Consider the following 100,159-nt stretch of genomic DNA (forward strand, 5'->3'; position numbering starts at 1 on the left):
TTGTGTAAACATCTCTGTTGGGTTTATTGTAGCACTTATATTCCGTAAGCGATAGGCGTCTATTTTTTTACGCTTACATTTAATCTTATCTAATACGGTAATTCAAAAGTTTCTATTACAGAAATTCTAAGTTTCAAAATCTTAATAGAATTAACCATTATTTTTATCATATTGAACAAACCATATTTAATTAAATATTGATTTATAAATCTATCAACCCACGCAAATATAATAAAATAACTATTTTTTCTTATATATTCATATTTATTAGGATATTTCATAAGTAAATATTCACCCTTAGGACAAATAAATAAAATTATTCTTTTAAGTATTGCTCTTTCTTCTTTGTGATGATTTCTGCTTTTAAATAATATATCATAATCAGGGTTTAGCTGTTTTTTTCCATGAACGCCTACATTCATTATATTGTCAATAAAAATATCTATATCCTTTTTAGTAATATTATTATTTAAAAAAATTTCAGGTATTTCAATATCAAGTAATTTATTTGTTACCATCATTATACCTTCAGTATATTTAAGAAGTTCATATCTACATAATTCATTTTTTAATTCAGCCCAATTAATATCATCATAATTTTCTTTAATAAATAATGCAAAATCATATATTAACCTAATACCAAACCCATAATATTTAGTATGAGTTGCCATATGTAATATCTGATGTATTATAAAATCTTTATTACTTAATGTCTTTGTTATTACTCCTTCTATTTCAGTTTCAATTGAATTATTCCATAAATTTTCTTCAAATTGAGAAAAATCAACACCAATAAAACCACTATTTCCAAGTTTATGATGAAGTTCTATTTCTAAAGTGTTTGGTTTAACAAATGCTTCATGAATATCGTTACTATGTCCATTAAATGTATAACCACATTCATTTAAACATTCTACTGCTTTGCTGTATTGCTCTTTTTTCACTAAAATATCAGCATCACTCATACTTCTTAATTCTGGTTTATGATACAACTTTCTCAAAACTAAGCCTTTTAATACAATTGCTTCAACACCTTCTTCATTAAATCGAGATAAAACTTGTTTAATTTCGCGTGTATGTTTAATCTGAATCATATTCGAAGTAAATACTTTCCTTTTCCACTCTTCTCGAAGATCACTATTTATAGTTCGAATTATATTTTTATCTAATGTATAATAAGCTAATGAATCAATATTTTGTTCATGAATCTCTTTAATTATATTTTCCCACGCATCACTATTAATTCTTAAATCTGTTATTTTTTCATTATTAATGGACTTTTTTAATATATCAATAAGAACTGTTTGTTCATAATTCATAATTAATCTCCTATCAATAAAATATTGTAATATACGACTAATAACATATTCTTAATTATCATTTACTAATTTTTTATACTAATTAGGGTTCAATTGATATTATTTAGTAATAAATATGATTTCCAACATAAATCATTGTTTATAAAAGGATATTGAAATCCTTCCTCATCCATCTTCATTGTGATGCATTCCTTAGCATAAACTTGTGCACATGAGCTACATCCACAACATTTATTTTTATCTAAAACATTAATCAACTTGATATCCATTCTAATTACCATTAATATTTAATAACCTACTTTTTAAAGATAACTTTCCTCTTGTTATCTTATCAGCCAGTTCGATACTTTGCATAAATTCAGAAGTTTTCCTATATGCTCCATAAAATATAATATTAGGAACAACGCAACATATCAATCCTTTCACAATTATCTCTATCCAATCAGATAAATTTACTAAATCACAAATTAAGTATGTTATTAAGCATCCAATAAAACAAACTATTGTATATAAACAAATATTCTTTAGATATCCCCTTAAATAACTTTTTTCAAATAAAATCGTAAATAAATTGTATAAAAGCCAAGGAATTTCTACTAAAATCGTTGCTAATACTGTAGAAATCATTACTCCATAGATTCCTATAATATTGACCAAAATTAAATTAAGTCCCAAATTTACTAATGCAGCAATTAATGGGCGAAAGCGATCTTCATGCCATATTCCAGCTGCATCCTTATACATATTTAATAATTTATTAATTTCATATACAAAATAATAAATACATAAACAAATTACTGCAGTAAAATCTAATTCATATTGTTCACCAACCCATATTTTAATGAATGGTTGATAAAGACACAAGAGGCAACATGTACAGAAGCCTGCTATCCATGCAATAATGAACGTAAATTTTTTTAAGTCATTGAAATTTTTTTCTTTTGTTTCAACTATAATACTGTTTCCAATCCCCGCCACACATGAATTGAATATAATTGACACAAACATTATTATTGAGTTTAGAATATAAAAATAATTTTGATATACTGCCAACATAGTCAATCCTAAAAATGCAGAAATAACAATTGTATCTGAAGAATTTAAAATTACTCCTCCTATTTTTGATGTAAAAAGATCTCTAACTCTTCTATTTATTTTTTTAATTTCATTCTTTTCAAGTTCTCCAGTTGGATTATAATTGGGATACATTTTGCTTACTATTATCGCAGTTACAATATTAGTTAAAGCTTGTATAAATAAAGAAACTATCAAATACAAATAATAATTTCTTAACACTAATGTTAATATCTGAAACAAATATTGTATACTTGCCATGATTAAAGTAATTTTACTAGTTATATCATCTCTCTGATAAGCATTTAATAAACAATTTTTATATGCAAATAGCCAATATGTTAGAACTGTTGCACCTAAATTTAATAAATATAAAACATATACATTAATATCAGATGGAACTCCTCCTGATATTAATCGAGGGATGAATGGAAGTAATATCACTCCAAAAATTGCTATAACTAATCCTATAATTCTATAATATAGTTTATATAATTTCATTAATGCACATATTTGTTTAGTATCATCGTCAACTATAGGCTTGTATATACTATAAACCATAGCACTCCCCACACCGAGTTCAGCAAGATTCAAAACTTGAAGAATTGAAACAAACAAACTATTTAGCCCAAGATACTGAACCCCTAATAAATATAGCATTGCTGTTCTCATTATAAATGGCATTATTATTTGATATATTTTTAAAATGCCTCCAAACATAATATTCCTAGTTGCATTTTTTGTACGTTCTATTTTCCCCATAATCTTCTCATCTTTCTTATTAATATTAATCACTATATCTTTCTATATTTTCAACTAACTTAACTATTATACTAATACTATTTAATACATTTGGTTCTATTAATATTAGATGAATTATTTTCTTACTAACTAAATCTCCTCTTTAATAATCTCCATATATCACAATCGATGGTCTGTATGATAATATTTTAGCTGGACTTCCCGCAACAGTCATATTGCTAGGAATACTTTTAGTAACAACTGAATTTGCACCTATTGTTACATCTCCAATTATTTTAGCACCTGCTCCAATAAATACATTGTTACCAATCTTTGCAACTTCATATCTTCCTTGATATATATTATTACCTATAGTAACTCCCTGTAGTATTTCACAATTTTCACCAATACGTACATGACTGTTAATAACAATTCCACCACAATGGGGTATTATTAGGCCTTTTCCAATCATACAAGATGATTCAATTTCAATACCATACTTCACTTGTTTATTTACTAATTTAATATGCGCAAGTTTATACATTATCTTATTAATGAATACATCTTTATTCTTCTTTTTCAAATAAAGATATTGGCATAATCTATAATATAATATAAATTTAAGTGTAGGCTTACAAATAAAATTAAAATATTCTTTAAATATCTGTTTTCTAGTATATTTAGTTCCAATATTTCTATATATATCTGCATACAATATGTTAAATAAATTATCTAAATTTAAAATCATTAATTTTCTCCTTGATATTATACTTATTAGTTAACATTCTAATTAGATTTAACCAATCTAAATTGCATCAACCCAGTTTTAATCAAATGCTTTAGTATATAGTAATTTATTTTAAATGATAACTTATTAAGTTTACTTTTAACATAGCTAACGTCATTATTTTTAACAAAATATTTCAACCCGCGCTTATAATATGTCTTATTAACTTTATTTTCTATAGTATTCATCATATTTACATACTCTCTATTTGTTAAAGATAATCCATTTGAATATAACATATCAATTACAGTATTTACTGATAAATAATAAAACCCTTCAGCCGCTTGTACAACATCATTTGAATATTTTCCACAAAAAAAATGTAACATATCTTCAACATTGTCAATTAGATCCAAATTCTTTAGATTAAATTTCTTTTTAGTAATACTATTACCATTTCCTTGATTATAATAATATAATTTTTCATTAACAAATGAAATTCTATTCGAATTACCTATTACTTTATAAAAAGTAGCAACATCTTCAAATAGCTTTCCTTCTGGAAACCTTAGATTATTAAATAAATACTTTTTATATAATTTATTCTGAGCATGCGATTTAAAATAAGAATGATTTAAATACTTTAATAAAGTATCTTCTCTATTTAACACTCCAAAATCTCTAAATTTATTATTACTAATATCTGTTCCATTAAGGTAATAATTCATATCACAAATAACAATATCCGAATTGTTTTCCTTCAAATTATTAATCATTTTCTCATACATATATTTATCAATATAATCATCACTATCTACAAACCCTATATATTCACCTTTAGCAATATCTAATCCACAATTTCTTGCTGAACTTAAACCTCCATTTATTTTATGAATAACTTTTATTCTATTATCTTTAAGTTTATACTGATCACATATTTTCCCACTATTATCTGTAGAACCGTCATCAATTAAAATAATCTCTATATCATAAAAACTTTGATTTATTATGGAGTCTATACATTTGCCTAAATAGTTTTCCACATTATATACTGGAACAATTATACTTATCAAAACTGTTCATTCCTTTCTTTCACCAAAACATTAGTACTTTTATTTAACCTTTACCAGTATGCTATCAGTCATATAAAATCTCATTCCATTGTTTCAAAATTTTTTCTCGAGAAAAATCTTCAGCTCTTCTGGTGGATTTATTAGCTAATTTTAATCTTTCATTAGAATTATTAATCAAATTCTTCATATTCATACTTAGAGAATCAATGTCTCCATTCTTAATTAATATTCCATTTGTTCCATCAATTATTTCCTTTGGTCCTGAATTATTAAAAGCTATTACCGGTAAACCACATTCCATCGCTTCAATTATAACCAACCCAAATCCTTCCCATCTCGAACTTGATACAAATATAGATGAATTTACATAGTACTGTTCTATATTATTTGAAAATGGTTCTACAAAAATCCTGCTTTCCAAATTTTTATTGTTTATCATCTTTAAAATTTCTTCTTTATCAGGGCCATCACCCACTAGCTTAAGTATCCATTCCTCGCATCCTTCACAATTACATATTCTTTTAAATGCTTCAATTAATAAATCTATACCTTTCTGATAAATAACTAATCTACCAACAAATAGAATAATTTTTTTATCACCTTGAGATTTCAATCTAGATTTAAAGCTAAGTGGATTATAAATTCTACAGCTGTCAATATTGAAATTATAGTCCACAAGTCTCTTATCATAATTAGTTAAAACAATATATTTATTCAATTTTGGCAAAGAATTCTTAAATAATATATCTTGATTCCAACAATATTTAAACTTATTTTTAAAATAAGCATCATACGAATTATGCTGCCATCCTATCAGTTTAGAATTCACTTTATCAGATATTATTCCAATTAAAATGCTGTAAAACCCCTCAACTCCGATTATGACATCAAAATCATTTTCATTAAAATATTTTATAAATTTATATCTAATATCAGCTGGTATATAAGCTTTTGATAAAAATTCTTTAAAAAATTCATTATTAAATATACCGCTATATTTATTTATGCCTTTAAACAACTTTCCAAATAAATTTCTAATCTTATTTGTCCGCCTAAGTTTAGAATTCATATCTATAGATACTTTTTTATCTAAATTATATAAGCTTCTGTCCAACTTATAGCTATCATCAGTACATAATATTGTTACTTCATGTTGTTTACTTAGTTCGCTAGCAATAACAGATACAACCCTTTGAACTCCTCCAGCATTAAAAATTGTATTTGTAACAAAACATAACTTCATTTTTTATTCCTTTCATTCTATATACTGCTAATATACTTAAACATACCGTTATAATTAATTTTATAGTATTCATACTTTATTCTTCTAAAAACATTATTATTACTTTAAGACACCTCTTTTTAGATAAAACTTATAGTGAAAACTTCTCAATTGAAAAATACTAATAATATAATCAAAAATATTTTTCACATTAGATTTATCCTTAAAAAATGCCTTTCTAAAGTCTTCTACAGAATATTCTCCATTTTGCATTTTATATATTCCTCTAAGCCTTAGCATAGTAGCTTGTAACTTTCTAATATCCTTATACTTCTCCAATAAAATATTAGTAGCTCTTATAGCTTTAGTGCAGTCCTTACTTATACTATTGCTCTGGATATAAACATCCACCAATACTTTCTCTATAATTCCAATCTTATATCTATTAACAAGCCTTATGGCTAAATCCCAATCTTGAAATCGCGGTAATCTATCATCAAATTTTTCTTTATAAAAACATTCTTTTTTTCCAAAAATAGTTTGAGTGCTTATAAAATTTTCTCTAAGAATCATATTCTTATAATTATTATTTTTTATCTTCTTAGGAAATATCGCTTCCTGTTCTCCATTTTTAACCAATATAAAACATGATACTACATCTAAATTCTTTTCAATTAAATATTTATATTGTTCTGCCAATTTATTACTTCTCCATTCATCATCACTATCCTGAAAAGCAATATATTCTCCTTTAGCTAGTTGAATACCATAATTTCTAGCATAGCAAGCTCCTTTATTTTCACTAAGTTTATAGTATCTAATCCTTTTATCATTGAATTTTTCAACTATATCTTCAGTATTATCAATTGAATTATCATCTATGATAAGAAGTTCAATATCTTCATAAGTTTGATTCAATATACTATTTATAGCTTTTTCTATACTATTGGCTCTATTGTATGTTGGAATTATTACTGAAATCATAATTATATCTCTCCCTATACTATAATATCTAGAATCGATCTATATGGACAAACCTGATCTATCCCTACAATCATAAAATTATATAAAAAATAAGCAAAACTATATGCTACAATATATAATCCTAAGAATGGTTTTTGTTTTTTTATTGAAATTGAATATACTTGTGGTAATAACAGAATATATGAGAAAATAAAATAATAACTTAATCTATATAACCATACATTTTTATTAGAAAATAATGATAATAAAACTTCAAAAATTGCTAGCGTAATTAACTTGTTGTTAATTTTGTTTGACTTACACAACTCATACTTTTTCCTATAAATGATTATTAGCATGGGTAATCTCATAGCTATTATTTTCCACATACTTTTGCTATTTAAGGGATTACTAGCATAAATATTATATCTAGCAAAATTATCTATCTTAATAATTAATCCAAGTATAAAGTCATATCCTATAAATAAAGAAAGTAAAAAAACACATATTATTATCTTATTCTTTTTACTAGAAATTTTATTAACTATAAAATATACTGGTATCATTATTACTGCAGTAATATGAAATAAACATGCTAATCCAATACACAATATATACTTTTTCATATTCTCTTTAACTAACATATAATAATAACCTATAAACACAAAAGACATAGCCATATATTGACGCATAATATTATAGGAACTCAAATAATACATAGTTAAAAACATAAACAAAGCTAGTGATTTGTTTATTTCTACTATCTTAATCTTTAATATTACATAATATATTATTGATAATGTTATGAATGATGTAATTGCAAATATCCACTGTGAATCTCCGCCCAACAAATTGTAAACAATTTCCAAAATTAATCTATATCCCAATTCACTAGGCATGAGCACATAATGACTCTTATTAATATTATATAAATACTCGTATCCATATTTATACATGTTATAGTCTGTTCCAATCCCATACCTCAAAGCTGATGGAAGCCATGCAATAATAAAGGATAAAATATAAAAAAAATATATACACATATTATTTTTTTTATAACTACTATTCCTATACTTTTTACCTAACTGACTCATAAGTGAAGGTATCATCACCATTAATGTTGATAAAGTTATAATAGCCAAATAAATTATAGTACTGTTACAATCTATTAGATTCATACTTTTGTTCTCCTGAATTGATAATTTCTTCATAAACTTTCTCTAGTAAATCGATATGTCTTTTCAAACTATATGGCTTTTTCCAATACATTGCATAACTATTTTCACTTAGTGTCCTTATTTTATTATCATCATACGTTTTGGTGATCATGGCACATAATTGGTCAGTATTATTGGAATCATAAATAAAGCCATTAATATCATCACATACTAATTCACGCCCATTACACTGCTTAGATACTATAACAGGTATACCTTTAGATTGAACTTCTAATATTGTCAATGGTAATCCTTCATACCACAAAGAGGGAAATACTAAAACTCTAGCCTTATTAATATATTCTTGAATTTCTGATTTACTTAACCATCCTGTTACTTTAATATTATGACTTTGTTCAATATCTTTTCGTAAATATCCATCCCCTATTATTACTGAGTTTAGATTTAATTTTTCAGTAGCTCTTATAAAATTATAAATACCTTTTTCTGCACTTAATCTACCTATGTATAGATATAAGTTATTCTCTTCTGCTAAGACCCTTTTTTCCTTATCTACATCAACAGGATTTGGTACATAGAATATTTTCTTATTAACAACGTTATCTGACATTATTTTAGAATTTGTTTTTCCTATCGTAATATAATTCGTATTTTTATTAGGCAATCCACATATATCTTTTTGTACTATACCTCTTACGTATCTCCAAATTTTATAGGCATAACACCTGCTATCACAATTAGTTATTAAACACTTTAAACTCATAGGATGCACATCACAAATTTTATTTTTTTTATAATTATATACACCTCCATTTGGACAAAAAGAGAAATAATCATGAGCTGTAATTACAGTGTTAATATCACACTTCATACATGCTTTAAATACACTAGCACTTAATGCTTTACTCAAGCCATGAATATGTACTATTGTTTTATTTTTATCCAACTTCTGTAATACTTTTAGTAACGTACGGTATGCTTTATTATTCCAAATACCATTAACTATTGCTTCTATCCTATTAGGATTATTTAAAATATCTTCCTGATTAATTTTAATTACATCAATATTTGAATCCTTTAATTCTTTGCATACTTCCCCTACAGAAGTAAAATAAATAACATTATGTCCCCTTTTTGATAGTTCTACTGCACTTGTTATCGCTACAGATGCATTACCACCATTTATATAGGCAAAATCATTTATAATAATAATGTTATATTTATCCATATCAATTCCTTTTAACTATATATTTTTCTTAAATAATAAGTACTTTTCTTCAATAAATTTTTTAATTTTTTCTTTAAAAACAGATTCATCAAATTTTTCTGCATGAGTTCTTATTACTTTCTTATCAAATTCCATTTTATAAAACCTGTTAACTGCATCAATTAAATCATCTGATGATTGCTTTTCAAAAAACACCCCAGTCATATTTTCAACAACAGTTTCTAAAGCTCCACCTTTTTTATATGCTATAACTGGTCTTCCACTAGCCATTGCTTCTAATGGAGTTATCCCAAAATCTTCTTCTCCAGGAAATATAAATGCCTTGCACTTTGAATAATAGTCTTTAATTTCCTGATCTGATTTTCTCCCTAAAAATTTAACATTACTCTTAGCCATAGATTCTAACCTTACTCTATCAGGTCCATCCCCAATAATAATTAATGGCAATCCTAATTTATTAAATGCTTGAACCGCTATATCAACTCTTTTATATTCTTGTAATCTACCTACCATCAAATAATAATCTTCATCAATATCTGAAAGTTCAAATAAGTTACATCTTACTGCTGGATGAATTACTATTGCTTCTCTTTTATAATGTTTCCTTATTCTCTTAGCAACATTTTCAGAATTTGCTATAAAGTAATCAACTCTATCAGCTGAAACATTATCCCATAGTCTCACAAAAGATAAAAAATGTCTCAATAACTTAGCTTTTATTCCTCCCTTTCCTGCCATTTTTTCTGCATATTCATGCGAAAATTCCCATGCGTATCTCATTGGTGAATGACAGTAACAAATATGTAACGTACTTGGAGGTGTAATTACTCCTTTAGCTATACATGAGCTATCACTTAAAACAACATCATATTCATTTAAATTAAAAGATTCAATTGCTGTCATCATAAACGGAAATAATCTTCTATGATTTTTTATTTCTTTTTTATTTTTTTGTAAATGAGATGTTATAATTTTAGCTTCTTTTATTGGAGAATCAATTTTTTCTCTATTACATATTGTTGTATATACAGGCGCTCCTGGAAATAACTCAATAAAATTAGACAATACTCTTTCCGCACCTCCCATAAATGGTAACCAATCATGTACTAATGCAATTTTCATATTTACCCCTTTCTGCATTTAAACTATATATCTATAATCTCTTAAATTTTCCATCTTTTCTTTGCTAACTATATAAATACTATCCTCTGTTTCCAATGCCATTACATCATCAATGCCAATCATTATAATTTTTTTACCAATATTTAAGGCTATATTTGATGTTGATTCAATTACTTTGGCATTTCCTTCAATTATATTGTTGAAATCATCTTTCTTTTTATATCTTTCAACAGACTTCCAAGTTCCAATATCATCCCATCCAATATCAGCAGGGAGAACATATATTTCATTTGATTTTTCTAATACAGCATAATCTATTGATATTGCTTTAGTGTCACTATATCTTTCTTTTACTAAATCACTTAAACTTGCTTCCTCTGCTGTTTGAATATCCTTTAATGGTTCATATATGTCTGGACAATACTCCCTAATTTGATTAATTATATTAGATGCTTTCCATATGAACATTCCACCATTCCAAAGATAATTTCCTTCATTTAAATAAAGTTCTGCCTTTTCTAAATTTGGTTTTTCTACAAATTTATCAACTTTTATAAAGCTATCTTCTTTTAATTTAAATGATTCCTGATTATATCTTATGTACCCATAACCAGTTTCAGGTCTATCTGGCTTCATTCCTATAGTGATTAATGCAGTTTCATTATTATCTAAAAATTTATCACAATCTAAAATAATATTTCTGAATTTCTCTTCATCCTTAATTAAATGATCAGATGGAAAAACAACTATAGATGCATCCTCGAATCTTCTATTTATTATCATAGAAGATAAAGCAATACATGGTGCTGTATTTCTTCCTTCTGGTTCAATTATTATATTTTCTTCAGGAAGTTCTGGTAACTGCTCTTTAACTAGCTCTACATAAGATGAAACTGTACATACAAATACTCTTTCAATAGGTATAATAGGCCTTACTCTATCAACAGTCATTTGTATCATTGTTTTCTTTCCTAAAAGATTTAAAAACTGCTTAGGCCTTTCTTCTGTAGATAAAGGCCAAAATCTTGTACCTTTACCTCCAGCCATTATTAATGCACATAACATACCTTCACCTTCTTTTTCTTTATTTAACTGTTGCTGCTATTTCTGCTTTCACACTTTCTTTATAATTTAACACTGCTTTTCTTCCAACTGAGTAATAATCAATATTTCTTTCTTCTACTTCTTTTAATGAATAACAATTTCTACCATCAAATACTATAGGAGTATTCATTAATTCTTCGAAAGAACTTAATTTAACATTCTTTATTTCATCCCATTCAGTAAATATAAATGCAACATCAGCATCTTTTAAAGTTTCTTCAGGAGTATTTACATATTCTATTTCTGTAGGGAATATTCTCTTAAAGTTTTCTTCTCCTACTGGATCATAAGCTACAATTTGTGCCCCTTCATCTAATAATCTTCTTACATTAGGTATTGATGGAGCTGCTCTTAAATCATCTGTTCCTGGTTTAAATGTAAGTCCTAATACAGCTACTTTTAGCCCCTTTAAGCTTCCAAATATCTTCTTAGCTTCTCTGAATAATTTATATTTTTGATTTTCATTAACTTCAATAGTTGCTTTTATTGTTTTAAGTTCATATCCATTATCATTTGCAAGCCAGTGAAGAGCTTTTGTATCTTTAGGGAAGCATGAACCTCCGTATCCTAAACCTGCATTTAAGAATTTATCTCCTATTCTTGGATCATAGCTCATTCCTTTTGCTACATCTTGAATATCTGCTCCAACTATTTCACAGAAATTAGCTATTTCATTTATGAATGAAATCTTAAGTGCTAAGAAATCATTAGATGCATACTTTATCATTTCTGCACTTCTTCTATTTGTAACAACTATTGGCTGATTGTATCTTTCATATACTTCTTTTAATATTTCTTCAGCATATTTAGATTCAACTCCAATAACGATTCTTCTTGCTTCAAGAGTATCTTTTACTGCTGTTCCTTGTGATAAGAATTCTGGGTTTGAAGCCACTTCAATATGAATTCCTTCTCTTACATTTTCCTTTAAGAATTCTTCTACTCTATCGTTTGTACCTATTGGCACTGTAGATTTAACTACTACTAAACAATCATGTTCTACATTTTCAGCAATCTGCTTACATACATTAAATACATAATCAAGATTAGCAGAACCATCTTCTCTTTCCGGAGTACCGACTCCTATGAATACTAAGTCAGCATCCTTATATGCATTTTTATAATCTAATGTAAAATCTAATCTTCCTTCATCATGGTTTCTCTTTAATAATTCATCTAATCCTGGTTCATATATAGGAGATATTCCCTTTTTCATCATATCCACTTTATTTTGGTCTATATCTACACAAGTTACATTATGCCCCTTCTCAGCAAGACATGCTCCTGTAACTAATCCTACATATCCTGTTCCTGCAACAACTATTTTCATTTCTTTTCCCCTTTTCTATCTTGCATGCTCGTCCCCAAATAGCACAAAAAATGTTTTAAATATAAGTTTAAAATCTAATAAAGTATTTCTTTCTTTTACATACTTAATATCAAGCTTCATCCAGTTTTCAAAATCAATATCGTTTCTTCCACTTACCTGCCAATAGCATGTAAGTCCTGGCTTTACTTTAAGCCTTTCAAGCATCCATTCTTCAAATTCCTTTACTTCATTTGGAAGTGAAGGTCTTGGCCCTACTAAACTCATTTCTCCCTTAAGGATATTAATAATCTGTGGAAGTTCATCAATACTTGTCTTTCTTATAAACTTTCCTACCTTTGTAACTCTAGGATCTTCCTTCATCTTAAACATAGGTCCATCCATTTCATTTTCCGCTGCCAGCTTTCTCTTTAGTTCTTCCGCATTTGCAACCATAGATCTAAATTTGTACATCTTAAATGGTTTTCCATAGTATCCTATTCTCTCTTGAGAAAATAATACTGGTCCTTTGGATTCTAATTTTATTGCTATAGCAACAATTAAGAAAATAGGACTTAATAGTATTAATGCTCCTAGTGAACACACTACATCTACAGTTCTTTTGATAAATTTATATCCTTTTCCTACATTTGCACCTTTTTCATCAATTTCTTTCCTTTCTTTAACAAATGCCTCAGTCATTTTTCCCCCTAATATATATTTATTTTTTGCAAATTAATTTGCAGAAACTTCTTCATTTACATAATATTCTTTATTCTTTCTTCCAGGTTTATCATTGTAGTTTAATACACAACCAATAATATTAGCTCCAACATTTTTAAGAAGATTTTTTGATTCTTTTATATAATTTATTTTAGTTTTATCCTTTTTAACTACTAATATAGTTCCATCAGCTTTAGCTGCTAAAAGCTGAGAATCAGAAACAACTCTTACTGGTGCACTATCTAAAATTATCAAATCATAACTTTCCTTAAGTTGTTCTATAAGATTTTCAAAAGCTTCTGAACCCAATAATTCTGATGGGTTTGGAGGAAGATTACCTGATGGAAGTATATCAATCTTGTTGTTATAACTTTTAATCATTTCCCCTATTCTTTTAGTCCCTAATAATACTTCAGAAAGACCATAAATATTTGATATTTTAAACATCTTATGAATTGAAGGTGATCTTAAATCGCAGTCAATTAAAAGCACTCTTTTATCACTTTGTGCAAATGCTAATGCAAGATTTCCACTTATTGTTGATTTTCCTTCATTACTATCAGAGCTTGTTACTAAAATAGTCTTAAGTTTTTTATCAAAAGATGAATACTGTATATTAGTTCTTAATGTTCTATATGCTTCTGATACAAATGATTTTGGTTTTTTCTCAATAACAAACATTACTATGTCCTCCTATGATTCAACTGGTATCTTCCCAATTACAGGAACATCCAATATTTCTTCTAATTCTTCAGCACTTAAGACTGTATTGTTCATATACTCAATAAAAAATGCTACAAGTATTCCTAGCATTAACCCTGCTAAAAATCCAATTGCTATATTCTTTACTTTATTAGGACTAACAGGATTTTTCGGTAAATTAGCTTTTTGTATAATTTGTACATTTCCATCTGGAATAAGTTTTCCTGATTCTTCAATAAATTCAGCAGTTACTGCATCTAACACATCTCTGCATAGCTCTGGATCAGTACATTTAAAGCTGACACCAATTATTTGAGTATCTGCTTTTGGACTTACAGTAAGTCCAGAACTTACTGCTCCTGGAGATAATTCAATGTCATTATTTTTCATTGCTTTTTCAATAAGATCACTTGTTTGCAATATTTCTGAGTACGTATTAAGAAACTTTTGATATACTTGAACATCATTCACACTATATTTTTGATTTTCAGCTGCTTCTTTACCTATAAATAATTTTGTACTTGAGACATACTGCGGTGTTATTACATAAAAACTTAAAAATGATGCTAATGCAGTAGCTATTACTGTAAAGCTAATTATCAGCACAAATCTTTTCTTCAAAATTTTAAATACATCACCAATTTCTATTACTCTTTCTTCCAATGTTTTTCCCCCACTTCTTTAATACATAAATTTGTAATTTTATATTTCACAATTGAAATATTTTCAAAAAATCAACATAAAAATATTCCAACTAAATTAAACTTAACCTATTTTATTGAATAAATTCTATTACATCACTTATTTTACTTTTTATGGATTATACATATAGATATTACCATTACGTTTTTCCTTTGTAAATACTATTTTTTTACTCTTTATGATTTTAAAACCTATATTTCAATAATAAAATCATAATAATATAGCCAAAGAATACGTTTTCTAAGCATTTATAAAAAATCTATTTAATTTTTTGTATGGCAGTCTTTCAAAGAACACCTGATAAAAGCACTTACAAAGGAGTAAAAATCTCAAAAAATTAATTTATTTCATTACTTTTATATCCTTACTAATAATCAAAAGATATTTTTCTAATTGAAAAGATAATAAGTAATATGTATACTTAAACTTGATTATATTTACATTAATTTTAATAATAATTTATTAGGAGGATTTATTTATGGAAAGTAGAATTGATATTGTTGCTGAAAAACATAGCAAAGGCTATAACTGTGCACAAGCTGTTCTTTGTACTTATTGTGACTTATTTGGAATGGATGAAGAAACTGCATTTAGAATTTCAGAAGGCTTTGGCCTTGGTATGGGTGCTATGCAAAGTACATGTGGTGCTCTTAGTGGTGCTATAATGTTAGCTGGCTTAAAAAATAGTAATGGTCTTGTAATGCCTGGAAGTACTAAAGCTTCTACTTATAAGTTAGTTAAAGAAATGGCTGAAGAATTTAAATAAATGAATACAACTACTGTATGTAAAGAACTTAAAGGAATTGATGATGGTGTTGTAAAAAGACATTGTCCTGGTTGTATTGAAGATGCTAGTAAATTAGTTGAAAAATACTTAATTGATGAAAAATAATATATAACATATTTTTTGTTTAATATGAAAAGAAACTGCTGTAATCTATCATAATTTAAATAGACTACAGCAGTTTCTTTTCTATGCCTTACTAATACAATTATACAAAATATCTTTCCACTTATTAATTAAATCTTTTGATGCAATATTTCTTATTTTATTCATATTCAATTTTGTTTTACAGCCTAAAAAGTATTTTGAAAAAGGTAAATAGCTTAATGCCCAGCATATCACTATGCTCTTTACTACTCCAATATACCAAAATTTAACGCTACATGACAACTGATTTGTTATAGCCATCTTAAAAGTTAAATCATTCAAAATAGATACATGTATTAAATAAGCTGGAAATGAGTATCTGCTTATAAATTTTAATATTGTTGAAAGATAAACAAATGATGTTTCAACGTAACTACATCCTATAATAAGAAGTAAAATTAATATACTCATGCAAACTGCATGTACAGGTAAGTAGTTATTAATAGTTTTAAATGTATCTGTAATACTTCCACCTAACTCTATATAATACTCATATCCTTGAAGTATTATATATGCAAGTAATAACTTGTACTTATTGTTTATGATTGCTTGTTTGATTTTTTCATAATCATTTACTACAAATGCACCTAATATAAAGTAATATGCATAATTTAATGGTGTATTATTCATAAAACGTACTTGTTGCTCACTTGGATTAGTAAAAAAGAAATTAGTCATAATTCCAGATATATTTATATCATTAATTATTATGTAGCATACTGTTAGAACTAAAAATATTCCTATCTTAGTATTTCTACTCTGTTTCTTAAGATGCTTATTTAAAAGATATATCAATGGGAAATATAAATAAATTCTTATTATCATAGACATATACCATAAATGATATTGTGAATCACCACTGAGTACACGCCATATTACAGTACCATCTATTTCTGTCCCTGTACATTTTAATCTATATATTGACCATATTGCAAAAGGCAGGAATAAATACTTTATCTTTTTAATATAGAAATCTTTTATATCAAGCTTATCATCATATCTATATAAAAGTGCTACTGCACTTAAGAATACAAATATAGGTACACCTGATCGTGCTACTACATATAAAAGCTTCGATATGTAAAAATCATTTATACTTATATCATCCCTATATGAAAAGCCTCCTATAGTATGCTGAATAACTACAAATAAAAATGCAATTCCCCTCATAATATCCAGTTCTAATAATCTCTTTTTTGACATTTTAAATTTTCGCCTCTTTTAATCTAATATTACATACTTGGTATTAGTACAAATATAAGAAATAGAATGAAGCTTACTATAACTATAAGTAATATAGCTGACACCATTAAAAGCAGCTTATTCTTCCTTATAATTCCTACTACTATACCAATTGCTAAAATAATTATCAATAGTAAAAGTAAAATTGTCAAACTCATCTTTTTTCTCCTTAAAAGAATTTCATAAGTATATCAATAATAATAGGAAGAAATATTGCTGGTAATAAATTTGCTACTTTAATCTCTGCTGCACCTATAATATTAAATCCAAGGCCTAATATTAATAAGCTTCCTATTGCCGACATACTTGTAATAACTGTATCTGTAAGAATAGTTGCTAAACATCCTGCTAATAAAGTTATAGTACCTTGATAAACTAATATAGTTAATGATGAAAGTATAACTCCTATACCTAGTGTTGATGTAAAAATAATTGAAGATACTCCATCAAGGACTGATTTTGCAAAAAGTGTTGTATGATTGCCTTGTAATCCACTTTCAAGAGAACCAACTACAGCCATTGCCCCTACACAAAATAAAAGACTTGATGTAACAAACCCTTCTGCAATTGATACTTTTTCTTTTAGTTAATTTAATAATTTAATCCTATATTTATTATTAATTTTTTAATGTCTAGTGTTTCACTCTGAAATAAATATAAATTTTAATAAATGATACTCATTTTCATTTACTTTATGAAAAAATTATGTTATATTATCTATGGGCTTAATTTTATCGCGGCAAATCTATAAGATATATGGAGATGATAAATTATGGCAAAAATGATGGGACCAAGATTTAAGAGATGTAGAAGATTAGGACTTAATGTTATTGGTCACCCAAAAGCAATGAACAGAGCTGATAGGGGTACTGCAAGAGATTCCAAGAAATTATCACCTTACGGTACTCAATTATTAGAAAAACAAAGACTTAGAGCTTATTACGGTGTAATGGAAAAACAATTTGTAAATTATGCAAGAAAAGCATTCAAGTCACCTGAACAAACAGGTTACGCATTAATTAAATTATTAGAATGCAGACTAGATAATATAGTTTACAGATTAGGCTTCGCAAATTCACTTGCTCAAGCTCGTCAAATGGTTGTTCACGGACATATTTTAGTTAATGGAGAAAAAGTAAATATCCCTTCATTCAATGTAAACATAGGCGATACTATTTCTCTTAGAGAGAAATCTCAAAAAAATCAAATGTTCGTAGACAACTTTACAGTAAATATGCTTAACGTATATCCTTACTTAAGCAAAAATGAATCAGAATTTTCTGGTGTATTAACTAGATTCCCAGAAAGACACGAAGTGCCAATTGAAATTAATGATTCATTAGTAGTAGAATACTACTCTAAATTATTCTAATAAATTTTTAGGTATTAACCAACCATAGAATTTACACAACAAACAAAAGTCAAATGGAGGCCTTCTCTCCTCCATATGATAAAACACATGCATATAAAAAAATCTATACTATTTATATAAGTATCAGCCAGTAAATTATATAAATAGAAATTACACAAAACTCCTAAGAAACCCAATATTCTTTCTATAGCACAGTAGAAAGAATATTGGGTTCTTTGTATTTTATCACTAATCTTTAATATAAATATAGAGCTAATCATTTTATCTTAGCTCTACATTTAGATATTTTATTATTTTCTAGCACAGTTTGATGCTGTACCCTTTAAAATTTCTAATCCATGGTTTAATTCTGAAACTATATACTCTAAACATTCATCAACTGCCTTTGGACTTCCAGGCATATTTATTATTAAAGCTTGCTTTCTTATTGCAGCAGTAGCACGACTTAGCATTGCTCTTTTTGTTATCTGCATGCTGAATGCTCTCATAGCTTCTGGTATTCCTGGCACCATTCTTTCAGCTATATCCATAGTTGCTTCTGGAGTCCAGTCTCTTGGAGAAAATCCTGTTCCACCAGTTGTTAAAATAAGATCTGCTATATCTTCATCAGCAATTCTCTTCATTTCTGCACTAAGCATTTCTCTTTCATCTGGAAGTATTACTTTATGTACAACTTCAAATCCATGACTTTCAACTATTCTTTTTATTTCTGGACCGCTTTTATCTTCTCTTTGTCCTGCATATCCGCTGTCACTTGATGTTATTATTGCTACTCTGTACATACTATGAATTCATCTCCCACTTTAACTTTTCCACCGTGTATAACTTTTGTAAATACACCTTCTCTAGGCATAATACAGTCTCCTACTCTATGGAATATTTCACATTCTGAATGGCACTTCTTCCCTACTTGAGTAAGTTCTAATACTACATCATTGCATTTAAATTTTGTTCCTACTGGGAATGTCTTAAAATCTAATCCTTCTACTAAAATATTTTCACCGAAATCTCCGTCTATAACATTTCCGCCTCTTTCATTAAATTCCTTTACTCTATCGTATGATAAAAGGCTTACTTGTCTATGCCAGTTTCCACCATGAGCATCATTTTCTAATCCATAGCCTTCTACTACATTACATTCCTTTATATTCTTTTTAACTGTTCCTCTTTTTTCACTTATACAAACTGCTATTACTTTTCCCATCATAGCCGTACCTCTTCTTTCAATTTTCTAAATATGTTTTTTAAATATTTATCGCATTCTTAGTCTATATTTATATCTATACAATTAAAATAATCTTTAATTTAAAAATTATTCTTCTATATACTAAATTATCTTTTGCTCAAAGCCTCATTCTCCAAGCAAATATATATATTCTTATATATACATATTCATATATTTCTATATTTTTATATTCTTCAAAATATATATTTTTATATTTATCAATATATTTCTTTCGCAGATAGTTGCGAATTTATACTAGCCTCCTATTTGAGACATACCCTTCTTTTCTTTTTCTTCTTCCTTATCAATAATCAAATTGAAGCTATGTTCTTCTGGCTTATTATAAATTGTATTCTTTATAGCTTCTAATATTTCTTCATCACTTTTTCCACTTCTAAGAAGTGTTTTAATATCAGTTCCTATATTATATTGAAGACATGCTTTTAGGAAGCCTTCACATGTAAGTCTTACTCTGTTACAGTTTTCACAGAACTTATGATTAACTGCACTTATAAAACCTATCTTTCCTTTATATCCTTCAAGACTATAATAATTACTTGGTCCATTGCCTAATTTTCCATGGTAAGGTGTTAGTTTTCCTATATTTCTTTCTACTATTTCTATAATTTCTTCATCAGTAAAGCCATCCATGTTTCTTCCAAGACCTATTGGCATTACTTCTATAAATCTTATACTTATATCGTTATCCTTACAGATATTGATTAAATCTAAAAGTTCCTCTTCATTTTCACCTTTAATTGGCACACAGTTTATCTTCACTTTTAAATTCTCGTATGTAAGGCACTTCTTTATGCCATTCATTACTTTATTAATATCACCTAGTCTAGTTATTTCTCTATATTTATCTTCTTTTAATGTATCTATACTTATATTAACTGCATCTAATCCTGCATTTACTAAATCATCAATTTGATCTTCAAGGAGTATACCATTTGTAGTCAATGTAACATTATCTATACCATCAATTTCTTTAATAGTCTTTATAAGCTTATGTGCATCTTTTCTTACTAAAGGCTCTCCCCCTGTTATTTTAACTTTGCTTATTCCTATTTTAGCAAACAGCCTACATAATCTTACTATTTCTTCATAAGATAAGATATCATCATGTTCCACAAGTTGTATACCTTGTTCTGGCATGCAGTATACGCATCTTAAATTACATCTATCTGTAATTGAAATTCTTATGTAATCTATTTTTCTATTATAAATATCTAACATATCCTGCACCTCCCTATATAATCAATTAATAATTCTACTATTGAATCTATATCATTAATATCTATAACTCTTAAGTCACCATTATTACTTTTTAATTCTTCAATATCACTTACAACAGCTAAAAGAGTTTCCTTTTTACATACGCTCTCAGAAGAATTTCCTTTTCGTATTATTTCTATCTTTGGATAATCTGAAAATTTAAATCCTTCTAAAAGTATTACATCACAATCATCAAAATATGAAATAAGTTCATTCTCATAAGTATTCTTTTGTTCTTTTATTATCATAAACTTATTTTTTGAAAAGATTGCTGTTCCATATGCTCCTGCTTTTCTATGCTTAAAAGTATCTGTTCCTTCAATATCTGCATCAAAGTCATGACCATCATGCTTTACTGTAGCAACCTTAAGTCCTTCACTATTAAGCTTTGGAATTAGCTTTTCAATTAATGTTGTTTTTCCTGAATTTTTAACACCACTGACTGCTATTAATACAGGCTTATTTTTCTCTTTCATTAATGAATTCTCCACTTTTTCCACCTGTCTTTTTAGCTAGGTGAACTTCTGTAATTTCCATGGTCTTATCTATTGCCTTACACATATCATAAATAGTTAAAAGTGTTACATTTACTCCTGTAAGTGCTTCCATCTCAACTCCAGTTTTTCCGTTAACTTTAACAGTACATATTGCTTCAATATATTTTTCATCTTCATTTACATTAAAATCAATACTACATTTTGTTATCATAAGTGGATGACACATAGGTATAAATTCTGATGTTCTCTTTACACCCATTATTCCAGCAACTCTTGCTACTCCAAGTACATCGCCTTTTTCTACTGCATCATTTAAAATAGCATCCATAACAGCTTTATTTACAAGTATTTTTCCTTTTGCTATAGCAACTCTTTGAGTAATATCTTTTTCTGATACATCTACCATTATTGCATTACCTTTACTATCAAAATGAGTTAATTTATTTTCCATGTCTACCTTCCCCTTACATATTAAATTAATATTATATCTACAGTATCTCCAATTTCTAATTTTTCCGTACCAGGCTTTATATCTATTAGGGCATTACAGCCAATCATTGATGAAAGTACTCCTGATGAATGCTTTTTATCTAATAATTTTACTTTTCCTTCATTGTAATACGCTCTTACAAATCTTCTTATCCTGCTCTTCTTATTAAATTCACTTTCCATTACTCCAGTAGTTCTTCTTATATTTATTTGTGAGTTTCCGCTCATTTTTGACAATACTGGTATTCCTAAAATCTCAAAAGTTGCAAGTGTAGCAAATGGATTTCCTGAAAGACTTAATATTGGCTTATTATCATACATTGAAAATATAGCTGGAGTTCCTGGCTGTAAATTCACTTTCCAATAAAGCATTTCTGCTCCTATGTAAGGAAGTGCCTCATGTAAAATATCCTTCTTACCTACTGACACTCCTCCAGTAGTCATTACAATATCAGATACCTTCATAGCTTCTTTTATTTTATCTCCAACAACTTTATAGTCATCGCCTATTATTTCACATTTAGTAAGCTCCATTCCTAATTCTCTTAGTCTTGCTCCAAATAAATGCATATTGCTATCATATATCTTTCCTTCTAAAAGTGGCTTTCCTGGTTCACTTACTTCATCACCTGTTACAAAAAGAGCTATTTTTAACTTTTTCTTTACCTTTACTTTGGAATATCCCATACTTGCTAATATTCCTATATGTACATAAGTTAATACTTCACCTTTTTTCATAATAAGTGAATTTTTCTTTATATCTTCACCTTCAAATATGTAGTTAGCATGAACCTTAAGTTCTTCATATATTTCAACCTTCTCCATACCTTCATCAGTATTTTCTTGTCTTATTACACAATCAGAACCTTCTGGCATTTTTGCACCTGTCATTATTCTAATAGCTTCACCTTTTTCAAGTGTCTTTTCACTATAACTTCCTGCAAATACTTCATCTACTACTTTTAAAATAACTGGATTTTCTCTTGATGCTCCTATAGTATCTTCTGCTCTTAACGCATAACCATCTAGTGGTGATCTGTCAAAAGGAGGATTGTTTATCATTGAATAAACATCTTCACCTAGAACTCTACCATTAGCATCTTCAATATTTAATTCTTCATATTCATTTATTTCATGTACATGAGCTTCCATAATAGAAACTGCTTCTTCAAGTTCTATTCTTAATTTCATATCTTATACTCCTTTACCAAATTCACATCTTGGATAAGTACATACTTTACATGAGAAACATAATCCTCCATGTCCCATTCTGTTAATATCCTTTTTAGTTACTGTTACTCCTGCTGCAACTCTTGGAAGTACTAAATCTAATGCAGTAGCTCTTGAGAACATAACACAACCTGGAAGTCCCATAATTGGTGTACCATCTTCAAAATATCCTAGAAGGAACATTGCTCCTGGTAAAACTGGTGCTCCATATTGAACAATATTTGCTCCACTCTTTTTAATAGCTCCTGGAGTAAGATCATCTGGGTCTACGCTCATTCCACCTGTACAAAGAATTAAGTCTGCTCCACTTTCCTTTATTTCCTTTATAGCATCTACTATCATTTCATTTTTATCATCTACGATTTTATGCCAGCCTACTTCTATTCCATATTCTTTTAATTTATTTACAACTACTGGAGTAAATGTATCTTTAATTCTTCCATGATATACTTCACTACCTGTAGTAACTATACCAGCTTTCATCTTCTTATATGGAAGAAGTTCTAGAAGAGGTTTATCTCCTGCTACTTTTTGAGCTTCTTTTAATTTCTCTTCTTCTATTATTAAAGGTATAACTCTTGCACCTGCAAGTTTATCTCCTTTTTTAACAGCATAGTTTGTATGTCTTGTAGCTATCATAATATCATCTAAATCATTTATTGCATTAAGTCTATCTACATCAACTCTAAAAAGACCATCAATATCTGCTTTAAGTTCGATTTTACCTTCTTTTATTTCTGTTCCAGACATATTATCATTTTTGCATATATCATAAAGAATTTCTGCAGCCTCATCTTCATGAAGCATTCCTTCTTTCTTTTCCCATACATATAAATGCTCTTTCCCTATTGAAAGAAGTACTGGAATATCTTCTTCTGTTACTACATGCCCCTTTCTAAAAGGAGTATCCTTCACTACATCCTTTACTATTCTAGTTATATCATGGCAAAGTACATGCCCAACTGCATTTACTGTTTCTATTTGTTTCATCTTTTATCACCCTTCACTAAAAATGCTGACTTTTCATTTCCTCATTAGTACCAGGAGATGAAAAGTCAGCATTCTTTTTTACTAACATTATCATTAATTATTCAAATTAAAGCCTCTAAATTTAAGCATTAAATATATCTAATTATTTTTTCATCTATTACAAAATATATATTTTTTATCTTTGGTGAATTGACTATATAACAAATATTCTTTCATAACTTATATTTAGTAAGACTTTAATTTAAATAATACTCCTTTTCAAAGACGGAAGGCTGCATGGTTTCCCATAGAACCCTGAAGCAATATTTATCTCATGTTACGCAAACTTAATACAAAATATTGCTTGACAAAAGCATCATAGACATTTCATTAATCCTTAGACACAGTTGTTCGGAGATTATTTAATTTTTAAATTGAATTATTTTTATTTATTTAAATTCTCATATTCTTCTGGATTGTTTACATTAATAAACAGATCATTATCTAAATTGCATTCTGAAATAGATAATACTTTTCCATCAAGTTTTTTAACAAGGTTTTGAAGTTTATAATTCTTATTATCTATCATTTCTTTAATAATCGGAAGAGACTTTTTGGAATAAATACCTCCTAGTGGATAAACTCTTCCTTCATCATCTTTAAAAACTACGCATTTGTCTTCTGGTTCTATGCTATTTATAAGAACTTCTATAAGGTTTCTTTTTATTTTAGGCATATCACATGCAATTACAAAAACATAATCTTGCTTTATAGTCTTTAAGGCAGAATATATTCCCCCTATAGGACCAATTTCCTTAAATTCATCTTCTACTAATTCATAATTTAAATCTCTATACTTTTCCTTGCTATCTACAGAAATATATATTTTATCAAAAATATCTAATTCCGATATTATATTTTCAATAAAAGTTTTATCTTTGTATTTCAGAAAAGCTTTATTATTTCCGTTCATTCTGCTGCTTTTTCCACCAGCTAATATTAATGCACATATTTCCATAAGAAAATCATCCTTTAAATAATATTATTAGTTGTCTATGCTGTCTTTTTAAACGGCATTCTTAAGAAATTATATAAAACATAACTTATCATAGCTGTTGTCATATATATCTGTATTCCACTTAACTGCTTAATCATATATCCTAATGTTTCATATCCTAAAGAAGTCATAAGGCCGCTCATCTTTAATGAAGCAAAAATTCCTATAGCCATAGGGAATGTAATCCCCGCAAATCCTGGATAAAAAGCAAAGGAAAAGAACTTTGGTAACTTATATATTATAAATGCTAATGCACATAATACAGCAATATATAATGCTGATATTAAAATCAAGTTTGGTTCTTTAATGAAATTTATGTAACCTACAACACAAAGACTTGATGGTGCAAGCACTACAGCTTGAGTATGATAAAATCCATCCTTTATAGGATATTTAGCTAATCTGTATATCATAAATGGTATTATTAATACAAATACAGCTATTCCATAATAAACTATTATTTTGCATAATAACGGTTCATTCATAACTCCTCCTAGAACTGTAGAAACCATTATACCGTTATATGTAACAAACCAGCTTGGAACAAAAGTGTCCCTATCTACACCTTTTAATACATTTCTGTATGTAAATACTAATATATGTATTGCATGAAGTGCTATTGCTATAAGCCATAAAGCTTTACCAAATCTAGGAGCAAAATCAAATATAATAGCTCCAAGTATCATCATTATCATTGTATATCCAGCATAAAGACTTGATAATACAGTATTATTATACTCTTTTATTACTGTTTTAGTATGAAATATTATCTTTATTAAGAAAGCAATCAACACTGCTGCAGCTGCAATCATAGTAATATCTCTTACCCATGTATAACCAAAGCTAGCATAAACATTTGAAAGAGTGCAAGCTCCTACCATTGTTGGAAGAAGTGGCACTGGTATATTCTCTAATTTCTGAAAAAATGTCTTACTCATCAATATAAATTCCCCTTTTACCTGTAATTATCTATCATAATATAGAGTAATTAATTTCTAAAATTTTATACACCATTTATTAGAATACTCTATTATTTATAATCAAATTGAAGATCATCTTTTTCATAGAAGAAATCTGAGTAATCTAATTTAAATAATGATTTACTGAATTTAGATATATCTAAACCTCTTCTTATAATTTGTAGTAATACTCCGCCATATGCTATATCACCTTGAAGTATAGCTCCATATATCTTTCCATCTTTGTGGATTATCTTCTTATAGTTTCCTTTATCATCACTTTTAGTTTCAACTTCATAAGTATCATCTGGTGGTGTATTTATTCCTATTGACATTGTTGGAATACCAAAGAAATTCATAGTAGTTTTAGCTCCAAAGAAATCTGTCATTTCTTCTTCTACTCCACACATATTACTTGCTGCTACTAATGCTTCTTTTGTAGCTACAGGCCATATTGAATTTCTTCCAGTTACATCTCCTGCACCATATACATCTTCAACATTAGTTCTACCAGATGGATCTATTATTAATCCGAACTTATCGCATTCTATTCCACTGCCTTGTAAGAATTCCATATTAGATCTTACCCCTGCACAGCATATTAATAAATCACAAGGTATTCTTTCACCAGTAGTTAATTCTATTTCAGTTATATTTTCGTCTTCATCAACTATTAATTCTTTTACACCTTTTTCATAATGTTGAATTACACCTTTAGCTGCAAAAGCTTTTTCATAAGTAGATGCTGCTTTTTTATCTAATTGAAGTGAAAGCATTCTGTTTTGGAATTCAACTAATGTTATAGTACAATCAGTATCTAAAAGACCTTAAATAACATCTATTCCAACAAGACCTGCCCCCATAACTACAATGTTCTTGCAAGTTTTAGACATTTCCATTATTGTTTCACAGTCATCTAAATTACGGAATCCAATTGCATTCTTTGCAGTTTGTAAATGTGGTACTGGTGGGAAGAATGTATGTGCACCAGTAGCTATAAGAAGCTTATCATATGCAACGCTTTCTCCATTGTCCAATTTTACGCATTTTTCATTTATATCAACTCCAGTAACAGTTACACCTTTAATCCAGTTGATGTTGTTGTTTTCTATGAAGTTATCTTCAACGAATTCAAGTGTCTTAAGAGTTCTGTGACCTTCCATATATTGATGCATAATACATCTTGAATAAATTTTATCATCCTTAGATATCATTATTATTTCTGCATCTTTATCTAATTTTCTTATTTGTTTAGCTCCTTTTGTTCCAGCAGCTGATGCTCCTATTACAACATATCTCATAAATTAAACCTCCTGTAATGTGATAGCACCCATTGGACATTTTTCAACGCACTGTGGTCTGCTTCCATCTTTTGCACTACAGCTAACACACATATCACATTTCATGATTTCTTTGTATTTTAATCTGTCAGCCTTAAGAACTCCGTAAGGACATGCCATTACACACATATAACAGCTTGCACATCTATCTTTATCATATAAAACAAATCCTGTTTCATCATCTTTTGTCATAGCACCTGTCATACATGTATAAACACATTCTGGCCTATCACAATGACGGCAGAATACAGGTGTTTCTTTACCGTTACTATCTTGTGTTACTCTATTTCTTGAATCACAACTATCATGACTTACAGTACATGCTGCGACACAAGTAAGACAGCCGATACACTTACTTCTATCTATTTTAATTCTCTTCATAAAAGTCCCTCCTAAAGTTTTTCTATATTAATTGGTGTAGTTTTATATGATGGTTCTTTTGAATATGAATCATATACTGATGGAGTTAATCTGTTACATTCTATATAATGCATTGGAGCATATAATTCTTCATATCTTTGATTATCTGTAACTCTTACTACGAATTCTGAGGCTTGACCATTTATAGAATTAACTTTTATTACATCGCCTTCTTTAATTCCATTGTCTTCAGCTAACTTAGTATTCATGAATAAATAAGCTTTTTCACGAGCCAAATCTGCAACTGCTCTTATTTCTCTTGTTCTAGTTTGAGTATGCCATTGACCTACTGTTCCTCTTCCTGTATTTAATACTAGTGGGTACTCTTCAGTTGTAGGTATTGGATTTTCCCTTACAGTTTCAAATACGAATTTAGCTTTTTTGCTTGGTGTATAATAAACTCCATCTTCAAATAAACGTCTTTCATCTTCTTTTAATTCATCGCCTTCTCTAAATGGCCATTGAATTCCCTTTGAATCAACTAAATTATCATAATCAACACCTGTTATATCACATGGCATGTTTCTTGAACATTCCTTCATAAGGTTAAATACATCTCTTGGAGTTTGCCACTTATCTAGTAAGCTTCCCATTCCTAATGCTTTACCAATTCCAAGCATTACTTCAAAGTCAGTCTTTTCATTTTCTTCTCTATCTAAAGCAGGTCTCATTGCTGATAAACGTCTTTCAGTATTGATATATGTACCTTCTTTTTTAATTCCTGAAACTACTGGTAAATAAACATCACAGATTTGTGCTGTATCTGTATCTGCATAAATATCTTGAACAACAAGTAATTCTAAGTTATCTACAGCTTTCTTGAATGTTTCATTGTTAGTCCATGAATGTCTTGGATTTGTACATACAACCCAAAGAGCTTTTATTTCACCTGAATTTATTCTTTCAATTATTTCGTTATAAGTAGCAGTTGGTTTTTCTGCAAGTACGCTTTCATCTACGTTTAATACTTCAGCAACTCTCTTTCTTCTTGCTTCATTATTAAAGTCTCCACCACCATAAAGTCCTGATGTATTACTAAATAATCTTGAACCCATAGCATCACTTTGACCTGTAAGTGAATTTGCACCAGTTCCTGGTCTTCCAATGTTTCCTGTCATAAGAGCTAAATTGATTATAGCTTGGGCTACTCTAACAGCTTCATAGCTTTGGTTAACTCCCATTGTCCACCAAAATGAAACTCTTTCTCCAGCATGAATTAATTCTACAAATTCAAGGATTTGTTCCTCAGTTAAACCTGTAACTTCAGCACCTTTTGCTAATGTATAATCTTTAGCAAACTCTTTGAATTCTTCATATCCTTCAGTATATTTTTCTATATATTCTTTGTTTACATAATCTTTTTCAATTATAAGATTTGCAACTGTATAGAATAAAGCTAAATCGCTCTTTCCTTTTATTCCATACCAGTGATCAGCATGTATTGCTGTTTCTGATTTTCTTGGGTCAATAACAATAAGCTTTTTATTTGTATTTTTTCTTATTCTTCCCCAGAATATTGGATGAGCTACTACTGGATTAGCTCCAATTAAAACTATAGTATCTGAAAGTTCTGCATCCTTTAATGTATATGGAGGTGCATCAAATCCAAAACTTTGTTTATGTGCTACAACAGCAGTTGCCATACATAATCTTGTATTACCATCTAAATTAGTCTTTAAATGATTTCTCATTATATGACCAAGTAAAGCAAATTCTTCAAATGGAAGCTGTCCTGTGCTTATACCAGCAACGCTTTCTTTTCCGTACTTTTCTTGGATTTCAAGGAATTTATCAGCTACATATTTATATGTATCATCCCATTCCATACTTTTAAATGAACCATCTTCTTGTCTTATCTTTGGAAGCTTAGTTTCAGGTATAACAGTATTTTGTCTGTCTAATGAAAGCCCCTTAATACAAGAAAACCCATCATTTACTGGATAATTTTTAGTTGGTACAACTTTTATTATTTTATTGTCTTCAACATGAAAATCTATATTACACGCTAACGCACAATAATTACAAGTTGATTGAACCTTTTTCATTTATTTTCCTCTTTTCTTTTTTAGTCGTATATATAAATCTATTTAATGTATTAAAAAACATTAAATAAGCTTTATATCAAATTATTAAAACAATCCATAAGTGATTTAAGAGCAAAGCTAGATATAATAGCTTTTAAAGCTATTATATCCAGCTTTTATCTATCATCATAACAGTTAAATTCCAAATTAAAAATCTAAGCTGCTACTCTTTGTAAAAACATTAACTATTAATTATCTATTGAATTGAAATTAATTCCGCTCCAATGTAAACAATGCTTCATAATAGTCTTAGGTCCTAGTTCTACACCATCAAGAGCCCATTTTTTATATTCTTCGAAACCAACTCTATCAATTATATAACCAATATGTTCTTTTCTAGCTGGTGCATTTGGATCTATATATTTATCTACAAATTTATAAGTATTTAATATTATCTTCTTAATACTTTCTTCATCAGCCCATATTAAGAAGTCTTCACCTAGTCTTGGATTTTTCTTACCTGTTCTACCCATAAGAGTAAGCTTGTAATACTTTTCCTTACTTCTTGTGAAAGCTCTAGTTGGACATTTAGTCACACAAACTCCACATCCAATGCACTTTTCTTTATTTCTAACTACTCTGTAGTTTTCTACTGATAAAGCTCCAACTGATAACTGCTTACATGCTTTAACACAAGCTCCACAGCTTACACATCTATCCATATCATATTGTGGTTCAGTCATACCTATTATTCCAAAGTCATGCATTCTAGCTTTACCACAGTCATTTGAGCATCCTGTAAGTCCTATCTTGAAATGTAGATCATTTGGGAATACTGCTCTTTCTATTCTTTTTGCAAATTCTGCTGTGTTATAGTTAGCAAATGGGCATACATTATTACCAATACATGCTGTTATATTTCTAGTACCAGATGCAGTGTATCCTTTATCAGTTTCTTCTAAATTGATTTCAAGGCTTTCTATTATTGGTTGAAGCATTTTAGTGACTTTATCCATATCTTCATATCTGATACCTTCTATTTCAAAACCTTGTCTTGTAGTTAAATGTACTAATCCGTTACCATACTTATCTGCTATTTCTTGAACCATTCCAAGAACTTCAGATTTTAAAAGTCCTCCTGGCACCCTTATTCTTGAAGCACCAATACCTCTTACTTTAGAAACTCTGAAAGCATTTTTCTTAAGTTTTTTTGTATTAATATCCATAATTCAAACCTCCTATTAATCTACTAAATTCTTACCCTTAGTGTAATTAAATACTGGTCCATCTAAGCAGATGTAGGTATCATCCATCTTACAATGTCCACACTTTCCTAATCCACAGCACATTTTTCTTTCTTGAGAAATCCAAATATTTTCTTCTGGAACTCCTCTTTTTAATATTTCAAGAACTGTAAACTTCATCATCATTGGAGGTCCTACTACTATAAATGCGGTATTATTTACATCTTTTATTTCTAAATCTGGTATAAAAGCAGTTACAAGACCTGTGTGTCCAGTGTATCCCTCTTCTGCTTTATCAACTGTTACAGTTAAGTTGATTTTATCTTTCCATGCTTCTAAGTCTTTTTTGAATAATATATCTTCTGGAGATTTAAATCCACAGATTAAATTAAAGCTTTGTGCTTCATCCATATGTTTAGTGAAGTATTCTACAACACCTCTTACTGGAGAAAGACCTGTTCCCCCTGCTACAACTGTAATTTCTTTACCTTTGTAGTCATTAACATCAAATCCATTTCCATAAGGTCCTCTTAAAAATAATTTGTCTCCAACATAATTTGTGAATATTTCATTTGTAACTTTACCAACTCTTCTTATTGTTAAATCTACAGTTCCATCACCTATACCGCTTACAGATATTGGTGCTTCTCCAAACTTTGGTATAGATACTTCAAAGAATTGTCCTGGCTTTACATCGCCTTCATAAGTCATTCTGAATGTATACTCAATATCTGTATGCTTAATTACTTCTTTAATTTCCGATATAAATGGGATATATTCGTTTTTCATTTATTCCACCTCTTTAATAGCATCTTCAAGTTTGTTTACACAGTTTGAGAAAGATATATATTCTGGACATACATCATCACAACGTCCACATCCTACGCACATATGATATCCAAAACGCTTTTTATAGTCATAAACCTTATGCATTACCTTAAATCTCATTCTGTCACCTTGTGGTTTTCTAAATGATATACCACCTGCCATATCTGTATATCCATTGATTTGGCATGAAGCCCATATTCTTCTACGTTCTCCAACTTTTCCGTTATCTCTGTAGAATATATCTTGCATTGTGAAACAAGTACATGTTGGGCATACAAAGTTACATCTTCCACAACCTATACATCTTTCAGTATATTCATCCCACATCTTAGAATTAAATACTTTAGTAGAAATATTATCTGGGATATTTACTTTGACAGTATTTTCACTAACAAAGTCAGGTGTAACCTCTTCTTCTTTATATTGCTCTGCTTTTATTAAATCTTCTAATTGACTCCACTTACAGTCAATAGTAGCAAAATCACCATCTACTTTGATATATGCATCATATTCATCTGTCTTGTTGCTTCCCATATTTACACAGAAGCAGTTTTCAAATGTTTCTGTACATCCCATAAGAATAAACTTAGTATTTTCTCTAAGTCTCTTATAATAGAAATCTTCTGGGCCATTATTTAAATAAATTTGATCCATTCTCTTTAACGCATGTAAATCACAGCTTCTTAAGAAAACTATTGCTCCTTTTTTAGGTGCACTTGGCACTGTCACTTCATCTTCTGTAAAATAAAATAAAGTTTGAGTTATAGGTGTTAAAACTTCTTTAAATGAATAGTCTGACTTTTTATCAAAAACTATTTCTTCTAATTTTGAAATTTCACCATACCTTATAACATCAACATCAGAAAAAGTTCCATCTCCTTCAAATACTTTTGGCGCATAAATATTATAATCTTTAGATAGATTATCAAATATTAAGTTTAAGCTTTCATTTACTATTTTGTAGCCCATCACAATACTCCTTTTTTCATTTTGTTCTAAAAATTTTATTTGTTATTTTTTTCACTTACACAAACGCAATTTAAAATCTATTCAAATGTAAATTCCTATAAGAATTTCTCACATACTCTTATTATATTAGAAACAAAATATAAGCACCGTGATTTAAATCACAGTACTTTAAAGTAATCCGACAATTTTTGCAAATCAAATATATATATTTTTTTATTTTTATATTCTATTAAATTTTTCTCTTGAAGATTTTTTATTGTTCTAGATACTGTCTCTCTTTGACTTCCTATTAAATCCGCCAAATATGTTATAGATATATCAATATTAACAAGTATCCCTTCTTCACACTTTACTCCATAATCCTTTCCAAGCTTATATATTTTTGCCGCAAGTCTTTTTTCAATCTTTACAGATGATGGTGTATTCTTAAGCTGTCTATACAACCTTCTAGTCTTACTTGATAATGATATTATTATACTTGTGCACAAATCAAAATCTTCTTTCATCAATTCAATTAATTTATCTTTATTTATTCCAAGTATACATGCTTTTTCAAATACTTCGCAGTTTATGGAAGCAGGAAGTCTCTGCAATATTACTTCATTAATAATTTTTCCCTGCCCTAGCATAAATATGACTTTTTTCTGGCCACACTCATTTATTTTATATAATGATACTATTCCCTTTATTACAAAATAAATAGTAGATACTTCTTCTTTATCTTGAAATAATATTTCTCCTGCCTTATAATTTTTTACGTCACTTTTATTCAATATTTTTTCTATTGTTTCTGATGAAATGTTGCTAAATGCCTCTAATTTTTTTAGTTCATTAACTTGAACTTTCATAATAAACACCCACTTTCACAGATATAAATTATTTATTTCAACAAAAACATTAAACAATTTATATTTATATAATATCTTATTACACAACTCTTTTATTCTATATCTACTATTATACATTATCTATTATTATACATTTTTTAAATAATATTTAAGATTATTGAATAAAATATTTATGAGATATTTATTTGACATAATTATCAAATTAACAATTAGCACTCTTATTTAACGTAAAATTCATACTAAGGAGGATTTATAGTGAATAAATCAAAAAAACTCACCTTATTAATTTTAGCATGCACTTTCTGCTTATCATTAATAGGTTGTAACTCAACAAACACTAAAAATACACAAGAAAAAAGCGAATTAACCATTTCTGCAGCTGCAAGCTTAAAAGAAGCTATGGCTGATATAGAAAATGAATTCAACTCAGAAAATCCTAATATAAAACTTACATTTAATTTTGGTTCTTCTGGCTCATTACAAAAACAAATAGAACAAGGTGCACCTTGTGATTTATTTATATCTGCTGGCGAAAGTCAAATGGACTCATTAGAAAATGCAGGTCTTCTTTTAGATGATACTAAAAAAGATTTAGTAAAAAATGCTTTAGTTTTAATCATTAATGAAAATACTACTGTAAATTCAATTGAAGATTTAACATCTGACAAAATAAATCATATTGCAATGGGTGAACCAGCAAGTGTTCCTGCTGGAAAATATGCAAAAGAAGTATTAACTAACTTGAATTTATTTGATGTCTTACAACCAAAACTAGTATATGCTAAAGATGTAAAAGAAGTTTTATCTTGGGTAGCATCAAATAATGCAGATGCAGGATTTGTATACAAGAGTGACACTTATGGAGTTGACTCAATTAAAATAGTTGAAACTATTCCTGAAGAATATCATTCTCCAATAAATTATCCAGTTGCAATTGTTAAAGATAGTAAAAATCAAGATACTGCAAAACTTTTTGAAGATTTCTTATTCAGTGATAAAGCAAAACAAATCTTCGAAAAATATGGATATATTGCTTTATAATAATTATGTACTTAAATTAAGGAGATTTTCATGGCTAATAATATTTCACCTTTAATAATTTCTATAAAGACAGCCTTTCTTTCAACGTTTATAACTTTCTTTATAGGAATATTTATCTCTTATAAGATGGCCAACTATAATGGAAAATTCAAGGGACTTATTGATGGTATACTCACACTTCCCTTGATACTTCCTCCAACAGTAGTGGGATTTTTCCTTCTACTTTTAATTGGTAAAAATGGTCCCATAGGAAAACTATTTATGTTAATGAATAAATCTATCATCTTTACATGGAGTGCAACTGTCATAGCTGCTACAGTAGTATCATTTCCAATGATGTATAGAACAAGTCGGTCAGCTTTTGAACAGATAGATACAAATATAATATATGCAGCTCGTACACTTGGTCTCAGTGAGTTCAAAATTTTTTATAAAATTGCTATCCCTCTTGCATTCCCTGGAATAATAGGCGGAATTGTACTTGCCTTTGCACGTGCTATAGGTGAATTTGGTGCTACACTTATGATTGCTGGGAATATTCCTGGAAAAACTCAAACTATGCCCCTTGCCATATTCTTTGCAGTTGAAGGTGGAGATATAAAAACAGCATTTATATGGGTTATTACAATTGTAGCAATTTCACTTTCATCTATTTTAATCTTAAATTTCTGGGCTGATTATCAAAGTAAACTAATGAGGAGTAAATAATTATGGGATTGGATATAAATATAGAAAATAATCTTTCCTCTTTTATATTAAGAGCAAACTTCAAACAAGAACACGGTATATTAGGACTTCTAGGAGCCTCTGGTTCAGGAAAAAGTATGACTTTAAAAGCCATAGCAGGATTAATTAAACCAACTAAGGGATACATAAAAATAAATAACAAAGTTCTCTTTGATTCTGAGAAGAAGATAAACCTTCGTCCTCAAGAAAGAAATGTTGGATTACTATTTCAAAACTATGCACTTTTTCCTCATATGACTGTTGCTCAAAATATAGAATGTGGAATAATGAAAATGGATGAAAGTAAAAGAAAAGCTTTAGTTGAAGATTACATAGAACGATTTAAACTAAGTGGACTTGAAAAACGTTATCCAAAAGAACTTAGTGGTGGTCAGATGCAGAGAGTCGCACTAGCAAGAACACTAATAACAAATCCAGATATACTGCTTTTAGATGAGCCATTTTCAGCTCTTGATATTAATTTAAAAAGCACTATAGAACGTGATTTAATATCTATTTTAAAAGAATACAATGGAATTGTTCTTTATGTAACACATGATATTTCTGAAGCATATAGAATATGTGATGAAATTATAGTTTATGATAATGGAACTGCCTTGAATAAAAACGATAAAGACTATTTATTTAATCATCCTGAAAGCATAACTGAAGCTAAAATAACTGGATGTACAAATATATTTAAAGCCTATAAAAATACCTCTTCATCAATATATGCTGAAGATATAGGTTATTCCTTTTACGTAGGTGATAATATTACAAAAAATATAAATTATATTGGAATACGAGACCATAATATAATAATTTCATCTAACCTAAATAATCTAACAGATATAGATAATAATATATTTAAATTTAAAATAGTTGATATAATTGAAAACCCCTTTACTTATACACTTATATTAAAAAATCCACTTAATACTTTTAATGAAACAATAGAAGCTGAAGTATCAAAAGACAGTTTTTCAAATAAAATTAATGATATAATATATGCTCAATTTAAAAGCGAATATTTATTTTATTTTTAATAGATTATTTATACTATGCATAGGCTATTTTAACAGCATACCTAATAGCCTATACATAGTATTTTAATTAATGCAAGAACTATGGTTGTCCTAATAAATATAAATAGAATATAAATCTTTTATTTTATTCTCTCACAAATCTTGTCTATTCCACTTATAACATCTTTCAAAGAAGAAATCTTATCATTTATTTTTGTACTATAATCTGAATCAATACTATAAACTTTTTCAAATATATCTTTTATTTTTTCTTCACTCTCACCATTTTTGTCTATTAATTTTTTATAGTACTTGTCTATATTGCCACAATAATCATCTTTATTTATACCACCAGCAAAGTCTTCGATTCTATACCATATATCCCACTTTGTAAAGTTAATAGGATTCTCTCCTTCAACTTCTTTTACTAAACCTAAAAATTTTTCTCCATTCATCAGCAGTCAAGTCATGAGAATCGTTGGGGGTCATCAAGCTTTTCTACACCTTTATTCTCTAACTTTTTAATAACACTTTCCAATGTCTGTCCGGTATTTCCTTCGTCAGTAATTGATTTTATATATAACATATTATTTACAAGAGCAAGCTCCGTATCAGTTAATCTTTTATTTCTGTGAGTTATATTATAATCCAAATCACTTTTAGCACTTATATATTTTCTTCTAAATACATTTAATAGCTCGAGTTCTTCTTCTAACTTTTTTAATTCTTTTTCTGCATTGGATTTTAACTTTCCATAATGCTCTATCTGTCTTCTAATTGATTGCCTGCTCATCCTCTCACACGACTTCTCCTTAAATTTATTATCCTCTATATTTTACTATCTATTGAATTTAATTACAATTTAATGCAATTAACATTCAAATATAAAACTTGTTACCATATCTTCTTTGAAAAAATATTTTTTGATAAAAAAATAGCACTGCTGATTAGCAGTGCCATTTTTATAATTATTCTTCAGTTTTTTCTTCTACTACTGGAGCTATAGAAATTCCAAGGTCAGTTAATTGTTTTTCTTCAACTACGTTTGGAGCTTCACTTAAATAACAGAATGCATTTTGATTTTTAGGGAATGCTATAACATCTTTGATGTTTTCAGTTCCAGCTAGGAACATAACCATTCTATCTAATCCAAATGCTAATCCACCGTGTGGTGGTGCTCCGAATTTTAATGCTTGTAATAAGAATCCAAATGAATCCCAAGCTCTTTCTTCAGTAAATCCTAAAGCTTTAAGCATTCTTTCTTGGATAGCCATGTCGTGGATTCTGATTGATCCTCCACCTAATTCTTCACCGTTTAATACTAAGTCATAAGCTTTAGCTCTAACTCTTGCTGGATCAGATTCAACAAATTCTAAATCTTCATCCATTGGTGCTGTGAATGGGTGGTGACAAGCCTTGAATCTTTCTTCTTCTTCGCTGTATTCAAAGAATGGGAATTCAGTAACCCAAGTAAAGTTAAATTCATTCTTATCTTTTATTAAGTCAAATTCTTTAGCTAAGTGAAGTCTTAATGCACCTAAGCTTTGTAATACTACAGAATCCTTATCTGCTACTATTAAAATAGCATCTCCTTCTTCTGCATTCATAGTCTTAACTATTGCATTAGTAACGTCATCAGTTAAGAATTTAGCTATTGAAGATTTAACTCCATCTTCTTTTAATTGAATCCATGCAAGACCTTTAGCTTTGTAAGTCTTAACGAATTCTCCTAATTTATCAAGAGGTTTTCTTCCTAAAGAAGCTCCACCCTTTAAGCATAATGCTCTAACTGATCCACCAGCTTCAATTGCTGATTTGAATACTACGAAATCCATATCTTTAACATCTTCAGTAATGTTTGTGATTTCCATTCCAAATCTTAAATCTGGTTTATCTGAACCGTATTTTTCCATAGCATCATTAAATGTCATTCTCTTTATTGGAAGCTTAACATCTACTCCTGCTACTTTCTTAAATACATATGCAATTAATCCTTCGTTTAATGCCATGATATCATCTTGTTCAACGAAGCTTAATTCCATATCTACTTGAGTAAATTCTGGTTGTCTGTTTGCTCTTAAATCTTCATCTCTGAAACATTTAGCTATTTGATAATATCTATCAAATCCAGACATCATTAATAATTGCTTATATAATTGTGGAGATTGTGGAAGAGCATAGAATTTACCAGGATAATTTCTTGATGGTACTAAATAATCTCTTGCACCTTCTGGAGTAGATTTTCCTAATACTGGAGTTTCTACATCTAGGAAATTATGTTTTTCTAAGTAATCTCTGATAGCTTTAGTTGTCTTACTTCTAATATCGAAGATTCTGTACATATCAGGTCTTCTTAAATCTAAGTATCTATATTTTAATCTGATATCTTCTGCAGTATCAAGATCTTCTTTTATTATTATTGGTGGTGTATCTGATTCTGAAAGAATCTTTATAGATTCACATTTTAATTCAACATAACCTGTTGGCATGTTTTCATTAATGCTTTCTCTTTTTACTACTTCACCAGTTACTGCTATACAGTATTCTGGTCTAACACCTTTAGCTTTTTCAAAAGCTTCAGCATTTATTTCTTCACCAAAAACAACTTGCATGATACCTGTTTTATCTCTTAAATCGATAAATTCAAGTCCACCAAGTTTTCTGTTTCTTTGAACCCAACCCATTAAGGTAATCTTTTGACCTACATGGCTTTCTCTAGGTTCTCCGCACATCATTGTACGCTTTAAGCCATTTAAAGCTTCACCCATTGTTACTTCCTCCTTTATTCAGTTAACAGTTAACAGTTAACAGTTAACAATTACGTAAAATATTCATTAGAATATTCTTTAATTTGTTTTAAGATATACCTAATCCATTCTAAAAAATAGCCTTGAATTAATTTCTTAACAAAAACAAATAAATTTCTCATAATATATAACCATTATTTTAAACTGAAACCGGCAAAACTACTTCACAGATAATTATTTTGTAGTTTTGAAAAACATCTTCTCTTTATTGTATAATAGAAATCAAAAATTTACAATTAGCAATACTATTTTATCTTTAAAACTATGATTTTACAATTATAATTTAAGGAAAATCCCTTATAAACTGAATATTTTTATCCGTTATAAGAAATTTTCCTTAACATGATTATAAATATTTAATTATACTATTTTTCAATTACAATATCAGCTATTTCTTGTAGGTTATCTAACGATACTTCAAATACTTCACCGTCACTCATTCTCTTTAAGCTTACCTTTTTATTAGCTAATTCATCTTCACCTAAAATAGTAGTAAATGCTGCACCTAATTTATTAGCAAACTTCATTTCAGCTTTTACGCTTCTTCCCATATGATTTATTTCACATTTAACACCTAATACTCTAAGTTCACTAGCAAGTTTGAATGCATATTTCTTTTCTTCTTCTCCTCTTGCTCCTATATAAAGATCAATAAAGCTTTCCTTTGGAATTTCTACACCCATTTTTTCAAGAGTCATTATTAATCTTTCAACACCCATTCCAAATCCTACAGCAGGCATTTCAGGACCACCAAGTTCACCTATAAGTTTATCGTATCTTCCACCACCACATACTGTAAAGTCTGAGCTAATTATTTCAAATATAGTCTTAGTATAGTAATCAAGACCTCTTACGATACCTGGATCTACTACGTATGGTATACCTAATACATCTAGATATTCCTTTACTGTATTAAAGTGATTTTCACAATCTTCACATACATAATCTAAAATTTGTGGTGCATCCTTTGTGATTTCATTACACTTTCTTTCTTTACAATCTAAGATTCTCATTGGATTTTTTTCAAATCTTGACTTACAAGTATCACAAAGACCTTCATAATTTTCTTGCAAGAATTTCTTTAATGCTTCATTATATTTAGCTCTACATGTTGGACATCCTAAGTTATTAATATGTAGGCTTAAGCTTTCTAAACCTAACTTTTTTAAAGTATCCATAGCTACTTTAATTGCTTCAACATCCATTGTTGGTTCTTTAGATCCAAACATTTCAACTCCACATTGATGGAATTGTCTAAGTCTTCCCTTTTGAACATTCTCATATCTAAATGCTGGTGTTATATAATAAAGCTTTGTAGGTTGTGCTTCATTAAATAATCTATTTTCAATAAAAGCTCTAACTGCTGGCGCAGTTCCTTCTGGTTTTAAAGTAATGCTTCTATTACCTTTGTCGTTAAAAGTATACATTTCCTTTTGAACTATATCAGTAGTATCACCAACACCTCTTAAGAATAATTCTGTATGTTCAAAAATAGGTGTTCTTATTTCTCTTATTCCATATGTTTTAGCTACATTTCTAAATACGTTCTCAATATAATGCCATTTGTAAGCATCTTGAGGAAGCATATCCTTCGTACCCTTTGGTGCTTGAATTTCATTTGCCATTTATCTATCCCTCCAAACTTCAGTTAATAGTTAACAGGTTACAGTTAACAGTTAAAGCTGAAAGCTTTTTTTCCTTAACTGCTAACTGATAATTGTTAACTGTCATATAGTGTGTTTAACAATTCTTTCTTTCCTTCAATCATTTCATCTATTCTTGTAACATATTCATGAAGATCCTTAAGGTTAGGAAATCTTTCTAGTCTATCTTCATCCAAGAATACAACTTTACTTACGGCAGCTGCTCCAAGTGCTATGATTGTTTGCCTTTCTTCTATCATCTGAATGTTATATATACATTCCTTATCCTCTTTAGCATACCCCAAATTCTCCATATTTCCAACCATATTTTTTTGCCTGTACATATAATATGGTGAAATATCTAAGTCTTTTGCCAATTTTCTGCTTTACTCGTACATTTTGACTATTTCTTCATGAGGAGTTACTTCTATTCCTTTTTCAAGAATAAATTTTTCGTACATTCTTGAGCCTCTTTTTAGTGCTAACCCATGTACTGTTATACTATCTGGCTTAAGTTTTTTTAGTTCTTCGCATGTATGAATCATTTCTTTATGACCTTCTCCAGGAAGTCCTATGATTATATCCATGTTTATATCTTCAAAACCAAGTTCTCTTGCCATTTTAAATTTTTCTTTTATATCTTCACTTGTATGAGTTCTACCAATAAGCTTTAATGTTTCATCATTCATAGTTTGAGGATTAATACTTATTCTAGTTACATTACAATCCTTCATAGTCTGAAGCTTATTTCTATTTAAAGTATCAGGTCTTCCACATTCAACTGTAAATTCACGAACATTTCCGTCTTTAATGAAATCATTGTAGATTTCATCCATTACCATCATGAACTCACCATCACTTACAGATGTAGGAGTACCCCCACCAAAATATATAGTTTCAACATTAAGACCTTTTTCTTTAACATACTCACTTATGCCCTTAATTTCCTTCATAAGGCTTTCTACATATGGCATTACCATTTTCTTATGTGTACCTATTGGATTTGCTGTAAAGGAACAATAAAGACATCTCGTAGGACAGAAAGCCATTCCTATATATATAGAAATAGTCTTACTATCTTTATTTACTATTCTTTCTTCAGCTTTTGCAACATCTATACATAATCTTGCCTTATCTTCATGTGCATAATACTTATTTTTAAATATTTCAATTACTTCTTCTTCAGTATTTCCTTCATTTAAAAGCTTTAATGCTATTTTTGAAGGTCTTATCCCTATTAATGTTCCCCATGGATGAATATCACCAGTAATATCCCTAAGACATACAAAAAGGAATCTTCTAAGGGACTGCTTAAGTTCTTCCCCTAAAGTTCCTTCTTTAAAATAATCCTTATGAGTAAAGCTTAACTTACCAGTGTTTTCATCAATACAAAATTTATAATCAGCTTCATTTTCATCTAAAAACTGAATATCATGCATTGGGAAATACACATTAAATAACTGATACACTTCATATCTAAATTTCATGTCACTTAAATATACTTTAATTTCCATAACATAATCCTTTCCTCAATCAATAGTTAACAAAACAGTTAACAATAAAATCACTGCTAACTGTTACTTGTTAACTGCTAACTGCTATAAGTATGGATTTCTAACTTTTTCAAATCCTATTGTAGATGATGGTCCGTGTCCTGGGAACACTTTTATATTATCACCTAATGGAAGAAGTTTAGTCTTGATACTACTTATTAATTCATGCATATCTCCACCAATAAAATCAGTTCTTCCAACTGCCCCTTGGAATAAAGTATCACCTGTAAATAATAAATCATCTACTAAGAAGCATAATCCACCTTTTGTATGCCCTGGTGTTTCTATAACTTTAATTGTATGATTTCCAAGAGTTAATGTGTCGCCTTCTTTTAAATATCCAGAAGCTTTAGGAATACTTCCATAAACAAAATTATCTTGTGACATATATTCTTCGTCTACTTTGCTTATATAAAAAGGTATATTTAAAGCTTTTGAAAGTTCTTCTACTCCATCAACATGGTCAGCATGCCCATGAGTTATTAATATAAACTTAGCTTTTAAGCCTTTTGATATAATTTCATTTTCAATCTTCTTAGCATTTCCGCCTGGATCTATAATTCCACACTCTTTTGTCTTATCATCTATTAATAAATAACAATTTTCTTCATACATTCCTGCTATAATTGATTCAACTACCATGATGCCTTCTCCTTCCACATATATAAAAATAGGCAACAAATAAATTATTATTACCTACATTAAAAATTTCTTTTACTATCTAATAATATAGTTACTGGTCCATCATTGTGAATTTCAACCTTCATGTCTGCTCCAAATTCACCTGTTTCAACCTTTAATCCAGTAGATTTAAGCATTTCTACAAACTCATCATAAAGTTTAACTGCTTCTTCTCCACCTAAAGCTTCCATAAAATTAGGTCTTCTACCTTTTCTACAATCCCCATATAAAGTAAATTGAGAAATTGCTAATATTTCTCCTTGTACATCTAAAAGTGATAAATTCATCTTATCATTTTTATCCTGAAACACTCTTAAATTTACAATTTTATCTTTTATGTACTTTAAATCATCAATAGTATCATCTTTGGCAATTCCTATAAGCACATTAAAACCTTTGCCTATTGAGCCTATAATATTACCATCAACACTTACACTTGATGATGTTACTCTTTGTACCACAGCCCTCATTGCTTACACCCCCGACTTTTACAGTTAGTAGTTAACAATTAACAGTTAGCAGTTGTGGATGATTTTACTTGCGTAAAATCTAAAATAATATAGAGCGATAGATTTTGTATAACAAAATCAATGCAATAATATAATCAAAAAGCCGGAAGCTTTTTCTCCTTAAACTGTTAACTGTCAACTGTTACTTGTTAACTGAATTAATTATTTACTCTATAAACATCAACTACGCCTCTAAGATTTTTTATTCTCTTCATAAGGTTTTGTAAACTATCTATACATTGAATTTTAATTTTTATATTTATGTACGCATAATTATCCTTAGATAAATTTGCGTTTACAGCACTTAATTGAAGTTTTAAGTCTGTAATGATGCTCATTATATCAGCAAGAAGTCCTTCTCTATCATCAGCCATAACCTGAATTTCAGCAGAATATGAATTACCTTTAGCTGTTCCCCAACTAACTTCTACAACTCTTTCGCCATCTGTTTCTATTAGATTTTTTAAGTTCTGACAGTCTTTCCTATGAACGGATACTCCTCTTCCCTTAGTTATATAACCTAATATTTCATCACCAGGAACAGGATTGCAACATTTTGCAAATCTAACCATTAAGTTGCTTTCACCTTTTACAGTTATTTCATAGCTGTTTTGCTGACTGTCTTGTTTTGCTGTCTTAGCTATCTGTTCTTCTATTGCCTTATTTAAAATTTCTTTATTTTCTTTTTCTTTATTAACTTTATCAAATCCATTGTTTTCTTTTAATCTTGCAACAAGATTAGATGCTGAAACTCCATTCACACCAAGAAGTGCATATACATCATCCATATTATGAATATTATATCTCTTTACAAGTCTTTCGTAAAAATCTCCCTTAGCAATTTCAGCATAAGTTACACCTTGCTTCTTAAGCTCTTTATCTAGAAGTTCTTTACCTCTAAGTATATTTTCTTCTTTTTTGGCTTTTTTAAACCATTGCTTAATCTTACTCTTCGCTTGGTTACTCTTTGCGATATTAAGCCAATCCATATTAGGGCCTTTAGCATTTGCAGAAGTTAATATTTCAACAATTTCCCCAGTCTTTAACTTATAGTCAAGAGGAACTATTTTCCCATTAACCTTAGCTCCAACACATTTATTACCTATATCAGTATGAATTCTATACGCAAAATCTATTGGTGTTGCTCCACTGCATAAATTTATTACAACTCCTTTTGGAGTAAATACAAATACTTCATCTGAGAATAAATCTATCTTAAATCCTTCGATAAACTCTTCTGCATCTGAAGTTTCTTTTTGCCATTCAAGCATATCTCTAAGCCATGCAAGCTTTTTCTCAAATACTTTCTGCTTATCTTGTTCAGTACCGCTTGTGTCTCCCTCTTTATACTTCCAGTGAGCAGCAATACCATATTCAGCAGTTCTATGCATTTCAAATGTTCTAATTTGAATTTCAAATGTTTTCCCCTGAGGCCCTATAACAGTTGTATGAAGTGATTGATACATATTAGGCTTAGGCATTGCTATATAATCTTTAAATCTACCTGGAATAGGAGTGTAAATTGTATGCACTATCCCAAGAACACCATAACAATCCTTAACTGAATTAACAAGAATTCTTATTGCAGTCAAATCAAATATTTCGTCAATAGTTTTATGTTTATTGACCATCTTCTTATATATACTATAAAAATGCTTTGGTCGCCCTTCAATTTCCGAGTCAATTCCTGCTGCTTCTAACTTAGTATATAAGTCAGCTACTATCTTTTTTATGTAATCTTCTCTTTCAACTCTTTTTTCAGCAATATCTCTTACAAGTTCATAATATTCCTTTTCATGAAGATATCTAAAACATAAATCTTCAAGCTCCCATTTAATCTTAGACATACCAAGTCTATGCGCTAAAGGTGCATAAATATCAAGAGTTTCTTTTGCTTTCCTTTTCTGCTTATTTGCTGGCACATACTTAAGTGTTCTCATATTATGTAGTCTATCAGCTAATTTAATTATGATTACTCTTATGTCTTTAGCCATAGCAAGGAGCATTTTTCTAACATTATCAGCCTGTTGTTCTTCCTTGCTCTTATATTCCATTTCCCCAAGTTTAGTCAATTTTGTTACTCCATCAATAAGGTTAGCTATTTCTGCATTAAACTCACGCGCTACATCATCATAAGTATATTTTGTATCTTCTATAACATCATGAAGTAATCCAGCCACAATAGTATCTGTATCCATACCAAGCTCTGCTAAATTCTCAGCTACAGCTATTGGATGAATTATATATGGCTCTCCAGACTCCCTTTTCTGTTCCTTATGAGCTTCTTTTGCAAAATTATATGCTTTTCTCACCATATCCTCGTCGACGTTGTGACAATTCTTGTGAATTTTTTCCATTAATTCATCAATCATGAGGACTGCTCTCCTTCTATCTAAACTAAATTTATTTTAAATTCAAAGGCTGGTTTTCAAACCAGCCCGACTTTTAAATAATTATATATTATTTTATTATTATTTTCAAGCTAGATAAACTAGTAACAAGTTATTGGTATTCTTCATCTTTTACAGTAATTAATAATACTTTAAACAATATGATATTATTTGATATATTTATACTTTTTATAATATATTTCCTTAATTTAAACTAAAAATGCACTTTTTAATCATAAAAAAATAACAGAACATCAATAGTGTTCTGTTATTTTTTATAATTAAACATCATATTGAACTAATGACATTACATCATAGCCTTTTAATTTATCTCTTCCTTTAAGTTCAGTTAATTCAGTTACGAAATCTAATGAAGCAACTACTCCTCCTGCTTGTTCTATTAACTTAGCTACAGCTTCAACAGTTCCTCCAGTTGCTAATAAATCATCAACTACAGCAACTCTTTGACCTGGTTTTATTGCATCTTTATGCATTTCAATTGTATCAGTACCATATTCTAAATCATAAGTTACAGAAATAGTTTCTGCAGGTAATTTACCTGGCTTTCTTACTGGGATAAATCCTACTCCTAAAGCATAAGCTACAGGAACACCAAATATAAATCCTCTTGCTTCTGGACCAACTATAGCATCTATATTTTTATCCTTTAAGTAATTAACTATTGCGTCTATAGATTCTTTTAATCCTTCCGCATCTCCAATTAATGTAGTGATATCCTTGAAACTGATACCTTCTTTTGGAAAATCTTCAATTACTCTTATTTTTTCTTTAAAATCCATTATTAATTCCTCCACAGTACTTATTTTAATATAAAATACAAATTTATTATTAAATAGCACATATTATTATACATGTTTAACTTGTTTTAAAAGGTTATTTCTCTTTAAGCTATATAAATACTTCACAATTTGATCAGCTCTATCTTTATCATTAGTCGTTAAGAGTTCTAACACTATTCTAGCATTATCCATAACACCAACTGCACCTATAGGCGGTATTATTAATTCAATTATTCTACTTATGCCATAATCATCAAATTCTTCAATATTATAAAATTCTATTATCGATCTTAACCCATTATTATTAGTATTCATCAAAATTCTGTTACCTTCTTTGATAAATACTGCATTTTCACCCTTAACTGAAACATTTGACCATTGCACTCCTATAAGAATCAAGTCTAAGTATTTATTTATACTTTTCATATTATAATAAATTGCAATAGCCTGCATTAGCTTAAAAGTCAATCCACTTGTAGATAAATTTTTATACCTATACTGACAACCCTTTTGATTTGGATTAATGTAAATATAATCATTTACTGTATCACTTTCTTGATTTTCAAGAACTATAAGATCTATTCCAAGCTCTTTACATAAATCAACTTCTTTTTGTGATTTTAATCCAACACCTAAAGTTATTAACAGTTCAGCACCTAAAAAATCTACATTATTTTTAATATCTTGTGAATTTATTCTCGCATCCTTTTCCTGTCTGTCATATATCAAATATTCAACATCAGCATTTAAATATTTTAAAACAAGTATAAGGGATGACACAGCACAAATTCCATCAACATTATATGTACCATAGACAACAATTTTCTGTCTATTATTAATAGCTAATACTAATCTCTCTATTGCTTTGTTCATACCTTTAAGTATAAATGGGTTATATCCAGTAATATAATTTGGACAATATATACTCTCCCAGAATTTACGCATGGCCTTTCTTCCTCCATAAAATTAGAAAACACATAATATTATAAATGATAAAATGGGATTTTACAATTATTTTGTTAACAAAATAGAAAACCTTCGTACATAATGCCGAAGGTTTTCTTTATTTTATTCAAATATTTAATTTTTTTTACTTACTTTGGATTTCTTACCCATCTTTTCTTTTAATATTACCCATACTGGTGAAGCTATAAATATTGAAGAATATGCCCCTGTTGCTACCCCAACTATTAAAGGAATAGTAAATTCTCTAACTGATGGTACTAAAATATTAATTGCTATAATAGTAATCAGTGTAGATAAAGAAGTATATATTGATCTTGTCATTGTTTCTTTAATACTTATATCAGCAACTTCAACTGCATCTGCACGTCTTAATTTTTTCAAGTTTTCTCTTATTCTATCAAAAATAACTATTGTATCATTCATAGAATAACCAACTATTGTTAACATTGCCGCAATAAATGGAGTATTTACTGGTATATTAAATATAGCATAAAAACTTAATGTAATTAAAATATCATGTACTGTTGCAACTAAAGCAGCAACACCAAATTTAAATTCGAATCTAATCGCTACATATATAAGCATAACTATAAATGCTACAAGTAAAGCAATTGCTGAATTTCTAGTTAATTCTTTTCCTACTGAAGCACCAATTTCATCTTGTGAAATTAATGCATTAGCATCTAATGAATATTGTTCTTCTAAAGCTTTCATAATATTTGAAATTTGTTCACTATCAAGATTTGTAGCTTTTATTTCATATTCATTTGTATCAGAAAGATTTGTATTTGCATCTTCAACATATTCATTGACTATTACGTCTGCTTGATCTTTGCTTATATCATCATTTAATTGAATTGATACTTGCGTACCACCTCTAAAGTCTATACCAAAATTTAATCCTCTAAAACATGTAAATCCTAATCCAACTATTATAATTATTAAGGAAATCGAAAACCATATCTTAGTTTTTTCTATAACCTTAAGCATGTTTTTCTACCTCCCTTTTAACTCCAAAATGCTCTGGTTTGCTAAGTATTCCACAGTTAACTGCTAAATTAATAAGTACTTTTGTTACAACTAGTGCTGTAAATAAGCTTACAAGTATACCAATCATAAGTGTAATAGCAAATCCCTTTACTGAACCAGAACCTATGAAATATAAAATTAATCCACAAAGGATTGTTGTTACATTAGAGTCAACAATTGAAGATAATGCATTTTCTGATCCTCTCTTAATAGCTGTTCTAATTGAAACTCCTCTTCTAAGTTCTTCTTTAGTTCTTTCAAATATTAATATGTTTGCATCTACTGCCATACCTATAGTAAGAAGTAATGCTGCAATACCTGGAAGTGTTAAAGTAATTCCTACTTCAACAAATATATATAAATTTAGTATTATATATAATAATAACGCAACATCAGCAAAAAATCCTTCACGTCTGTATATTACAAGCATAAATATGAATACTAATCCTATACCAATTGCTCCTGCCTTTATAGCATTAGGAAAAGCTGTTGCCCCAAGTTGTGCTCCAACATTTTTAACTGAAACAGCCTTTACGCTTACTGGAAGTGCACCTGCATTAATCATAGCAGCAAGTGATTTATTTTCTTCTAAAGAAGTTATACCTCCACTTATGCTTGCTCTACCATCAGTAATAACAGTCTGTACATTTGGATCTGAAATTAATTCATCATCAAGATAAATGCTAATTTTTTGTCCTACTAATTTTCTTGTAGCATCTGCAAATTTTTGTGCTCCTTCATCAGTAAATTCAAGTCCTACTTCATATTTTCCTGTTTGTTGATTAAGTTGAGCTTGAGCTTTTTTAACATCTTGACCTGTTAATAATACATTACCTTCTGGGTCCTTAAATGTTAAATTACCAGCCTGACTTAAATTCTTTATGATTTCATTTGAATCAGATGCACCTGGTACATCAACCCTTACTCTTTTATCCCCTTCTGTTGTTACAACTGTTTCTGCAACGCCTAATTTATTAACTCTTAATTCTAAGTGCTGCTTAACGCTATCTAATTGATCTTGAGTAACGTCATCTTCTTGTATTTCCATAAGCACAGAAACACCACCTTGAAGGTCTAACCCTCTAGTTATAACCTTATCGAATGGTTTAAATTCATATCCGCCTATGACAAATCCTTTAAAACCTGCAAAAGCTAAGAATCCTATTATAGCAATAATTAAAACTAATAATACCGCACTTTTGCCTTTCGTCTTTTTCATCTTATCTCCCTCCATACATTTTGTCTTTTCATTCCCGCACAATAACAGAGTACGTTGTAGGCTAAACCTTGTATTTGTTATGTAAAATAGTAAAACTATGAATTATTATAGCTGACAGCAAATTAAAATCAATCATTTTATACAAATATAATTTCTCTTACCAATAAACAGCTGCCAGCTATATATAAAATATTTAGTGTATTATTGTATAAATTCTTATTTTGAAGAATTTTTCCTACAATATATACAAAATACTCTTTTAATTCAAAATTTATTTACACTCCTCATTAACACATTGTCATTATATCACACTATAATTTCTTAATAAAGTTTTTTATTGGTACTTTCTGCTTCTCAAATAGATTAAAAATACTATATAAAAATTAAAAACCTATACTTGCTCCCCTGCTTCGAATACGTTTAACATATGTATAATATTTTCTAATCTTTAAAAACTAATATTATATCCTCCAAATCAATTTATATTAACACCTAAAATACCTGATAAAGCACCAACTATCATAATTATTGATAATTTCCCCAATTCATATACAGAAAAAATTAAACTTCCACCTAGTACAGAAGCAGTAATAAAATAGATGCAATAAAACTCAGCACCTACACATATTCCTACAAGCATACCTTTAGAACCATTCTTTTTTGAAGCTATAATACTCCCTGCACTTATACTAATTAGAACAGTAATTATAATAATCATACTTCGTATACTATTATTTATATTAAATTTGGTCATAACTGCTGAAAGTATTATTATAGCAACAAGAGAAATTATAATTGTTCCTATAGTTCCTTTAAGTACAGATTTAAAAAAGTTATTTTCTTGCATAAAACAACACCTCCCAACACTTCATTTTATGAATTGTCAGAAGGTATTATGCATAATTTTACTTATCGTTACCTACTTTATAAGCAATACCGCCTTTATCCATCTTAATTCTTGTTTTAGCAGAACTGCTTTCTATTGTAACGTATTTTTCATCAATATGAACTATTTTTCCTAATATACCGCCTCTAGTTACAATTTCATCATTAACCTTAAGCTCACTTATCATAGAATCATATTTCTTTTTTCTTTTCTTTTCTGGCACTATCATTAAAAAATAAAATATAGCTAATATCACTATAAATGGTAAAACATTAATTAATATTGCACTTATAGAATTACTCATGTTTATTCCTCCAATTATTAAAATTATAATAAATATATTCCTGTTAAGTAGTTTACATTTTTTATTAAATATTATCAACCCTATAAATTAACTTTTTATTAATTATTTATATTTTATATGAAATAATTGTTACTTATATAAGTATTTTCTTCCTAATATATTATTTTATTCATAAAAAACTATATTAATCTATTAAAATTAATTAAATGGTATTTTTAGTTTTTAGTATTATTGATAATAAAAGAGTGTTTTTAAAATGTAGATTTTAAAAACACTCTTTTGTTAAAGAATCAATTTAATTTATTTCTTAGGTGCCCAGTCTTTTAACTTTTGTTCCTTAAATTCTTTGTAAGTACCATTATCTATAGCAGTTCTGATTTCTTCCATAAGCTTATTATAGAAATGTAAGTTATGTAATACACATAATCTCATAGCAAGCATTTCTTTTGCTTTAAACAAATGTCTAATATATGCTCTTGTATAGTTTTTACATGCTGGGCAATCACATATTTCATCTATTGGTTTAGCATCTAATTCATACTTAGCATTCATTAAGTTTAATTTTCCTTCGCTAGTATAAACATTACCGTGTCTTCCATTTCTAGCAGGAAGTACACAGTCAAAGAAGTCTACTCCTCTGTCTACTGCTTCTAAAATATTTTCAGGAGTTCCAACACCCATTAAGTATATTGGTTTATCTTCTGGTAAATGTGGTACAACAGCATCAATTACTCTATACATATCTTCATGGCTTTCACCTACTGCTAAGCCTCCAATTGCATATCCATCTAAATCCATCTTAGTGATTTCTTTAGCATGAGCTATTCTTATATCTTCGTAAGTTCCACCTTGGTTTATACCAAATAACATTTGTTCTTTATTTATAGTATCTGGAAGAGAATTTAATCTATCCATTTCATCCTTACATCTTTGAAGCCATCTTGCAGTTCTAGCTACTGATTTTTCTACATATTCTCTAGTTGATGGGTTTGGTATACATTCATCAAAAGCCATAGCAATTGTTGATGCTAAGTTACTTTGAATCTGCATTGATTCTTCTGGTCCCATGAATATTTTCTTTCCATCAATGTGAGAGTTAAAGTAAACTCCTTCTTCTTTAATCTTTCTCATTGCTGATAAAGAGAATACTTGGAATCCGCCTGAATCAGTAAGGATTGGTCTATCCCAGTTCATGAACTTATGTAGTCCACCCATTTTCTTTACAACTGTATCTGTTGGTCTTAAATGTAAGTGGTATGTATTTGAAAGTTCAACTTGACAACCAATTTCTTTTAAGTCCATACTTGAAACTGCACCTTTAATAGCTGCAAGTGTTCCAACATTCATAAATACAGGAGTTTGTATTGTTCCATGAGGAGTTACAAACTGACCTCTTCTTGCTTTTCCATCTTTTTTTAATAACGTATATCTTTTACTCAAAAGTTCCACCTCTTAATATTTTTTATATATTGAAACTATTGATTAATGTCACCTCATCAATATGTAATCAAACTTTAATTCATTTGAAAGTTGATAGTGGAAAGTGGAGAGTTTTGGATGATATTTCTTGCAAAATATCTTTATTTTAATTTAAATAGTTTATTCACTTATTTAAAGTTCCATATTCATCGTTGCTTTCCTATATCATCAGTCATACTTTCTATTTTATAAACATTGAATCTCCAAATGAGAAGAATCTATATTTTTCTTTAACTGCTTCTTTATATGCATTCATAACATGATCTTTTCCTGCTAGTGTTGATACAAGCATTATAAGTGTTGATTCTGGTAAGTGGAAGTTTGTTATTAGGTTATCCACTACTTTAAATTTATATCCTGGATAAATAAAGATATCTGTCCATCCACTTTGTTCTTTTACAAAACCATTTTCGTCTCCAATAGTTTCTAAAGTTCTTGTTGATGTTGTTCCAACGGCTATTACTCTATTTCCTCTTTTTTTAGTTTCATTAATTATATCAGCACTTTCTTTTGAAAGTGTATAGAATTCAGAATGCATATGATGTTCTTCTAAGTTTTCAACTTTAACTGGTCTGAATGTTCCAAGACCAACATGTAATGTTAAATAAACAACATTGATTCCTTTTTCTTTGATTTGCTCTAATAATTCTTGTGTAAAATGAAGTCCTGCTGTTGGTGCAGCTGCTGAACCAGTTTCCTTTGAATATACTGTTTGATATCTTTCTCTATCTTCAAGTCTTTCATGGATATATGGTGGAAGAGGCATTTCACCAAGTGAATCTAAAACTTCTTCAAATATTCCATCATAATGGAATTCTACTATTCTATTTCCATCTTCTTTAACTTCAACAACTTCAGCTTTAAGCTTTCCATCACCAAAAGTAAACTTTCTTCCTACTCTTGCAGACTTACCTGGCTTAGCTAGACATTCCCATTTATCTTTATCTACTCTTTTTAATAATAAGAATTCTATCTTTCCGCCAGTACCTTCTTTTTCACCAATTAATCTTGCTGGCATTACTCTTGTATTATTAAGAACTAAAGTATCACCTTCATTTAAATAATTAATTATATCGTGAAACACCTTATGTTCTATTTCACCAGTTTTTTTATCTACAACCATAAGTCTTGAAGTATCTCTCTTCTGTAATGGATGTTGTGCAATAAGTTCCTCTGGTAAATCAAAATCAAATTCTTTAACGTTCATTGTTATCTTCTCCTAACATTTAGCTTATGAATTAATTTCAAAAGCCAATTATTATGCTTATTTAAAATGTAGTAATACACTTTTTATCTAACCATTTATATTTAGTAAACTAGATATCTATCCAGCCCGCTATTTTTAAGCAAATATATAAGTATAAATATTCTTTTATACTTATATATTTATATTTGCACACTAATATACTATAAAATACCTTAAAGATATTTGTATTTAGCAACTATTCTTCATCGAAAAATGTACCTTGAACTTTTATTTTTCTTTTAGATGGATTAACTCTACCTAAATGCTCGTATGCTTTATCAGTTGCAACTCTTCCTCTAGGAGTTCTTATAATAAATCCCTTTTGAAGAAGATATGGTTCATAAACATCTTCAATAGTTCCAAGTTCTTCTCCTATAAAATAAGAAAGAGTTTCTATTCCAACAGGCCCACCATTAAAGTTATCAATAATAGCTTCAAGTATCTTATTGTCTACTTTATCAAACCCTGCATTATCTACTTCTAATAATTCAAGAGCATTTCTCGCTTCTTTCAATGATATTAAATTATTAGATTTTACTTCTGAATAATCTCTTACTCTCTTTAAAAGCCTGTTTGCTATTCTTGGAGTCCCTCTAGATCTTCTTGCAATTTCAAAAGCACCTTCTTCAGTAATGTCACATCCTAAAACAACAGCACTTCTTATTACTATTTCTTTAAGTTCCTCATTTGTATAATACTCCATGGCACATAAAACACCAAATCTATCTCTAAGTGGTGCACTAAGCATACCTATTCTAGTAGTAGCACCTATAAGTGTGAACTTTGGAAGATCAATTCTTATAGATTTAGCTGCCGCACCTTTACCTATAACTATATCTAAAGCATAATCCTCCATTGCTGGATAAAGTATTTCTTCTACAGTTCTGTTTAATCTATGTATTTCATCTATAAACAAAACATCATTGTCCTTTAATGTTGTAAGTATGGCAGCTAAATCTCCTGCCCTCTCAATTGCTGGTCCTGATGTTATCTTAAGTTCACCACTCATTTCCTTAGCTATTATATTAGCAAGAGTAGTTTTCCCTAATCCAGGAGGTCCATATAAAAGTACATGATCTAGTGCTTCACATCTTTTTTGAGCTGCTTGTATAAATATATCAAGTCTCTCTTTAACCTTCTGCTGACCTATATACTCGTTAATTTTCTGAGGTCTTAAACTTAGTTCCGAATTAAAATCACCATTCATCTCTGATGGATTAACTATTCTTTCCATAATATACCCCCTTTCTCAGTTAACAGTTATCAGTTTACTGCAAATTCAATAAAAACTGTTAACTGTAAATTGTTAACTGCTAACTGACATCTATCCCATTAATGCCTTTAACGCATTTTTAATTATATTTTCGACACTATCATTTTTATCAATATTTTTAAGAACTTTTTCTGCTTCTTTTTCACTATATCCAAGTGCAATTAATGCGCTTAATGCTTCTGATGCTGCTAATGTATTTTCTACTGAGCCTGTTTCATCTTCAAATGCACCATCTAATAATTCATCTGGTTGAAGCTTATCTTTAAGTTCTAATATTATTCTTGCAGCAGTCTTTTTACCTATTCCGACTCCTCTACAGATGTGTTTTTCATCACCTATCATTATAGCATATTTAAGATTATTAACTCTGCTTATTGAAAGTAATGATAAAGCTGCTTTTGGTCCTACTCCGTTTACATTTAAAAGAAGTTTAAACATATCAAGTTCTTCTCTCGAATCAAATCCGTAAAGGCCTATAAAGTCTTCTCTTACAATCTGTTCTATATATAATGTTATTTCTTCTCCTGCTTCAGGAACATCTGACATTGTTGCACCTGAAGTAAATATTTTATACCCAATACCGTTATTTTCAACTATAATATAGTCTTTATTAATTCCGATATATTTCCCTCTTATATACTCGTACATCTTATCCTCCACAGTTTTCCATGTGCTTCTTATGTAATTTATCAATTCACTTAAGCCTAAATATTACTTTATCATTTTACAATAAATCTTTCAATAAGTAAGGCTCTAAATTTTACATTTAGATAGTCGAACTTATTCTGCGAATACTATGTGAGTACCCAGCGAACGAATGTGAGTCAAGCTTCCTTAAATCATATTCTAAATCTATGATTTGGTTCCTCTATATTTATTATTCTTGATTATTTAAATTATATATTGTTTATGAAATCATAAAATATATACCTAAAAATATCACCTTATAAATTCAATTATATGCTTCTCCTAACAATAAAATATACTCAAAACCATACAACTATATAAACTGCATGATTTTGAGCATATTATCCTTTTAAAAGATATTTATTTTCAACGATATACTTTTAATAAATGTATAATCTTATCTAGCAATTATTTCTGCTCCATCTTCATTTATGGCTATTGTATATTCCCATTGTGCTGAAAGAGATCCATCATCTGTGTATACTGTCCATTCATTATCTGAATCAACAAATATTCTATGAGTTCCTTCATTTATCATAGGTTCAATTGTAAATACCATTCCTGGAACTAAAATCATTCCTTTAGCTTTTGTCTTATAATGATATACAAATGGATCTTCATGAATATCTAATCCTACTCCGTGTCCACCAAATTCACGTACAACTGAATAACCATTTTCTTCAGCAATATTACCAATAACTCTACCTATATCACCTAATGATGTTTCCCAAGGCTTTATTATTTCAACAGCTTTATCTAAAGCTTCTTTTGTTACATTAACAAGTTTTTTTGCTTTTTCACTTACATTACCTATTAAAAACATTCTAGATGAATCTGAATAATATCCATTTAATATAGTTGTTGCATCACAGTTTATAATATCTCCATCCTTAAGTATTACATCTTTACTAGGTATTCCATGACATACCTCATCATTTATAGATGTACATATACTCTTTGGAAATCCTTCATAATTTAAATCAGCAGGTATTCCCCCATGAGCAATTGTATATTCATGTGCCATAGTATTAATTTCTTCTGTGCTCATTCCAACCTTAATATTTTTTTCTATTAAATCTAACAAACCGTTATTTATAACTGCACTTTTTCTTATTCCTTCTATCTGTTCAGGTGTCTTAATCATTTTCCTTTTAGGTATTTCGTATCCTTTTCTTCTAAATGCCTTTAACTTTTCATCAAATTCATAATGACAGTTTTTATATTTTAAACCACTGCCACACCAACACTTATCATTTCTACCAAAAACCATAATTTCTATTTCTCCAATCATTAATAAAATAAATATTAACATTTATTTTTATTTTAATATAAACATTATAGCATACTTTAAAAATGAGTTTTTACCTTTCTAATTTTCACATAAACCTTCAACCCTTTTACTATAAGTTTATTCTTTCTTATATTAAATAGTTACAAAAACAATAGAACCATTGTGTTTTAGTTCACCATGGTCCTACATTATTATGATAAGAATTCAGATAAATCTTCTTCTGCGTCTTCTTTATTATCATATTTTAATTCAAAATTGTTTATTTTATATACATCATTTTCTGGTAGCATCTGAACACTCTTATTTTCTCTATATACATCACTATCATTTTCTATAAATAACTTTCCATTTTCATCACTCTTATAAATAGCTAAATATCCTTCTTTTTCACCTATATAATATTTATCAGGCTCTACAGTTTGGGAATCATCTTTTTTAAACTTTAAATCAGACTCTTCTGCACGATCAAGGGTATATCCTATTTTCTTTAATTCTGAGCAAAGTTTATTTATAGTTAAATCAGAAGCTAAATTAAATTTTTCTTTCAATTCTTTTAATGATAATTCTTCATTTGAATTATCATCAGATATTAAACATATTTTCATATTATCATCAATAACTTTTTCTGTATTCTGAGCAGCTATTGTTGTATTCTCCAATTTTTCATTTTTCTTATTCATCATATATCTATCTGCTATGAAGTAAGTTAAAGTAAATATAAGTGCTAATGATATAGTTGTAATAATAAATAATTTCCTCTTATTTTTCATAATAATCACTCCCTTTTTCTGGTATTATTGACTATTATGTTTTAATATATACATTTATTATGTATATTTTTTATTTTATTCGAACAATGAATTATCAAACAATAAATAGTATCCTTGTGGTTTTTTACATACTGGACATACATTTGGAGCTTCTTTTCCTTCGTATATAAATCCACAATTTGTGCAAATCCACTGAGTACTTTCATCTTTCTTAAACAATGTATTATTTTCGAATTCATCTGCATATCTATTAAATCTATCTCCATGGACTTTTTCTATGAATGCAATATTTCTAAAAGTTGTAGCAATGTCACTAAAGCCTTCTTGTTCTGCAATATCAGCAAATTCTTTATACACAACATCATGTTCTTTATATTCATTATTAGCTGAAGTTCTTAAAAGCTTTAAAATATCATCATATACATCTACTGGATATGATCCATTATCTATAGTTATAGTCTGACCATTTAATGACTTTAATGCATCATAAAATACCTTCGCATGTGCCTGTTCCTGGCTTGCAGTATACTTAAACAAACGTTCTATAATATTGTATTTCTTGTTTTTAGCTGTTTCAGCGGCCATATCATATCTATTTCTTGCCTGACTTTCACCAGTAAATGCCCTCATTAAATTAATTTTAGTTTTGCTTTCCTTGAAATCCATAAAAATTCCTCCAGTAAAAATATTATTTATAATTAATATTTCCACTAGAGGAATTTATTATTCAGAACTTACAAGTATTATTTATTTTTAATTTTATAAATCAATTATATTTTTAAGGAATTAATGTATTTTGTATATGAATAGATCGATTCGCATACGCTCACTGAGTACTCATAGAGTAAGTTCTACTATCCAAAAGCAAGTTTTGGAGTATCACTTAATACATAGAAAATGTATGTTTTATTGATTGTATAAATATATTAGAAACCACTTTAAAGCCATTCTTAAAATACAGAACAATATTTATAACCAATGTAAATGCTATTAGTTCAATATAGTATAATACAACACTTACAAAACTATCTAAGCCTATAATTTTTGAAGTTATACTTTTAAAGTCTACAACCACATGACCTGTAAAATATGTAATGGCAAAAATCAATACACAAAATGTAATAAGTCCCTTTAATGTTCCTTTTAAATCAGCATGACTTGGTGCTATTCCACTTACAAGAACAATAAATAATCCTAATGTAATTAATCCACTCTTTGAAAATATAGTACTTGGCAGCATTATTCTATAAAGATCACTTAAATTACATTTTAAAACATACCTACATTCAATAAACATAAATAAAGGAATATTTATAAGTGCAGGTGCTATAGAAATAAAAAATTTCTTTATTCCAATAACAAATGGAATTTTGCTTGATACATTTGTTTTAACATATCCTGGTTCATTTCCTGTTGGAAATAATTTTACATGCTCAACTTGAGAAAAACATACTAATGCAACAATTAAATGAGCTAGTTCATGTGCAGGGGTACTTATCCCGTAAATAAGTTTTGATAAAAATCTATTTATATAGCTTAATGAATTTTGAAATAAAGATTGTATTAACCTAAGTGCATAATAATATATAAAATACAATAACAAAAATGCCCCAACTGCATTTATTGCTAACCCCATAAAATCACCTCTTCCATATCAACAACAAAAGTAACTAAAATAATATAGTATACAACAAATCTATAGATTTTAGGCGAAAGTTCTCCCTCAAAAAACTTTCAACTAAATATTATCTTACTCTATTAATAAATCCACATCTCTTACAAAGATCTTCAACTGCTTTTCGTCCTGAAAATCCATCATATATTGCTTTGGCTCTTTCACCATTTATTATTTCTTCTAAATCCTGCTCAAATATATTTCCTAAAGGTATACTTCCTTCACTATCTAAGCAACATGGTACCACTGTTCCATCTACTAATACTCCTATTTGATCTCTTAATCCATAGCAGAATGCTCTCTCTCCTATTTCTTCTATCTTTAGAGATGGCCATGCAAATTTTTGTCCCATATTTAAATACACTCTATCTCTTAGCTTAAATGTATTCTTTTCCTTTAATACTTCCCTTATATCATCACTAACATCAAACTTTTCTTCTAATAACTTAAATATATCTACATTCATATTATTACGTGCCTTATATTTCATATCAAGATTCCATAATCTGAGTGTACATATAATTCCTGTATTCTCATTAGCTTCTTTTACAAAATCTACAATATTATTTATATAATCATTAAAATCTACATCATTATCATTTGCTTCAAAGCTATGAAGTGAAAAATTAATCTGTCTTAAGGCTTTTGATTTTAAAAGAATATCTTTTACTTCGTTAATTAAAGTTCCATTGGTAGTTATGTTAACTTTTAAATCATACTCTTCACATATATTTAAAAATATTTCAAGGTTTTTATTTAAAAATGGTTCTCCCATTAAATGGAAATAAACATGATCTGTATAAGGCTTAATACTTTTTATTATTTTTTCAAATGCTTCTCTTTCCATAAACTTAAGCTTTCTTGATGTCTTTGGGCAAAAATCACAGCTTAAATTACATATATTAGTAATTTCAATATAAACCTTTTTAAATTTTCTCATCCGCTATTCTCCTAATAATTTATTCTCTTTTGAATTCATATTAAAGTATATCTTTTCATAATAATCTTTGCAACTTTACTTAATTTTTATATAAATTAGATTATATATTTTATTAGTCTCTTATTTTTTGGTAAAATATAGGTGTAAATAATTTATAAAAGAGGTATAGAATGATTGATGAAAATAAAATCCAAAATTATCTTAATGGTAATTCTCTAGATTCTTATTACACCTTTGGAGCACATTTTACTAATGAATACAATCAATATGGAGTACGATTTACAGTTTATGCTCCTAATGCAGAAAAAGTAATGCTTGTAGGCAGCTTTAATGACTGGGAAGGATATGACATGCACAAACTTTCTTCAGGAGTATGGACAATATTTGCAAAAGACATTCCTGAACTATCCCTTTACAAATATAGAATTATTACTAAAGACAATGAAATCATTGATAAAATAGACCCATTTGCTTTTTATAGTGAATTGCGACCTAATACAGCTTCTAAAGTATACAATATCGATAATTTTCCTTGGTCTGATTATCAATGGATGAAAGAAAGAACAAAAAATTTCAATTCTCCCATGAACATTTACGAAATCCACCTTGGATCATGGAAAAAGAAAAACGACTCATCTAAAGAAGATACTACTTTTTATTCCTACAATGAACTAAGCGAAATGATTATACCTTATGTAAAAGAAATGGGATATACCCATATAGAACTACTTCCTATAACTGAATACCCATATGATGGCTCATGGGGATATCAATCCAGCGGATATTTTTCGCCAACAAGCAGATACGGTACTCCAAAGGAATTTATGAATTTCATAAATACATGTCATAACAATAATATTGGAGTAATAATGGATATAGTTCCAGGACACCACGTAAAAGATGGAGCTTCACTATATAAATATGATGGCAGTTATGTATATGAAAATGATGATGAATCTTTGAGATTTACAGAATGGGATACAGCTTTATTTGATTTTTCAAAGCCTCATGTAGTAAGTTATATTAAATCTTCCTTAGATTTCTGGTTAACTTATTATCATATTGATGGATTAAGATACGATGCTGTTTCAACATTAATATATCATGGAGGAGATGCAAATAAAGGTATAAACGAACCTGCATTATGGTTTTTAAGAAATACAAATTATGCTTTGCAGAATAAACATAAGACAGCAATGCTTATTGCTGAAGATTCATCAACATATGTAAAAGTTACTGCACCTGTAATCTATGGCGGTGTAGGTTTTGATTACAAATGGAATTTTGGGTGGATGCATGATACCTTGGAGTATTTCTCACTTTCTCCAGCAGACAGAGAAAATTCAAGATATAAAATAACATTTTCATTTGATTATTTTTATAATGAAATTTTTCTTCTTCCTATATCCCATGATGAAGTTTCTCACTTTAAGTGTTCTGTAATTAATAGAATGTATGGAACATATGATGAAAAATTTGATAATTTAAAATGCTTCTATCTTTTTATGATAACCCACCCTGGAAAAAAGCTTAACTTTATGGGTAATGAACTTGGACAGTTCGATGTATGGAATGACCATGATGAGCTTGACTGGAATCTACTTGAATACCAAAAACATAAATACTTTTGTGACTATATTAAAGAACTTCACTCAATCTATTTATCAGAAAGCAGTCTATTTCAAAATGATTACAATGCTCTAAGCTTTAAATGGGTTCAAGTAGATGAATATAATAATTGTATATTTTCCTACTACAGAAATGATCTGAATGGCAATCTGCTTTATGTAATAATAAATCTTTCAAATCATAGCTTTGATAAAATAAACATGCGAGTAGATTATCCTGGAAAATACATTGAAATTTTAAATACTGATGATAGTAAATTTGATGGTTCTGGAAATACTAATAGTATATTAACTGCTGGTATTGATTCTTATGGGCACTATCTAAATTTTAGTATAAGTCCTTTATCAGGTATAATTTTTAAATATTTAAAATAATTCAGATTTAATTTATATAAGAGAGTGCGCTTTTATTTATGAGGCACAACAAAAGGCAGATTAAGAATTTATATTTCATTCTGCCTCATAGTTTCGTATCTTTACAAACGTTTTCAAGATTAGTAATAGAATACTTTAAATATTTTAAATTCTGCATTAATTTCTCATTTAACCTTCTGCTTTAATCCAATCTCCTTATTTTTAAATATCTTTTTATGGTCCTCAATTAATTTATCTCTTTTCTCCTCCATATAATCACTAACCTCACAAAAACAGTAAAGTGCAAGCAATACCCCTAATGCTATACCACTCACTAGCAAAATAGCAATTAATGCATTAATTGAATTACCTAGATTAGTAATAATCATAAAATTATCCCCTTATCCATTAATTTATGTGGAGTGAACATTAATTTTACCTTAAATCTTCCCACACTGTATTATATGAAATTAATTCTTTGTTATTTCCAAATTTATAATAAATCTTAATTTTTTATTTTATATTTCTTAATTTTTAATAATAGATACATAACAAAAAGGCAGATGAATTAATCATCTGCCTTTGCTTAGTAACTGATTTTAACGTTGTCCGCCAACATGGTACGCCCTCAAGTCGTACTTTGCTTCCGGGATTTTTTTCGTTGCCCGTCACCAACTGTATATGCATTACCATATACTCAACTGCCGGATTGAAAGTGTCAGTTCACTAAGATAAATAAGAACCTTTATCTTGTTTATATTATACTCCTTTGTGAAAATGTTTGCAACTATTTTAAAAATTTTCTGACAATTATCCTTTTATTTAAAAAATTATACTCCATCATAATACAAAATTAACAGAATATATTATTAGTGATATAAATAAATCAGGAGATAATATTATGTCTATTAATTTAAAACGAGATGAAAAATTTATACTTCTAGGTATTCCTTTCATTTTTTTATTATCAGTTCCTCTTCATTTTGCTTATGATTTTAGTGGTAAATTGCCTATTGTAGGTATATTCACTCCTGTAAATGAAAGTATTTTTGAGCATTTAAAATTATCTTTTTATCCAATGCTTTTATGGTGGTTCATAAGTTTTTTAATTCTTTCAAAAAAGCAGAAAATATCAGTTCCAAAATGGTTTAATGCATGTGTTTTTTCATTAATATCTGCACCAATAATAATTACTGCTTTATACTATATTAACACTGGAGCATTTGGATTACATTCATTAGCACTAGATATATTTTCATTATTCTTTGCAGTACTTATAGGCCAAATTATAGGTCTTCATATATATAAACATAAAGATGCTAATATATATGATTTGTATACTGCTATTTCGATTATTTTTGTTATAATTCTTTTATTTACGTTTTTTACTTTCTGTCCTCCTAATTATCCGATATTTATATCTAAGTAAAAAAATATCAATAAAAAATAAATGCGAACTAATTTAATTGCCACCACAATTATCAGCTCGCATTTTATATATTTTAATCAAAAATTTTATTACTTCAATTAATATTATAAGATTAACATTTTTGCAAATTCCATATTGTCATAACCATTTTCTATTATATAATCAAGAACTTCAAGCATATAATTCTTGTCATGCTCTATTGCCTTTGAAAATACCTGTACAAATTTCACAATATCATCTTTACTTTCATGTTTATTATTCATGTATTTACCTGCCAAGTAGAATTTCATAAATGAATATCTAACTAAAAGCATTATATAGCCTTCAAACATTGAATCACTTTCTGAAAATGGGAATAAATTATTGTAAATAAAATTAATAATATAATTTTCAAATATATAATTGTATTTATCTATATATTTTTCATTATATAATTCAAATGCATCTATATACTTATGAGGATTTTCTGCTAAATCCTCCTTATCCTTTATATCAAGACCTTGTAATAATTCTCTTGTAGCTTCTTTAAACTTTTCACTATCTATTTCTTCAAGAATATTAAGTGAATCAACTACATTCTTAAAGAATGAAATTTGAAGTATATAATTTAAACTATTCTTTTCATATTCTGATGCAACTTCTTTTATATTATAATTATCAATGAATTCTAATACATTACTGCAGTCATATTCACATTCCTCTTCAAGTGCATATAAGAAATCTCCTAGTACATACATTCTTTCATTTAATGTATATTCTCTGTTTTTCATTAAATCAAGGCAGAACTTTCTGATTTCTTTAAAATATCTTAAAGGATGATCTTCATACTCCTTCTGTTTTGTATCTATTGTACCTGAAATTATGTATTTATTTATGCTCTCATCATTTTGAGCAAATTCAATTCCCTCTTCTTTATTTAATATTATTCTGGCAGCCTCAGGACATGCAATATCAAGAGATATTTCAAACTGTCCATCTACTTTATTCATAACTCTTGGGAAATGAGTACAAACATTTGAAAGATAATCTTCTCCTAGTTTTGAATAAATTATGCAGTAATTACATTGATCTAAGAAAGGACATCTTTTATCTGCATTAAGCTTTATCTTTCCATAATCTATTTCAGCATCTGTATAATCAGGATTATTATGAACATTTTTATGAAACATTTCTCTCATTTCATCATTATCAACCTTATGATATTTTCTAAAACTCTGTTTATCTATATCTATATCCCATCCAATACAGCAGCTATCTTCACATTTTCCACCGATACATTCAAATTCTTTAAAATATAATGGGTATTTTAAGTTTATCTTTTTCTTCATCTCGTCTTCCTCTTAATAAATTTATAAATATAATTAAATTTTTTCTCTACTTCTCAGTCATTCTTTTTATATTATATAAAATAATATGTAATATCACAAAACCATATCAGTATTTATTTTATCTTTATCTATAAGAACTTTATCACATCTAATTCTTATTTAATAAAACCCACTTATTAGTATATACATCCTTCAATGAAACTGCAAAATATAAAGCAATAAAATCTTTTAAAATTCTATTGCTTTAAAGTTAAGCTTATTGTTATTCAGATTAATTTAAATAGTCACTTTTTAATCTTACATTCTCCTAAACACTGAACTAAAGCTGAAACAATGCAGGATACCCTTATAACAACTAAACCAATACCACAAACCAATACTGCATCAAAAATAGTTTTAGGATTAAAATTACCAATCATATTAAAATCCCCTTTATCAATTATTTTATGCAGTCATATCTTAAAAGCTCTTTTGTTTTACTTCTAATATATTATATGATTTATGACATTTTTTCTTTACAATTTTTTATTTTTGTTTTTAAGAATTTTGTGATTTATCATATATCACTTCTTCTCTATTATAAGAAGTATAGGTGAAGATTCACTTCTATTTAAGAAGCAATGTTCCATAACTCCATATTTATTTTTAGGGAGTTCTTTTACATAATCTATAATTATGTTTTCCTCTATCTTTCCTTCAGCATGTCCTCTATAAACAGCTATAGACATTATTCCTCCACTTTTAAGCATTTCTAATCCATCTTTTATACTCTTTAACGAGCTTTCATGCATAGTTGTAATTTCCTTACTTCCTCCTGGTAAAAACCCAAGGTTATACATTATACAATCTGGATTTTCAACAACATACTTCTTTATATATTCATGTGAATCATTAATAACCTGTACATTTTCCTTATCTTTTTCCTTATATGAATCACATGCACATTCTTGAATATCAAATGCATATACTTTTTTAAAATTCTCACTAAGGAAATCTGTATCGTGTCCGTTTCCTAGTGTTGCATCCACTGCAATATCTTTATTTTCTAAAAATTTATCTATTATATAATGAGAAATCTCACTTATATCTCCTACATATTTGAACAATTTTATCACCTCAAGATAAATTTTAGTTCAAGTTTTTACTACTTTCAATCTAATTACAAATAATAATACTTATTCTACTCAAACCTAATAAACTTTTCTAAATTATTCTGTAAAATTCCTATTGTATCCGTATTTGTATTAGTATGAAAATAAATAAAAAGCTATATTAAATTAATATAAAAGTAATAATTTAATACAGCTTAATAACACTTTAATATTTAGCTTTATATTCTTTGCAATCTAATTATTTTATTATAATACAAGATATCATTGTTAAAATAGCTAACCCTCCTTGCATTAAAATAATTTTAGGATTACTAGTAATACTTCCATATAATGCAACTAAAATAATATACCCCATGAGTAACATAACTGCAATTTTGCTTGCAAATATAAATACTGAGATTAAAATTAGTACTGCAATTAATCCATTATAAACACCTTGATTTTTCAATAAAACATTCACTGTTTTTTCCTGTAATTCTTCCCCTGAAATCTGAAATACTTTTGATGTTTTCTCAGATGAAGTAGCAAATGTCTCTAAGTACATAATATAAAAAAATTCTAATGCAACTAATATTGCTAGAACCTTTGTAATAATTGACATAATAACATCTCCTTTTTCTATTATTTTTTCAATAACTTTAATTTATACTCATACTATACAAAAATATTTTTTAAATATTAGTATATCTTTAATTAAGATAAACAATCTCCAGATTTTTTATTAATTGTATTTACAGTATCATCACTATTTGTATCTTTCTTGTCTTTAGAATATCTGTGCATCCTGTAAAATGTTAATAATGAACCAACTATACAAATACTTGCCGCTACAATGAACACCCATCTCATTCCGTATATAAATACATCATCTCTACCTTCAACAAAATTTGTAACTCTATATCCTATCTTCGCGCTCATTCTTGTATACAAAAGTGTTGTTGATAAGGCTATTCCTGTAGACATCCCCACATTTCTAACTAATGCATTAATACTTCCAGCAACACCAAGTTTATTCTTAGGTACAGTAGACATTACTAATGAATTATTAGGAGATTGGAATATTCCCATTCCCAATGCCATTACAGCAATAAATATAACCATTAATATTTCACTAGTATTTTCATTAAATGTTCCAATAAGAAGTAACCCAACAGCTGCTATAACAAGCCCTATAAAGGTTAAGAATTCTGATCCAATCTTATCAGAAAGACTTCCACTCATAGGTGCAACAAGAACCATAATCAATGGATAAGACATTAGAATAAATCCTGCTTTTTGTGGTGAAAATCCCATTAAGTCCTGAAGATAAAATGGAATGATTATGTTATACGAGAATATTGCCACAAAGCTTATAAATCCACAGAAAATACTTATAGAAAACAACTTATTCTTAAATATTTCAAGTTCTATAAGAGGTGAATTTATCTTTTTTTCTACAATTAAAAATGCAATAAAACATACTGTTGCAACTGCAAATCCAGTCAATATAAGTGGTGATGTAAATCCCATATTAATTCCTTCATTAAGAGAAATAAATAGAGGTATTATTGTAAAAATAAATAAAACAGAACCTATAATATCAATTTTTTCAGTATTAACTTTATTAGACTTAGGTAAAAGCTTAACTGCAAACAATAATGTTACTATACCTATTGGAATATTGATCAAGAATATGAATTCCCAACTAAATACACCTACAATAAATCCTCCAAGACCTGGACCTACAAGTGAACCAAGTGCAACAGCTGTACCATTAAGTCCTAATGCCTTTCCCCTTTCATTTGCTGGAAATACTTCTGTAATTATTCCTTGATTATTTGCCATAGTACCTGCAGCTCCAATAGCCTGAACAACTCTTGCAAATATCAGTAATATAAATGAATTTGTTATTCCACATAAAAGGGAACCAATAGTAAATAATAAAAGGCCTATTTTAAATATTTTTGTCTTTCCAAACATATCTCCTAAACGGCCAAATATTAAAATAACAGCTGAAATAGTAACAAGATAGCTTACAACTACAAGCTGTATCTTTGAAGTAGTGACTCCTAATTTTTGAGCCATATTAGGTAATGCAACATTAACAATACTAGCATCTAAAGCTGACATAAAAGTAGCTATAATTATTATTAAAAATATAGTCCATTTTTTAGTTTTATTTTCTATCATAAAGTATTTTCTCCATTTCTTAAAATTTTACTTTTTTCAAAAATACTCTTTAAAGCATTTATAGTTATTCTTTTTTCATCTTCAGTCAAATCTTTAGTTAGAAAATCTATAATTTCATTAATTTCTTTATGTACCAAAGGTAATATTTCTTTACCCTTATCTGTTAAGTAAAGCTTGTATGCCCTGCCATCCTTTTCGTCCTGAACTTTATATATAACCCCATCTTCAATAAGCTTATTTATTGTCCTTGCTGACATAGCTCTATCATTTCCAATATCTCTACTTATCTGTATCTGACTTATCCCCTCATTTTTAGAAAGTGCCAGTAGATATGCAAAAGAACCACTACTTAAGTTATACTTTTTAAATCTTCTACTCAGATAACTCTCTTTATACCTGTAAGTCTTACTAATATACATTAATAACTCCTCCATAAATGTTCCTCCTCATAATAATTGATAGTCAACTATATATTAATTTTTTATAGTTGATTAGTCAATTATATTTTAAACAACAACTTTAAATTTATTCATATCTAATATTTTACGTTTACTTTATACTATTTAAATTTTAGCTTCAATACTAATGTAAAATATTGTATAATAATATATATAATTGTTTTCCTAAAATAAAATAAATAATCAGTAATTAATAAATAAAGAGGTGTACTTATGTATGAAAAATCAGTAAAAGAAAATTTATCCACTATGAATTTTAAAGAAAAATTCAGTTATCTTTTATATTATTACAAATTCCATTTAATCGGCATTCTTATTGCTGTACTTGTAGTTGGAAGTTTTATATATAGTGAAATAAATAAAAAAGACATATATTTAAATGTAGCATACATAGGATCTTCCATATCTACAGAAACATATGAAGATGTAAGTAATAACTTAAATGCATCACTTTTACCAGACAATGAATCAAGTATTGTTGAATTTAATATATATGACTTATCAAACACTGCTACTCTAACTAAATTTCAAGCTTCTCTTGCTGCCAAAGAATTAGATTTAGCTATAGTAAATAAAAATTTCTTTAATGAAAATTATGAAAATGAATTCTTTTTAGATTTGAATTCAATAGATAATTTTTCATCCTTAAATATAGATGAAAATGCACTTATTAAAAAAGATAATAATATATATGGAATAAAAATAGATAATCTAAAAATATTCAATGAATTAAATACCCCAAACAGCAATAATTTTTTAGTAGTTATTTCAAATTCAAAAAATAGTACAAAGCTTATAGATCTTTTAAATGCTTGTGGTATAAATTAATTTTTCAGCTTAGCCAAATATAAAAATAAACCTTAAAAATATGAATTATTCCATACTTAAGGTTTATTTTTATTAATTTTATTTAATTCTTTCCTGAATATATGAACGTACAAATTTTCGTATTTGATCAAATTCTTTATTTACTTTATCATCCTGTGATTTAAATTCCATAAATTTATATAAATCACCCTGCTCATCTGCTATTTTTATACTTTCTTTATACACAAGTCCAAATATAAGAGATATATTACCTTAATCCTCTGTTATTATACAGCTTACATATCTTTATTAGCTACTTCTTTAGAAATTCTATCTACTAATTCTTTAACTGTAGTGCTTCCTTCATCACCATTTTCTCTACTTCTTAAAGCAACAGTCTTATCATTTTCTTCTTTTTCACCTATTATAAGCATGTAAGGAACTCTTTCATTTCTAGCTTCTCTTATCTTATAACCAATCTTTTCGCTTCTATGGTCAATTTCTACTCTTATATCTTGTTGTTCTAATTCTTCCTTAACTTTTTCTGCATAATCTGCAAACTTATCAGAAATAGGCAATATCTTAACTTGAACTGGTGCTAACCATGTTGGGAATTTACCTGCAAAGTGTTCTATAAGTATTCCTATAAATCTTTCTATACTTCCGAAAATAACTCTGTGGATAACTATTGGTCTATGTTTTTCACCATCTTTACCGATATATTCAAGTTCAAATCTTTGTGGTAATTGGAAATCTAATTGTATAGTACCACATTGCCATGTTCTTCCTATACTATCTTCAAGATGGAAGTCTATCTTAGGTCCATAGAATGCTCCATCCCCTTCATTTACAACATAGTGTAATCCTAATTCTTCAAGGGCTCCTCTTAATGACTCTTCAGCCATACTCCATTCTTCATCAGTTCCCATTGAATCTTCTGGTCTTGTAGAAAGCTCTACATGATATTTAAATCCAAATTTAGAATATACCTTGTCAATAAGTTCTACTACACCCTTGATTTCAGATTTAACTTGTTCTGGAAGCATGAATATATGTGCATCATCTTGAGTAAATGCTCTTACTCTGAAAAGTCCATGAAGTGCACCTGAAAGTTCGTGTCTATGAACTCTTCCTAATTCCCCTACTCTCATTGGGAAATCTCTGTATGAGTGGATTTCAGTTTTATATACAAGCATTCCACCTGGACAGTTCATTGGTTTTAAAGCAAATTCTTCATCATCTATCATTGATGTATACATGTTTTCTTTGTAGTGATCCCAATGTCCTGAAGTTTCCCAAAGATGTTTGTTAAGCATAATTGGTGTTTCTACTTCAACATAGCCTGCTTCTCTATGAAGCTTTCTCCAGAAATCAATTAAGTTATTTTTAAGAACAACGCCATTTGGAAGCATGAATGGGAATCCTGGCCCTTCAGGTAATATAGTGAATAATTTCAATTCCTTACCTAATTTTCTGTGGTCTCTTTTCTTAGCTTCTTCCATGTTATGAAGATAAGTAGCTAATACATCCTTATCTTTAAATGCTACTGCATATATTCTTTGTAGCATTTTATTCTTTTCGTTTCCTCTCCAGTATGCACCTGCTACTGAAGTAAGTTTAAATGCTCTTGCATATTTTGTTGAAGGTATATGTGGTCCTCTACATAAATCAACATAATCTCCTTGAACATATAAAGAAATTCTTTCACCTTCTGGAAGATCATTAATTAATTCTATTTTATATTTTTCTCCTCTTTCTTCCATTAATTTAAGAGCTTCTTCTCTTGAAAGGTCTCTTCTTTCAAATTCTAAGTTTTCAGCTATTATTTTATCCATTTCCTTTTCAATCTTGCTAAGATCTTCTGTAGTTAATGGAGTTTCTAAATCAAAATCATAATAGAATCCATTCTCTATATGTGGGCCTATTGCTAATTTTGCATCTGGGTAAATTCTTTGAACTGCTTGGGCCATTATGTGAGCAAGAGAATGTCTCATAACTTCTAATGCTTTTTCATCTTCTAAAGTTAAAATATTTACTTCATCACCTTCATTTAATTTATGTGATAGATCAACAAGCTTTCCATTTACTTCTCCTACTATTGCTTTCTTTCCTAAATTTCTGCTTATAGATTCAGCTAAATCATGAACTGATGAATTATCTTTTATTGATTTTATAGATCCATCTTTAAGTTTTACATTAATACTCATTTAAATCTTCCTCTCTAATTAAGCTATTCCAGCTTGTTTTAGTTTTTATAAATTTTCATAAATTAATATAATTACAACAAATATTTAATTAAGAATTAAAGACTAATAGTCCATAGTGATAGAAAAAAAAGCATCCATCCCAATCTCTTGGGACGAATGCTTTACTTCCGTGGTTCCACCCAAATTAAATTAAAAATTTAATTCATCTCTCTATTTTTAACGGCTTTCGCCGATGACATTTCACTTTTACTTTGTATAAAATGATTAATTTATAGAAAATAATTAATCACAAAGTTAATCAGTCATAGCTCCAGGGTAGTTTTTCTTATAGGCATATTTAAAAATGCTTTCAGCTTATAACATTTTCTCTCTGAAAACTGTATTCTATAATACTTTTCCCTTTCTATGCTTATTTATATTTAATTCTTAATTAAATATCAAAAAGTGTTTTATTATTGCTTCACTTCATGTCTATATATTAAACCTATAAATTTAAAATTGCAACTTTTTCTTATAATTTATTTAGTTAAATTTATGTAAACACTCAAACTATTCTGTTACAAAAACTGCAGCAATTTCAAATTAATTTTTGAAACTACTGCAGTTTAAATGCATTATCTTAATAATAAATATTAAATTTATTAGAGTCTTCAAAAATAGAGACTATTTTATTACACTCTTTCCACCCATGTATGGTCTTAATGCTTCTGGAATATTGATGCTTCCATCTTCATTTAAGTTATTTTCAAGGAAAGCTATAAGCATTCTTGGTGGAGCAACAACTGTGTTGTTTAATGTATGAGGGAAATATTTCTTTCCATCTTCTCCATTTACTCTAATCTTTAATCTTCTAGCTTGAGCATCTGAAAGATTTGAGCAGCTTCCTACTTCGAAGTATTTCTTTTGTCTTGGAGACCAAGCTTCAACGTCAAGAGATTTAACCTTAAGGTCAGCTAAATCACCTGAACAACATTCAAGAGTTCTTACTGGAATATCTAATGATCTAAATAAATCAACTGTATTCTTCCATAATTTATCGAACCATTCTTTACTTTCTTCTGGTTTACATACAACAATCATTTCTTGTTTTTCGAATTGGTGTATTCTGTAAACTCCTCTTTCTTCAATTCCGTGAGAACCTTTTTCTTTTCTGAAACATGGTGAGTAACTTGTTAATGTTTGTGGTAAAGTTTTTTCATCAACTATAGTATCTATGAATTTACCTATCATTGAGTGTTCACTTGTTCCTATTAAGTATAAATCTTCACCTTCGATTTTATACATCATTTCTCCCATTTCTTCAAAGCTCATAACGCCTGTAACAACGCTGCTTCTTATCATAAATGGAGGGATAACATATGTAAATCCTCTGTCTATCATAAAGTCTCTAGCATATGAAATTACTGCTGATTGAAGTCTTGCAATATCTCCCATTAAGTAGTAGAATCCACTTCCTGCTACCTTTCTAGCACTATCAAGATCAATTCCGTTTAATCTTTCCATAATATCTGTATGATATGGTATTTCGAAATCTGGAACTACTGGTTCACCGAATTTTTCAATTTCAACATTTTCGCTATCATCTTTACCTATTGGAACTGATGGATCAATAATGTTTGGAATCTTCATCATTCTTTCTTTAACTTCTTCTTGAAGTTTGCTTTCTTCTGCTTCTAAAGCTGCTAGAGTTTCAGCATCTTTATTAACTTGTTCTTTTAAAGCTTCAGCTTCATCTCTTTTTCCTTGAGCCATTAATGCACCAATTTGTTTAGAAATAGTCTTTCTATTTGATCTTAATGCATCAGCATCAGTTTGAGCTTTTCTTGCTTTCTTATCAAGTTCAATTACTTCATCAACAAGTGGAAGTTTATGATCTTGGAATTTCTTTTTAATATTTTCTTTTACTAGATCTGGATTTTCTCTAACGAATTTTAAATCTAACATGATTACCTCCAAAAAGTTTAAATTATTATCTATCATAATATAAATGTGTATAAAAAAATTCGTCACTATTAAAGCCTTATAAAAGACCAAATAGGACGAATAAATCCGCGTTGCCACCTAAATTGCCAGTAATATAAAAATAAATATAAAATATAATTAAATTATCTTTAATATAGAATATCAATATATACTTAGTTGAATTTCAGAAATAAATTCAACTAAGTATTATTAACTAAATAATATTTTAGTATTATAGTACCGACCTCTTAATATGCTATAAAGGGCATAACCCTTCTGACTCATCGCCAGCAGCTCTAAAAGTGGAAAGACTTATAATAATCATCGATTCACACCACCCATCGACTCTCTGAAGATATTAATAAATCGTAGCTTTTATCTTAACGCCATTTTAATATTATGTATACATAGTATAAAACTATTTTTCATTTTTTACAAGTAATTTTCATTATATTTATAATAATCTCTTTATTTTTTCTATTCTAAATCTTTTCCTGTAAAACCTAAAGGAAGAAGTTCTTCTAAAGTATATTCTAAATAATCATCCTTGCTCTTTCCTAAAAAGATTTTAAATGTTTTGTGATCACAGAATTCTGACATAACTTGTCTACAAACTCCACAAGGTGCACAATATTCTCCTTCACCTTCTTTAATTCCATTCTTATTTCCTACAATAGCTATTGCCACAAAATCTTTCTTTCCCTCAGATACTGCTTTAAAAAAAGCTGTTCTTTCTGCACAATTTGTTGGGGTAAATGCTGCATTTTCAATATTACAACCCTCATATATAGTTCCATCTGCACAAAGAAGTGCTGCACCAACATTAAAGTTAGAGTAAGGAGCATAACTGAATTTTTGTGCTTCAAAAGCCTTTTCTATTAATAATTTTGCATCTATCATCTCTTAATCACCAATCCTTTTATAAATCTACTATAGTACTATTAACTTATAATAGTAGGGATTAGAATTATACCACTATAAAATTAATATGTAAACAATAAATCTAAAGTTTACTAAATAAAATACATATCACCAAAAGTCTTTTTTCTTAAATATATTTGAGATAAACTAATTATTCTATTAGATAATAAAATAAAAAGGATAATAAATTAAATTTTATTAATTCACTATCCTTTAGCATATTTATTTAAATATTACTATTATTTTTCTATTTCAATTGTTGGGAATGTTAAATTCTTATATTTTTCAAATTTTTCTTTAACAGTTGCAAGATTTTCTTCTGTATAGAATCCACCTTGAGTATGAGCTATTTCATCACAATGATGCTCTCTTCCCTTAACATCAGTACGGTCACGGCATAATCCATCTTCTTGAATTACAAATTTCCATTTTCCATCTTCAGTTTGTTCTAAGTTTCCACCTGCTCCACATACTTGACATTCAACAGGGAAATGTAGCCCATCCCATTGAGGTTCTCCTAATATTAAAGCATTTGAGTGACAGTTTGGACACCATCCCATATCTGGATCTCCAAGCCATTCTCTTTTTTCTACAGGTGTATTTAAAGATTTCATTATGTTTTCACCCATTTTATATGCTCTTTCAATCATATCATCATGTAATAAGCATTGCTTTGGCGCTGGAACTCTTTCTGCTAAATACATATATATAACCTTAAAGTCATTTGTAAAGCAAGTAGCTTGCATACTTTCAAGAGCCATAGATTGCCATGAACGAGTAGATCCCCCTACTGCAATAAGCCCAGCTACTCTATCTCTATGTTCAACAGCACCTATAGATTCTAAGAATGCTGATTCATATGCTAGATTTCTATGCATGAATTTTGTAAATGTCGCTGTTGGCATTAAATCATATGTTGGTGCTGAAATAATAACAGCATCTACATTTAACATAACGTCCATTATAGCTTGTTTATCATCTTTACTACTTAATGTACATCCTACATTTTTACCTTGAGTCATTCCATGAGTGCATGCTGTACATCCACTACATTCTTCAATATGATAATCTCTAAGATTAATCATTTTTACATCTGCACCTTGATCTCTACATGCAAGTAAAGCTTCTTTTAATAATATTTCAGAATGATAATATTTATAGTTCATCACAACCTTTTTTTCACTACGATAATGGCAATATGATTTTTTCTTCAGTTAAAGTCAACGGAATAACTACATCATATATACATGTACAAGAAACAAATAAAAAGCTAAACGTTTCTGATTTAGAACTTGTCAGCACCCTATCAAAAGTTGTTGCAGCATTTTCAGAAAAAGAACATGTTTTCATTTCAAATTCTGGCTTATGTGATGAATATTATCTTATTGATTTGCTTTCTAATAACTTTAATGATATAGAATATATAAAAAACAGACTTAAAAATAGTTCATTCAAACTAAAGGAAAACTTTTTAGTAATATCTATTCCATTTGTATATGAATTTAAAGATTACAAATATAATTTTGCATTAAAAGAACTTATACAATCTGGAAAAAACATATTGAAAAACTTTTGGATATAGATTTAAATTCCTATTCTTATAAATTAAAAATGGCTTTTCAACTATATGATTATATTTATAACCATTAACAATACAACATAAGTATTTTTAAATAACAAATAAACTATAGAATAATCAATAAAAGGTGACTATTCTATAGTTTATTTACTTTATTAGCTGATACTCTTTTCTATAACTCCATAAGCTATAGAACCTCTTCTTGTTCCTCCATAATATCTTTGAACTCCTAGTTCTTTTAAATTATTAAGTCCGTATCTCTCTTTAATTACAATTCTTCTTCTACATACTCTTAATGCTTCTTTTATATCTTCTTTAGATAATCCTTCGTGTTCTGTAAAACTTCTAAAAGCATTAATTGATGATGATTTTTTATTAGGTTCTTTAAACATAGGATCAAAATACACTACATCAAAACTATTATCAGGCTGTTTTGAAAGATAGTTTTTATAAGAAGTATTTATTACTTTTATACTATTCATATACTTTTTAGTTTCATCATTTACTTCATTATAGTTTTTTAAACCATCTTGTGCTAAGTAAGCGATATATTTATTTACTTCTGTTCCTACAACAGTACCTTTTTCTCCTACAACACTTGCAAATATTATAGAATCTCCTGCAAACCCTAATGTACAATCTAAGATACTATCCCCTTCCTTTAATTCTGTAGCTTCTATCATACTTTCCTTATTACCTTGCTTTATTGATTTTATCTTAAGTTCAGTCATATTAGGGTGCCAGAATACTTCTGTATCTTCTCCTCTTATTACAAGTTTATCTTTTTCAACTACTAACAAATAATCTAAATTTTCTTGTTTTATAGTTTTATTAATACTTAAATTATTTCTTTTTATATATGATATATTTAAATCTTTAGATATTTTTTCAGCTTTAAGTTTTAAATCTTCATCTTTTTCTCTCGTAGTAGTAACTGCAACATTCATTTTTATTCTTCCTTTGTCTTTTAAATTCTTAATCTATATTTTAATACTATTTTATCATATTTTTATTTCACCATATTTTAAGCTTTTATCATAATATTAATTAAATATTTTCAATACACTTATGCTGATTTGATATCTTTAACATGTTTATATTAACTTTTTCTTTAAATTGATAACAATGTTTTATGCAATAATACCCATAATTTCAATATATATATTTGTTATTTTAAATTGAAAGTTATATAAATAAACTATAAATATAGCATTTTAACTTTAATTTTCAGAATATATATTTGAATAATAAAATTTTTCTTTAAGGAGGTATGTAATAATGAATGCTAAATCTCAAGAATTATTAACACTAGTATCAGACATAAAATTTACAATTACAAAATTAGACCCTGCAAAGCACCAACCATTAATCAATATATTAATGGAATATGCTGAAAAAATTGAAGAAGATCATAAAAACTTCAAATCTTTAATTAATCCTTTCATAAGCAGTGTTGAACAATGTATTTCAGATAATAATATGATTGTTCCAAAAGACGTAACAGTACTGATAGACTCATTTAAGGCTTTTTTACCAAAATAATATTTAGTTATTAAATATTTTAACTATAATAAACCTAATAATTTTGAGCTTGTACTGAAAATTATTAGGTTTATTATAAGAAAGCCCTAATTTTATGTATAAAAATTAGGACTTGTATTATTAAGATATTAAAATACAATTTTAATTGTTCTCTTTATCTTCCTCTATATCATTTTTATCTTTCTTTAAATCAAGTTTAGTTACTATTTCAGGAACCATTGCTACTAATGCTTCAAGACCATTTTGGCTCTTTACTGGAAGCATGCTTACCTCACCATTTTTAATGACTACAATACCATTAGGTGAAATCTTTGCTCCACCTCCACCACCATTTCCTGTTCCATTCATTCCTTTATTGTCAGTACCATTACCACTACCTGATCCACATCCAAACATAACGCTTATAATTGGTATTAATGTTACCTCACCAACTACTATTGGTTCACCAATTACAGTTTTAGTTTTTATAAATTTCTCCAAACTACTAAAAATTGATTCTATGTTTTTATTAAAGTTATTTTCCATAATAAATCCTCCAAAAAACTTTCTTATATATTTTCTAAATATATTGATCAATACACTTTACACTATTTAATACACATTTAAGCTTTTAAAGGTTTCACATCTTTTTGTTTTTTTGAAAAAATATTTTTTCTTACTTCTTTATCTATGATAAATCTTAATGTTCTACTTAAAACTATAAATCCTACCACTTTGCCATAACCATTAATTTTAATATCATACACTTCATCTTTAAATTCTGGCTTAATATTAACAGCACTATTTGGTATAACTGAATTTATTATACTTATTACTCCACATACAATTCCAGTTATAAATGGATTATCAAATCCATATGTTCCTGAAATATTAATATGTTTAGGCTTAACTATATTAATTATATCCTTCAAATACTCATAACAAGTACATATTAATTTCTTTGTAATTTTCATTTTCCTATTAGAATTTTTTTTAACTTTTTTCTTTTTATCTTTATTCTTAATATTATTTTTTCTATTTTTATTAATTGGGAATCCTAATCCGCAAATACTAAATCTCATTTTAATACAAGGCTCTTCTTTTTCTTTATGAACAATAAATTTAATTAATCCAAAAAAACATCTTACATCTGCTATTCCATATATATTGTTATTAATATAACCTTGAAAATTATAATCAAATGGTACAACAAGTAATCCTAATAATAAAATTAATATGATACAGATTACTACTACAATAATGTGTAATATTAGACTAATCATTTATTACACCACCTTTAATGTTTTCATCAATTTAGTATTAACAACTCTGGTTTTAGATAATTTCTTTCTACAAACTTTCTTTGCTTGTTTTTTTATTAAATTACTATATTTATTTAATTTTTCTCCAACCTTTTTACCATATGGATTGTCATATATCTGTCTATATCCCTCTTTTGCTATTCCCAGCATAACCTTTAATCCCTCTTTATAATTACTATATTGTATACTTACTTGTTCATTTTCTATTTTAGATATACAATTTTCAACAACCTGCTCTGATATTATAAATAATCTATTTGGAATAACTATGTCATCATAATTTAACTCTTCTAGCTTTTTATCAAAATCTCGTATTTCTCTTAATTCATTCTGGCACCGGGTGCAGTATTTTAAATGTTCTTCAACAAATATCTTTTCTAACTCTCCTATGGTTTCATCAACATAAGAATATAAAAGTTCCTTATCAAAATTACACATTTTCAGTCCACCTCCATAATATTCTTCAACTTTTTTCTTAATAATGCTTTTGCCCTGTAAATTTTAGTTTTTACTGTTCCAATAGGCACATTGATAATTTCTGATATTTCATTGTAAGATAAGTCTTCATAATATCTTAATATGATTATAATTCTATATTCTTCAGGTATTTCTTTAATATACTTCTTAATAAGCATCTTATTTTCTGTACATATGACATCCTGAAGAACATCTTCATCACTTGAAATAGTGTCACCTAAAGCTATCTCTTCATCATCATTTATATATGCATTCATAGATATTGTGTTATTTTTTATAGTTCTTTTAAAATTAAGGCATGTATTAACTGCTATTTTTCTTATCCATGAACGAAATGATTTATTAGTATCAAATTTATTTATATTATTAAAAATTTTTATATAAATCTCTTGCACAAGGTCAAGTGAATCCTGTGAATTCTGCACATAACTAAAACATAAAGAATACAGATACTTTTCATATGTTTTATATAATTCCATAAATGCATACTTATCATATCGCTTGCAGAGTTCAATTAGTTTTCTTTCCTCATCCACACCCATTCCTCCATATTTTCTCTATATGTATAAATATACTAATGCCTACAATATAAAAATACACCATTAATTGTAAAAAAGTTTCATTAATTATAGATTTTTATTTTTAATTTAAATATAGTTAATAACCATATAAATAAAAAAAGCTTATAATTCATTACTTGAAATGAGTTATAGGCTTTTTTTATTAAACTATATTCAATTTTTGTATGTATATATTTTTTTATTTTCTAATAATATTACTAACACTAGATACTAAACAGATTCTTTTATACCTTCTATAAAGGCTTCTACAGCTTTAGATTGTGGTTTATTTAATTTGTATACAAGACATATCTTTCGTCTTGGAATTTTCTCAATTAAATTTAACTTAAATACTTCTTTTCTTTTTAATGCTTCATCTGCAAAATACTCAGGAACAAACCCAATTCCTAAATCATTAGATACTGTAGGTACAATTAAATCAGTTGTTGCTAGTTCTATGTCTGGATTTAAATCAAGATTATATTGTTTAAAAATTTCTCTAAAAGTCCAATTAGTCATAGTAGTATCTTGTAAACTTATTATAGGATAAGATACTAAGTCCTTTAATGATATATTAGACTCTGCTAATTCTTTATATTCATTTCCTACTATTGCAATATCCTGAAATGTAGCTAACGTCATTATCTCTACACCCTCATTATCATCATATTCTTCTGGAAAAACTAAAATTCCACAATCTAATTCATCATTACGTATTGAATCAAGCATTTTTTGTGTAGTTGAATTATGTATTTTCATTCGAATATTGGGATATTTTTTCTTATATTTTTTTAAATGGGGAAGCAAAAAATAGTGCAATGTTGTTTCGCTTGCACCAAGTAGAATTTCTCCCTTTTTAAACTCCTTTAAAGCTTTCATATCATTTTCTGCCTTCCATATTTCTTCACACGCAATAGATATACGTTTATATAATATTTTCCCTTCTGGAGTTAACTTTACTCCTTTCTTTCCTCTTATAAAAAGAGCACATCCTAGTTCCTCCTCAAGTTTTTGTATGCAGTGAGTAACTGTAGGCTGCGTTACATAAAGTTCCTTTGCTGCTTGTGTAATACTCTTATTTTTTGCAGTTATGTAAAATACCTTATATGAATCAAAACTTACTTGCATATTCCCTCCGTATAATCATAGTTAATATACTCTTATTTTATACTTAAGTATAAATTTTATCTATGGTTATAATGCAAAATATGAATTTTTTTCATATGTAAAGAAGTGCTATAATTATTTTAATGTAAATTAGTATTTATTTCATATTACTTTATTAAGTAATTTGATAAAAAGATTGGAGATTATTAATGGACAGTCAGGATAAATCAAGTTTTTATTTACACAGTATAATGTGTATGGTAGGTGGTTTTTTAGGAGCATATGCTATTTTAAGTAGAAGTGGTAATTTTGGCTCTGCACAAACATCAAATTTAATTTATATTGTTTTATTTATTTTAGGAAATAATTTCAAAAGCTTTCTTCTACATTTATTATGCTGTATTGTTTATTTCATGGGAATAGAAGTATATGTTTTTCTTTCTAATAAAACAAATGTGCATCTTCAGAGATACAGTATTATAATCAACATGATTGGATGTATAGTACTTAGTCTAATACCAAAAGATATTGATCCATTTTTAGGACTTCTTCCTCTTTTCTTTATGATGTCTACTCAATGGAGCATCTTTCATGGAAGTCATGGATATAATAGTTCAACTATTTTTTCTACAAATAATTTTCGTCAAACCGCTCTTGGCATTGGTGAATATATATGTAGTGGAGATAAAGTTCATTTAGATAAAGTAAAATACTTTGCTAATTCTTTACTTTGGTATCATGTTGGAGTTGTAGCTTCATTCTTTGCATGTAAAACTTTTGATGTACAGGCTTCTTTAATAGCATTAATACCATGCTTTATTGGCTTGTTAATATCATATAAAGAAAGTGAAACTGTTTTAGTAAATAATAAAACTATGACATAATAATAAAAGATAAAATCATTAATATATTTCAATGATTTTATCTTTTATTATATTCTTAATTATTAAGTTTATATTTTTAACAATACATACTACTTTTCCCATTTTTTGATTGTTTGTATTGTAACGCATCCTGGACCACCTTGTGTTGTAAATACTGGTCCTAGTATGTTTATTTCAATGTACGCATTTGGTATTCTTTCACTAATTGTTTTCTTTATTAAATCTAAAGTATCTTCATCTAAATATGCATGAGTAATAAATATATTGTGATTTTCATCAACACCAGCTTCAATTAAATCATCACATATTTTACTTAATGCTTTTTTCATTGTTCTTGCTGTTGTGAACTTATCTAATCTCTTGCTGTCTTCAGATAAAGTAACAACTGGTACAAGATTTATAAGACCTGCTATACGTCCAACTAATGGTGATAATCTTCCACCTCTTACTAAATAATCGAAATCTTTTGGTATAAGATATGATTTTGATGTATCTATAAGGTTATTTACTTCTTTTATAATTTCATCTTTGCTCATTCCCATGTCAACCATTTTAGCAGCACATTCTACTGCATATCTATGAGGCATACATAACGTTCTAGCATTTATTACTTCAATATTTTCACTATGTTCACACATATTTTTAGCCATACACGCACTATTATATGCTCCAGAAAGCCCATCTGCCATTGAAATATGTATTATTTCATCATCTGGATATTTTTCATATAAATTAAGAACTTCACCAACTGATGGTTGCGATGAAATAGGAAGATGTCCTTCGTTAATTATATCTATAAACTCTTTTGTAGTAATATCTTCATTTTCTCTATATGTCTTACCATTTATTGTCACCAAAAGTGGTGCAATATCTATATGTTTTTTCTTTCCTTCTTCTATACTTAAAAGTGTTGATGAATCTGATATTATTCTAATCATTTTTATACTCCCTTATTTCATTTACTAATACAAATCTATACTCATAATAGCCAAATAGCTAGTTACTTTTTCTAAATCATGTAGTTTTAAAAACTACATGATTTAGAGTAACATTAAAACAGTTTTTTGTCAATATATAAAGAAAAATCATAAACAATCTAAATATTTTATTATATTAATCTAATCATAATAAACTTTATATATTTAGCCCATATGCTTCTATTATTTTCTAAACTTTTACTATTATTTCTCATATAATTCTTTTTACCACATTTAAGTTCTACTTATATTTTACCATTTATTTTATTTATGAACAGCCTTTAAAAAAATAAATTTATAAAATCGTAATATTTAGAATAAATTGCTCTTCTTCAAAATTTCTCACCTCAAATAAAAATATTACATATATTAAGTATTAATCAATGAAATAAAAGGGAACTTAACGAATATTTAAGTTTAAAAAACTTACCAAGATTAATGGATTTGATACCAAGCATCCAGGTAATGCAAGACAAAATAGCTATGCATGGTCAATGACAGAGCTTGGTGACTATATCTATGTAGGAACTGCACGTAATATGTTCTCTACTACAGCAATTTCTTTTGGTTTTTCAGATTCTAATAACACCATAAGCTTACCTCCATCATTAGTATCAGGTAATGATAACTGCGCTGAAATATGGAGATATAAAAAAGATAATTCTGGCCCATGGCAAAGAGTGCTCAAAACTAAGCCATATGAAAAAATATATGGATTTAGAGCAATGATTACTCATGTAAGCAACAAACCAGCTATATATGCTGCTTCATCTGGAGAAAATATTAATTTATATAAAAGCACTGATGAAGTTAATTGGTTAAAAAATCAATGGACATTGGTAGGAAATAAAGTTTTTGGAGATAAGCTTAATTTCAGTACTTTATCTACAGGTGTATTTAATGATCATTTATATGCAGCTTTCACAAAAAAACTTCCACTAGCTTTGTTTATGCCTCTAGGATTTGATTTAATTCGAATTGATGAAAATGATAACTGGGATTTAGTTGTTGGAGGAAAACCCATAGTTCCTTCCTGTCCAAGTACTGGCAAAAGGTGTGATAAAAGTTTATCTGGATATGACTCTGGATTCAATAACTTATTTAATGTTTATGGATGGCAGATTCAAGAATATAAAAATAATCTAATTATTACAACTTATGATGGTTCCACAAACATTAAAGCTATTCTGCAAGCATATTTATACGACAAGGAAAATTATATAAAACAAATAGGTTGTAAAAATTATTATACTTTAATAGAATGCTATAAAAAAATTCTAAATCTTATATGCAAATACAATTATCCTGAAGGATTTGATATATATGTATCTAAAGATGGCTGCAAATTTAAACCTGTCATACTAAATGGATTATATAATCCGAATAATTATGGAGGAAGAACTCTATATAAGACATGTGATAATAAATTGTATTTAGGTACTGCTAATCCATTTGATGGACTTGAAGTGTGGGAAGTATTATCACGACAATATTCAACTCATTCAAACACCTGCTTCTCAAGTAAAGAAATAAAATCATACTTATGCAATTTGAAAGCTTTAAATAATGCAATATTAGAATTATATCCTTCTATTTTGAAGATTTTATATAATTCATTAGATTCTGCTTCTCTATAAATTTTATATCTTAAGAATATATTTTACCATTTTACTTTTTATGATATATAATTCATTATCCAAGCATCATTTTTTAATAACTTTACTTTGTTCACATTTTCTTAATTGTTTTGACACCATACTGTAATGTTTCACCTTTAACATTAATAATACATTAGATAAATCTTTCCTTGTTAGATAGATTAGTTATGTATAAATAAATTAACTCAAAAATAGAGCAGCTTAATTATAGTTTAGCTGCTCTTTAAATTTAATATCTATTTTATTCTCTAAGTAATCTTTCTACTAATTCTTTTGGAACCATAAGACTGCTTAAATCAATATTTTTAGGATTATCTAAAAGTGTGTAATCCTTAAGCCATATGTTTCCATCTACTATTCTACATTCAGCTATAGGTTCTTCCCCTGGACTATCTTCATAAACCTCTTCAAGTATTTCATTCTTTGTTAATACTACAATTCTTCTACATGGTTCTTCGCTTTCTCCATAAATATTATAAAAACTATTATATGAGTCAAAATTTCTAACAGATGTGGCTATTTTTAAAAACAGTCCATTTTCCTCTGCTGTCTTTTGTGCATTTATATATTCCATTCTCTATTCTCCTAACATTTTGTTTATATCAATATATACAATATTACTATAACATTCATAAATTATCTACGTCTTCATTCTGTTACCACAATAATATCTTCTAGATAATAAAAAATTATACTAAATCAAGACTTGACTGACAAAAATAATAAGCACCATTTCAGATTATTAATCTAAAATGGTGCATTATTACTATATGTTTAAAATTTATAATCTACCTATCTAACTTATAATTGCTCCTGCTTTAATTTCAGTTTTGTTAATGTACATTTTTTGGTCAGCTTCTAAGATTGTATCAGTTATTTTTTCATGCCTAATATTATTATATTCACATGTACCTAATGCGTAACTTATATAAATTTCTGATTTTAAATTATACGCTTGGACTTTTTCATCAATCTTCTTCAATTCTTTTCTTAGTTTTTCTTTTGTATTATCTAAAAAAATTATAATGAATTCATCTCCGCCAATCCTATAAGCTTTATTATTTTTGCTAAGTGTAGTTCTCAAAATCTCTCCAAATTTTCTAATCATATTATCCCCAGTTATATGACCATAGGTATCATTTACATTCTTTAATCCATTAAGGTCAATAACAGCTACTTCTATGGATTTATAATTATCCTTATTCTTTTCAATAATTGAAATATCATTTTCGTAAGAATTTCGATTATAAGTTCCTGTAAGAACATCTACATATGCTAAATTCTGATAAAATGCTTTCTCTTGCATTTCATTATATAATCTTTTACATTTCTTAAATTGATGTGTAGTTTCAAGTATTATAAAAATTAAAACCCCTATTATTATACATTGACCAACTTCAAAACATTCTATATAATATAATATAGTTTCTGCCATACCTCCTGCAACTAAAGCTATTACAGATCTTTTTAGCACTTTCTCTTTTTTAGACTTAACAATTGTTATTACTGCTATTATTCCTGATGAAAATAAAATAATATGAGTATAAATAAGCATAGCTCTTAACTCTCTTTTTCCTAAACAATATATAATTAACTGTCCTATAAAATTTCCAAGATTAATAATTATTAATGACCTATATATTTTTTTAACTCTTACTTCATCACATCTGTATATAATAAAAAGTAAGGGCATTCCAATCAATGATAATAGTAAAAATTCACAAATATATATTATTTTTCGATTAGGTATTATAAGATAAATCCACTCAATCTGACACATTAAATAACAACCGCATAAAATAGAAAAAAATCCTATATTAAGAATTTGTATTTCATCTAGTATTTTTCTCACAATAAATATATATATTATTGATATTAATATTCCCATTAAAATAAATATTGCAGATATAAATATTTTTAATATACCATGGAAATAATAATTCACTATTATACTTCCTTTATCACCTATAACTGGAGTTCTTATATTATATGACTTTATTTTAAATTGTGGAATATATTCAATTGTAAGTTCATGTGAATTAATGTTACTTATATCTCCAAGATCCACAAAAAATAATGCACGTCCATCACTTTTCCCTATTCCTTCTTTAGAAGACTCATAAGTATAAATTACTTCATTATCTAAATAAACATTTATATCACAATAATCTGCTCTAATACTTAATCCACTATTTTCTTTAAATAATTCTTTATCAATTTTTCTACTAATTTTAATAGCTTCATTCTGTTCTAGTTTTACACTCAGTGGCAAATTAATAATCCTATCTTCCTGCCCTGTAATATACCATTGTTCATCTAACTTTACGACTTCATTAATATAATTATTATTGTATCTAATATTTCCCGACTTTATAAAAAAAAGTACTAAACTTACTGATATTATACCTACTATAAGTAAAATATTTTTTTCTAGTAAATATTGCTTCTTAACCCTCTCCATAAATTATCCTCTGTTCAATATAAAACATTATACATTTCTATTTATTTAATTATTTCTTATTAAAATCTATAAAATTATTCAAAAAGTTATTAATTGAAACAAATTTTTCCTAATACCATAATATAATATACCATAAATTATATATATATGAAATATATCCTTATTATATTTTTTTATATTATAGTTTACTTTTTTTATTTTTCTATATACATTTAAATATAAATTAACCTCCTTTTCAAACACGGAAGGCTGCCTTGTTTCCTACTACAACCCTGAAGACTATTGTCTTGACGCAGTATCATAGATTAAAAATCCTTAGATACTTTTGTTCGGAGTTAATTTTATTAATTATTTTTATTACTGCTGTTTTTGATAATAATATCTATATTTTTCATCTTCATTAAAGAAATCAGAATAATCCACATTGAACAAAGGCTTCTTTATTTTAGATATATCAATTTCTCTTGCAATAAGCTGAGTTAAAACTCCTCCATAGGATATATTTCCTTGAAGTATAGCACCATATATTTTTCCATCCTTATGAATTACTTTTTTATAGTTTCCAACTTCATCTTCTTCACTTTCTATACTATAAGTATCATCAGGTGGAGTATTGATTCCCAATGACATTGTTGGAATACCTAAAAAGTTCATTGTAGATTTACTAGTAAAGAAATCTTTTATTTCAGTATCTAAACCCATCATATTATCTGCTGCTATAAGGCCTTCTTTAGTTGCAACTGACCAGATAGGACCTCTTCCTGTAACGTCTCCTGCTCCATAAATATCTTCTACATTAGTTCTTCCTCGAGCATCAATAATTAATCCAAATTTATCACATTCTACAGGTGTATCTTTTAAAAATTCCACATTTGACCTTACTCCTGCACAACATACTAAAAGGTCACAAGGAATAAATTCACCAGTTGTTAATTGAATTTCTTTAATATATTCATTTTCATCAACTATAAGCTCTTTAACACCTTTTCCATAATATTGTTTAACACCATGTGCATCATAAGCTTTTTCATAAGTTGAAGCTGCTCTCTTATCTAATTGAATAGATAACATTCTATCCTGCATTTCTACTAAAGCTAACTCTTTACCATAATCTAAAAGTCCAGTTATTACATCTATACCTACAAGGCCAGCACCCATGATTACAATATGTTTACAAGATTCTTTTTTAGCTTCTTTCATTATGTATTCACAGTCATCTAAATTTCTAAAACCAATGGAGTTTTTAGCTTCTTTTAAATGTGGTATTGGTGGAAAGAAAGTATGAGCACCTGTTGCTATCAAAAGCTTATCGTATCCTTCTTCATTACCATCTTCTAAAAGTATCTTTTTCTCTTCTACATTTAATCCAGTACAAGCTACTCCATTAATCCATTTTATATTGTAAACTTCCCAAAAGTCATCTTCCATAAATTCAAGACGTTTAAGATCTCTAAGACCTTCCATATAATAATGAAGTATGCATCTTGAATAAACATGATTATCCTTTGATATTACAGTTATTTCAGCATCATTATCTATTTTTCTAAGCTGTCTTGCTGCATTTATTCCAGCAGCTGATGCTCCTATTACTACATATTTCATGGTTTTCTACACCTCCTCTAAAGTTAATGCATTCATTGGACATCTTGCTACACATTGAGGATTACTACCATCATCTGCACTACAACTAGTGCACATATCACATTTCATTATTTTCTTATAAGCAATTCTATCTGCCTTTAATACACCATAAGGGCATGCCATTATGCACATATAGCAGCTTGAGCATCTACTTTCATCATATAGAACAAAACCACTATCTTTATCTTTTCTCATTGCACCAGTTTGACAAGTATAAACACATTCTGGTCTATCACAATGCCTACATAATATAGGTGCTTCAGTTAATTTACTGTCTACAGTTACTCTAATTCTTGAATCACAAGAATCATGACTTACTGTACAGGCTGTAACACATGTTAAACATCCAATGCACTTGCTTCTATCAATTCTTATCCTTTTCATATACTTATCCCCCTTAATGCTTTCTTATATTAACTGGTGTGGTTTTATATGATGGTTGTTTTGAAAATTTAGCATATATGCTTGGGGTTAACTTATTACATTCTATATAATGCATAGGTGCATATATATCTCCATATTGAACATTGTCAGTTGACCTTACTACAAAATCTGCAGACTCACCATTTATGGAATCTAATGTTACAACCTCATTTTCCTTAATACCTAAGTCTTCTAGTAGTTTTGTATTAAAGAAAGCATAAGCTTTTTCAGATGTTACATCTGTTACCCATTTAATTTCTCTAGTTCTAGTTAAGGTATGCCACTGTCCTGCTGTTCCTCTACCGTTATTTAATGTGTAAGGGAATTCTTTTGTATTTGGAATAGGATTCTGCATAACCTCTTCAAATACAAAGTGAGCTTTATTATTTTTAGTATAGAATTTACCATTTTCAAATAAACGTCTTTGATTATTTACTAATTTATCTCCTTCTTTAAATGGCCATTGAATTCCTTTAGAATTTTCAAGCTTATCATAATCTACCCCAGTTATTTCACAAGGCATATATCTTGAACATTCCTTCATTAAATTAAAAGCATCTCTAGGAGTTTTCCATCTTTGAAGAAGATCTCCCATGCCTAAAGCTTTACCTAATCCAAGAAGAACTTCATAATCAGTTTTTTCATTTTCTTCTTTTTCCAAAACTGGACGCATAGCTGATACTCTTCTTTCAGTGTTAATATATGTTCCTTCTTTTTTTATACCTGGAACTACTGGTAAGAAAACATCTGCTAATTTTGAAGTATCTGTATCACCATATACATCCTGAACAACTAATAACTCTAATTTTTCCATAGCCTTTTTAAAGGTTGAGTTATTAGTCCATGAATGTCTTGGATTTGTACATATTACAAATAATCCTTTTATTTCACCTTCATTAATTTTTTCAACTATCTCATTGTAGGTTATAGTTGGCTCGTGAGCTAACATATTTTCATCTATACCTAGGACTTTTGCAACTCTTAATCTTCTCTCTTCGTCCCTATAATCTCCTCCACCAAATAATCCCGTTGTATTACTAAATACTCTTGAACCCATAGCGTTACTCTGACCTGTTATAGAATTTGCTCCTGTACCTGGTTTTCCTATATTACCTGTCATTAATGCTATATTTATAATTGCTTCTGCTATTCTTACTCCTTCATAACTCTGATTAACTCCCATCGTCCACCATAATGAAACTCTTTTTCCTTTATGTATAAGCTCTACTAATTCCATTATTCTCTCTTCAGAAATTCCAGTAGCTTCTGCTGCTTTTTCTATAGTATAGTTCTTAACAAATTCCTTAAAGTCATTAAAGCCTTCTGTATGTTCTTCAATAAAGTGTTTATCTATATAATCTTTTTCTATCAGCATATTAGAAACTGCATATAGTAAAGGTAAATCGCTCTTTGCTTTAATTCCATACCAGTAATCTGCATGAAGAGCTGTTTCTGACCTTCTAGGATCAATAACAATAAGTTTTTTATCTCTATTTTCTCTTATTCTTCCCCATAAAATTGGATGAGCAACAACAGGGTTAGAACCTATTAAAATTATAGTATCAGAAAGTTCTGCATCATTTAATGTGTATGGAGGTGCATCAAATCCAAAACTATGCTTATGAGCCACAACTGCTGTAGACATACAAAGTCTAGTATTACCATCAAGATTAGTCTGCAAAAAGTTTCTCCATATATGACCAAGTAAAGCAAACTCTTCTGTTGTCAGCTGTCCAGTACTTAAACCTGCTATACTTTCTTTACCATACTTCTCTTGTATGCCTAATAACTTTTCTGCCACATATTTATATGCTTCTTCCCACTGCATTTCCTTAAAACTGCCGTCTTCTTGCTTTACTCTAGGCAAAGGTGAACATTTATAAAGCGTAGTCTGCTTATCAAGATTAAGGCCTTTTATACAAGAAAACCCATCATTAACGGGATAGCCTTCAGTAGGTATAACTTTTACAATCTTGTTATCTTCCACATAAAAATCTAAGTTACACGCAAGTGCACAATAATTACATGTTGACTGAACCTTTTTCATAGTATTCCTTCCTTTTCTTTTAAATTTAGATATTTACATAATTATTATGCCCAAATGCTTTTATATAATTATTTATTTATACAATTAATTAGAAACCATAAATAGGAATTATAATATTAAGCATTATATTTTTATAAAAACAATTATAACTTTTGTTTTAACAAGAAAAATAATTCGAAAAAATCTATTGACTACGTTTACAAAAAATGTTTATACTTTAATTGTAATATTTTTACATTTATTTCAAAAAACTTTTTTTCTAAAACCGGTTACGAAATTTAAATTTTAAGGGGGATGTTTACTATGAAGATTAAAAAATATTTTAAATTAATTACAATGGGTGCAATCATTATAAGTTCATTAACAACACCTGTACATGCAATTGTAAATACACACTTTGCAGATGAATTCAAATATTTTAATTCAAGTAAATGGGAAAAATCAGATGGATGGAGCAATGAAGGTATGTTTAACTGTACTTGGAGAAAGAATAATGTTAGCTTTTGGGATAATGAAACTATGCAACTAAGCATTTATCAAGATTCAGGTAACAAACCTTATTCTGGCGGTGAATATAGAACACGTGATACATTTGGTTATGGTTTATATCAAGTTAATATGAAACCAGCCAAAAACCCTGGAGTTGTCTCTTCTTTTTTCACATATACAGGTCCAACTGATGGTACTCCTTGGGATGAAATAGATATTGAATTTTTAGGTAAAGATACTACTAAAGTTCAATTTAATTATTATACAAATGGTGTTGGTAATCATGAATATGTATATGATTTAGGATTTGATGCCTCAGAGTCATACCACACTTATGCAATCGACTGGAAGCCAAATTATATAGCTTGGAGAGTAGATGGCAAAGAAGTTTACAGAACTTATAATAATATACCTTCACATCCAGGTAAAATAATGCTTAATGTATGGCCAGGAATAAATGTTGATTCATGGCTTGGAAAATATGATGGAAAAACTCCTGTTACTGCTTCTTATAATTGGATGGCTTATGATCCAGTATAGCGTATAGAAAAGCTGTCGTACTAATTATTTAGTTCGGCAGCTTAAATTCCTATACTACAAAAAATACTCACATCTATAGATTTTAAAACCTATAAGATGTGAGTACCCTAGTCAAAAGACTATTTGCTCATAGCTTCTTCTACAGCAACTGCACAAGCAACTGTGCATCCTACCATTGGGTTGTTACCCATTCCGATAAGACCCATCATTTCCACGTGAGCAGGAACTGATGATGAACCAGCGAATTGTGCATCTGAGTGCATTCTTCCCATAGTATCTGTCATACCGTAAGAAGCTGGACCTGCAGCCATGTTATCTGGGTGAAGAGTTCTTCCTGTACCACCACCTGATGCTACTGAGAAGTATTTCTTACCTTGTTCTACACATTCTTTCTTGTATGTTCCAGCAACTGGATGTTGGAATCTTGTTGGGTTAGTTGAGTTACCAGTGATTGATACGTCAACACCTTCCATATGCATGATTGCAACACCTTCTCTAACGTCGTCAGCACCGTAACATCTTACCTTTGCTCTTGGTCCGTTTGAGAATGCTTTTTCTCTAACTACTGTTACTTTACCAGTGTAGTAGTCGAATTTAGTTTCAACGTAAGTGAATCCGTTGATTCTTGAAATGATGTATGCAGCATCTTTTCCAAGACCGTTTAAGATAACTCTTAATGGTTCTTTTCTTACTCTGTTAGCTTTTTCAGCTATTTTGATAGCACCTTCAGCAGCAGCGAATGATTCGTGTCCTGCTAAGAATGCGAAACATTTAGTTTCTTCTCTTAAAAGCATAGCTCCTAAGTTTCCGTGTCCTAAACCAACTTTTCTATCGTCAGCAACTGATCCAGGGATACAGAATGCTTGTAATCCTTCTCCGATTGCTTCAGCAGCTTCAGCAGCCTTTGTGCAACCTTTCTTTATAGCTATAGCAGCACCTAAAGTGTAAGCCCATCCAGCGTTTTCGAATGCGATTGGTTGAGTTTCTTTAGCTATTGTATAAGGATCTACTCCTTTTTCAGCACAAACTGCCTTTGCATCTTCTAAAGTTTTCATTCCGTATTTTTCTAATACTGGAGTGATTTGGTCTATTCTTCTTTCATAACTTTCAAATAATGCCATTTTAAATTTCCTCCTTCACAAATAATTAGTTATGTCTTGGGTCTAATAATTGAGCAGCATCATCAACTCTTCCGTATTGTCCTCTAGCAGCTTCTAAAGCTTCGTTAGCGTCAACACCCTTAGCGATGCTTTCCATCATTTTTCCTAAGTTAACAAATTTGTATCCGATGATTTCTTTATCTTCGTCAACAGCTACTTCTGTAACATATCCTTCAGCCATTTCAAGGTATCTTGGTCCTTTAGCTAAAGTTCCGTACATAGTACCAACTTGTGATCTTAATCCTTTACCTAAGTCTTCAAGACCTGCTCCGATTGGTAATCCACCTTCAGAGAAAGCAGTTTGAGTTCTTCCGTAAACGATTTGTAAGAATAATTCTCTCATTGCTGTGTTTATAGCATCACAAACTAAGTCTGTGTTTAATGCTTCTAATATAGTTTTTCCTGGTAATATTTCAGAAGCCATTGCAGCTGAATGAGTCATTCCTGAACATCCAATTGTTTCAACTAATGCTTCTTGGATGATACCATCCTTAACATTAAGTGTTAATTTACAAGCTCCTTGTTGTGGTGCACACCAACCTATACCATGAGTTAAACCTGATATATCAGTGATTTGTTTTGATTGTACCCATTTTCCTTCTTCAGGAATTGGTGCTGGTCCATGATTAGGACCTTTAGCAAGTACACACATTTCTTCAACTTCTTTTGAATACATCATATATTTTTGCTCCTCCCTAATTAATAGATATTCACAACTATTAAACCTTATTTCTAAGTTTCTAAATTGTCCTGGACATAATATATCCCAGCGGGGCGTTTTTACCCTATTACTATTCTAGCAAATGATTTACGTTCGAACAACCTTTATTTTAAATTTTGTCCACTAATTTTTCATTTTTTTTACTTTCTTCTTAAAAATCTAATAATTTCAATATTTTTTCAATCTATAAATCACCAATCCTATATCCTATTAATTTTATATTTTTGAATAATAATACAAAATATCTATATTTTATAAAATTACAAATAAAAATCACCATTATTTCTCTTGATTTTTTATTTACATATGATATAACTCAAAAACAGCCATAATAATTATCACTGATAAAGATAATCTACAAGAAAATAATTTAATAGCTAATTCATATATTTTTCAGCTGTATCATTACATAATATATGATACAGCTATTCTTTAATAAAATTACTTTTCTTTGCTTACTTCTTCTTTTGTTCTCGAACTTCTCTCTTTATTTGAATACTCAAATCCCAAAACGTCCTGTGAATTCTTTGCGTGCGATGTTATCGAATTTGCACCTCCAGATTCAGTCTCATTAACTGGAATACCATCAATCAAATTATCATTTTTATTTCCTTTAGTATTATGAAGTAATTCATCCTTACTTATATTAAGAACTGGTGCACTATAAGGTACATCCCCATACGCTTCAACAGATGATATATTAGTATCTGTTAATCCCATTGTTACTCTACTTAAATTTATACTGTCACTCAAGAAAAACATCTCCTTTAATTTAATATCTCTTTATTTTTGTTTATGATATCAAAACTATTTTCTCCTATATAGCATTTTCAATACTTATACTATAAGTATTATATTTTCTATTATAGTTAACACTATTATTAGCTTGTAATTTTTATATTAATTTATCTAAGTAATTCAAACTATTACTTATAAATTCATACGTTATCACTAGTCTATATTAAATAATATTGTTCTTAAAATCATTTACAATAAAATATTAAATATAATTACTATACATATTATAAGAATATTTTTCAAAAAATTATTGAATTTTTTTTATATACATGCTAAAATAATTTTTGTCGGTTAGTATGCCGCTGTGATGGAATTGGCAGACGTGGTGGACTCAAAATCCTCTGGTAGTGATATCGTGCCGGTTCGAATCCGGCCAGCGGCACCATTTATTTCCTAGAATGGCTGTATTACTTGGTTTAAACACCTTGTAGTACAGCTATTTTTGTTTACTTGGTACTATAATTAATAACACCTCACCAAATTATTTTGTTACTTTTCTACTATATCCATTCCCCCTCAATACTCATTCTACAAGCAAATATATAAGAATATATATTCATTTATATTTAAGAATATTTATTCTCTTAAATATAAAAATATCAGTATATAAAAATTAATTAATTTAACAAAAAATAATGGTTTTAATATCTATGTATTTAATCAAATAAAGAGAACAGATATTTATTTAATCACATATAAATACCTGTTCTCTTTATTTCTAATTATTAAACTCATCAAGTAAAATTCCAAATCAATTTACTTTTTTTTATCTTCTTTCCCACTTAGTGCTATACCTAAACCAATATACATAAGATAAAACATTCCTATTATTTCTAATATAACTATAATTTTTGCAATAATATTTTTAGGTACAATATCCCCATATCCTATTGTTGAGAAAGTAATTATACTAAAATAAATACCATTAGTCATAATCTGTAAAATGCTATTTACGCCTTCATACATAATTGAGTTAGAAAAATTCAATTGATCACCAATCTCAATATTTAATTGCTGCCCCATATAAGTATGTGTAGTATCAATAGCCATGAGCATTGTAAATATAATAGCAAATGATACTATATATAAAACAATATATCTACAGAATTCACCAACATTAAATAAATCTTTTTCTTTATATAGTTTAAGTGCAAGTTTACTGAATGTATATGCTAAATATAAAGCTGTTAATAGAGTAAACAAACTAAATCCTTGAAAAAACTTTTCAAGTGAAGCATGATATATAATTTCTGCATATTTATTTTTACTTAGCAATATAGAGAAGGATGGAAGAAAAAGAAGTGATGCAATACCAAATAATACGGCATACTTATCCTTTTTAGTTCTGTTATATATTGTTGCCAAAATAATCATAGCCAAAAAGATTACTATGCATACCGACAATAAAAATCTTACTGATAAATTTATAGATACAGTTTGTATAATTCCAAAAGCAGTTAATCCATATATGGGAATAAATAAACTTATTATACATTTAATCATTGCAAATTTATCTTCTAATAATCTCTTTAAGTATGAAGTATAGAATAACAAAGTACTCAGATACATAATCCCCCAAAAAATAAATACCCCTATCCAAATCCCTATGCTCTCCATTTAAATATCTCCCTCATAATAAAATATATTTTTTATCACAACATAAATTATACATCAAATATTCACTTTACATATATTTATTAATCTTCTTCAATACATCTTTAATAATATACCTTTAATAATATATAAAATTAAAACATTTAAATTATATATATTAATATTTTTTATACGTGTTTATTTTCATTTTGTATTAAAATTTCACTATAAAACTTCAAATATACTAAATCCATATTAAAATATACTTTTTTTATTGCATAAATAAACGAGTAAATCTTTTAATTTAAGATTTACTCGCTTATTCTTATTTTTCAAAATGATTTTCTAAGTTATTCATTAATATATTTATTCTATCACTTATGGCTTCAAGTACTTGTATTTTTTCTAAATTTTTTGCTGAAATATTTATGCTACCTTCAGATAAAGCTAATGTATCATCTGATATTGTTTCAAGTGATGATATACTCTTTTGTACTATTTCACTTGCTCTTGAAATATCATTCATAAGTTCAGAAACATTTTCAACCTGTCCCTTTACTTCATTCATTATATTTTCTATCTTTTCAAAAGATTCAGTTGTACTAATTACAAGTGCATCTTCTTCTAAAGTCTCTCTTACAAGGCCCTCAACATCTTTTACAGATGCTTCTGTATCCTTTTCAAGTTCAACTATTATTCTTTCTATATCTGAAGCATTACATTTACTTTCTTCTGCTAATTTAGCTATTTCTTCTGCTACTACTGAGAACCCTTTTCCTGCTTCACCAGCTCTTGCTGCTTCAATTGCTGCATTTAATGCTAAAAGATTTGTTCTATCAGCAATTTCTCTAATTACACTTGTTATAGTTGCAATATTAGCTGATTTATCTGCAAGCAATTTCATCCTATCATTAACTTGAGTACTCATACTATTAATATTACTACTCTTATCACCTAAAACATTAACATTTTTAGTTCCAATATCAACAGCTTTACTAGCCTCTACTGATGAAACCAATACTTTTTGCGCCTGAGATGATGTATTATCTATTTTCTCTATTATTTCATCTATTAATTTCACTTGAGCTTGTACACTCTTTGATGTATCTTCAGCTCCCTTAGATATATCTCCAACTGATTTATTAACAGTTATAGTACTTTCTCCAAATTCATTTACTATTATATTTAATTCTTTAGAATTTGATCTTACCTCACTAACAACTGATTTAAGCTCATTAATCATACCTTCAAGTTGAATTTTTTGTAATTCAACTTCTAAAATATTATTCTCAACATTATCATTAGTCTCTCTTAACGCTCGGCTTATATAACATAAACTAGGTACAAAGAATAGTATTATTAGGATCATTATCATTGCTTCTTTTTTATTCACATTTGTCAAATTATTGTATAAAAACAGTATTATTCCAACAGCTGTACCTGTAGTATGTACAGCAAATAATTTTCTATTTCTATATAATACAAGTAATATTGCTCCAGGATAATATATAGTTAATACTGCCGGAACATTAGAATGCCATACTGTTGATATAAATGTAATCAGACATAATACATTAAACAACCATGGTAATTTCATACTCGCTGCATCATTTTTTAATATTATTGCTCCACCAATTCCAATGCCTAACGTTGTTAATACTGATATTAAAAACACCAAAAATTCTTTTTCTCCAGACTTGTACTGAGTGAATTCTGCAATTGCACTAAAAAAAAATATAGCTGTTGCAGTCAAATGAACAAATTTATTTGTCTTTCTAAAGTATTCATTTCTAATACTTTTTATTTTTTCATTATTTTCCATAACCTTCTCCTCTGTTATTTATAAATTTACCCTTAAAAAATATTTTATACTTATTTTTCGAATACATGTATTTTAACTTTATAGAAATAAACCATTTTTTTATAAATATTATAAAACTTAAATTTTTTTATTATTTTCCCAAAATTAGTCACCACTTACGTTTTCACCAATGCTAAAATAAAAAAACAAAAGATATTAATTTAGGATGTTTTTTATGAACTACGATTATATCGAACTTTTAGTTAAGGAATCAAAAAATGAAAATGAAGAATCCAAGAATAAACTTATAGAAGAATTCAAACCTTATATACTCAATATCTGTAAAAGAACTTTTATACATGGCTATGATTTTCAGGATATTGAAAATGAATGTTACAGAATTTTATTTAGATGTGTTGAAATTTACAATATGGATACACATAGATTTGTTGCTTATGCTACCAATGGCATAAAAAACAGTATAAATTATCTTATTAAACACAGTATAAAATATAAAGATATAAATGGAGCATATACTCATACACTTACCCCTGAAATAGAACAATCTTTAAAATCAGATGAAATGAATACAGAAGAACTTCTTTGTGCAAAATGTGACTGTGAGCAGTTAAAATATGCTTTATCAAAACTTAATAAAAAAGAAAGCGAATTAATAGCTTCTATATTTTTTCAAGGAACAACAGTAAAGAACTATGCCAAAGAAAAGGATCTATCATACTCTACTATAATCAAAAGAAAACGTTCAATATTAAATAAACTCTTTAATCATATCAATATAACCAATTCTTCAGATAATAATCCTAAAATTTATTAAAATCAGCCTCATAAATCGAGTAGGAGGTAGACAATTATTTTGTCTACCGACCTCTCAGTCGAGTAAGTAAGAGGAATTGCACCTCAAACTTCTCACAGAACCGTACGTGAAAGTCTCCTTTCATACGGCTCTTATCATTCAACA

98 protein-coding genes, 1 tRNA gene, 3 pseudogenes and 2 riboswitches are annotated in these 100,159 nt (G+C 28.3%); of the genes and pseudogenes, 16 read left to right on the plus strand and 86 right to left on the minus strand.

The window, feature by feature from the left end; translation table 11 throughout:
* Nucleotides 1-89: 89 nt before the first annotated feature.
* The 15 genes from HF850_RS04830 to HF850_RS04900 form a co-directional block, all read right to left on the minus strand.
* On the minus strand, nucleotides 90-1,319 hold the full coding sequence (locus tag HF850_RS04830) for a nucleotidyltransferase family protein (RefSeq protein ID WP_169104348.1): 1,230 nt from the start codon (nucleotides 1,317-1,319) through the stop codon (nucleotides 90-92).
* Nucleotides 1,320-1,408: 89 nt separating this feature from the next.
* Nucleotides 1,409-1,600, minus strand: a complete 192-nt coding sequence (locus HF850_RS04835; protein WP_169104349.1) for a hypothetical protein — start codon at nucleotides 1,598-1,600, stop codon at nucleotides 1,409-1,411.
* Entirely contained in the window at nucleotides 1,590-3,188 is a 1,599-nt protein-coding gene (locus HF850_RS04840; protein ID WP_347564405.1) for a polysaccharide biosynthesis protein, read from the minus strand. The genes HF850_RS04835 and HF850_RS04840 overlap by 11 nt, the downstream gene beginning before the upstream one ends.
* 109 nt (nucleotides 3,189-3,297) lie before the next feature.
* Nucleotides 3,298-3,882: a serine acetyltransferase gene (locus tag HF850_RS04845; protein ID WP_169104350.1), complete on the minus strand. Its 585-nt coding sequence runs from the start codon at nucleotides 3,880-3,882 to the stop codon at nucleotides 3,298-3,300.
* A 38-nt stretch (nucleotides 3,883-3,920) separates the two neighbouring features.
* Nucleotides 3,921-4,934, minus strand: a complete 1,014-nt coding sequence (locus HF850_RS04850) for a glycosyltransferase (protein ID WP_169104351.1) — start codon at nucleotides 4,932-4,934, stop codon at nucleotides 3,921-3,923.
* A gap of 64 nt (nucleotides 4,935-4,998) precedes the next feature.
* Nucleotides 4,999-6,177: a glycosyltransferase family 4 protein gene (locus HF850_RS04855; RefSeq protein ID WP_169104352.1), complete on the minus strand. Its 1,179-nt coding sequence runs from the start codon at nucleotides 6,175-6,177 to the stop codon at nucleotides 4,999-5,001.
* 99 nt (nucleotides 6,178-6,276) lie between these two features.
* Nucleotides 6,277-7,140 carry a glycosyltransferase family 2 protein gene (locus HF850_RS04860; protein WP_169104353.1) on the minus strand — a complete coding sequence of 288 codons (864 nt, stop codon included), beginning with the start codon at nucleotides 7,138-7,140 and terminating at the stop codon, nucleotides 6,277-6,279.
* A gap of 14 nt (nucleotides 7,141-7,154) precedes the next feature.
* Nucleotides 7,155-8,297, minus strand: coding sequence for an EpsG family protein (locus HF850_RS04865; RefSeq protein ID WP_169104354.1), 1,143 nt, complete (start codon nucleotides 8,295-8,297; stop codon nucleotides 7,155-7,157).
* A complete protein-coding gene (locus HF850_RS04870) occupies nucleotides 8,278-9,525 on the minus strand; it encodes a glycosyltransferase family 4 protein (protein WP_169104355.1) in 1,248 nt (415 codons plus the stop codon). Before HF850_RS04870 ends, HF850_RS04865 begins: the two co-directional genes overlap by 20 nt.
* Nucleotides 9,526-9,540: 15 nt before the next feature.
* On the minus strand, nucleotides 9,541-10,647 hold the full coding sequence (locus HF850_RS04875) for a glycosyltransferase (protein ID WP_169104356.1): 1,107 nt from the start codon (nucleotides 10,645-10,647) through the stop codon (nucleotides 9,541-9,543).
* Between the two features lie 18 nt (nucleotides 10,648-10,665).
* Nucleotides 10,666-11,712, minus strand: a complete 1,047-nt coding sequence (locus HF850_RS04880) for a mannose-1-phosphate guanylyltransferase (RefSeq protein WP_169104357.1) — start codon at nucleotides 11,710-11,712, stop codon at nucleotides 10,666-10,668.
* 19 nt (nucleotides 11,713-11,731) lie between these two features.
* Nucleotides 11,732-13,081, minus strand: a complete 1,350-nt coding sequence (locus HF850_RS04885; protein ID WP_169104358.1) for a UDP-glucose/GDP-mannose dehydrogenase family protein — start codon at nucleotides 13,079-13,081, stop codon at nucleotides 11,732-11,734.
* Nucleotides 13,082-13,096: 15 nt separating this feature from the next.
* A complete protein-coding gene (locus HF850_RS04890; protein ID WP_169104359.1) occupies nucleotides 13,097-13,759 on the minus strand; it encodes a sugar transferase in 663 nt (220 codons plus the stop codon).
* Nucleotides 13,760-13,792: 33 nt separating this feature from the next.
* Nucleotides 13,793-14,461, minus strand: coding sequence for a CpsD/CapB family tyrosine-protein kinase (locus HF850_RS04895; RefSeq protein WP_169104360.1), 669 nt, complete (start codon nucleotides 14,459-14,461; stop codon nucleotides 13,793-13,795).
* Between the two features lie 12 nt (nucleotides 14,462-14,473).
* Entirely contained in the window at nucleotides 14,474-15,145 is a 672-nt protein-coding gene (locus HF850_RS04900) for a Wzz/FepE/Etk N-terminal domain-containing protein (protein WP_169104361.1), read from the minus strand.
* A gap of 517 nt (nucleotides 15,146-15,662) precedes the next feature.
* Between HF850_RS04900 and HF850_RS04905 the strand changes: the two genes are divergently transcribed.
* Both HF850_RS04905 and HF850_RS16110 read left to right on the plus strand, forming a co-directional pair.
* Complete coding sequence (locus HF850_RS04905) at nucleotides 15,663-15,950, plus strand: C-GCAxxG-C-C family protein (protein ID WP_347564406.1); 288 nt, start codon at nucleotides 15,663-15,665, stop codon at nucleotides 15,948-15,950.
* A complete protein-coding gene (locus tag HF850_RS16110; RefSeq protein WP_347564407.1) occupies nucleotides 15,951-16,076 on the plus strand; it encodes a hypothetical protein in 126 nt (41 codons plus the stop codon).
* 81 nt (nucleotides 16,077-16,157) lie between these two features.
* On the opposite strand, the gene HF850_RS04910 is transcribed toward HF850_RS16110, so the two are convergent.
* The 3 genes and pseudogenes from HF850_RS04910 to HF850_RS04920 form a co-directional block, all read right to left on the minus strand.
* On the minus strand, nucleotides 16,158-17,318 hold the full coding sequence (locus tag HF850_RS04910; protein ID WP_169104362.1) for an acyltransferase: 1,161 nt from the start codon (nucleotides 17,316-17,318) through the stop codon (nucleotides 16,158-16,160).
* Nucleotides 17,319-17,347: 29 nt separating this feature from the next.
* The gene (locus HF850_RS04915) at nucleotides 17,348-17,515 is read right to left on the minus strand and encodes a hypothetical protein (RefSeq protein ID WP_169104363.1); all 168 of its coding nucleotides are present in this window, start codon (nucleotides 17,513-17,515) and stop codon (nucleotides 17,348-17,350) included.
* Between the two features lie 11 nt (nucleotides 17,516-17,526).
* Nucleotides 17,527-17,937: pseudogene (locus tag HF850_RS04920) on the minus strand (DUF554 domain-containing protein); the annotation flags it as partial.
* A 192-nt stretch (nucleotides 17,938-18,129) separates the two neighbouring features.
* On the opposite strand from HF850_RS04920, the gene rpsD reads away from it, so the two are divergent.
* Nucleotides 18,130-18,729: a 30S ribosomal protein S4 gene (rpsD, locus tag HF850_RS04925; RefSeq protein ID WP_169104364.1), complete on the plus strand. Its 600-nt coding sequence runs from the start codon at nucleotides 18,130-18,132 to the stop codon at nucleotides 18,727-18,729.
* A gap of 290 nt (nucleotides 18,730-19,019) precedes the next feature.
* On the opposite strand, the gene HF850_RS04930 is transcribed toward rpsD, so the two are convergent.
* From HF850_RS04930 to HF850_RS05005, 16 genes and pseudogenes are all read right to left on the minus strand, one after another.
* Nucleotides 19,020-19,511, minus strand: coding sequence for a MogA/MoaB family molybdenum cofactor biosynthesis protein (locus tag HF850_RS04930; RefSeq protein WP_169104365.1), 492 nt, complete (start codon nucleotides 19,509-19,511; stop codon nucleotides 19,020-19,022).
* Nucleotides 19,499-19,933, minus strand: a complete 435-nt coding sequence (locus HF850_RS04935) for an MOSC domain-containing protein (protein ID WP_169104439.1) — start codon at nucleotides 19,931-19,933, stop codon at nucleotides 19,499-19,501. Before HF850_RS04935 ends, HF850_RS04930 begins: the two co-directional genes overlap by 13 nt.
* A gap of 276 nt (nucleotides 19,934-20,209) precedes the next feature.
* Entirely contained in the window at nucleotides 20,210-21,193 is a 984-nt protein-coding gene (gene moaA, locus HF850_RS04940) for a GTP 3',8-cyclase MoaA (RefSeq protein WP_169104366.1), read from the minus strand.
* Entirely contained in the window at nucleotides 21,187-21,708 is a 522-nt protein-coding gene (mobB, locus tag HF850_RS04945) for a molybdopterin-guanine dinucleotide biosynthesis protein B (protein ID WP_169104367.1), read from the minus strand. Before mobB ends, moaA begins: the two co-directional genes overlap by 7 nt.
* Nucleotides 21,692-22,180, minus strand: a complete 489-nt coding sequence (gene moaC, locus HF850_RS04950; protein ID WP_169104368.1) for a cyclic pyranopterin monophosphate synthase MoaC — start codon at nucleotides 22,178-22,180, stop codon at nucleotides 21,692-21,694. The genes mobB and moaC overlap by 17 nt, the downstream gene beginning before the upstream one ends.
* A gap of 20 nt (nucleotides 22,181-22,200) precedes the next feature.
* Nucleotides 22,201-23,409: a gephyrin-like molybdotransferase Glp gene (glp, locus tag HF850_RS04955; RefSeq protein WP_169104369.1), complete on the minus strand. Its 1,209-nt coding sequence runs from the start codon at nucleotides 23,407-23,409 to the stop codon at nucleotides 22,201-22,203.
* Nucleotides 23,410-23,412: 3 nt separating this feature from the next.
* Nucleotides 23,413-24,438 carry a molybdopterin-binding protein gene (locus HF850_RS04960; protein ID WP_169104370.1) on the minus strand — a complete coding sequence of 342 codons (1,026 nt, stop codon included), beginning with the start codon at nucleotides 24,436-24,438 and terminating at the stop codon, nucleotides 23,413-23,415.
* Between the two features lie 235 nt (nucleotides 24,439-24,673).
* Nucleotides 24,674-24,846, minus strand: a riboswitch (molybdenum cofactor riboswitch).
* A 16-nt stretch (nucleotides 24,847-24,862) separates the two neighbouring features.
* Nucleotides 24,863-25,435, minus strand: coding sequence for a molybdenum cofactor guanylyltransferase (locus tag HF850_RS04965; protein ID WP_169104371.1), 573 nt, complete (start codon nucleotides 25,433-25,435; stop codon nucleotides 24,863-24,865).
* 35 nt (nucleotides 25,436-25,470) lie between these two features.
* Complete coding sequence (locus HF850_RS04970; protein WP_169104372.1) at nucleotides 25,471-26,412, minus strand: TDT family transporter; 942 nt, start codon at nucleotides 26,410-26,412, stop codon at nucleotides 25,471-25,473.
* 92 nt (nucleotides 26,413-26,504) lie between these two features.
* A pseudogene (locus tag HF850_RS04975) lies at nucleotides 26,505-27,734 on the minus strand (FAD-dependent oxidoreductase).
* 3 nt (nucleotides 27,735-27,737) lie between these two features.
* Nucleotides 27,738-28,154, minus strand: coding sequence for a 4Fe-4S dicluster domain-containing protein (locus HF850_RS04980; RefSeq protein WP_169104373.1), 417 nt, complete (start codon nucleotides 28,152-28,154; stop codon nucleotides 27,738-27,740).
* 11 nt (nucleotides 28,155-28,165) lie between these two features.
* Nucleotides 28,166-30,238 (minus strand): molybdopterin oxidoreductase family protein, encoded by a 2,073-nt coding sequence (locus HF850_RS04985; protein WP_169104374.1) that lies wholly within the window; start codon nucleotides 30,236-30,238, stop codon nucleotides 28,166-28,168.
* Nucleotides 30,239-30,465: 227 nt separating this feature from the next.
* Nucleotides 30,466-31,443: a sulfite reductase subunit C gene (gene asrC, locus HF850_RS04990; RefSeq protein WP_169104375.1), complete on the minus strand. Its 978-nt coding sequence runs from the start codon at nucleotides 31,441-31,443 to the stop codon at nucleotides 30,466-30,468.
* A 15-nt stretch (nucleotides 31,444-31,458) separates the two neighbouring features.
* Nucleotides 31,459-32,250, minus strand: a complete 792-nt coding sequence (asrB, locus tag HF850_RS04995) for an anaerobic sulfite reductase subunit AsrB (RefSeq protein ID WP_169104376.1) — start codon at nucleotides 32,248-32,250, stop codon at nucleotides 31,459-31,461.
* A complete protein-coding gene (gene asrA, locus HF850_RS05000; RefSeq protein WP_169104377.1) occupies nucleotides 32,251-33,258 on the minus strand; it encodes an anaerobic sulfite reductase subunit AsrA in 1,008 nt (335 codons plus the stop codon).
* A 158-nt stretch (nucleotides 33,259-33,416) separates the two neighbouring features.
* Complete coding sequence (locus HF850_RS05005; protein ID WP_169104378.1) at nucleotides 33,417-34,106, minus strand: Crp/Fnr family transcriptional regulator; 690 nt, start codon at nucleotides 34,104-34,106, stop codon at nucleotides 33,417-33,419.
* Nucleotides 34,107-34,361: 255 nt separating this feature from the next.
* On the opposite strand from HF850_RS05005, the gene modA reads away from it, so the two are divergent.
* The 3 genes from modA to HF850_RS05020 are packed head-to-tail and all read left to right on the plus strand — an operon-like array spanning nucleotide 34,362 to nucleotide 36,919.
* Nucleotides 34,362-35,147 (plus strand): molybdate ABC transporter substrate-binding protein, encoded by a 786-nt coding sequence (modA, locus tag HF850_RS05010; RefSeq protein WP_169104379.1) that lies wholly within the window; start codon nucleotides 34,362-34,364, stop codon nucleotides 35,145-35,147.
* 30 nt (nucleotides 35,148-35,177) lie between these two features.
* Nucleotides 35,178-35,855 (plus strand): molybdate ABC transporter permease subunit, encoded by a 678-nt coding sequence (gene modB, locus HF850_RS05015; protein ID WP_169104380.1) that lies wholly within the window; start codon nucleotides 35,178-35,180, stop codon nucleotides 35,853-35,855.
* 2 nt (nucleotides 35,856-35,857) lie between these two features.
* On the plus strand, nucleotides 35,858-36,919 hold the full coding sequence (locus HF850_RS05020) for an ATP-binding cassette domain-containing protein (protein WP_169104381.1): 1,062 nt from the start codon (nucleotides 35,858-35,860) through the stop codon (nucleotides 36,917-36,919).
* 119 nt (nucleotides 36,920-37,038) lie between these two features.
* Here HF850_RS05020 and HF850_RS05025 read toward each other — a convergent pair whose 3' ends face one another.
* The 23 genes and pseudogenes from HF850_RS05025 to HF850_RS05135 form a co-directional block, all read right to left on the minus strand.
* Entirely contained in the window at nucleotides 37,039-37,353 is a 315-nt protein-coding gene (locus HF850_RS05025) for a hypothetical protein (protein WP_169104382.1), read from the minus strand.
* An 11-nt stretch (nucleotides 37,354-37,364) separates the two neighbouring features.
* Nucleotides 37,365-37,691, minus strand: coding sequence for a hypothetical protein (locus HF850_RS05030; RefSeq protein WP_169104383.1), 327 nt, complete (start codon nucleotides 37,689-37,691; stop codon nucleotides 37,365-37,367).
* 175 nt (nucleotides 37,692-37,866) lie between these two features.
* Nucleotides 37,867-39,666 (minus strand): aspartate--tRNA ligase, encoded by a 1,800-nt coding sequence (aspS, locus tag HF850_RS05035; protein ID WP_169104384.1) that lies wholly within the window; start codon nucleotides 39,664-39,666, stop codon nucleotides 37,867-37,869.
* A gap of 404 nt (nucleotides 39,667-40,070) precedes the next feature.
* Complete coding sequence (hisS, locus tag HF850_RS05040; RefSeq protein WP_169104385.1) at nucleotides 40,071-41,330, minus strand: histidine--tRNA ligase; 1,260 nt, start codon at nucleotides 41,328-41,330, stop codon at nucleotides 40,071-40,073.
* Nucleotides 41,331-41,425: 95 nt separating this feature from the next.
* A pseudogene (locus HF850_RS05045) lies at nucleotides 41,426-42,862 on the minus strand (coproporphyrinogen III oxidase).
* Between the two features lie 84 nt (nucleotides 42,863-42,946).
* Entirely contained in the window at nucleotides 42,947-43,543 is a 597-nt protein-coding gene (locus tag HF850_RS05050; RefSeq protein ID WP_169104386.1) for an MBL fold metallo-hydrolase, read from the minus strand.
* Nucleotides 43,544-43,602: 59 nt separating this feature from the next.
* Nucleotides 43,603-44,052, minus strand: a complete 450-nt coding sequence (gene dtd, locus HF850_RS05055; protein ID WP_169104387.1) for a D-aminoacyl-tRNA deacylase — start codon at nucleotides 44,050-44,052, stop codon at nucleotides 43,603-43,605.
* A 197-nt stretch (nucleotides 44,053-44,249) separates the two neighbouring features.
* Complete coding sequence (locus tag HF850_RS05060; protein WP_169104388.1) at nucleotides 44,250-46,463, minus strand: bifunctional (p)ppGpp synthetase/guanosine-3',5'-bis(diphosphate) 3'-pyrophosphohydrolase; 2,214 nt, start codon at nucleotides 46,461-46,463, stop codon at nucleotides 44,250-44,252.
* 299 nt (nucleotides 46,464-46,762) lie between these two features.
* Nucleotides 46,763-47,281: an adenine phosphoribosyltransferase gene (locus HF850_RS05065; RefSeq protein ID WP_169104389.1), complete on the minus strand. Its 519-nt coding sequence runs from the start codon at nucleotides 47,279-47,281 to the stop codon at nucleotides 46,763-46,765.
* 66 nt (nucleotides 47,282-47,347) lie between these two features.
* On the minus strand, nucleotides 47,348-48,226 hold the full coding sequence (locus HF850_RS05070; RefSeq protein WP_169104390.1) for a DHH family phosphoesterase: 879 nt from the start codon (nucleotides 48,224-48,226) through the stop codon (nucleotides 47,348-47,350).
* 135 nt (nucleotides 48,227-48,361) lie between these two features.
* Entirely contained in the window at nucleotides 48,362-49,237 is an 876-nt protein-coding gene (secF, locus tag HF850_RS05075) for a protein translocase subunit SecF (RefSeq protein WP_169104391.1), read from the minus strand.
* Entirely contained in the window at nucleotides 49,230-50,495 is a 1,266-nt protein-coding gene (secD, locus tag HF850_RS05080) for a protein translocase subunit SecD (RefSeq protein WP_169104392.1), read from the minus strand. The genes secF and secD overlap by 8 nt, the downstream gene beginning before the upstream one ends.
* Before the next feature lie 475 nt (nucleotides 50,496-50,970).
* Nucleotides 50,971-51,342, minus strand: a complete 372-nt coding sequence (locus HF850_RS05085; RefSeq protein WP_169104393.1) for a TIGR04086 family membrane protein — start codon at nucleotides 51,340-51,342, stop codon at nucleotides 50,971-50,973.
* 58 nt (nucleotides 51,343-51,400) lie between these two features.
* Nucleotides 51,401-51,685, minus strand: a complete 285-nt coding sequence (yajC, locus tag HF850_RS05090; protein ID WP_169104394.1) for a preprotein translocase subunit YajC — start codon at nucleotides 51,683-51,685, stop codon at nucleotides 51,401-51,403.
* A gap of 300 nt (nucleotides 51,686-51,985) precedes the next feature.
* Nucleotides 51,986-53,125: a tRNA guanosine(34) transglycosylase Tgt gene (gene tgt / locus HF850_RS05095; RefSeq protein ID WP_169104395.1), complete on the minus strand. Its 1,140-nt coding sequence runs from the start codon at nucleotides 53,123-53,125 to the stop codon at nucleotides 51,986-51,988.
* Between the two features lie 220 nt (nucleotides 53,126-53,345).
* Entirely contained in the window at nucleotides 53,346-54,371 is a 1,026-nt protein-coding gene (queA, locus tag HF850_RS05100) for a tRNA preQ1(34) S-adenosylmethionine ribosyltransferase-isomerase QueA (protein ID WP_169104396.1), read from the minus strand.
* A 235-nt stretch (nucleotides 54,372-54,606) separates the two neighbouring features.
* Complete coding sequence (ruvB, locus tag HF850_RS05105) at nucleotides 54,607-55,644, minus strand: Holliday junction branch migration DNA helicase RuvB (RefSeq protein ID WP_169104397.1); 1,038 nt, start codon at nucleotides 55,642-55,644, stop codon at nucleotides 54,607-54,609.
* Nucleotides 55,645-55,734: 90 nt separating this feature from the next.
* Nucleotides 55,735-56,331 carry a Holliday junction branch migration protein RuvA gene (ruvA, locus tag HF850_RS05110; RefSeq protein WP_169104398.1) on the minus strand — a complete coding sequence of 199 codons (597 nt, stop codon included), beginning with the start codon at nucleotides 56,329-56,331 and terminating at the stop codon, nucleotides 55,735-55,737.
* A 436-nt stretch (nucleotides 56,332-56,767) separates the two neighbouring features.
* A complete protein-coding gene (locus tag HF850_RS05115; protein ID WP_169104440.1) occupies nucleotides 56,768-57,640 on the minus strand; it encodes a methionyl aminopeptidase in 873 nt (290 codons plus the stop codon).
* Nucleotides 57,641-57,852: 212 nt separating this feature from the next.
* On the minus strand, nucleotides 57,853-58,431 hold the full coding sequence (locus tag HF850_RS05120) for a hypothetical protein (RefSeq protein WP_169104399.1): 579 nt from the start codon (nucleotides 58,429-58,431) through the stop codon (nucleotides 57,853-57,855).
* Between the two features lie 75 nt (nucleotides 58,432-58,506).
* Nucleotides 58,507-59,097, minus strand: coding sequence for a rubrerythrin (gene rbr, locus HF850_RS05125; protein ID WP_169104400.1), 591 nt, complete (start codon nucleotides 59,095-59,097; stop codon nucleotides 58,507-58,509).
* Between the two features lie 217 nt (nucleotides 59,098-59,314).
* Nucleotides 59,315-60,067, minus strand: a complete 753-nt coding sequence (locus tag HF850_RS05130; protein WP_169104401.1) for a hypothetical protein — start codon at nucleotides 60,065-60,067, stop codon at nucleotides 59,315-59,317.
* A 109-nt stretch (nucleotides 60,068-60,176) separates the two neighbouring features.
* Nucleotides 60,177-61,046, minus strand: coding sequence for a radical SAM/SPASM domain-containing protein (locus HF850_RS05135; protein ID WP_169104402.1), 870 nt, complete (start codon nucleotides 61,044-61,046; stop codon nucleotides 60,177-60,179).
* A gap of 170 nt (nucleotides 61,047-61,216) precedes the next feature.
* Between HF850_RS05135 and glgB the strand changes: the two genes are divergently transcribed.
* A complete protein-coding gene (glgB, locus tag HF850_RS05140; RefSeq protein WP_169104403.1) occupies nucleotides 61,217-63,049 on the plus strand; it encodes a 1,4-alpha-glucan branching protein GlgB in 1,833 nt (610 codons plus the stop codon).
* Between the two features lie 164 nt (nucleotides 63,050-63,213).
* Here glgB and HF850_RS05145 read toward each other — a convergent pair whose 3' ends face one another.
* A complete protein-coding gene (locus tag HF850_RS05145) occupies nucleotides 63,214-63,417 on the minus strand; it encodes a hypothetical protein (RefSeq protein WP_169104404.1) in 204 nt (67 codons plus the stop codon).
* Nucleotides 63,418-63,929: 512 nt separating this feature from the next.
* Here HF850_RS05145 and HF850_RS05150 point away from each other — a divergent pair.
* Nucleotides 63,930-64,457, plus strand: coding sequence for a DUF6512 family protein (locus tag HF850_RS05150; protein WP_169104405.1), 528 nt, complete (start codon nucleotides 63,930-63,932; stop codon nucleotides 64,455-64,457).
* 104 nt (nucleotides 64,458-64,561) lie between these two features.
* On the opposite strand, the gene fliB is transcribed toward HF850_RS05150, so the two are convergent.
* The 6 genes from fliB to HF850_RS05175 form a co-directional block, all read right to left on the minus strand.
* Nucleotides 64,562-65,785 carry a flagellin lysine-N-methylase gene (gene fliB, locus HF850_RS05155; protein ID WP_169104406.1) on the minus strand — a complete coding sequence of 408 codons (1,224 nt, stop codon included), beginning with the start codon at nucleotides 65,783-65,785 and terminating at the stop codon, nucleotides 64,562-64,564.
* Nucleotides 65,786-66,069: 284 nt separating this feature from the next.
* Nucleotides 66,070-66,204 carry a hypothetical protein gene (locus tag HF850_RS16005; RefSeq protein WP_279285830.1) on the minus strand — a complete coding sequence of 45 codons (135 nt, stop codon included), beginning with the start codon at nucleotides 66,202-66,204 and terminating at the stop codon, nucleotides 66,070-66,072.
* Nucleotides 66,205-66,348: 144 nt separating this feature from the next.
* Nucleotides 66,349-66,891, minus strand: coding sequence for a class I SAM-dependent methyltransferase (locus tag HF850_RS05160; RefSeq protein ID WP_169104407.1), 543 nt, complete (start codon nucleotides 66,889-66,891; stop codon nucleotides 66,349-66,351).
* Between the two features lie 244 nt (nucleotides 66,892-67,135).
* On the minus strand, nucleotides 67,136-67,498 hold the full coding sequence (locus tag HF850_RS05165; RefSeq protein ID WP_169104408.1) for a DUF1304 domain-containing protein: 363 nt from the start codon (nucleotides 67,496-67,498) through the stop codon (nucleotides 67,136-67,138).
* A gap of 92 nt (nucleotides 67,499-67,590) precedes the next feature.
* Complete coding sequence (locus HF850_RS05170) at nucleotides 67,591-69,063, minus strand: MFS transporter (RefSeq protein ID WP_169104441.1); 1,473 nt, start codon at nucleotides 69,061-69,063, stop codon at nucleotides 67,591-67,593.
* Nucleotides 69,063-69,485 (minus strand): MarR family transcriptional regulator, encoded by a 423-nt coding sequence (locus HF850_RS05175; RefSeq protein WP_169104442.1) that lies wholly within the window; start codon nucleotides 69,483-69,485, stop codon nucleotides 69,063-69,065. Before HF850_RS05175 ends, HF850_RS05170 begins: the two co-directional genes overlap by 1 nt.
* Before the next feature lie 252 nt (nucleotides 69,486-69,737).
* Here HF850_RS05175 and HF850_RS05180 point away from each other — a divergent pair, with 252 nt between their 5' ends.
* Entirely contained in the window at nucleotides 69,738-70,352 is a 615-nt protein-coding gene (locus tag HF850_RS05180) for a hypothetical protein (RefSeq protein ID WP_169104409.1), read from the plus strand.
* Between the two features lie 78 nt (nucleotides 70,353-70,430).
* Here the strand turns inward: HF850_RS05180 and HF850_RS05185 are convergent, their stop codons facing one another.
* The 5 genes from HF850_RS05185 to HF850_RS05205 all read right to left on the minus strand — a co-directional run bounded on the left by HF850_RS05185 (nucleotide 70,431) and on the right by HF850_RS05205 (nucleotide 76,587).
* Nucleotides 70,431-70,577, minus strand: coding sequence for a hypothetical protein (locus HF850_RS05185; protein ID WP_169104410.1), 147 nt, complete (start codon nucleotides 70,575-70,577; stop codon nucleotides 70,431-70,433).
* Nucleotides 70,578-70,627: 50 nt separating this feature from the next.
* Complete coding sequence (thrS, locus tag HF850_RS05190; protein ID WP_169104411.1) at nucleotides 70,628-72,538, minus strand: threonine--tRNA ligase; 1,911 nt, start codon at nucleotides 72,536-72,538, stop codon at nucleotides 70,628-70,630.
* Nucleotides 72,539-73,201: 663 nt separating this feature from the next.
* Nucleotides 73,202-74,482, minus strand: coding sequence for a serine--tRNA ligase (gene serS / locus HF850_RS05195; RefSeq protein WP_169104412.1), 1,281 nt, complete (start codon nucleotides 74,480-74,482; stop codon nucleotides 73,202-73,204).
* A 495-nt stretch (nucleotides 74,483-74,977) separates the two neighbouring features.
* Nucleotides 74,978-75,400, minus strand: a complete 423-nt coding sequence (locus HF850_RS05200; protein ID WP_169104413.1) for a cytidine deaminase — start codon at nucleotides 75,398-75,400, stop codon at nucleotides 74,978-74,980.
* A gap of 260 nt (nucleotides 75,401-75,660) precedes the next feature.
* Nucleotides 75,661-76,587: a flavodoxin family protein gene (locus tag HF850_RS05205; RefSeq protein WP_169104414.1), complete on the minus strand. Its 927-nt coding sequence runs from the start codon at nucleotides 76,585-76,587 to the stop codon at nucleotides 75,661-75,663.
* Between the two features lie 32 nt (nucleotides 76,588-76,619).
* Between HF850_RS05205 and HF850_RS05210 the strand changes: the two genes are divergently transcribed.
* Nucleotides 76,620-77,003 carry a hypothetical protein gene (locus HF850_RS05210; RefSeq protein ID WP_169104415.1) on the plus strand — a complete coding sequence of 128 codons (384 nt, stop codon included), beginning with the start codon at nucleotides 76,620-76,622 and terminating at the stop codon, nucleotides 77,001-77,003.
* A gap of 152 nt (nucleotides 77,004-77,155) precedes the next feature.
* Here HF850_RS05210 and HF850_RS05215 read toward each other — a convergent pair whose 3' ends face one another.
* Nucleotides 77,156-77,947: a class I SAM-dependent methyltransferase gene (locus HF850_RS05215; RefSeq protein ID WP_169104416.1), complete on the minus strand. Its 792-nt coding sequence runs from the start codon at nucleotides 77,945-77,947 to the stop codon at nucleotides 77,156-77,158.
* A 331-nt stretch (nucleotides 77,948-78,278) separates the two neighbouring features.
* Between HF850_RS05215 and HF850_RS05220 the strand changes: the two genes are divergently transcribed.
* Nucleotides 78,279-78,542, plus strand: a complete 264-nt coding sequence (locus tag HF850_RS05220; RefSeq protein WP_169104417.1) for a hypothetical protein — start codon at nucleotides 78,279-78,281, stop codon at nucleotides 78,540-78,542.
* A 141-nt stretch (nucleotides 78,543-78,683) separates the two neighbouring features.
* Here the strand turns inward: HF850_RS05220 and HF850_RS05225 are convergent, their stop codons facing one another.
* The 5 genes from HF850_RS05225 to HF850_RS05245 all read right to left on the minus strand — a co-directional run bounded on the left by HF850_RS05225 (nucleotide 78,684) and on the right by HF850_RS05245 (nucleotide 82,008).
* Nucleotides 78,684-79,067, minus strand: a complete 384-nt coding sequence (locus HF850_RS05225; RefSeq protein ID WP_169104418.1) for a spore germination protein GerW family protein — start codon at nucleotides 79,065-79,067, stop codon at nucleotides 78,684-78,686.
* A gap of 77 nt (nucleotides 79,068-79,144) precedes the next feature.
* Nucleotides 79,145-79,804 carry a DUF2953 domain-containing protein gene (locus tag HF850_RS05230; protein WP_169104419.1) on the minus strand — a complete coding sequence of 220 codons (660 nt, stop codon included), beginning with the start codon at nucleotides 79,802-79,804 and terminating at the stop codon, nucleotides 79,145-79,147.
* A gap of 3 nt (nucleotides 79,805-79,807) precedes the next feature.
* Nucleotides 79,808-80,281, minus strand: coding sequence for a zf-HC2 domain-containing protein (locus HF850_RS05235; RefSeq protein WP_169104420.1), 474 nt, complete (start codon nucleotides 80,279-80,281; stop codon nucleotides 79,808-79,810).
* Nucleotides 80,282-80,283: 2 nt separating this feature from the next.
* Nucleotides 80,284-80,862, minus strand: a complete 579-nt coding sequence (locus tag HF850_RS05240; RefSeq protein ID WP_169104421.1) for an RNA polymerase sigma factor — start codon at nucleotides 80,860-80,862, stop codon at nucleotides 80,284-80,286.
* A 249-nt stretch (nucleotides 80,863-81,111) separates the two neighbouring features.
* Complete coding sequence (locus tag HF850_RS05245; protein WP_169104422.1) at nucleotides 81,112-82,008, minus strand: LysR family transcriptional regulator; 897 nt, start codon at nucleotides 82,006-82,008, stop codon at nucleotides 81,112-81,114.
* A gap of 188 nt (nucleotides 82,009-82,196) precedes the next feature.
* On the opposite strand from HF850_RS05245, the gene HF850_RS05250 reads away from it, so the two are divergent.
* Nucleotides 82,197-82,871 carry a YoaK family protein gene (locus tag HF850_RS05250; RefSeq protein WP_169104423.1) on the plus strand — a complete coding sequence of 225 codons (675 nt, stop codon included), beginning with the start codon at nucleotides 82,197-82,199 and terminating at the stop codon, nucleotides 82,869-82,871.
* 89 nt (nucleotides 82,872-82,960) lie between these two features.
* On the opposite strand, the gene HF850_RS05255 is transcribed toward HF850_RS05250, so the two are convergent.
* The gene (locus HF850_RS05255) at nucleotides 82,961-83,809 is read right to left on the minus strand and encodes a DegV family protein (RefSeq protein WP_169104424.1); all 849 of its coding nucleotides are present in this window, start codon (nucleotides 83,807-83,809) and stop codon (nucleotides 82,961-82,963) included.
* Between the two features lie 533 nt (nucleotides 83,810-84,342).
* On the opposite strand from HF850_RS05255, the gene HF850_RS05260 reads away from it, so the two are divergent.
* Nucleotides 84,343-85,485, plus strand: coding sequence for a hypothetical protein (locus HF850_RS05260; protein WP_169104425.1), 1,143 nt, complete (start codon nucleotides 84,343-84,345; stop codon nucleotides 85,483-85,485).
* Between the two features lie 262 nt (nucleotides 85,486-85,747).
* Here HF850_RS05260 and HF850_RS05265 read toward each other — a convergent pair whose 3' ends face one another.
* The 5 genes from HF850_RS05265 to HF850_RS05285 form a co-directional block, all read right to left on the minus strand.
* On the minus strand, nucleotides 85,748-86,080 hold the full coding sequence (locus HF850_RS05265; RefSeq protein WP_169104426.1) for a hypothetical protein: 333 nt from the start codon (nucleotides 86,078-86,080) through the stop codon (nucleotides 85,748-85,750).
* Nucleotides 86,081-86,302: 222 nt separating this feature from the next.
* Entirely contained in the window at nucleotides 86,303-87,967 is a 1,665-nt protein-coding gene (locus HF850_RS05270) for a GGDEF domain-containing protein (RefSeq protein ID WP_169104427.1), read from the minus strand.
* A 212-nt stretch (nucleotides 87,968-88,179) separates the two neighbouring features.
* Nucleotides 88,180-88,314, minus strand: a riboswitch (molybdenum cofactor riboswitch).
* Nucleotides 88,315-88,324: 10 nt separating this feature from the next.
* Entirely contained in the window at nucleotides 88,325-89,569 is a 1,245-nt protein-coding gene (locus tag HF850_RS05275) for an FAD-dependent oxidoreductase (protein WP_169104428.1), read from the minus strand.
* A 6-nt stretch (nucleotides 89,570-89,575) separates the two neighbouring features.
* Nucleotides 89,576-89,992, minus strand: coding sequence for a 4Fe-4S dicluster domain-containing protein (locus HF850_RS05280; protein WP_169104429.1), 417 nt, complete (start codon nucleotides 89,990-89,992; stop codon nucleotides 89,576-89,578).
* A gap of 13 nt (nucleotides 89,993-90,005) precedes the next feature.
* A complete protein-coding gene (locus tag HF850_RS05285) occupies nucleotides 90,006-92,078 on the minus strand; it encodes a molybdopterin oxidoreductase family protein (protein WP_169104430.1) in 2,073 nt (690 codons plus the stop codon).
* 303 nt (nucleotides 92,079-92,381) lie between these two features.
* On the opposite strand from HF850_RS05285, the gene HF850_RS05290 reads away from it, so the two are divergent.
* Nucleotides 92,382-93,107: a glycoside hydrolase family 16 protein gene (locus HF850_RS05290; protein WP_169104431.1), complete on the plus strand. Its 726-nt coding sequence runs from the start codon at nucleotides 92,382-92,384 to the stop codon at nucleotides 93,105-93,107.
* Between the two features lie 119 nt (nucleotides 93,108-93,226).
* Here the strand turns inward: HF850_RS05290 and HF850_RS05295 are convergent, their stop codons facing one another.
* From HF850_RS05295 to HF850_RS05305, 3 genes are all read right to left on the minus strand, one after another.
* Nucleotides 93,227-94,228 carry a GGGtGRT protein gene (locus HF850_RS05295; protein WP_169104432.1) on the minus strand — a complete coding sequence of 334 codons (1,002 nt, stop codon included), beginning with the start codon at nucleotides 94,226-94,228 and terminating at the stop codon, nucleotides 93,227-93,229.
* 25 nt (nucleotides 94,229-94,253) lie between these two features.
* Nucleotides 94,254-94,946 carry a hypothetical protein gene (locus tag HF850_RS05300; protein WP_169104433.1) on the minus strand — a complete coding sequence of 231 codons (693 nt, stop codon included), beginning with the start codon at nucleotides 94,944-94,946 and terminating at the stop codon, nucleotides 94,254-94,256.
* 483 nt (nucleotides 94,947-95,429) lie between these two features.
* Nucleotides 95,430-95,741 carry a hypothetical protein gene (locus HF850_RS05305; RefSeq protein ID WP_169104434.1) on the minus strand — a complete coding sequence of 104 codons (312 nt, stop codon included), beginning with the start codon at nucleotides 95,739-95,741 and terminating at the stop codon, nucleotides 95,430-95,432.
* A 343-nt stretch (nucleotides 95,742-96,084) separates the two neighbouring features.
* Between HF850_RS05305 and HF850_RS05310 the strand changes: the two genes are divergently transcribed.
* Nucleotides 96,085-96,171: transfer RNA gene (locus tag HF850_RS05310), tRNA-Leu, on the plus strand.
* Nucleotides 96,172-96,542: 371 nt separating this feature from the next.
* Here HF850_RS05310 and HF850_RS05315 read toward each other — a convergent pair.
* Nucleotides 96,543-97,403: a potassium channel family protein gene (locus HF850_RS05315; protein ID WP_169104435.1), complete on the minus strand. Its 861-nt coding sequence runs from the start codon at nucleotides 97,401-97,403 to the stop codon at nucleotides 96,543-96,545.
* Between the two features lie 301 nt (nucleotides 97,404-97,704).
* Nucleotides 97,705-99,201 carry a methyl-accepting chemotaxis protein gene (locus tag HF850_RS05320; RefSeq protein WP_169104436.1) on the minus strand — a complete coding sequence of 499 codons (1,497 nt, stop codon included), beginning with the start codon at nucleotides 99,199-99,201 and terminating at the stop codon, nucleotides 97,705-97,707.
* 214 nt (nucleotides 99,202-99,415) lie between these two features.
* Here HF850_RS05320 and HF850_RS05325 point away from each other — a divergent pair, with 214 nt between their 5' ends.
* Nucleotides 99,416-100,015 (plus strand): sigma-70 family RNA polymerase sigma factor, encoded by a 600-nt coding sequence (locus HF850_RS05325; RefSeq protein WP_169104437.1) that lies wholly within the window; start codon nucleotides 99,416-99,418, stop codon nucleotides 100,013-100,015.
* Nucleotides 100,016-100,159 lie beyond the last annotated feature (144 nt).

Origin of the sequence: Clostridium sp. SM-530-WT-3G (genome assembly GCF_012843905.1) — a bacterium.
Classification (GTDB): Bacteria; Bacillota; Clostridia; order Clostridiales; family Clostridiaceae; genus Clostridium.

What these genes read in the sequence shown, in the direction of transcription:
- HF850_RS04830 (WP_169104348.1), bottom strand. Translation starts at nt 1,319, where the DNA reads ATGAATTATGAACAAACAGTTCTTATTGATATATTAAAAAAGTCCATT.
- HF850_RS04835 (WP_169104349.1), bottom strand. Translation starts at nt 1,600, where the DNA reads ATGGTAATTAGAATGGATATCAAGTTGATTAATGTTTTAGATAAAAAT.
- HF850_RS04845 (WP_169104350.1), bottom strand. Translation starts at nt 3,882, where the DNA reads ATGATTTTAAATTTAGATAATTTATTTAACATATTGTATGCAGATATA.
- HF850_RS04855 (WP_169104352.1), bottom strand. Translation starts at nt 6,177, where the DNA reads ATGAAGTTATGTTTTGTTACAAATACAATTTTTAATGCTGGAGGAGTT.
- HF850_RS04860 (WP_169104353.1), bottom strand. Translation starts at nt 7,140, where the DNA reads ATGATTTCAGTAATAATTCCAACATACAATAGAGCCAATAGTATAGAA.
- HF850_RS04865 (WP_169104354.1), bottom strand. Translation starts at nt 8,297, where the DNA reads ATGAATCTAATAGATTGTAACAGTACTATAATTTATTTGGCTATTATA.
- HF850_RS04870 (WP_169104355.1), bottom strand. Translation starts at nt 9,525, where the DNA reads ATGGATAAATATAACATTATTATTATAAATGATTTTGCCTATATAAAT.
- HF850_RS04875 (WP_169104356.1), bottom strand. Translation starts at nt 10,647, where the DNA reads ATGAAAATTGCATTAGTACATGATTGGTTACCATTTATGGGAGGTGCG.
- HF850_RS04880 (WP_169104357.1), bottom strand. Translation starts at nt 11,712, where the DNA reads ATGTTATGTGCATTAATAATGGCTGGAGGTAAAGGTACAAGATTTTGG.
- HF850_RS04885 (WP_169104358.1), bottom strand. Translation starts at nt 13,081, where the DNA reads ATGAAAATAGTTGTTGCAGGAACAGGATATGTAGGATTAGTTACAGGA.
- HF850_RS04890 (WP_169104359.1), bottom strand. Translation starts at nt 13,759, where the DNA reads ATGACTGAGGCATTTGTTAAAGAAAGGAAAGAAATTGATGAAAAAGGT.
- HF850_RS04895 (WP_169104360.1), bottom strand. Translation starts at nt 14,461, where the DNA reads ATGTTTGTTATTGAGAAAAAACCAAAATCATTTGTATCAGAAGCATAT.
- HF850_RS04905 (WP_347564406.1), top strand. Translation starts at nt 15,663, where the DNA reads ATGGAAAGTAGAATTGATATTGTTGCTGAAAAACATAGCAAAGGCTAT.
- HF850_RS16110 (WP_347564407.1), top strand. Translation starts at nt 15,951, where the DNA reads ATGAATACAACTACTGTATGTAAAGAACTTAAAGGAATTGATGATGGT.
- HF850_RS04910 (WP_169104362.1), bottom strand. Translation starts at nt 17,318, where the DNA reads ATGTCAAAAAAGAGATTATTAGAACTGGATATTATGAGGGGAATTGCA.
- HF850_RS04915 (WP_169104363.1), bottom strand. Translation starts at nt 17,515, where the DNA reads ATGAGTTTGACAATTTTACTTTTACTATTGATAATTATTTTAGCAATT.
- rpsD (WP_169104364.1), top strand. Translation starts at nt 18,130, where the DNA reads ATGGCAAAAATGATGGGACCAAGATTTAAGAGATGTAGAAGATTAGGA.
- HF850_RS04930 (WP_169104365.1), bottom strand. Translation starts at nt 19,511, where the DNA reads ATGTACAGAGTAGCAATAATAACATCAAGTGACAGCGGATATGCAGGA.
- HF850_RS04935 (WP_169104439.1), bottom strand. Translation starts at nt 19,933, where the DNA reads ATGGGAAAAGTAATAGCAGTTTGTATAAGTGAAAAAAGAGGAACAGTT.
- moaA (WP_169104366.1), bottom strand. Translation starts at nt 21,193, where the DNA reads ATGTTAGATATTTATAATAGAAAAATAGATTACATAAGAATTTCAATT.
- mobB (WP_169104367.1), bottom strand. Translation starts at nt 21,708, where the DNA reads ATGAAAGAGAAAAATAAGCCTGTATTAATAGCAGTCAGTGGTGTTAAA.
- moaC (WP_169104368.1), bottom strand. Translation starts at nt 22,180, where the DNA reads ATGGAAAATAAATTAACTCATTTTGATAGTAAAGGTAATGCAATAATG.
- glp (WP_169104369.1), bottom strand. Translation starts at nt 23,409, where the DNA reads ATGAAATTAAGAATAGAACTTGAAGAAGCAGTTTCTATTATGGAAGCT.
- HF850_RS04960 (WP_169104370.1), bottom strand. Translation starts at nt 24,438, where the DNA reads ATGAAACAAATAGAAACAGTAAATGCAGTTGGGCATGTACTTTGCCAT.
- HF850_RS04965 (WP_169104371.1), bottom strand. Translation starts at nt 25,435, where the DNA reads ATGGAAATATGTGCATTAATATTAGCTGGTGGAAAAAGCAGCAGAATG.
- HF850_RS04970 (WP_169104372.1), bottom strand. Translation starts at nt 26,412, where the DNA reads ATGAGTAAGACATTTTTTCAGAAATTAGAGAATATACCAGTGCCACTT.
- HF850_RS04980 (WP_169104373.1), bottom strand. Translation starts at nt 28,154, where the DNA reads ATGAAGAGAATTAAAATAGATAGAAGTAAGTGTATCGGCTGTCTTACT.
- HF850_RS04985 (WP_169104374.1), bottom strand. Translation starts at nt 30,238, where the DNA reads ATGAAAAAGGTTCAATCAACTTGTAATTATTGTGCGTTAGCGTGTAAT.
- asrC (WP_169104375.1), bottom strand. Translation starts at nt 31,443, where the DNA reads ATGGATATTAATACAAAAAAACTTAAGAAAAATGCTTTCAGAGTTTCT.
- asrB (WP_169104376.1), bottom strand. Translation starts at nt 32,250, where the DNA reads ATGAAAAACGAATATATCCCATTTATATCGGAAATTAAAGAAGTAATT.
- asrA (WP_169104377.1), bottom strand. Translation starts at nt 33,258, where the DNA reads ATGGGCTACAAAATAGTAAATGAAAGCTTAAACTTAATATTTGATAAT.
- HF850_RS05005 (WP_169104378.1), bottom strand. Translation starts at nt 34,106, where the DNA reads ATGAAAGTTCAAGTTAATGAACTAAAAAAATTAGAGGCATTTAGCAAC.
- modB (WP_169104380.1), top strand. Translation starts at nt 35,178, where the DNA reads ATGGCTAATAATATTTCACCTTTAATAATTTCTATAAAGACAGCCTTT.
- HF850_RS05020 (WP_169104381.1), top strand. Translation starts at nt 35,858, where the DNA reads ATGGGATTGGATATAAATATAGAAAATAATCTTTCCTCTTTTATATTA.
- HF850_RS05025 (WP_169104382.1), bottom strand. Translation starts at nt 37,353, where the DNA reads ATGAATGGAGAAAAATTTTTAGGTTTAGTAAAAGAAGTTGAAGGAGAG.
- HF850_RS05030 (WP_169104383.1), bottom strand. Translation starts at nt 37,691, where the DNA reads ATGAGCAGGCAATCAATTAGAAGACAGATAGAGCATTATGGAAAGTTA.
- aspS (WP_169104384.1), bottom strand. Translation starts at nt 39,666, where the DNA reads ATGGGTGAAGCTTTAAATGGCTTAAAGCGTACAATGATGTGCGGAGAA.
- hisS (WP_169104385.1), bottom strand. Translation starts at nt 41,330, where the DNA reads ATGGCAAATGAAATTCAAGCACCAAAGGGTACGAAGGATATGCTTCCT.
- HF850_RS05050 (WP_169104386.1), bottom strand. Translation starts at nt 43,543, where the DNA reads ATGGTAGTTGAATCAATTATAGCAGGAATGTATGAAGAAAATTGTTAT.
- dtd (WP_169104387.1), bottom strand. Translation starts at nt 44,052, where the DNA reads ATGAGGGCTGTGGTACAAAGAGTAACATCATCAAGTGTAAGTGTTGAT.
- HF850_RS05060 (WP_169104388.1), bottom strand. Translation starts at nt 46,463, where the DNA reads ATGATTGATGAATTAATGGAAAAAATTCACAAGAATTGTCACAACGTC.
- HF850_RS05065 (WP_169104389.1), bottom strand. Translation starts at nt 47,281, where the DNA reads ATGGATTTTAAAGAAAAAATAAGAGTAATTGAAGATTTTCCAAAAGAA.
- HF850_RS05070 (WP_169104390.1), bottom strand. Translation starts at nt 48,226, where the DNA reads ATGCGTAAATTCTGGGAGAGTATATATTGTCCAAATTATATTACTGGA.
- secF (WP_169104391.1), bottom strand. Translation starts at nt 49,237, where the DNA reads ATGCTTAAGGTTATAGAAAAAACTAAGATATGGTTTTCGATTTCCTTA.
- secD (WP_169104392.1), bottom strand. Translation starts at nt 50,495, where the DNA reads ATGAAAAAGACGAAAGGCAAAAGTGCGGTATTATTAGTTTTAATTATT.
- HF850_RS05085 (WP_169104393.1), bottom strand. Translation starts at nt 51,342, where the DNA reads ATGCAAGAAAATAACTTTTTTAAATCTGTACTTAAAGGAACTATAGGA.
- yajC (WP_169104394.1), bottom strand. Translation starts at nt 51,685, where the DNA reads ATGAGTAATTCTATAAGTGCAATATTAATTAATGTTTTACCATTTATA.
- queA (WP_169104396.1), bottom strand. Translation starts at nt 54,371, where the DNA reads ATGAACGTTAAAGAATTTGATTTTGATTTACCAGAGGAACTTATTGCA.
- ruvB (WP_169104397.1), bottom strand. Translation starts at nt 55,644, where the DNA reads ATGGAAAGAATAGTTAATCCATCAGAGATGAATGGTGATTTTAATTCG.
- ruvA (WP_169104398.1), bottom strand. Translation starts at nt 56,331, where the DNA reads ATGTACGAGTATATAAGAGGGAAATATATCGGAATTAATAAAGACTAT.
- HF850_RS05115 (WP_169104440.1), bottom strand. Translation starts at nt 57,640, where the DNA reads ATGGTTTTTGGTAGAAATGATAAGTGTTGGTGTGGCAGTGGTTTAAAA.
- HF850_RS05120 (WP_169104399.1), bottom strand. Translation starts at nt 58,431, where the DNA reads ATGAAAAATAAGAGGAAATTATTTATTATTACAACTATATCATTAGCA.
- rbr (WP_169104400.1), bottom strand. Translation starts at nt 59,097, where the DNA reads ATGGATTTCAAGGAAAGCAAAACTAAAATTAATTTAATGAGGGCATTT.
- HF850_RS05130 (WP_169104401.1), bottom strand. Translation starts at nt 60,067, where the DNA reads ATGGGGTTAGCAATAAATGCAGTTGGGGCATTTTTGTTATTGTATTTT.
- HF850_RS05135 (WP_169104402.1), bottom strand. Translation starts at nt 61,046, where the DNA reads ATGAGAAAATTTAAAAAGGTTTATATTGAAATTACTAATATATGTAAT.
- glgB (WP_169104403.1), top strand. Translation starts at nt 61,217, where the DNA reads ATGATTGATGAAAATAAAATCCAAAATTATCTTAATGGTAATTCTCTA.
- HF850_RS05145 (WP_169104404.1), bottom strand. Translation starts at nt 63,417, where the DNA reads ATGATTATTACTAATCTAGGTAATTCAATTAATGCATTAATTGCTATT.
- HF850_RS05150 (WP_169104405.1), top strand. Translation starts at nt 63,930, where the DNA reads ATGTCTATTAATTTAAAACGAGATGAAAAATTTATACTTCTAGGTATT.
- fliB (WP_169104406.1), bottom strand. Translation starts at nt 65,785, where the DNA reads ATGAAGAAAAAGATAAACTTAAAATACCCATTATATTTTAAAGAATTT.
- HF850_RS16005 (WP_279285830.1), bottom strand. Translation starts at nt 66,204, where the DNA reads ATGATTGGTAATTTTAATCCTAAAACTATTTTTGATGCAGTATTGGTT.
- HF850_RS05165 (WP_169104408.1), bottom strand. Translation starts at nt 67,498, where the DNA reads ATGTCAATTATTACAAAGGTTCTAGCAATATTAGTTGCATTAGAATTT.
- HF850_RS05175 (WP_169104442.1), bottom strand. Translation starts at nt 69,485, where the DNA reads ATGTATATTAGTAAGACTTACAGGTATAAAGAGAGTTATCTGAGTAGA.
- HF850_RS05180 (WP_169104409.1), top strand. Translation starts at nt 69,738, where the DNA reads ATGTATGAAAAATCAGTAAAAGAAAATTTATCCACTATGAATTTTAAA.
- thrS (WP_169104411.1), bottom strand. Translation starts at nt 72,538, where the DNA reads ATGAGTATTAATGTAAAACTTAAAGATGGATCTATAAAATCAATAAAA.
- serS (WP_169104412.1), bottom strand. Translation starts at nt 74,482, where the DNA reads ATGTTAGATTTAAAATTCGTTAGAGAAAATCCAGATCTAGTAAAAGAA.
- HF850_RS05200 (WP_169104413.1), bottom strand. Translation starts at nt 75,400, where the DNA reads ATGATAGATGCAAAATTATTAATAGAAAAGGCTTTTGAAGCACAAAAA.
- HF850_RS05205 (WP_169104414.1), bottom strand. Translation starts at nt 76,587, where the DNA reads ATGAACTATAAATATTATCATTCTGAAATATTATTAAAAGAAGCTTTA.
- HF850_RS05210 (WP_169104415.1), top strand. Translation starts at nt 76,620, where the DNA reads ATGATTTTTTCTTCAGTTAAAGTCAACGGAATAACTACATCATATATA.
- HF850_RS05215 (WP_169104416.1), bottom strand. Translation starts at nt 77,947, where the DNA reads ATGAATGTTGCAGTTACTACTACGAGAGAAAAAGATGAAGATTTAAAA.
- HF850_RS05220 (WP_169104417.1), top strand. Translation starts at nt 78,279, where the DNA reads ATGAATGCTAAATCTCAAGAATTATTAACACTAGTATCAGACATAAAA.
- HF850_RS05225 (WP_169104418.1), bottom strand. Translation starts at nt 79,067, where the DNA reads ATGGAAAATAACTTTAATAAAAACATAGAATCAATTTTTAGTAGTTTG.
- HF850_RS05230 (WP_169104419.1), bottom strand. Translation starts at nt 79,804, where the DNA reads ATGATTAGTCTAATATTACACATTATTGTAGTAGTAATCTGTATCATA.
- HF850_RS05235 (WP_169104420.1), bottom strand. Translation starts at nt 80,281, where the DNA reads ATGTGTAATTTTGATAAGGAACTTTTATATTCTTATGTTGATGAAACC.
- HF850_RS05240 (WP_169104421.1), bottom strand. Translation starts at nt 80,862, where the DNA reads ATGGGTGTGGATGAGGAAAGAAAACTAATTGAACTCTGCAAGCGATAT.
- HF850_RS05245 (WP_169104422.1), bottom strand. Translation starts at nt 82,008, where the DNA reads ATGCAAGTAAGTTTTGATTCATATAAGGTATTTTACATAACTGCAAAA.
- HF850_RS05250 (WP_169104423.1), top strand. Translation starts at nt 82,197, where the DNA reads ATGGACAGTCAGGATAAATCAAGTTTTTATTTACACAGTATAATGTGT.
- HF850_RS05255 (WP_169104424.1), bottom strand. Translation starts at nt 83,809, where the DNA reads ATGATTAGAATAATATCAGATTCATCAACACTTTTAAGTATAGAAGAA.
- HF850_RS05260 (WP_169104425.1), top strand. Translation starts at nt 84,343, where the DNA reads ATGACAGAGCTTGGTGACTATATCTATGTAGGAACTGCACGTAATATG.
- HF850_RS05265 (WP_169104426.1), bottom strand. Translation starts at nt 86,080, where the DNA reads ATGGAATATATAAATGCACAAAAGACAGCAGAGGAAAATGGACTGTTT.
- HF850_RS05270 (WP_169104427.1), bottom strand. Translation starts at nt 87,967, where the DNA reads ATGGAGAGGGTTAAGAAGCAATATTTACTAGAAAAAAATATTTTACTT.
- HF850_RS05275 (WP_169104428.1), bottom strand. Translation starts at nt 89,569, where the DNA reads ATGAAATATGTAGTAATAGGAGCATCAGCTGCTGGAATAAATGCAGCA.
- HF850_RS05280 (WP_169104429.1), bottom strand. Translation starts at nt 89,992, where the DNA reads ATGAAAAGGATAAGAATTGATAGAAGCAAGTGCATTGGATGTTTAACA.
- HF850_RS05285 (WP_169104430.1), bottom strand. Translation starts at nt 92,078, where the DNA reads ATGAAAAAGGTTCAGTCAACATGTAATTATTGTGCACTTGCGTGTAAC.
- HF850_RS05290 (WP_169104431.1), top strand. Translation starts at nt 92,382, where the DNA reads ATGAAGATTAAAAAATATTTTAAATTAATTACAATGGGTGCAATCATT.
- HF850_RS05295 (WP_169104432.1), bottom strand. Translation starts at nt 94,228, where the DNA reads ATGGCATTATTTGAAAGTTATGAAAGAAGAATAGACCAAATCACTCCA.
- HF850_RS05300 (WP_169104433.1), bottom strand. Translation starts at nt 94,946, where the DNA reads ATGATGTATTCAAAAGAAGTTGAAGAAATGTGTGTACTTGCTAAAGGT.
- HF850_RS05315 (WP_169104435.1), bottom strand. Translation starts at nt 97,403, where the DNA reads ATGGAGAGCATAGGGATTTGGATAGGGGTATTTATTTTTTGGGGGATT.
- HF850_RS05320 (WP_169104436.1), bottom strand. Translation starts at nt 99,201, where the DNA reads ATGGAAAATAATGAAAAAATAAAAAGTATTAGAAATGAATACTTTAGA.
- HF850_RS05325 (WP_169104437.1), top strand. Translation starts at nt 99,416, where the DNA reads ATGAACTACGATTATATCGAACTTTTAGTTAAGGAATCAAAAAATGAA.